Source organism: Plantibacter sp. MMLR14_011, from assembly GCF_001865025.1.
Taxonomy (GTDB): Bacteria; Actinomycetota; Actinomycetes; order Actinomycetales; family Microbacteriaceae; genus Plantibacter; species Plantibacter flavus_A.
This window is the reverse complement of the sequence record NZ_MJGW01000094.1, coordinates 155,383-270,725: the sequence shown is the minus strand read 5'-3', so window position 1 is coordinate 270,725 and position 115,343 is coordinate 155,383. Positions and strand designations below refer to the sequence as shown.

The following is a 115,343-nucleotide window of genomic DNA, read 5'->3' as shown; positions in this document are numbered from 1 at the left end:
ACCCTCCTTCGACTGGACGCTCCGGCTCCTGGGCGTGACCGACGCCACCGGCCGCGACGCGCTGATCGCCGAGGCCGCAGCACTCCCTCCGGAGGAGCAGGTGCCGCTCGTCCTGCCCTTCCAATCGGACTCCCCACTCGGCGCCGAGGCTTCTGCCACGCTCGCCGGCGTCCGCGACTGGCACACGAGGGCACACGTGCTGCGCGGAGCCCTCGAGGGCATCGTGCTCATGCACCGTTGGCACACCCGGGCGCTCGGCGAACGGTTCCGGTGGGACGAGCCGATCGTCCTCGGCGGCGGCCTCGCGCGGTCGCCGCTGTACGTGCAACTCGTGGCCAACGCCCTCCGGGCGCCCGTGACGGTCGTCGACTCCGAGGAGGCCGGGGCCCTCGGCGCCGCGATCGTCGCCGGGGTCGCCATCGGACTCCTGCCGTCGGTGGAACAGGCTCAGCACGACGTCGTCCGACACGCACCCGCCGTCCTGCCGACGGACGCCTCAGCCGCGTACTGGGCCGGGGTCGGAACCGCGTTCGACGAGCTCGTCGAGGCCCTCGGCCCCTGGTGGCGACGACGGGCCGACGAGCCGAGCCCCGACGGTCCGGCGTCGGAACGCGACGACCGTGCCGGGGTGGAACGATGAGCGCGTCCGTCGGCGGCCGCGGGACGGCCACGTCCAGCCCGGTGGACGACCGGCGTCGCGAGATCCTCACCCGACTCGACCAGGACGGACGGGTCGAAGTCGGCGTGCTCGCAGTGGACCTCGGCGTGACCGAGGAGACGATCCGACGCGACCTCCGCGTCCTCGAACTCGACGGACGCCTCCGACGCGCGCACGGCGGTGCGGTGCGCACCGACCTCGACCCGGGCCAGGACTCCGGGGTGTCCGGTGCGCTCGCCGCGCGGGCGCTGACCCTGGTCGACCCGGGCTCAGCGGTCTTCCTCGGCGCGGGCTCCGCCTGCGAAGCGCTCGCCGGGGGCCTCGCGACGACCGCCGGGACCGTCATCGTGACCGCTTCGGTGCCGGTCGCCCTGGCCGCGGCCGCTGCCGAGGAATCGGCCGTCGTCCACCTCGTCGGCGGAACGGCGGACGGGCGCGGTGTCCTCACCGGCGCCTGGGCGCGCGAGCAGCTCGCCGGCCTCCGCCTCGACGTCGCGGTCGTCGAGGCGCTCGGTGTCTCCGCGGACGGCCGACTGCTCCACGCCTCGCCGGAGGAGGCGGCGGTCGTCGCGGCCTCGGTCGAACTCGCCTCCATGGCGATCCTCCTGGCCGACCCGGCGACGTTCGGCGCCGACGGCCTCGCAGCCTCCGTCCCGGCCACCCGTCTCGACGTGGCGGTGGTGCATCAGGGCGTCGACGAACCGACCCTCGACAGCCTCCGCTCGACCGGCGTCCGCGTCGAGACGGCCGGGGCGGACGCATGAGCGGCATCGTGACGGTCACGCCGGCGGCCGCGATCGACCAGACCTATCGCGTCGACGGGCTCCGACTCGGCGACGTCAACCGGGCGGTGGGCGTGTCCACCGAGCTGAGCGGGAAGGGCGTCAACGTCGCGCGGGCGGTCACCCTCTCGCCGCTCCCGGTCCGTGCGGTGGTGCCGATGGGTGCGGACGGTCGGATCCTCGCCGACGACCCGGCGCTCCGGACGTTGCTCGCCGTCGTCCCGACCGACGGTCGGACGCGGGTGAACACGACCATCCTCGACGCCGCGACCGGGACGACCAAGGTCAACGAGCCGGCGATCCCGCTGCGTGCCGAGGACTGGGCCGCCGTCGTCGCCACCTCCGGCGCGGAGATCGACCGGATCGGGGCGGACTGGCTCGTCCTCTCCGGCACGATCCCGACGGTCCATGGCGGCACCGGCCCCGTCGACATCATCCAGTTGCTCCGTCAGGCGGGTGACCGGGGAGCGCGCGTGGCCGTCGACACCGCGGGTGCGGCGCTCGAGACCGCCGTCGCGAACCTCGACCTCGTCCACCTGCTCAAGCCGAACGCGCACGAGCTCGCCGAGCTCACGGGTCGTGAGCTGCTGACGATCGGCGACGTCGCCTCCGCCGCCGACGAACTGCACCGTGCCGGCTGCGACCTCGTCTACGTGAGCATGGGCGCCGACGGGGCGCTCCTCCGCACCGCGGCGGGGCTGTGGCACGCGCACGTCGCAGCCACGGTCGTGAACACGGCCGGGGCCGGCGACGCCTCGTTGGCCGGATTCCTCGTCGGACTCCACGGCGAGGACGGCCGGGACGACCCGGCGGCCGCGGTCGCGTCGGCCGCCGCCTGGGGTGCGCTCGCCGTGTCGAGCGCGACGACCATCCTCACCTCCCTCGAGGCGCTGACCACACCGGTCGCCGTCCAGGACCCCGACCCGACGACACCGCTGAGCGAACCGGCCACGCCGCCACGCGACGAGACGACGACGCCATGATCGATCAGGCCGTTCCACGCTTCCACGCCGCCGTGGACCTCGGTGCGTCGAGCGGTCGCGTCATGCTCGGCCGCTGGGCCGACGGCCGCTTGGCGCTCACCGAGGTGCACCGGTTCCCCAACGGCCCGATCACGCAGGACGGTCGACTCCGGTGGGATGCGGAGCGCCTGTTCGAGGAGACCCTCGTCGGGCTCGCGGAGGCCGTCCGGATCGCAGCGGCCGCGGGCGGTGTGCTCGACGGGATCGGGGTCGACAGCTGGGGCGTCGATGTCGCCCTCGTGGGCGTCGGCAGCGGTACCGCGTTCCCGACCGTGCCGCATCACCGCGGCGCCGACGCCGACGGTCCGGCCCGTGCCGCCGTGCTCGTCGACGCCGCGACGGCCTACGCGGTGACCGGCGTGCTGGAGCAGACCATCAACACCTCCTACCAGCTGCGGTCCCGCGCCGAGGAGCTCGACGTCCGCCGAGCCGACGGCGATCGCCCGACCGTGTTGCTCGTCCCGGACCTCTGGGTGTGGCTGCTCACAGGCGTCGTCGGAGCGGAGCGCACGATCGCCTCGACGACGCAGCTGCTCGATCAGGGCACCGGCAGCTGGGCGGCGGAGCTCATCCGTCGCTGGGGTCTCGACGGCTTCGACTTCCCGCCGGTGGTCGCACCGGGGACGGTCGCCGGCCCGACGACGCCGGAGGTCACCGCGCGTCTCGGGTCGAGCCTGCCGATCCCCGTCCACCGCGTCGCGGAGCACGACACCGCGTCCGCACTCGCCTTCGCCCGCCCGGACGGCGCGGAGCTCCTCGTCTCGAGCGGCAGCTGGTCCCTCGTCGGGGTGTGCCTGCCGGCGCCGGTGCTCACGGAGCACGCGCGGGACGGCGGCTTCACGAACGAGGCCGGTGCCGCAGGATCCTCGCTGCTCCTCCGCAACCTGGCGGGGATGTGGCTGCTCACGGAGTGCGCCCGCGCCTGGTCCGCAGAGGACGGGAGCGCGGTCGACCTCGTCGAACTCGTGGCGGCCGTGTCGGAGGCAGAAACAGACGCGGCCACGGACGTCACGCCCGCCGTGTTCGACGTCGCCGACCCACGCCTGCTCGTGCCGGGGGACATGCCGGAACGCATCGCGACGCTTTGCCGGGAGACCGGACAGCGTCCACCGGGCGGACGGAGCGACACCGTGCGCAGCGTGGTCGAGAGCCTCGCGGTCGCCTACGCCGAGACGGTCCGGGCCTGCGAGGCGATCACCGGGGTGACGATCCGTTCGGTCCGCATCGTCGGCGGCGGATCGCGCAACCGGCTCCTGTGTGCCCGCACGGCGGCACGGACCGGTCTTCCGGTCACCGTCGGCCCGGCGGAGGCTTCGGCGCTCGGCAACCTGGCCGTGCAACTCGTCGCGGCCCGTCACGCGCCGTCGCTCGACGCGGTCTACCGGCACGGCCAGGACGATCACGACCATGACCATGACCATGAGCGGACACCGACATGACCGACCGCATAGACCAGCCGGAGACCGAGACGGACCTCCTCGACCGCTTCGTCGCCTTTTCGCGCGACCTCGGCCGCCCCGATCGGGCGTGGGCGCTCCTGGCGGAGGGAAACACCTCCCTGCTCCTGCCAGAGGACGGTGTTCGGGCGATGCTCGTGAAGGCGAGCGGCGCGTCCATGGCCGTGGCGACCGCCGACGACGCGGTCCGTCTCGCGATCGGACCGGTGCTCGACCTCGTCGACTCGCACGCGGGCGGGGACGCCGAGGTGGCCGCGCTGTTCGATGCCGCGGCGCTCGCGGGGAACGGTCGGCGCCCCTCGGTGGAGGCGATCCTCCACGCCGTCTGCCTCGACCTGCCCGGCGTCGTCGCGGTCGGCCACACCCACCCCGTGCCGGTCAACGCCCTGCTCTGCTCGCCGTCGGCCGACACCCTGACCCGCGGTTCGCTCTTCCCCGACCAGATCGTGGTCCTCGGCACCGATCCGCTGCTCGTGCCCTACGTCGACCCCGGGCTCGAACTCGCCCGCACGGTCCGCCGGATGCTCCGTGGGCAGCTCGCCACGACCGGCCGGGTGCCGAAGGTCGTGTACCTGCAGAACCACGGGATGTTCGCCCTCGGTTCGAGTGCGGCCGAGGTCCTCCGGATCACCGAGATGGCCGTGAAGGTCGCCCAGGTGCTCCTCGGAACGCTCGCCGCGGGCGGGCCGGTGTACCTGAGCGACGAGGCCGTCGCACGCATCGACACGAGACCCGACGAACTGCTGCGTCGAGCCGCGCTCGCCGCACAGGAATCCACGACCCACCGCGCCGGGACGGCGCACGGAAGGACCACGACATGAGCCAGCCGACCAGCGCCACCGACCTCACCGGGCAGGTCGCGATCATCACCGGAGCGTCCTCGGGCATCGGCCGCTCGTACGCCCAGGCGCTCGCCGCCGCCGGGGTGCGCACGGTCCTCGTGGGACGCTCCACCGAGCGACTCTCGGCCGTCGCCGACGCCCTGCCGACACCGAGCGTGTTCCTGGCGGGCGACCTCGCCGACCCCGCCGTGTCCGAGCAGGCCGTCGCCCTGGCGCTCGCCGCCTTCGGACGCCTCGACATCGTCCTCGCCAACGCGGGCCTCTACGTCGGTGGTGACGTCGTCGACACCCCGATGACCGCGATCGAGGAGCTCGTCGGCGTCAACGTCCTCGGAGCGATGGCGACGGTTCGCGCAGCGCTGCCGCACCTCGTCGAGCAGGGTGCGGGCGACGTCCTGGTGACGAGCTCGGTGTCCGGGCACCAGGACATCCACTGGGAGCCCGTCTACTCCGCGACGAAACACGCCATGCAGTCGTTCGTCCACACCACCCGGCGGAACCTCGTCGGATCCGGGGTGCGGATGGGCGCGGTCGCCCCCGGCGTCGTGCTCAACGAGCTGTGGGGGATCGCGGAGGGGGCCTCAGGCGTGGAGGACCAGATCGCCGCACGCACCGGCATCCGCTCCGAGGACGTCGCCGACGCCGTGCTCTTCATGCTCACCAGACCCCGACACGTCACCATCCGCGACCTCGTCATCCTGCCCACCGACCAGGAGATCTGAGCGACTCGCGTCGCCCGACGACACCTCCATCAGCCCGCCCCGATCGAAGGACCACACATGTTCTCTGACCTCCACGGCCGTACGGCCGTCATCACCGGCGGGGCCCGCGGGCTCGGCTACTCGATTGCCACGGCGCTCGCCGCGCAGGGCGTCCACGTGGCGTTGCTCGACCTCTTGCCGACCGTCCACGAGTCGGCCGAGCGGTTGGCGTCCGAGTACGGCGTCCGCACCTCGGCGCATGCGGTCGACGTCACCGACGCCACCGCCGTCGAGGCCGCCTTCGCCGCTGCCGAGGCCGAGCTCGGCGCGCCGTCGCTGCTCGTGACCGCGGCGGGCATCACCATCTGGGGCGACAGCGTCGACGTGCCGGCGGACACCTGGCGGAAGGTGCTCGCCGTGAACCTCGACGGCACCTTCTTCGCCGCGCAGTCCTTCGCCCGTCGAGCCATCGCCGCGGGCCGGCCCGCCTCGGCGGTCTTCATCTCGTCGATGTCGGCGTTCATCGTGAACCAGCCGCAGTTCCAGGCCTCCTACAACGCGTCGAAGGCGGCGGTCAGTCACCTCGCGTCGTCGCTCGCGGTCGAGTGGGCACCCTCCGGTGTCCGCGTCAACGCGATCGCCCCCGGGTACTTCCTCTCGGACATGACCCGTGAGTTCACCGAGGCGAACCCCGACCTGGCCGCCGAGTGGACCGCGGCCATCCCGGCGGGCCGGATGGGTCAGCCCGAGGACCTCCACGGGCTCGTCCTGCTGCTCGCATCCGACGCCTCCTCGTACCTCACGGGCCAGAGCCTCGTCATCGACGGCGGCTACACCGCCCTCTGAGCCGGCCCCACCCGCCGAACCGTTCGACCCGACCACACCGACCCGAGGACCCGCAATGACGACGACGCCGCCCGAACAGACGCCTGACGACCAGGCCGACCGCGACGCCGTGTGGGGCGCCAGGCGTCGACGCTTCGTCGAGGCCCGATCCGGTGCCGTCGAGCGTGCGTGGGCTCCGCGCGCGGTCCGGGTCGACGACGGGCCGTCGACGGGCCGGCGCCAGGTCGAACTGCGCCACCTCGGCGGACTCGAGGTGACGGTCGAGGTCGACCAGTTCCTCGACCTCGGCGAGGCCTCCTGGAACGGCGACGCCGTGTCGTTCGTCGCACCGACGACCGCTCCGCAGGCCGAGAGCTGGGCCCGCCGCTGGCAGGGCGGTCTGCTGACGACCTGCGGGCTCACCGCGGTCGGTGTGGCCGCGGAGGCGGACGGCGGGATGCACGGTCGGGCGCATCGCATCCCGGCGAGCCTCACCCGCCGCGAGGGGCGATGGACTGCGGCGGGCCGGTACGAGCTCCTCGTCGACGGCCTGCTCCGCGAGGGCGCCGTGTTCCAGCAGAACCTCACGGTGACCCGCAGCATCCGAGCCGAGGTCGGCGTCGCGCGGATCCGCCTGCACGACGTCGTCCGAAACGAGGGGTTCGTCGCCGAGCCGGTGCGCCTGCTCTACCACGTGAACCTCGGCTGGCCGGTGCTGCACGGCGGTGCCGTCGTGGCGGCCGAGGCCGACGTCCCCGGCTGGGCGGCATCCGAACGCCAGGACGGTGGTGGCTGGCGGCGGGTGATCGGTGAGCCCGAACCGGCGGCCGACGAGCAGGTCGACGCCCTCGACGCGGTCGCCGGGCCCGACGGCTGGTCCATCGCGACCCTGGCGGGCGAGGCCGGAACGGTCACGGTCCGGTTCCGACCGGAGCAGTTGCCGTTCCTCACGGTGTGGCGGAGCACGGCCGCCGGGTCATACGCCCTCGGCATCGAACCGGGCACCTGCTGGCCGAGTCACGCCGCCGGTCCGGATCGGGGAAAGCTCGGCCGGATCGTGGAGCCCGGGGAGTCGTTCGAGGTCGACCTCGAGATCCTCTTCGAGCGGGCGGCGGACGACTTCGGCGACTGAGCCCACCGGCCTCCGTCACCATCCGGCTCCTGGTTTCCGAAGAATTCACGCTGGAGTATGTCATCGATGACATGAACGAGGTATGCTCATCATGACATCGATGACATGGAGTCATCGTCGGAAGCCGACACGGACGTCGGAACCTGAACGGACACCGCCGTGCACCCTGCTGCGAACCTCGACTCGACCGCCGTCACCTCCGTGGCCCCGGATCGATTCGTCGCCGGCCTCGACCTCGGCAGCACCGGCGTCAAGATCCTCGTGACCGACGCCGACGGTGCCGAGGTCCTCATCCACCAGCTGCCCACCCCGTGGCTCGCCGGTCCAGGCGGCACGACCGTGATGGAGGCAGCGTCCCTCATCGCTACCGTCCGGGAGCTCCTCGACCACGTCGGTGCGGAACTCGTCGACCGGTTCGGGCCAGCCGCACGGGTCCGGGCGCTCGCCGTCTCCGGCATGGGGGAGTCCGGGATCGTCCTCGACGCCGTCGGCCGGCCCGTCGCGCCCGCCATCGCCTGGTTCGATCCGCGCGGCGCCGAACAGCTCGCGGCCCTCCCCGCCGAGATCGCGGAGCAGTTCGCCGGTCGGACCGGCCTGCCGCTCGGCGTGCAGGTCTCGGTCATCAAGCTCCTCCACCTCCGTGACGCCGGACTCGACCTCGCCGGGACGCGCTGGCTCAACCTGCCGGAGTACCTCGTCGCGGCCCTCGGCGGCGAGGAGGCCGCCGAGTACTCGCTCTCGTCGCGCACCGGCCTGCTCGATCAGGACACGGGTGAGCCGTGGCCCGAGCTGCTCGACCACCTCGGCGTCGACGCCTCGTTCCTCCCGCCGTTCACCGACGCCGGTGCCCCGCTCGGCACCGCGAGCAGTCTGTGGGTGCCGGCGGTCTTCTCCGGTGCGGCACTGACCGTCGCCGGCCACGACCACCTCGTGTCGGCCGTCTCCACCGGCTCGTTCCCCGCCGAGCGGTACCACGTGTCGATGGGCACGGCCGAGGTCCTGCTGCGACGCCTCGACGAACCACTCCCGTTCGCCGCCCGCGAGCGGCTCGCCGAGGTGTTCATCAACTGCGTCCGTCACGTCGTGCCGGGCACCTGGGTGCTCGTCGCCGGCGTCAAGACCGGTCTGCTCATGCGTCGCACCCTCCAGCTCGTCGGGGTGACCGACCGCGCAGGGCGCGACCGCCTGGACGACGAGGTCATGCTGCTCCCGGCGGGCGGGCTGCTCGGCGACGGCGACGTCTCGGTCGCGGGCGCCCGGAACGACGACGGCGTCCTCAAGCTCACGGTCCGTGCCGACGGTGCGGGACCGGCCGAGATCTTCGAAGCGGTGCTCCGGCACGGCAACGACGAACTCGCCGTGCTCATCGCGGCGATGGACCGCGAGGTCGCCCCGGCCACCTCGGCGCTGCTCACCGGCGGCTGGGCCGGCATGCGGTCCGTGCAACGCGCCCGAGCGGCCGTCCTGCCCGGCGTGCAGGTGTCGCACCGGTCTCAGGACACGGCATACGGCGCAGCCGTCTTCGCCGGGGCCCTCCTCGAACCAGCCACCTCCCGATCACATCCCTGACCGACCACCCGACCACGCAGACCGATCCTCCCCGGCGCGACCGCTGCCGGGACCAGACCCCATCCGAAGCACAAGGAGTACCTCATGAACGCAGTAGCCACCAGGACCAACGAGCTGACGACGCTCGAACGCCGCGCCATGGCCACGATCAGCACCCCGGGCGGTGGCATGCTCATCGTCGCCGGCGACCAGCGCAACGGCATGAAGGCCGTCATGACCGACGCCCCGAACGGCGCGGCCGGCATCAGCCGTGACGAACTCGCCGAGGCCAAGAGCGACCTCGTCCGGTTCCTCGGCAACCACGCACCCGCCATCCTCCTCGACCCGGAGGTCGCCCTCCCGCTCGTCGTCGACGAGCGCACCCTCTCCCGCACGACCGGTCTCGTCGTCGGCATGGACTCCTCGGGATTCGACACCGAGAACGGTCTGCGCCGGACGAAGTACGTCCCCGGCATGGACGCCCGCCGGGTCCGCGAACTCGGTGGCGACGCCGCCAAGATGCTCTTCTACCTGCGCTCCGACCAGCGGGAGGCCGAGCAGGTCGTCATCGACGAGATCGCCCGCCTCGTGGAGGAGTGCACCGCCGAGGGCGTGCTGCTCATCGTCGAGATCCTCGTGTACCAGCTCGACGGCGAGAGCGACGAGGCCTACGCCGAGATCTTCCCCGAGCTCGTGCGCGGCGCCGCGGAGATCTCCGTCGCCGCCGGTTCCAAGGTCCTGAAGCTCCAGTACCCGGGCTCCGCCGAGGCCGCCGCAGCCGTGACCGAGGCCGCTGCCGGCGTGCCGTGGGCCGTGCTGTCCGCCGGCGTCGACCACGAGACCTTCGTCGGTCAGGTCCGCACCGCGGTCGAGAACGGTGCCGGCGGCGCGATGGCCGGTCGCTCGCTGTGGAAGGATAGCCTTTCGATCTCGTCGGCGAAGCGCGAGGAACTGCTCACGAACCGGGCGCTGCCCCGCCTCCGTGAGCTCGAGCAGGTCATCGAGACCGCGCTCGCCGGTCGCTGACGGATCGTGGGCGGCGTCCTCGGTCGCCGCCCGCGAACCAGCCCGATCCGACCACGCCACGCAGGTGGAACCACCCGAGGAGCAGCCATGGCCACGATGCAGGACGTGGCGTCCCTCGCCGGGGTGAGCTCGAAGACGGTCTCCCGCGTCTTCAACGACGACCCGCACGTGCTCCCCGAGACGCGGTCGCGGGTCGAATCGGCCATGCGGGAGCTGAACTACGTCCCGAACGTCCTGGCGCGCACCTTCCGCGCCGGGCGGTCCTCCTCCGTCGGCGTCGCGGTCCCGGACGTCGTCGACCCCTTCTTCGCCGCGGTCGTCCGCGCCGTCGAGGAGGTCTGTTCCGTCTCGGGCATCACCACCCTCGTCACGAGCATCGGCGACGACCCGGCGCGCGAGCGTGCCGTGCTCGACTCGCTGCTCCGGTCACAGCTCATGGGGCTCGTCCTCGCGCCCGTCGCGGAGGACCAGTCGTGGCTCGCGCCGTGGGCCGAGCACACGCCCATCGTGTTCGTCGACCGCGCCCCCGGTGGACTCGACGCCGACAGCTTCGTCGAGGACGACCACCGCGGCGCCTACCTCGCGACGAGGCACCTGCTCGAGCACGGGCACACCCGGGTCGCCTTCATCGCCGACTCGGCACACCCGCCGAGCACCCGTCGCCGGCTCGAGGGCTACCGTTCGGCGCTCGCCGAGAGTGGGATCGACCTCGACGACGCCCTCGTCAGCCTCGACGCGACGGACCGCGAGCCGGCCGCCGCCGTGGTCGACGGTCTCCTCGGCCTCGCCTCCCCGCCGACCGCCCTGTTCTCGGCGAACGCGCGTGTGACGATGGCGCTCGTCCCGGCGCTGCGCTCGCGGGGGATCGCCTCGCTCGGCTTCGGTGACTTCCCGATGGCCGACCAGCTCGATCCGGCGGTCAGCGTCATCGAACAGGACCCGGCACGCCTGGGCCGCCTGGCCGCCACCCGGGCGCTCGCCCGCTTCGGTGACGCGGACGGCGAGCACGAGCGCAACACCGTCGTCCCCGTCGGGCTCCTGCTGCGGGAGTCCTGCGGCTGTCACCTCACCGCGTGATCCCCCGGGCGGCGGATGCGCCGAGCAGCATCGCTCCGTAGCGTGGGAAGCTGTTCGCGACCACGGGGGATCAGATGCAGCGACCGGACGACACACCGACCGAGGGCGGCTGGGCGCCGATCGCACAGCCCGCGCCAGGATCGATCCGGACGCCGCTCGCCGACGGATCGCCGGCACCTGCACCGACCGCGGCTCCGGTGATCGGCGCTGCGGGGCGGGCCGTGCTCGCGCAGCAGCCGGAGTCGGCGGCGGACCGCCAGCGCCGGCGCAACCGCGAGCTGGCCCCGATCCTGCCCGCCAGGGTCCCGTGGGTCGCCGTCACGGTCTTCACCGTGCTCGCCGTCGGCCTCGCCTGGCTCATCGCCGCACCGCTGTGGTTGTCGGGTGAGGGACTCGCGAACCCCTGGTTCCAGCTCATCGCCCTCGGCATGATGTACACCCCGACCATCGCCGCGCTCGTCGTGGTGCTGTTCGTCGCCCGGCCGAGGAGCATCCCGCGGCTGCTCGGACTCGCGCCGCTGCGCCCCCTCGGCCGGACCCTCGGGCTCTGCGCGGCGGCGCTCGTCGGGTTCCCCGTCCTCGCGTTCTGCTCCATGCTGCTCGGGCAGGCCATGGGGCTCATCGAGCTCGACCTCGTCGGCCTGTCCGGTCTGGCCGCCATCATGACCGCCTCGGGCGCCGGCGAGCTCGGGCGGGACGACCTCACCACGGTCGCCCTGGTCCAGCTCCTCACCCTGCCCCTCGGCGTCCTGGTGGCATCGCTGTCCGCGTTCGGGGAGGAACTCGGCTGGCGCGGCTGGTTGCTGCCGAACCTCCTGCCGCTCGGCACCTGGCCCGCCCTCCTGCTGTCCGGGGCGGTCTGGGGCGTGTGGCACGCACCACTCATCCTCCTCGGCTACAACTACCAGCGGACCGACGTGGTCGGCCTGCTCCTCATGGTGGGCTGGTGCATGCTGCTCGGCGTGCTCATCGGATGGTTGCGGCTCCGCTCGGCCTCGGTCTGGCCGGCGGTGATCGCCCACGGCGCGGTGAACGCCGCCGTCGGGGCGCTGCTGCTGTTCGCCAGCCCGACGTCGATGCAGGACACCGGCAGTGTGTTCGGCACCCTGCTCGGCTGGCCGGGCTGGATCCTCCTCGCAGCGACGGCGCTCATCCTGGTCGTCACCGGCCAGTTCGGGAAGCGTGCGGTGCCCGGACTGCGTGGCTCGGAGGTCGCCTCGCCCGTGAGCTGATCCTCCGACGCATGCGCGCCGCGTATGAGTCGCACCGGGCAGGCTGCTTGTCCGCCGCTTCGGCGCTTGGTGCACTGGGACGATGCGCAGACCCGATCTCCCCGAGGTACCCGTCCGCCCACGTGCCGCCCACGCTCGCCGTCACGGCGGTGGGGTGAGCGCACGGGTCCGCCGCCGGCGCCTCATCGTCGGCATCGCAGGCGGCCTCGTGCTCGCGCTCCTCGGAGGTGTCGGTGCGCTCGCGCTGCGGCTGCAGGGCAATCTCAGCTCCGAGGCCATCGCCGCCCCGACCGGACGTTCGACCGAGCCTGCGGAGCCAGGCGCACCGGACCCGGCGATCAACGTCCTCCTCCTCGGCTCCGACAGTCGTGACCTCGAGATCGGCGACTACGGCGAGGACACCGGTACCAAGCGCAGCGACGCGATGGTGCTCGTGCATGTGTCCGAGGGCAACACGCGGATCGACGCGATGCAGATCCCGCGTGACACGCTGACCGACCTGTCGATGTGCACGGACACCGGGCGGGGGACGCCCGACGACTACGGGATGGTGAACGCGGCGTTGAACTCGGGGGCCGCCTGTTCAGTCGCCGCGGTGCAAGCGATGACCGGTGTGCCGATCGACCATTTCATCGAGCTCGACTTCAGCGGCTTCCAGGCGATCGTCAACGGCATGGACGGGCTGGCCGTGTGTCTGCCGGCGGACATGGAGGACCCCTATTCGAACCTCGCGCTGCCCGCCGGAGCACAGGTCATCGACGGGACGCAGGCGCTCGCGCTCGCCCGCACCCGGCACGCGGTGGGTGACGGCAGTGACATCTCGCGCCTCGGCAACCAGCAGATGGTGATGTCCGCGATCGTGCAGCGGGCGCTGAGTGCCGAGGTGCTCACCCGGCCGGACCGCCTCATCCGCTTCCTGGACGCGGTCACCTCCTCGCTCACCGTCGACACCGCGCTCGGCGACCTCGCGAGCCTGACCTCGCTCGCGCACCGGGTCTCACAGGTGCCGGCGTCGGCCATCACCTTCCTGACGATGCCGTGGACCGAGGCACCGTCGGACGCCAACCGGGTCGTCCCGAGCGATGACGCGGCGATCGTCTTCTCGAGCCTCGCCACCGATGTCCCGGTGCCGATCGCGGGAGTCGCTGACGCGTCCCCGGCGGAGCCGGTCGCCCCGGTCGAACCGGTGCGGGTCGAGGCGGTCAGCGTCCTCAACGGCTCGCAGACGAACGGGGTCGCGACGGCGACGGCCGACCGACTGACCGCCCTCGGCTACACCGTCGCGTCGATCGGTGACGCGGAGACGGACACCCCGGTGACGGTCCTGCTCGCGCGCGATTCGGACGCGGCTCGGGCGACGGCCGCCTCCCTCGCCCAGGAGCTGGGGATCACGGTCGTCGTGAGCGGCGAACCGGGGCCGGACGAGGAGGACGTCGTGCTCGTCATCGGTGACGACTTCGGCTCGCTGACCCCGCCTGCCGCGCCGGCGCCCGTCGAGGTCGAGTCCCGCAACGCCGCCGCGGACCTCTGCGGCTGACGCGGGGCGTCGTCAGACCCCGGGTGGGACCCGCTCCGCCAAGCGGAGGAAGGCACTCACGGCCGGCGTCCCGAGGCTGTCGTGGCGGACGAGCAGGCCGATGTCCCTCGTGACCGGTGTCGGGAACCGGCGGACCCGGGCGCCGTTCGCCGCCGCCCAGTCGGCGAGCCGCTCGGGGACCACGGTCAGCCCGACACCGGCGGTCGCGAACCGCGTGAGCGCGTCGCGCTGGGTGGTCACGATCACCCGCGGTGGCTGCACGCCGAAGCGGGCGTAGGCCTCGTCGGTCACAGCGCGCATCGACGTCCCGCGCGGGAGGGTCACCAGGGTGTGCGCAGCCAGCTCGTCGCCGGTGATGGTCGGCGGCGTGTGGCCGGCCTCGCGCTCGGCGACGGTCATCAGGCCGGGGAGGACGATCGCGAACCGCTGTTCCTCCAGGAGCCGCACCTCGACACCGGGGCCGGCGGTGGCCACATCGGCGACACCGAGGTCGATGCGCCCGAGGTCGACGGCTTCGAGGAGTTCGGCGGAGTCGACGGAACCCGTGACCTCGATGCGGACGTCTGGGTGCGCGGCGTGGAACCGGGCGACGAGTTCCGGGACGTGGGTCGCGACGAGCGAGGGGAGCGCACCGATCCGGAGCGTGCCGGCGGTGAGCGCCTGCTGCGCGTCGGCGAGCGCGCGGAGCCCTTTCGCCTCCTGGAGCATCCGTCTCGCCGGACCGAGCACGGACCGGCCGGCATCGGTGACCTGCATGCGTCGACCCACCCGGGTGAAGAGCGCGAGCCCGAGGTCCGTCTCGCAGCGTTGGATGCGTCTGGTGAGCGACGGCTGCGAGATGCGGAGGACGTCGGCCGCTGCGGCGTACGAGCCGTAGTCGACGACGGCGACGACCGCCTCCAGCTGCTCCAGGTTCATGCGTCGTGGATCCGGATCATGCCTCCACGGTACCGACACCTGCTGGATATGCCTGAGCGCCGAGGATCCCCACAGCAGGATGCCCCGCTGCGGGGGCTCCTGCTCCGGAGCGGATGCCCGGTCGGTGCCTACGGTGCGCAGGCCTCGAACACGTGGTCGGGGTCGTCCGACGGCGTGAGGTCGCGGTCCCGCAGGATCGTCGAGAACGGGACCTGCGGATCGGCGCACACCTCGTCGAAGGTGCCGCGCAGGTCGTCGGTGTACTCGATGTCCAGCACGGCGCCTCCGTACACCTCGGTGTAGGTGGCGCACTCGTCGAAGCGGTGGCACTCCTCCGTGACGGCGAAGTCGAACCCGACGTCGTCCCGACCACGTGTGCCGAGCTCGGCGGCGTTCTTCTGCCCGATGAGGAGGCCGGCATCGTGGGCGAGGTCGGCGTACCGGGTGGCGAGGGCGATCGCGTCCTCCACGGTGAGTCGACCGTCGGACCGGGTGTACGAGTCGAGGTTGTCGATCTCGACGGCGTCGAAGCCTGCCTCAGCGCAGCGGGTGATGCTCGCACCGACCCGCTCGGCGATGCGCGCACGACGGTCGTCGGTCGAGAGGTCGAAGATGAGTTCGTCGGGCCAGTTCTCGTCGATGATCGGTTCACCGGTGTCGTCGGTGAGGACCAGGTCGGGCTCGGCCAGCCAGGCCTCGCGATCGGCCGGCTGGCTCTGGAACCCGTTGACGTAGCAGATGGAGTACCGGTCGGGGTCGGGGGAGTCGGTGCTGTCGCGCGCGACGCCGCCCACCCCTGCCGCCGGTTCGTAGCCGCCACCGAGCTGGTAGTCGAAGACGACGTCCGTGGGGAACCCGCCCGCTGAATGGGTCGGTCCGGTGTCGGAGCTCGCACCACTCGGGAAGGTGGAGCAGCCGGCGGCGGTGACCGCGAGCAGGACGGCGGCGCCCGCCGCGATGAGCAGCTGCGCGCGACGACGGAGACGGTTCATGTCTCCACCCTAGGTCGCGGTCCCGTCCGGGGGTCGTCGCTCAGCCGGTACCGTTGGGGCATGAAGTATCTGGTGTTGTTCTCCGCGGGTGCCGCGCTCATCGTGCTCGGGATCGTCTTCGCGCTGCTCCTGGAGCTGCCCGTCGGGTTCCGCATCGCCGGGCTCGTGTCCATGCTGCTCGGCACCGTCCTGATGGGTGTCAACATCGGTCTGCAGTTCTTCGATCGCCGCAAGGAACGCGCACGTCGCCTCTGAGTCACCGCGGCGCAACCACCTCACCCGGTCGGTTCCCCGGCGTTACCCTCGATGGAACCCACTTCCACCGAGGCGGGACGACGACAACCCGGAGGCATCGTGGCGCGCGCGCTCTTCATCATCGACGTACAGAACGACTTCACCGAGGGCGGTGCGCTCGGTGTGGACGGCGGCGAGGCCGTCGCCGCGGGGGTCACGCGGCTGCTGGCCGAGCACGGGGACGAATACGCGCACGTGTTCGCCTCACGCGACTGGCACGACGCCGAGGGCGACAACGACGGTCACTTCGCGACGGGTGAGCCCGACTACGTGACGAACTGGCCGGTGCACTGCGTCGCGGGGAGTGCCGGCGCCGAGTACCACCACGCGCTCGACACCAAGAGCGTCGACACCCACATCCGCAAGGGCCAGGGCGCCCACGGATACTCGATCTTCGAGGGCGTGACGCCGGAGGGTCGGAGCCTGGGGGAGGTCCTCGCCGAGGCGGGCATCACCGACGTCGACGTCGTCGGCCTCGCGACGGACTACTGCGTCCGGGTCAGTGCCCTCGACGCCATCGAGCATGGCCTGCAGGTCCGCGTCCTCGCCGGTCTCGTCGCGCCCGTCGACCAGGCCGCCGGGGATGCGGCGCTCGCCGAGATCGCCGAGGCCGGGGGTGTCGTCGTCCCCGCCTGAACGCCGTCGCCGGGTACCCGACGCAGATAGTAAGCTAGCTGCATATTATTTCGAGCAGGGCGAGAACGGGGCGCGCGCATGACGCACGGACGACACGGCGGAACGCATACGGACGCGGAATCCCGGACGCAGCAGCGGAACCGCGCGGGTGCGCCGCGGTGGCTGCGCGTCCTGCTCCCCGCGGTCCTCATCCTCCTCTGGCTCACGGCCGCCGGCGTCGGCGGTCCGTACTTCGGGAAGGTGAGCGAGGTCGCGACCAACGACCAGACGAGCTTCCTCCCGGCGAGCGCGGACGCGACCGAGGTCCAGACGGCACTCGACGGGTTCCGGGAGGGCGACGACATCCCGGCCCTCGTGCTGTTCGTCCGCGACGGCGGGATCACCGACGAGGACCGGGGCGCAATCGACGACGAGCTGTCAGCGCTGTCCTCGACGGAGGGCGTCGCCGACGGCGTCTCGCCGGCCATCCCCTCCGATGACGGTGCCGCGGTCGAGGTCTTCGTCCCGATCAGCGGTGACGCGGAGGTCGGCGACGTCGTCGAGGCCCTCCGTGCACAACTCGCCGAAGGGGCCCCGGCCGGCCTCGACGTCTTCGTCACCGGACCGGCAGGGTTCACCGCCGACCTCACCGACGCCTTCGCCGGCATCGACGGCATCCTCCTCCTGACCGCGCTCGGCGCCGTCTTCCTCATCCTCATCGTCGTGTACCGCTCGCCGGTCCTCCCGTTCCTCGTGCTCGGCACCTCGCTGTTCGCCCTCTGCACCGCACTCCTCACCGTGTGGTGGCTCGCGAAGGCCGGCGTCGTCCTGCTGAACGGCCAGGTGCAGGGCATCCTCTTCATCCTCGTGATCGGCGCGGCGACCGACTACTCGCTGCTGTACGTCTCGCGATACCGGGAAGCGCTCCGCGACCATGAGCGGCGGTGGGATGCGACGTGGGCTGCGCTCCGTGGATCGTTCGAGCCGATCGTCGCGTCGGGCGGCACGGTCATCGCCGGACTGCTCTGCCTGCTGCTCAGCGACCTGAACTCGAACAAGGCGCTCGGGCCGGTCGCCTCGATCGGGATCGTCTTCTCGGTCCTCGCGGCGCTCACCTTCCTCCCCGCGCTCCTGCTGGCCTGCGGTCGCACCTCGTTCTGGCCGCTGCGCCCGAAATACGGGAGCGAGCACCGGGTGCGCGCCTCATCGACCGACGACACCGCTGTGCCGACCACCGGTCTGTGGGGTGGGATCGCCCGTCTGATCTCCCGTCACGCCCGCGTCGTCTGGATCGGGAGCACCCTGCTCCTCCTGGTCGCGAGCCTCGGGGTCTTCCAGCTCAAGGCGGACGGCGTCGCCCAGAGCGACCTCATCCTCGGCACCTCCGAGGCCCGTGACGGTCAGGCCGCGCTCGGCGAGCACTTCCCGGCCGGCTCGGCGAGCCCCGTGTACGTCCTCACGCGGGAGAGCGATGCCGCGCAGGTCATCGGGATCCTCGAGGAGGCTGACGGTCTCGACAGCGTCCAGGTGCTGTCGAGCGACGCCGCGACGGGCACCGCGGATGCGACGGTGAGCGACGGGGAGGCGGTCTTCACGGCGCCCGCCGCGGGGCCGCCGGGGACCCCGGTGGCGTCCGCCGAACCGACGGTCGACGACGGCCGCATCCTCCTCCAGGCGACCCTCGACGCGGCACCGGACTCCGCGACGGCGGAGGAGAGCGTGCGACAGCTGCGCTCGACCCTCGACGCCGAGGTCGGCACCCACACGCCGGTCGGCGGCGTCACGGCGACCGCCATCGACTCGAACGACGCGTCCATCCACGACCGGAACCTCATCATCCCCGTGGTGCTCGCCGTCATCCTCCTCATCCTCATGCTGCTGCTCCGCTCGGTGCTCGCCCCGGTCCTGCTGATCCTCAGCGTGGTGGTGTCCTTCGGGGCGGCCCTCGGGGTCTCCGCGCTCGTGTTCGACCACGTGCTCGGGTTCCCGGGCGCGGACCCGAGTGTGCCGCTCTACGGCTTCGTCTTCCTCGTGGCGCTCGGGATCGACTACAACATCTTCCTCATGACGAGGGTCCGCGAGGAGTCGCTGCGGGTCGGGACGAGGGCCGGCGTGCTGCGGGGGCTGGCGATCACGGGCGGCGTGATCACCTCGGCCGGCCTCGTGCTCGCGGCCACGTTCGCGGCGCTGGGCGTCATCCCGATCCTCTTCCTCGCGCAGATCGCGTTCATCGTGGCGTTCGGGGTCCTCCTCGACACGATCATCGTCCGGACGCTGCTCGTCCCGGCCCTCAGCCACGACATCGGGAGCGCCATCTGGTGGCCGTCGAAGCTCGCGAAGGATCGGGTCGAGCACCGGCACGCGGCCTGACCGAAGCGGTCGCGACCGACTACCCCTGCTCAGTGAGGAACGCCAGCACAGCGTCCTTGAACGCCCGCGACGAGACCGCGTTGAAGTGCTCCCGGCCGGGCAGCCCCACGTAGCGGGCGCCGGCGGCTTCGGCGAGCCGCCGACTGCCGGCGGCGACCGCGTCGTCGTCTCCGGTCACGAGCAGCGTCGGCAGCGGCGGCACCTCGGCCGTGCTCGGCTGGGGTCCTCCGCGGAGGCCTTCCACCAGGGCGATGAGGGCCTCCACGTCGTTGCCCGGGACGCCTTCTGCCATCGTCACGTAGGTGTCGGTCAGGGCGTGCGCGATCGTCGTCCCGGTCCTGACATGGTGACGGGCCGACTCCAGGTCGAAGTCGCGGAGCGAGTCGCCCTCGGGGAGACCGCCGAGGCTGAGGGAACGCACACGGTCCGGGTGTCGGACGCCCAACCGCCAACCCACCCGGGAGCCCAGCGAGTACCCGAGGTAGTGCGGCTCGTCGACGCCGTAGCCGTCGAGGACGGACAGGACGTCGTCGACGAGGATGTCGAGTCGGTATGCGGCGGGATCCGTCGGTTTGTCGGACGCTCCGTGCCCGCGTTGGTCGAGGCCCAGCAGGCGGTACCCGGCACGCGTCAGTGTGCGCGTCCACCCGGCGAGGTCCCAGTTGAGGCCGGCGCTCGAGGCGAAGCCGTGCACCGCGACGATCGTGCCGAGGTCGCCTGTGCCGGGAGCCGGTTCGTGGAGGTACGTCGCGATCCGGATGCCGTCCGTCGACATGACGTAGGTGGGTGCGGTCGGGGCAGGCTGAGGAAGCACCCGTCAACGATACCCGCGGTGGCGCGGCGCAGGCTCAGTCGACGGCCACCGGTCGTGGTCCCTGGTGCATCATCTCGGAGAGGTACGGGGCGACGACGCTCGTGGAGATGCGGCAGTCGAGCAGCAGGACGCCCTGCGCCCCGGCGTGGACCCAGTCGGTGAGTCCGTCGAGGTCCGCGAGCGTGTCGATCGTCACGCCCTGGCCACCCAACGCCCGCGCGAGGGCGGCGAAGTCGACCTCGTCGATGAGCATCGGGGTCTGGTCGAGTCCACGTGAGCCGTACTGGTGGACCTCGGCTCCGTAGGCGGCGTCGTTGAAGACCACGATCACGCCGCTCGGTACCGTGCGGATGACGGTGTCGAGGTCGGGGAGCGCCATGAGGCCGCCGCCGTCGCCGGTGCAGAGGACGGTGGTGCCCGTGTGCCCGGCCGCCGCGGCACCGACCGCGCTCGGGAACCCGAGCCCGATCGACTGGTAGGCCGTCCCGACCATGACGAGGCGGTCGGGGGAGGGGATGTCGAAGTACATCGGCGCCCAGCCGATGAAGTGGCCGCCGTCCTGCACGACCGTGCGGTCGGCCGGGAGCAGCTCGTCCAGTCGATGCGCGAGGCTGCGCGGGTCGAGGCGCCCGTCGGCGCACAGTCCGTCGCCGGACGAGTCGTCACCCAGGTCGCGGTCGAGGTGCGGTGCTGGGCGGGCGTGACCGGCCGACGCGACCCATCCGGACCCCGCGCCGTCGGAGAGCCGTTCCAGGAGACCTGCGGCTGCGAGGGCCGCGTCACCGTGGACGAGCTCGTCGACCCTGGCGTTCGTCGGGGCGTCGGCGAGGTCGACCTGGATGACGTGGGCAGCGGGGGAGAAGGCCTCGCCGAACCGCATCGTGAACTGGTTGAGGCCGGCGCCGACGACGAGCGCGACGTCCGCCTCGGCGATGCGAATCGCGGCGTGCTCCGTCGCGAAGCCGCCGGCCACCCCGAGATCGCGGGGGCTGGAACCGAAGAGCCCGCGTCCGAGCGCCGTGGTCGCGGTGTGGGCGTCGAGCCGCTCGGCGAGCTCGCCGAGGACCGGTCCGGCGTCGGCCAGCCAGGCTCCACGCCCGGCCAGGATGAGCGGACGGTGTGCGCCGCGCAGAGCGGCGGCGGCGGTGTCCAGGCGCCGCGCGACGGGCTCCACGCGGGACGGCCGGACGAGCGCCGGGTGGTGTGGTGTCCCGTCCGCTCGCAGCGGCTCGTCGGACGCCACGGCGGCGAGGTCGTAGGGGATCGCGAGCACGACCGCGGTCCGGCGGTGGACGGCGTGCTCGATGGCGCGGAGCGTGGTCGCGGTGGCGTCGTCACGACCGACGGTGAAGGTCGGCGCACCGAGCCCGGCGGCGATCTGGAACTGGTCGACGTCCCAGGGGCGGGCCCCGGTGGTCGGGGCGTCACCGACGACGAGGATCAGCGGGATCTGGGCCATCACCGCCTCCGCGAGGGGCGTCAGGGTGTTGGTGAATCCGGCTCCGTAGGTCGCGGTCGCGGCAGCGAGACCGCCGCCGGCGCGGGCGTAGGCGTCGGCTGCGGCGACGCCCCCGGCCTCGTGACGCATGGCGGTGAAGCGGGTTCTGGTCGTGGCGAGTGCGTCGAGGAGGTGCGCGTTGCCGTTGCCCATGACGCCGAACACCTCGGAGACATGGCGGCTGAGTGCCTGTGCCACCCGGGCGGAGACGGTGGAGGAGCGGGTCGACGTGGGAACGGTCGACGAAGCGTGTTCGGACATGGGAGACCTTCGAGAACGTGGACGGATGGGATTCCGTGTGTGTCTCGCCGGTGCTGGCCGCGCTATCGCCCTTTTTTCGAGCAACGACCCCCGTGCTGCGGAGTCTGACGAGCACACTCTACTCCGCGGCGACCGCGCTGCACAGTGCGGCAGCGACAGCATCCGCTCCACATCCGTGACGCCTGCCGGACAGTCGGACCCGGGTTCGACGGAGGCTGGCTCCATGAACCACATCGTGCAGGCCAACGCGGCCGAAGACCTCCTCGCCCTCATCCCCGGACTCGTCGGAAGCACTCCGAGATCGAGTCTCGTCGTCGTCCTGTTCGCGGGCCGTCACAGCCGCGGCGCACTCCAGGTGCACCTGCCTGCCGGAACGGACGTCGACCGGCAGGTGGCGGACGCCGCCGCGGAGCGAGCACTCGGGTTCGCCTGCCGGGCACCGGGTGTCGACGCCATCGTGCCTGTGGTCTACACGGACGACGCATTCGGAGCCGGGGCGGAGCCGCCGGGCAGGACGATCGCCGACGCCGTCCTCGAGCTGGCGAGCGCGCAGGGCTTCACGGTCAAAGACGCCCTCTGCTCGGCCGCTGACGGCTGGGGCTCCTACCTCGACCCCGGACTCCCCGCCGGAGGGCGTCCGCCGGCGATGGTGGCCTCGGCGGCGGTCCCGCCGGTCCCACCGCTCCCCTGGGAGCTCGTCACGACCGAGGTCCCGTCGGTGGACGTGGCGACGTTCGCAGCCGTCGACCTCGAGTACCGGGTGCTCTGCGCTCGACTGGCCTCCATGCTCGACGAGGCCGCCGATCGTGCCCGCATGACCTGGCGGATCGACGTCGGAGACGCCGTGGAACGACTCGACGGCCTTCCTGCGGTCTTCGAGGACGCGCTCGCCCGCGGCGTCGAGGGGATGACCGCCCGGGAAGTGGCCTTCCTGTTGCTGAGCCTCTCACGTCCTTGGGCGAGCGATCTCGCACTCATGCAGTGGGCGTTCGGGCGCGAGCTGGGCGAGGAACTCGACGACGCCGAACGCGCGTACGGGCATCTGCCGGTCGGGACGGACGACCCGGAGGTGTTCCATCGGGTCGCCCACCTGCTGGTCGGCGACGGACCGCATCCCGACGTCCAACGCATCCGTGCAGCGAGCAGCCTGCTCCTCGGCGTCGCGGCGCGAGCGTCGGAGTCCGCACGCGTCGCGCCGCTCGCCATGCTCGCCTGGCTGTCATGGGCGCTCGGCCAGAGCACGCGCGCGACCGCCTTCCTCGCCGAGCTGGTCGACGAGGAGCTGGACCACCCGCTGGCGGCGACCGTCGGGTCGCTGATCCGCCAGGGGCACCTCCCGGCCTGGGCGTTCTGCAGCACCCCGGGAACACGCGACGGTGTGGCCGCCCCCAGCGATCAGCCCGCCGCGTGACGCTCCAGGAAGTCGTAGACCTCGGAGTCGTCGACGCCCGGGAAGGTGCCGCTCGGCAGCGGGGAGAGGATGTGGGTGTGCAACCGGGCGCTCGGCCAGGCCTGCTCCCGCCACTTGTCGGCGAGGTCCGACGGCGGTCGACGGCAGCAGGTCGGGTCCGGGCAGGTGGAGACCGCACGCGTCGTGGTCTCCCGTCCGCGGAACCACTTCGCCTCGCCCCAGGGCACGCCGACCGAGATCGAGAACTCCCCGGCCTCGGTCGTGCCGGTCTGCGTCGCGCACCAGAAGGTACCGGCCGGGGTGTCGGTGTACTGGTAGAGCTCCGTGGTGCGGTTCGTCCGCGCGAAGGCGTTCCGTGCGCTCCACTTCCGGCACACGATCTGGCCCTCCACCGCGCCAGTCACGTCGACGGGCAGCGGCAGCGCATCGTTCTCATAGGCCTTCGAGATCGCCCCGTCCTCGGAGACCCGCAAGAAGTGCAGGCGCATGTCGAGCCGGGCGGTCGCCAGGTTCGTCAGGCGCAGCGCCGCGGCCTCATGGGTGACCCCGAAGGCGTCGCGGAAGTCCTCGACGGCCAGGTTGCGGTCGCGCTTGGCCTGTTGCAGGAACGACACCGCGGCCGTCTGCGGCATGAGCGCCGCCGCAGCGAAGTAGTTGATCTCGAGCCGTTGCCGGAGGAACTCCGCGTAACTCGTCGGACGCTGGTGCCCGAGCAGGCGGTGCGCCATCGCCTGCAGGGCCATGGACCGCAGGCCGTGTCCGCCGGGGATCGAGGCCGGTGGCAGGTAGATGCGCCCGTTCTCGAGATCGGTGACGCTGCGGGCGGAGTGCGGCAGGTCGTTGACGTAGATGAGGTCGAAGCCGAGCTGTTCCGCCATGATGCTCACCGTGCGGTGGGTGAGTGCGCCGGTGCTGTGCCCGGCGCGCAGCACGCGCGACTCCGCGAGTTCCTCGATCTCGGGCAGGTGGTTGTCGCGCTCCCGCATCCACTCCCGCAACTCGGTGTTGGCACGCCGCGCCTCCTCCGGGGTCGCGATCGCCTCGCTCGCGTGCCGCTGCAGTTCGCGGTGCAGGCCCACGAGTGCGCGGAGAGCCTCGTCGGGGATGCCTTTCGACGGCTTGACGATCGGCAGGGTCAACTCGCCGTAGAGGGCACTGCGCTGGAGGCGGTCCAGCTCGATCTCCAGTGCCGCGCGGGGGTTCGGTGCCTCCTTCGACAGCAGGTCGGTCAGGTCGACCCCGAGCGCGGTCGTCAGCTCCTGCAGGACCGACAGCTTCGGCTCGCGTTTCCCGTTCTCGATGAGGGAGAGCTGGCTCGCCGCCAGCCCGACCCGTTCGCCGAGGTCGTCGAGGGTGAGGCCTCGCCGGGTCCGGAAGTGCCGGATCCGATGGCCGAGCGTGAGGAGTTCGGCAGCGGCGGTCGATGTGGGAGTCGGCGTCATTCCTTCACCGTATCGAAAGAACCGCGATTCTTGAAGGGTGAATACCCGTGAAGATCAACACAATCAGGCGCATGGTGGCTCTACGACCACTTCTTGACCGTCCCACCAACGCCGGAGGAACGCATGTCCATCGCCGAACTGATTCCCGATACCGCACCCGCCCTCGCCGCCCGCGCGGAGCTCCGAGCGGTGCCGCGCCCGAAGCGGACCGGCCTCGCCGAGCTGCACGCCTGGGTCGACGACCTCGCGGCCCTCCTGGGGCCGTCCGCGATCCACTGGGTCGACGGCTCCGCGAGCGAGTCGCACCGGCTCACCCACCAGCTCGTCGAGGAGGGGAAGCTGATCAAGCTCAACCCCGAGTGGCGGCCGAACAGTTTCCTCGCCCGCAGCGATCCGCGCGACGTCGCGCGCGTCGAGGACCGCACCTTCATCTGCTCCGAGCAGGAGGAGGACGCCGGCCCGACCAACAACTGGCGGGATCCCGCGGTGATGCGTGACGAACTGCACGGGGTCTTCGCCGGCAGCATGCGCGGTCGCACGATGTACGTCGTGCCGTTCTCGATGGGCGCGGTCGGCGGGCCGCTTTCGCAGCTCGGCGTGCAGATCACCGACTCGGCGTACGCGGTGCTCAGCATGGGGATCATGACGCGGATGGGTGACCGCGTGCTGGAGCTCATCGCCGACGGACAACCGTGGGTCAGGACCGTCCACTCGGTCGGCGCCCCGCTCGACGCGGGGCAGGCCGACGTGGTCTGGCCGTGCAACGACACCAAGTACATCGTCCAGTTCCCGGAGACGCGCGAAGTGTGGTCCTTCGGCTCCGGCTACGGCGGTAACGCACTCCTCGCGAAGAAGTGCTTCGCACTGCGGATCGCCTCGGTCATCGGACGCGACGAGGGTTGGTTGGCCGAGCACATGCTGCTGGTCCGGGTCGTCTCGCCGGAGGGCCGGGCGTTCCACATCGCCGCCGCGTTCCCCTCGGCCTGTGGCAAGACCAACCTGGCGATGCTGCGTCCGACGATCCCCGGGTGGACGGTCGAGACCCTCGGCGACGACATCGCGTGGATCCGACCCGGCGACGACGGCCGTCTGTACGCCATCAACCCGGAGGCCGGCTTCTTCGGGGTCGCACCCGGCACGGGCGTCGGCACGAACGCGACAGCCGTCGACACCCTGTGGGGCAACACGATCTTCACGAACGTCGCGCTCCGCGACGACGGAGACGTCTGGTGGGAGGGACTGACCCCCGAGCCGCCCGCCCACCTCGTCGACTGGCAGGGGCAGGACTGGACGCCCGAGTCGGGGCGCCCGGCGGCCCATCCGAACTCGCGGTTCACCGTCGCGGCGGCGCAGTGCCCGTCGATCGCCGACGACTGGGACGCGGCCGACGGCGTCCCGCTCGACGCGATCCTCTTCGGCGGGCGTCGTGCCACGAACGTCCCGCTCGTGGTCGAGGCCAGCAGCTGGGAGCACGGCGTGTTCATGGGGGCGACGATCTCCTCCGAGCAGACCGCCGCCGCCGAGGGCACGGTCGGGGAGCTCCGTCGCGACCCCTTCGCGATGCTCCCGTTCTGCGGCTACAATATGGCGGACTACTGGAGTCACTGGCTCCGAGTGGGCGGTGCACTCGAGCACGGCAAAGCGCCGCGGATCTTCCAGGTCAACTGGTTCCGGAAGGACGCCGACGGCTCCTTCCTCTGGCCGGGCTTCGGCGAGAACTCGCGGGTCGTCGAGTGGATCGTGCGGCGGCTTGAGCACGAGGTCGACGCACGGGAGTCGGCGATCGGCCGGTTGCCGGTCCTCGACGAGCTGAACCTCGACGGCATCGACGTGCCCGAGGCCGACCTCGACGCCCTGTTCGCCGTCGATCGCGAGTCCTGGCTCGTCGAGTGCGACCTCACCGAGTCCTTCTTCGACACCTTCGGCAGCCGCGTCCCGGCCGCCCTCCGTGCGGAACTCGCCGCCCTGCGCTACCGCCTCCGATCCTGATGCGTCCGCTCGCCCCCCCCGACGACGGTCGGGCGAGCGGAGCGTCACACGAGGAGCTGGTGCTTGGCGAGTTCGCGGTAGAGCGGGACCTCGGTCACGAGGTCGCTGTGGGTGCCGACGCCGACCACCCGACCCTCCTCGAGGACGACGATCTGATCGCTGTCGACGACGGTCGAGAGCCGGTGCGCGATGACGATGAGTGTGCGCCCCGTCGCGACCGCGTCGATGGCCTCGCGCATCATCTGCTCGTTGACACCGTCGAGGCTCGAGGTCGACTCGTCCAACAACAGGATCGGGGGAGCCGCGAGGATGGCGCGAGCGATGGCGAGGCGTTGCCGCTCGCCACCCGACAGCATGATGCCGTCCTCGCCGACCGGAGCGGCGAGACCGAGCGGGTTGCGGTCGAGGACCCCGCCGAGGTTGACCGCATGCAGGACGCGCTCGCAGTCGGCGTCGCTCGCATCCGGTGACGACAACAGCAGGTTGTCACGCAGCGTGCCGGCGAGGACCGGGGCGTCCTGTTCCACGTACCCGATCTGGTCCCGGAGGTCGGCGCGGGGGATCGTGCGGATGTCGACGCCGCCCAGCCGGATGGCACCGGCCGTCGGGTCGTAGAAGCGTTCGATGAGCCCGAGGATGGTGCTCTTGCCGGCGCCGGACGGTCCGACGAGCGCCGTGCGTCTGCCCTGCATCGCGGCGAAGGACACCCCACGGAGCACCTGACGACCGAGCGCCGACTGCGCCTCGGTGAGCCGGGCGGCGTCGGCGGCGACGACCTCCGGTGCGCTGGTGCCCTCGCTCAGCGCCTCGGTCGCGAGTGCCTCCGCTGCGGCCCGTTCGCGCTCGATGACCGCCGCGTCCGGGTAGGCGAACTCGACCCCGTCGAACTCGATCGCCGGAGCGGACGCTGAGGCGGCACCGGGACGTCCGACCCGCGCGGCGATGGCCGCGTCGTCGTCGCCCTCGTCGGGCAGGTCGAGGATCTCCTGGATCCGGCCGAGCGCTCCGAGCGCCTGGTTGACGCTCGTGATCGCACCGAAGGCCTGACCGAGCGGCATGATCATCATGAACAGGAAGAGGATGAACGCGACGAGACTCGCGATGGTGATGGCCCCGGACGCGACGCGGAACCCACCGACGCCGAGGACGACCAGGAACGAGGTCTGCATGGCGATGCCGGCGACCGGGACGACCAGCGAGGAGATCTTCGCGATCCGCACGCCCACGCCGTAGACCTCCTTGGCCACGCCGTCCACCGCGTCGATCTCGCGGTCGGTCGCGTTGGACGCGCGGATGGTGCGGATGGAGCTGATGGCCCGCTCGACCGCGGCGGCGAGCTCACCCACCTTGGTCTGCTGCTCGCGGCTGGCGACGCGGATGCGTCCGCTCAGCGCGACGACCACGACGACCGAGACGATGACGACGAGGAGGGTGAGACCCAGCAGGACGGGGTCGATGATCGCCATGGCGATGAGTGCGCCGAGGAAGGTGATGGCACCGCCGACGGCGTCCACGAAGCCCTGCGTCAGGACGGCGTAGAGCATGGTCGTGTCGCTGCCGACCCGCGAGACGAGGTCGCCGGTGCGGCGCGTGTCGAACTGGCTGATCGGCAGCCGGAAGATGCGCGCGATGAGCTGGCGCCGTGAGGAGTAGACGACCCCGGTGCCTGCGCGCTGCAGCAGGTAGTGCTGATACCCGCTGATGACGCCGGAGACCACGACGAGCCCGACGAGGAGCCACGCCAGGTTGCCGAGCGACCGGCCCGCCTCGACGACCCCGATCACCTGGCTGACGATGAGCGGCTGGGCGAGTGACGCGGCTGCTCCGATGACGCTCAGGATGATGACGACGATGAGGATCGAGCGGTGCTCGAAGATGTACGGCATGAGCTGCTTGAGGCTCGCGCGGGGACCGTCGTCCTTCGGTCGGCTGAACGGGTTGCGGCTGCGTGCCGGGCGCGCTGGGGTGCTCATGGTGCTCTTCCTCCGAGGTGCGGTGCGCGGCTCCGAGACGTCCATGGCGACGGCGCACCGTGGTTCAACTCTAGGCGACGGTCGCACGCGCCGAGCCCGAAGCCGACGCGCCGAGCGCCTACGCAGCAAGGGCCGGTGCGCGGAGGTGTCCTCCACGCACCGGCCCTCGGTGATCGCCTCGATCAGGCGTCGATGTCGACGTCCTTGGTCTCCTTGGAGACGATGAGGGCGACGAGCGTGATCAGGGCCATCACCGAGAGGTAGACGCCGACCCAGAACGGGCTGCCGCCGCCGGCACTCCACAGTGCGACGGCGATGAACGGTGCGACCGCTGCGCCGAGGATCGACGACACGTTGTACGAGATCCCCGACCCGGTGTACCGCACGTTCGTCGGGAACAGCTCGGGCAGCAGGGCGCCCATCGGTCCGAAGGTGAACCCCATGAGGCTGAACCCGATGATGAGCCAGATCATGACCCCGGTGAACCCGGCGCCGAGCAGCGGAACCCAGACGAGCCCGAACACGAGGATCGCGCTCGTCACGACGATGAGCGTCCTCCGGCGTCCGTACTTGTCGGCGAAGGGGCCGGACACGAGCGTGAAGATCCCGAAGAAGACCACGCCGGCGATGAGCATGAGGACGAAGGTCGTGTAGCTGTAGCCGAGGCCGGCGACCGGTGCGTCGAGCGGCGCACGGCCGTAGCTCAGCGAGAACGTCGTCATCAGGTAGAAGAGGACGTAGGTGGCGAGCATGAAGAAGGTGCCGAGGAGCAGCTTGCGCCAGTGCAGCTTGACGACGCTCGCGAGCGGCGACCGCTGCACCTTGCCCTGCTCCTTCGCGTTCGTGAACGCGTTGCTCTCGACGAGGCGGAGTCGGACCCAGAGGCCGACGATCACCATGACGACGGAGAACAGGAACGGAATGCGCCAACCCCACTCGAGGAACGCCTCGGACGGCATGGACGGGTCGTCGCTCGGCAGGATAGCCGCGATGATCAGGAAGAGTCCGTTGGCGATGATGAAGCCGATCGGCGCACCGAGCTGCGGGAACGTGCCGAACAGGGCACGCTTGCCGGTCGGCGCGTTCTCGGTCGCAACGAGGGCGGCACCCGACCATTCGCCGCCGAGCGCGAAGCCCTGACCGATGCGGAGGATCACGAGCAGCAGCGGGGCGACCCAGCCGACGAGCTGGTAGGTCGGCAGGAGGCCGATGAGGAAGGTCGCGATCCCCATGGTGAGGAGGGCACCGACGAGTGTCGCCTTCCGACCGCGCTTGTCGCCGAGGTGCCCGAAGATGACGGCACCGACGGGGCGTGCCACCATCGCGGCGCCGAACACGGCGAAGGAGGCGAGGAGACCCGCGGTCGGGTCCTCACTCGGGAAGAAGAGGTGCGGGAAGACGAGGACGGCGGCCGTCGCGTAGACGTAGAAGTCGTAGAACTCGATCGTCGTGCCGATGAGGCTGGCGAGGACGACACGAGAGCGCGGATTGACCGGGGCCTTGGTGACTGGGGTTGCTTCGAGAGACATGCGTGCGCGTTTCGGTTCGGTGATGGACGCCGTCGAAGCATCAGCACCGGTCGCGCACGCCCGCCGACGACGGCAGGATCAGGGGTTCGCCCGCTTGTGGCAGGACCATGACACTGTACGCCGAAGTGCGGCATTCCGGTATTCGGTTGCCCAGCGGGGCGGATGCCGATACCGGAATACCGCGTGATGCGACGCGCTCGAGTCAGCCGCGCAGTTCGCGGAGCACGACCGCGGTGGCGACGGCGGCATCGGCGGCCTCCGCCCCCTTGTCCTCCTTCGACCCGGGAAGCCCCGCGCGGTCGAGCCCCTGCTTCTCGTCGTCGAGGGTGAGGACACCGAAGCCGACGGGCTTGCCCGTCTGGATGCTGACCTGGGTGAGGCCGCTCGTCGCGGCGTCGGAGACGTACTCGAAGTGCGGCGTGCCACCGCGGATGATGACGCCGAGGGCGACGACCGCGTCGGCCCCGGCCTCGAGGGCGGCCTTGGCGACGACCGGGAGCTCGAAGCTCCCGGGTACCCGCACGAGGCGATGGTTGGCACCGCTCGCATCGAGGGCCTTGACGGCTCCGGCGATGAGACCGTCGGTGATGGTCTCGTGCCAGGTGCCGGCGATGACGACGATGTCGAGGCCGGTGCCGTCGACGCTGATGGTGGGGGATCCTTCGCCGCTCATGCGGTCTCCTGTCTTCGTCCCCGAGCGCATCGGGGGTTGGTGGTGTTGCCGCTCCTCGAAGGAATCGAGGAGCGATGGTGGACTACTGGTGCGGGTGCGGTTCCGGTGCGAGCTCGAAGCCGATGCTGTGGCCCATGCGGTCGCGCTTCGTCTCGAGGTAGCCCTCGTTGAACAGGCCGACGCCGACCACCAGCGGGACGCGCTCGCTCACGGCGATGCCGTGGTTCGTGAGCTGTCGCTCCTTCTCCGGGTTGTTCGAGAGCAGGCGCACGGAGGTGATGCCGAGGTCCGTCAGGATCGCGCTCGCCGCCGTGTAGTCGCGGGCGTCGGCCGGCAGCCCGAGCGCGAGGTTGGCGTCGAGGGTGTCGAGACCGTCCTCCTGCAACCGGTACGCACGCAGCTTGTTGACGAGACCGATGCCGCGCCCCTCGTGCCCACGCAGGTAGACGACGACACCGCCGTGGCGCTGGATGGTGTCGAGGGCGCTGTCGAGCTGCGGACCGCACTCGCACTTGAGCGAGCCGAACGCCTCGCCGGTCAGGCACTCCGAGTGGACGCGCACGAGCGCACCGGTGGCCTGCGGGTCGCCGGCGATGATGGCGACGTGGTCGGCACCGGTCCTGCGGTCGCGGTAGGCGCGCAACCGGAACGAGCCGTGCGTCGTCGGGACGGTCGTCTCCACCTCGAAGGACACGTTCGACGACTCGGGGATGGCCGCCTGGGCGGCTCGTTCCTCGGCGCAGACCGCGGCCGCGTCGGGGTTCTCCTCGAGGAACGCGACGAGCGCGGCGATCGTCGTGACGAGCACACCCTCCCGCTCGCCGAGCGCGATGAGGCCGGGCAGACGCATCATCTCGCCGTCGTCGGCGACGATCTCGGAGATCGCCCCGACCGGGACGAGCCCCGCGAGCTTCATGAGGTCGACGGCCGCCTCCGTGTGCCCGTCGCGCTCGCGCACCCCGCCGTCGACGGCGCGCAACGGGACGATGTGTCCGGGGCGCGAGAGACTGGCAGGCACGGACGCCGGGTCGGCGAGCACGCGCAGGGTGTGGGCGCGGTCGGCGGCGCTGATGCCGGTGCTGAGCCGGTCGGCCGCGTCGACCGTGACGGTGTACGCGGTGCCTCTGGGGTCCTCGTTGAGCGCGACCATCGGCGGGAGGGCCAGCCGGTCGGCGATCTCGTTCGTCATCGGTGCGCAGATGAATCCGGAGGAGTGCCGGACCGTCCACGCGATCCACTCCTGGGTGGCGGACTCCGCAGCGAGGATCACGTCGCCCTCGTTCTCTCGGCCTTCGTCGTCGGCCACGATGACCGGACGGCCCTGGCGGAGTGCCTCGAGGGCCTCCGGGATGCTGGCGATGCTCATACGTTGCCCCTTCCGGTGGCGGTGGTGCCGACCGGGTCCGCGGACTGCGGATCCTGGCCGATGCTGCTGGGGAGTGCCGACTCGAGACGGCTGAAGACGAGCATGCGCTCGACGTGCCGGGCGAGGATGTCGGTCTCGAGGTTCACACGGTCGCCGGGGACCCGATCGCCGAGCGTCGTCGCGGCCAGCGTCTCGGGGATGAGGGACACCTCGAACCAGGCCTCCGGTGCGTCCGGTGCGCTGATGGCGCTGACGGTGAGCGAGACGCCGTCGACGGTGATCGACCCCTTGTCGACGACGAGCGGCGCGAGTGCCGCGGGGAGCGAGACACGCACGATGCGCCAGGCCTCGCCGGGCACCGTGGCCAGGACGGTGCCGGTGCCGTCGACGTGCCCTTGGACGATGTGTCCACCGAGGCGGTCGCCGACGCGGGCCGCACGTTCGAGGTTGACCGGAGATCCGACCGTGACGCCGTCGAGCGAGCTCATCGCGAGGGTCTGGGCCATGACGTCGGCCGTGAACGTCTCACCGGTCTGCTCGACGACGGTGAGGCAGACACCGCTCACGGCGATGGAGTCCCCGTGCCGGGTGCCCTCGAGGGCGAGCGGGCCACGGACGGTGAAACGTGCCGAGTCGTCGCCGTGGTCGATGGCGACGATGGTGCCGAGTTCTTCGATGATGCCCGTGAACATGGGTGGTCCGTTCTCTGGGGGGGGGTCAGGCGGTGAGGTCGTGGGCGGCCGAGGCGGAGGCGCTGCGGTCGGGTGTCGTGATGACGAGGAGGTCGTCGCCGAGTGGTTCGACGCCGACGGTGGTGAGTCGGATCGCTTCGCCGATGCTGTCGACACCGAGGTCGCCGATCGCGAGGCGAGGGCCGCCGAGGAGCACGGGGGCGAGGTAGGTGAGGACCGTGTCGGCGAGTCCTGCGCGGAGGAACGCCGTGGCGATGGTCGGGCCGCCCTCGATGAACACGCTCCGGACGCCCGCGGCGCGGAGCTCGGCGAGCAGCGCGGCCGGATCATGCCCGTGGTGGAGGACGACCGGCCGGGGGTGGCGGTGGACGGCGGCGTCCCGGGGGATCGGGCGATCGCCCATGACGACGGGCAGGGGCTGCTCGGGCAGGAGGTCGCCGCGGTCGTCGCGAGCGGTGAGGCTCGGGTCGTCGGCGAGGACCGTCCCCGTGCCGACGAGGATCGCGTCGTGGGCGGCCCGCCGACGGTGGACGTCGTCGCGTGCGGCATCGCCGGTGATCCAGCGGCTCGTGCCGTCGCTCGCGGCGATCCGCCCGTCGAGACTCGAGGCCCACTTCACGGTGACGAGCGGACGCCCGAGGCGGGCGGTGGTGAGCCAGTCACCGAGGAGGTCCTCCGCCGGTCCGGCGAGCACGCCGCCGATGACGGTCACGCCGCCGTCGCGGAGCCGTTCCGCTCCACCCCCGGAGTGGTGGCCGGGGTCGTCCACGGCGAACACGACGCGCTCGACGCCGGCCTCGAGGAGGGCGACGGCACACGGACCGGTCCGGCCCGTGTGGTTGCACGGTTCCAGGGTGACGACGGCGGTCGCACCACGGGCCGCCCCGGGCGCGAGGTGGGACAGGGCGTCGACCTCCGCGTGCGGGGTGCCGGCTCCGCGGTGCCAGCCCTCGGCGAGCACGGTGCCGTCGGCGTCGAGGATGACGCAGCCGACGCGGGGGTTGACGCCGCGGGCGGGGCCGTTGGCGGCGAGTTCGAGCGCGCGCAGCATGGCCTGCTCCTCGCGGACACTCGCCTGCGGTGCCTCGGTTCCTGCGCTCATCTGTCCGTCATCTCGGTCGGTACTGACACGAGTTCCGGGGTCGCGGGCAGGTGCTCGCCGGCGTCGACCATCGGCCGACGCCCGTGCTTCCTTCCATCCGGACTCGAACGCCGTCTGCGAGCAGACGCGTTCATAACCGTCGGTCCTGGAGTTCCACCAGGTCAACCGGGCCTCGCTTGCGCGAGACACGGGTCGCGGACTATCACCGCCGGTTCGGACTCTCACCGACCCCGGAGCACGTTACGTGTTGTCGATTCTAGGTCAACGGGCTGAGTGGGTGCCCTATTCCCGGTTCGGATGACGCCCGGTTGCAGCGCCTGAAGCGGCCGGGGTCAGCGCTGGGCGTCGTGCTGATCGATCGCCGCGCGGGCGGTTCCCTCGTCGACCACGAGGTCGGAGATGAGCCCTCCCGCCAACGCCCCGAGAAGCGGCGGCACCTTGGCGGCACCGGCGACCACGCAGATCCGACGGGAGACCCCGCGCAGCACGTCGAGGTCGGGTCCGGATGCGCGGTTGTTGAAGGGGATGTCCCGCCACGAACCGTCGGCGCGGAAGAAGACGGTCGCGACGTCCCCGACCGCCCCGGCGCTCGCGAGCGCCTCGAAGTCGCTGTCGTCGAGGTAGCCGCCGACGTACACGTGGCTGGGTACGCCCGAGAGCTGCGAACCGAGACCGAACAGCGCGACGTCCATGCGCCGTTGGATCTCGAGCACGCGTCGGATGCTGCGCTCCCGCCACAGGGCGAGCTTGGTCGACGGGTCGTCGAAGAAGGCCGGCACCGCGAACTGCTGCGCGTAGGCCCCGTAGGCGTCCGCGTACCGATGCAGGATCTCACTCGCGTAGAGGATGCCCGAGGTGCGCGTGTTGGCCGCACCGTTCAGCTGGACGATCTGCGAGTTGTGGGTCCGCTTGGGGGTGAGGTGCCTCGCCACCGCACTCACGGTCGAGCCCCATGCCAGGCCGAGCGTCATGTTCGAGTCGAACACGGAGCCGAGAAAACGTGCAGCCGAGAGGGCGACCCGCTCCAGACGGTCGATGTCGCTCGTGTGGTCGGGGACCGGGACGATGTGGGCGGTCACGCCGAACCGGTCGCGGAACTCCGCTTCGAGCCGCGACGGCATGTCGTGCGGGGAGCGCACCTGGATGTCGACGAGCCCGCTTTCCCGCGCATATCCGAGCAGGCGGGACACCGACGACCGGGAGGTGTGGAGCTCCTGGGCGATGGCCTCCATGGTGAGGTCCTGCACGTAATACAGCTGTGCGGCACGGAGCGCCTCGGCCGTCCGGTCCGGCTGACTGAGCGCGTCTGCGAGCGACATCGGGTCTCCTTGCACGTTTGTTCACTAGGGCTGTTCAGAGTTGCAGCGGGTGTCACGATGTATTCAGTCACATCATTCAGCGGCGCGCAATCCCGGCAGCGTCGCGTTCCAACCGCGAAGAAGCGAGGCATCTCATGTCCCTCAAGTCGTCAGCTCCCCGTTCCACCGTCCAGTCCGTCATCGACCGCCCGCAGGCGTCGGTGCTCATCATCGGCGGCGGCATCAACGGCATCGCGACCTTCCGCGACCTGGCGCTCCAGGGCGTCGACGTCACGCTCGTGGAACGCAACGACTGGGCCTCCGGCGCCTCCGCCGCGTCGAGCCACATGATCCACGGCGGCATCCGGTACCTCGAGAACGGAGAGTTCCGCCTCGTCCAGGAGTCGGTGCAGGAGCGCAACGGGCTCATCAAGATCGCCCCGCACTACGTGAAGCCGCTCGAGACCACGGTCCCGATCTTCTCGACCTTCTCCGGCATCCTCTCCGCACCGTTGCGCTTCCTCACCCACAAGCAGGGCAAGCCGCAGGAGCGTGGCGCGCTGCTCATCAAGGTCGGCCTCACCGCGTACGACTCCTTCTCCCGTGACGGGGGCAGCGTGCCGCGTCACCGCTTCCACGGCCGCAAGAAGTCCCTCGCCGACCTGCCGAGGATGAACCCGGGCCTCAAGTACACGGCGACCTACTACGACGCCTCCATGCACGACCCGGAGCGCCTCGCGCTCGACGTCCTCATGGACGGCCTCGCCGCCGGCCCGCACGCCCGCGCCGTCAACTACGTCGAGGCGGTCGGCATGGGTGCCGACGGCGTCGAGCTCCGCGACACGGTCACCGGCCAGACCTTCACCGTGACCAGCGACGTCGTGGTCAACACCTCCGGCCCCTGGACCGACCTCACGAACGCCGGCCTCGGCGAGCCGACGACCTACATGGGCGGCACGAAGGGCTCGCACATCGTCCTCGACAACCCGGAGCTCTACGCGGCAACCAAGGGGCGCGAGATCTTCTTCGAGCACGAGGACGGCCGCATCGTCCTCATCTACCCGCTCAAGGGCAAGGTCATGGTCGGCACGACCGACATCGACGCCGACCCGAGCACCCCGAGCGTCTGCACCGAGGAGGAGGTCGACTACTTCTTCGACCTCGTGAAGCACGTCTTCCCGACCATCGCGACCTCGCGTGAGCAGATCGTCTACCGGTTCTCCGGCATCCGCCCGCTGCCGAAGCACGACGACGAGGCCCCCGGCTTCGTGTCGCGCGACTACCGGATCGAGCGCCGGGCCGCCGCTGCACGTCCGTCCACCACCGTGTTCAGCCTCGTCGGTGGCAAGTGGACCACCTTCCGGGCCCTCGCCGAGCACCTCAGCACTGACGTGCTCAACACCATCGGAGCCCCGCGCCCCGTGGAGACCCTCGGACTCGCGATCGGTGGCGGCGCAGGCTTCCCGCGCACCGACGCCGCGACGCGCACCTGGGTCGCCGCGCACGAGGACGGCACCGGCGCCAAGCGCGCCGAGCAGCTGCTGGGCCGGTACGGCACGAAGGCCGCCGCACTCCTCGAGCACCTGTCCGAGCACGGCGATGACCGCTTGCAGGGCGATGCCGACTACAGCGTGCAGGAGCTGGAGTACCTCGTCGAGCAGGAGCAGGTCGTGCACCTCTCCGACGTGCTGCACCGCCGCACGAGCCTCGCGTTCACCGGATCGCTGACCGCCGGCCTCGTCGACGAGATCGCCCGCGTCGTCGGCGGTGTCCTCGGGTGGGACGACGCCGAACGGACCGCGCAGATCTCCGCCGCGCTCGACCGCCTGCGCGACGCCCACCAGGTCGACCTCCGGGTCGACGCCGCCAAGGAGGCCCCGGCGTTCTCATAATGCACGAATGTGCAGGCAAGGCCCTTGTCCTGTGCAACAGGAGCTGGCTACCTTACAAACAACTGGTCAGTGCAACCTCGCCCAGCGGGGGCTCGCGCCTCGGCGTCGGCCCCCACACGGCCACACCTATGAAAGGTCAATGAAGACATGAACCTCGGAACCATCTTCCTCTCCGAGACCGTGGGGACGGCGATGCTCGTCCTGCTCGGTACCGGTGTGGTCGCCACGGCGATCCTCACGAAATCCAAGGGCCTCGGTGGCGGCTGGCTGCTGATCAACTTCGGTTGGGGCCTCGCGGTCTTCGCCGGCGTCACGGTGTCCTACGCCTCCGGCGGACACCTGAACCCCGCCGTCACGATCGGCTTCCTCACCACGGGGTCGATCGACTTCGGTACGGCGCTCGTCTACTGGGCGGCGCAGATGGTCGGTGCCTTCATCGGTGCCGTGCTGACGTACTTCGCCTTCAAGCAGCACTTCGACCAGGAGGAGGACCCGGGCAAGAAGCTCGGCGTCTTCTCGACCGGTCCGGAGATCCGCAGCTACGGCTGGAACCTCGTCACCGAGGTCATCGCGACCTTCGTCCTCGTCTTCGTCGTGATGTCCTTCGGCAAGACCGGCCCCGACGCGGTGGTCATCGAGGGCGTGCCCGGAGGACTCGCAGCCCTGGGCGCCCTCCCCGTCGCCCTGCTCGTCGTCGGTATCGGCGCCTCCCTCGGTGGCCCGACCGGCTACGCGATCAACCCGGCACGTGACCTCGGTCCGCGCATCGCCCACGCCCTCCTCCCCATCAAGGGCAAGGGCAAGAGCGACTGGTCCTACGCCTGGGTGCCGGTCGTCGGTCCTCTGCTCGGTGGTGTCCTCGCGGCCCTCGCCTCGATGGTGCTGCTCCCGGCCGTCTGATCTGACGCTGCGGCGGTGACCGGACACGATCATCGCCGCGGCACCCCGGGGCACCGGTTCCGGTGCCTCACCTCGCAACGCACGCAACGAAGGAGTATCCAATGGCGGACTACGTCATCGCAATCGACCAGGGGACGACGAGTTCCCGGGCCATCGTCTTCGACAAGAGCGGATCGATCGTCTCGACGGGCCAGCTCGAGCACGAGCAGATCTTCCCGAAGGCCGGCTGGGTCGAGCACAACCCGAACCAGATCTGGAACAACACCCGCGAGGTCATCGGCCAGGCGCTCAGCAAGGCCAACATCACCAGGCACGCCATCGCGGCCATCGGCATCACGAACCAGCGCGAGACCGCCGTCGTCTGGGACAAGACCACCGGTCAGCCCGTCTACAACGCGATCGTCTGGCAGGACACGCGCACGCAGGACATCGTGAACCGCCTCGCTGCGGACGGTGGCGTCGAGCGCTTCAAGAAGACCGTCGGCCTGCCGCTGGCGACCTACTTCTCCGGCACCAAGATCGTCTGGATCCTCGAGAACGTCGAGGGTGCTCGCGAGAAGGCCGAGGCGGGCGACCTCCTGTTCGGCACGACCGACAGCTGGGTCATCTGGAACCTCACCGGTGGTGTCAACGGCGGCGTGCACGTCACGGACGTCACCAACGCCTCGCGCACGCTCTTCATGGACCTCGAGACCCTGCAGTGGGACGACGAGATCCTCAAGGCGTTCGGTGTCCCGAAGTCGATGCTCCCGGAGATCAAGAGCTCTTCCGAGGTCTACGGCCACGCGTCCGACGACAGCCTCCTCCGCGAGACGCCGATCGCCGGCATCCTCGGCGACCAGCAGGCGGCGACCTTCGGTCAGGCCGCGTTCCAGCAGGGCGAGGCCAAGAACACCTACGGCACCGGTAACTTCATCATCTTCAACACCGGTGAGGAGATCGTCCACTCCGAGAACGGTCTGCTGACGACGCTCGGCTACAAGCTCGGCGACGCGAAGCCGCACTACGCGCTCGAGGGTTCGATCGCCGTGACCGGTTCGCTCGTCCAGTGGCTGCGCGACAACCTCGGCATGTTCTCCTCCGCTCCCGAGGTCGAGGCGCTCGCCAAGACCGTCGAGGACAATGGTGGCGCGTACTTCGTGCCGGCGTTCTCCGGGCTGTTCGCGCCGTACTGGCGTCCGGACGCCCGCGGTGCGCTCGTCGGGCTCACCCGGTACGTCAACAAGGGCCACATCGCCCGGGCCGCCCTCGAGTCGACGGCGTTCCAGACGGCAGAGGTCATCGACGCCGTCAACGCCGACTCCGGTGTCCCGCTGACGGAGCTCAAGGTCGACGGCGGCATGACCGCCAACGACACGCTCATGCAGTTCCAGGCCGACATCCTCGGTGTCCCGGTCATCCGACCGGTCGTCGCGGAGACCACGGCGCTCGGCGCGGCCTACGCCGCCGGTCTCGCCGTCGGCTTCTGGTCCGACCTCGACGACCTCGCGAAGAACTGGCAGGAGGACAAGCGCTGGGAGCCCAACATGGACTCCGCAGAGCGCGACCGCCTCTACCGCAACTGGAAGAAGGCCGTCACGAAGACCTTCGACTGGGTCGACGACGACGTGCAGTAGTCACGACCGACCGGAACGGCCCGTCCTCCTCGCGGAGGGCGGGCCGTTCTGTCGTCCGTCCTCGCTCGGCCCCCGAAGGGTGCATTTGCGCAGAACTCCTGCAGTTTGAGGACCGGCATGGGAACAACCGCGCCATTCCGCCTGCCCGCGCCGACCGGTCCTGTCAGGCGCAGGAGTTCTGCGCAGACGAACTGCTCCCGCAAGACTCGCTCCGAGCCCCCATCTCGTCGAGATGGGTGTCCCATCTGCGCACAACTCCTGCTCGTCGCTGCTGTGGTGCCTCCCTGGGGCCGATCCTGAGCGTCGGCCAGTGGCCAGCAGGAGTTGTGAACCATGCGCGACGGTGAAGCCCCGGCCGTGACCCTCCTCCACAGGGTTCCGGCAGTCCTCGACCGACGGTGAAGCCATCGCTTGTGACCGCCCGCTCGATCGGTGCCCCAACCATCGATGGATGGACAGCGCATCTTCTGGTCACACGATCTTCGCCCGCTCGACGCTTCTCGAGGAGGGGATGCGACCGCGTGAGATCACCCAGGCTGTGCGCGACGGAACGATCGTTCGCGTGCGGCGCGATCGATACGCGCTCCCCGGAGTGCACGATGACATCCGTGCCGCAGTCCGCATCGGGGGGGAGGCGAGCATGCCTGTCCACCCTGGCCGCCCGTGGTGTGTTCGTGTTCGACGCCACCCGGGTCCATGTGCATGTGGACCGCAGCGCCTCACGACTTCGCGGACCGCGGGCGGAGGACCGACGGCTGGCTACCAGCGATCGACGGGAGTTCAGCCTCCACTGGAGACCGCTTGACCAGCCGTGCGGCACGTTCGACTGCGACGTGTCGATCATCGACGCACTGGCCCAGTCCATCCGGTGCCAGGCGCCGCGTATGGCACTTGCGACGCTCGACAGCGCGGTCCATCTCGGGTTGGTCGATGAACCTGACCTCCGTCGAGTCTTCGCCCTGGTGCCCGAACGCTTTCGTGCGCTCATGGCGTTGATCGATGGACGCGCCGAGTCAGGTCCGGAGACACTCCTGCGCTTGATCGTCCGCAGCCTCGGTCTGTCGTACGAGGTGCAGCCCCGCCTGGCGGAGGGTGGACGCGGTGATCTCCTGGTGGCTGAGTCGTTGTTGATCGAGGTCGACAGTCGAGCCCATCATGAGGGGTGGTCGCACGCCGTCTCAGACCGCACCCGTGACCTCAGAGCCGCCTCGCGCGGGCTGACGACGTTGCGACCGCTCTACCAGCATGTGGTGTACGAGCCCGGCCTCGTTGCGGCGGCCATCAACGGTCTGATCGGGGAGGTGCGCACAACTCCTGCCCACCGCGCGGGCACTTCGCGGGCTGCGCGCTGAATGCGGCGGGCGCGGGCTTGCGGACAGCGACGAGCAGGAGTTGCGAACGGACGGCGGGATCAGGCGGGGCGGAGGAGTCCGACGCGGTCGTAGACCTCGGCGAGGGTCTGCTCGGCGACCTCGGTCGCGCGCGCGGCGTTGACCGCGAGCAGGCGGTCGAGCTCGGCGGGGTCGTCGAGGAGCTCGAGCGCGCGCGCACGGACCGGCTCGAGTTCGCCGACGACGACCTCGGCGAGGCCCTTCTTGAGGTCGCCGTAGCCACGACCCTCGAACTCGCCGACGACGGCCTCGATGGGGGAGCCGGTGATCGCGGAGTAGATGCTCAGCAGGTTCGAGACACCGGGCTTCTCCTGTGCGTCGAAGGCGATGACGCCGTCGTTGTCGGTGACCGCACGCATGATCTTCTTCTGCGTGACCTTCGGCTCGTCGAGCAACCAGATGATCCCCGCCGGGGTCTCGGCGGACTTCGACATCTTCGACGTCGGGTTCTGGAGGTCGTAGATGCGCGCGGAGTCCTTCTGGATCTGCGCCTTCGGGACGACGAAGGTGTCGCCGAAGCGGGCGTTGAACCGCTCGGCGAGGTCGCGCGTGAGCTCGATGTGCTGTCGCTGGTCGTCGCCGACCGGCACGATGTCGGTCTGGTAGAGCAGGATGTCGGCCGCCATGAGGATCGGGTAGGCGAAGAGTCCGACCGACGAGGCGTCGCGCCCGTGCTTGGCCGACTTGTCCTTGAACTGCGTCATGCGCGCGGCCTCGCCCATGCCGGTGATCGTGTTCAGCACCCAGGCGAGCTGTGCGTGCGCCGGGACGTGCGACTGCACGTACAGGGTCGAGGCCGAGGGGTCGATGCCTGCGGCGATGTACTGGGCGGCCGTGCGGCGGGTCTTCTCGCGGAGCTCGGCGGGGTCCTGCGGCACCGTGATCGCGTGCAGGTCGACGATGCTGAAGAAGGCGTCGTGCTCCTGCTGCATCTGCTTCCACTGCAGGAGGGCGCCGATGTAGTTGCCGAGGTGGAGCGAGTCGGCGGAGGGCTGCATGCCGGAGTACAGGCGTGGCTTGGTCATGTGGGTTCTCGCAGAGGGATGAGCGGCCGGAGCCGGGGCACGGGTGGTCTGGGTGGTGTGGTGCCGGTGGTCAGACGGCGTAGTCGACGACGACGGGGGCGTGATCGGACCATCGCTGGTCGTATGCCGCAGCCCGGTCGATCGTGTAACCGGACGCGAGGGCTGCGAGCTCGGGAGTGGCGAGCTGATAGTCGATGCGCCAGCCGGTGTCGGTGTCGAAGGCCTGGCCGCGCTGGGACCACCAGGTGTAGGGACCAGGGACCTGGCCGGCGGACTGACGCCCGATGTCGACCCAGCCGAGGCCGGTGCCTGTCACGCCGTCGACGCCCGTCACCGGCTCGCCCGCCGGGCCGAGGTAGCGGTCGAAGTAGGACCGTTCGGCGGGCAGGAAGCCGGCACGCTTGACGTTGCCCTTCCAGTTCTTGATGTCGAGCTCGGTGTGGCCCACGTTGAGGTCGCCGACGACGAGGGACAGCGGGTTGTGCTCGCGCAGTGCGGGCAGCCGCTCGAGCATCGCCTCGAGGAAGCGGAACTTCTCGACCTGCTTGGGGGTGTCGACCTCGCCGGAGTGGACGTAGGTGCTCACGACCGTGACGAGGGTGCCGTCGATGTCGAAGTCGGCCTCGATCCAACGACCCGCGCTGTCGAAGTCGTCGGCTCCGAGGGCGACGCGGTGGATGCCCGCCGAGCGACGGCTGACGATCGCGACGCCTGCGCGCCCCTTGGCGGTCGCGGCATCGTGCAGGATGTTCCACTCCGGTCCGAACAGCGTCTCGAGGTCGCTCGTCGCGGCGCGGACCTCCTGCAGGGCGAGGATGTCGACCCCGCGGTCTTCGAGCCAGTCGCCCATCCCTTTGCGGAAGGCCGCGCGGACTCCGTTGACGTTGACACTGGCGATGCGGAGGGGTGCAGACATGCCTCCAGCTTAGTCGCGGGGGCCGACAACGCCCTGGCCCCGGCGTCCGCCCGGGCGTCGGCGATGGGGCGTGTCCGACGCGTCCGCCACGGGCGACTCGGGGGCTTCGCCGTGCTGTCGGATGAGCTCGGCCGAGGCCTCCTCGGCGTGCCGCACGCGTCGGCGGGCGAACCAGACCGCCGGGCCCTTGGCGCGCCGGAGGGATTCGCGAGCCTCCCGCAGTTCCGCCTCGGCGATCAGTCTCCTGGCCGCCAGCTCTTCGGCCGCCTGCTCCTCCGGTGTCGTCGTGCGCACACTGATGCCCTGGTCGTCGAGACCCACGGCGATCCACGCGGCGGAGGCGAGGATGACGCGGCTCACGAGGTTGAACCACAGCATGAGGCCGATGAACACCGCGAAGGTCGCGAGCAACGGGTTCCGGGAGGCCCCGGCGATCACCGCACTGCTCGCGACGCTCAGGAGCGAGAGCACCAGACTGCCGAGGAGCGCGCCGCCGAAGAGGTTGCGCCACGGGATCCGGATCCGGCTGAGCACACGGTACATGGCGCCGAGGGTGACGAGGTTCACGACGACCGCGACGACCAGTCCGACGACCCGGCTGCCGACGGTCACCCAGAACGTGCCCTCCAGTCCGACGAGCGACAGCAGCCAGCTGAGCGCCTGGGTGCTGGCGACCGACAGCGTCGCGGAGACGAGGAGGAGGACGCCGAAGGCGAGCGCCAGGACGAGGTCGACGACCTTCAGCAGGAAGAAGCTCGCGGCGACCTTCGGGAGCGCGAAGATCGACCGGACCGCCTGCCGGGTGTAATACAACCAACCGATCGCCGTCCAGATGAGACCGATGGCGGCGATGACCCCGGTCCACCCGAGCAGGGAGGCGCTCGACAACTGCTCCTCGGCGATGATGCCTTCGCCGTCGGTGCCGATGAGGCCGGGGACGGCGCGGTTGATGATCTCCACCAGTGCTTGGAAGACCTCGGCGTTGTTGCCGAGCCAGATGCCGGTGATGGCGAATCCGACGTAGACCGCTGCGAACACGGCGAAGACGGCCTGGAAGCTGATCCCGGCGGCCAGGAGGTTGCCGTCCATGGCGAGATACCGATGGATGACGCGATAGGGCTTCAACCGCATGACCCACGTCGTGGCGCGTTCCGCTCTCGCCGCGCGGGGCGCGAGTCGTCGGATGAACGGGTTCTCGCTGTTCTGGATCCACTGGAACACCAGCGGTGGCGGCGTCTGCTGGAGCCGCACCCTGGGGGTGGTGCTGACGTCCGGCGCGTCGGCGGAGTCCTTCCTCGGCGCACGCGGATTGGTCACCGGACCAGCCTACAAGCGGGCCGGACCGGGGGAGAGGCGGTGCACTAGGGTCGAACCATGCGCGAGGCGGAGGGGCAACGCACGTTCACCGGCACCGGCGTCGGACGCGGCGTCGTGGCCGGTCCCGTGCTCCGCATGCCGGAGCCGCTGCCTGAACCGAGTGCCGACCCGTTCGGCGGGGACGTCACGCTCGAACAGGCCCGTGCCGTCGCGGCACTCAGCGCGACGCGGGCCGACCTGGAGGAGCGGGCTCGACGAGCCGGCGGACATGCGCAGGACGTGCTCGAAGCGCAGGCGGTCATGGCCGACGATCCGGCGCTCGCGGAGGACGTCGCGACGCGCATCGCAGCGGGGCGTTCCGCGGAGCGCGCCGTGTTCGAGGCCCTGGCGACGGTCCAGCAGGTCCTCTTCAACCTGGGGGAGCCGATGGCGGCGCGCGCGACCGACGTCGGCGACGTCTCGCAACGGGTCATCGCGCGGTTGCTCGGTCGGCCTGTCCCCGGCCCGCCCGAGTCGGACGAGCCGTTCGTCCTCGTCGCCGCGGACCTCGCTCCGGCGGACGCCGCGCTCCTCGATCTCGATCGGGTGCTGGCCCTCGTGACGAGTGGCGGCTCGGCGACCTCGCACACGGCCATCCTCGCGCGCGAGCAGTCGCTCATCGCCGTCGTGGGCGTCGCCGGAGCCGAGCAGTTCGAGGACGGTGAGATCGTCCTCGTCGACGCCGGAGCCGGGGTCGTCACCGGGTCGCCGACGAAGCGCGAGGTGCGGTCGGCCCGGTCCACCGCGGCCGAGCGCGTGCGGGTCTCGCCACGCTCGCCGGGCGAACTCGCCGACGGCACCCCGGTGCCCCTGCTCGCGAACCTCGGGTCCGTCGCCGGCGCGCCCGGTGCCCTGGCCCTCGGCGCTGAAGGGGTCGGGCTGTTCCGCACCGAGCTCCTCTTCCTCGATCGCGCGGAGGCGCCTGGCGTCGCCGAACAGGCTGACCGCTACGGCGAGTTGCTCGCGGCGTTCCCGGGGAAGCGCGTCGTCGTCCGGGTATTCGACGCCGGAGCCGACAAGCCGCTCGCCTTCCTCCGACCGGACGACGCCGAGCCCAATCCGGCGCTCGGGGTGCGGGGCATCCGGGCGCTCCGCGCTCATGACGAGGTGCTCCGAGACCAGCTCACGGCGCTCGCGCTCGCACAGGACGCCCACGAGGCGGACCTCTGGGTGATGGCCCCGATGATCGCCGACCTTCCCGAAGCCGCGGCGTTCGTGACCCTCGCCAAACGGCTCGGGCTGCGCACGGTCGGGGCGATGATCGAGGTGCCGTCGAGTGCACTGCTCGCCGCGCAGATCCTCGGGGTCGCGGACTTCGTGAGCATCGGGACCAACGATCTGTCGCAGTACACACTCGCGGCGGACCGTCTCCTCGGGCCCCTTGGCTCGTACCAGGATCCGTGGCACCCGGCCGTGCTGCGGCTCGTCAAGCTCGTCGGCGACGCCGGTCTCGCCTCAGGGCGCTCGATCGGCGTCTGTGGGGAGGCGGCAGCGGATCCGGCCCTCGCGGTCGTGCTCGTCGGCCTCGGGGCGACGAGTCTCTCGGTCACCCCGGCCGCGCTCGGCGACGTCCGGAGCGAGCTGCGCCGCTACACGCTCGAGGCGGCTCGCGCCATGGCGATGGACGCCCTGAGCGCCGCGTCGCCTGCTGAAGCGAGAGCTGCCGCGCTGGCCTGACGTCGCTCGACGCGCGGATCTTCTCGCACGAACACGTCCGGCCCAGCGCGGTGCGCTGGGCCGGACGGATGAACCGGGTGTGGGCTAGGAGACCTTGCCGGAGATCATGGCCTGCTTGACCTCGGCGATCGCCTGCGTGACCTGGATGCCGCGGGGGCACGCCTCGGTGCAGTTGAAGGTGGTGCGGCAGCGCCACACGCCCTCCTGGTCGTTCAGGATGTCCAGGCGGACCTGCGAGGCGTCGTCGCGGGAGTCGAAGATGAAGCGGTGCGCGTTCACGATCGCCGCCGGGCCGAAGTACTGGCCGTCGGTCCAGAAGACCGGGCACGACGAGGTGCACGCGGCGCACAGGATGCACTTCGTGGTGTCGTCGAAGCGGGCACGCTCGGCGACCGACTGCACGCGCTCCTTGTTCTTCTCCGCGGGCTTGCCGGGCATGAGGAACGGCTGCACCTCGCGGAACGACGCGAAGAAGGGGTCCATGTCGACGACGAGGTCCTTCTCGAGCGGCAGACCCTTGATCGCCTCGACGTAGATCGGCTTCGAGATGTCGAGGTCCTTGATCAGCGTCTTGCAGGCGAGGCGGTTCCGGCCGTTGATCCGCATGGCGTCGGAGCCGCAGATGCCGTGTGCGCAGGAGCGACGGAAGGTGAGGGTCCCGTCCTGTTCCCACTTGATCTTGTGGAGCGCGTCCAGGATGCGGTCCGTCGGGAACATCTCGACGTCGAAGTCCTCCCAGCGCGGCTCGGCGTCCACGTCCGGGTCGAACCGACGGATGATCAGGGTGACCGTGAAGGACTGGATCTCCTCCGGTGCCGCGGCCGGCGGGTTCTCGAGCGTTGCAGTGCTCATCGCTAGTACTTCCTCTCCATCGGCTGGTACCGCGTGATGACCACGGGCTTCCAGTCGAGCCGGATGTGGTCGGCCGCGTCGGACGAGTGCGGGTCGCCGGACAGGTACGCCATCGTGTGCTTCATGTAGTTCTCGTCGTCACGCTTCGGGTAGTCGTCGCGCATGTGACCGCCACGGCTCTCCTGACGGTTGCGAGCGGAGTAGACGACGACCTCGGCGAGGTCGAGCAGGAAGCCCAGCTCGATCGCCTCGAGGAGGTCGGTGTTGAAACGCTTGCCCTTGTCCTGGACGGCGATGTTCTGGTACCGCTCGCGCAGGTTGTGGATGGTGGCGGTGACGCCGGCGAGGGACTCGTCCGTCCGGAACACCTGGGCGTTGCGGTCCATCTCCTCCTGGAGTTCCTTGCGGATCGTGGAGATCCGCTCGGTGCCGTTGGAGTTCCGCATCTGCTCGACGAGGCCGGAGACGAAACCGGCGGGGTTCTCGGGCAGGGGCGTGAAGTCGACGCTCTGGACGTACTCGACGGCGTTGTTGCCGGCGCGCTTGCCGAACACGTTGATGTCGAGGAGGGAGTTCGTGCCGAGTCGGTTCGAGCCGTGGACGGACACGCACGCGCACTCGCCGGCCGCGTACAGGCCGGGGACGACGGTGTTGTTGTCGCTCAGGACCTCGGCCTTGACGTTCGTCGGGATGCCGCCCATGGCGTAGTGCGCCGTCGGCATGACCGGGACGGGCTCCGTCACCGGGTCGACGCCGAGGTAGGTGCGCGCGAACTCGGTGATGTCGGGCAGCTTGGTCTCGAGGACCTCGGCACCGAGGTGGGTGCAGTCGAGGTAGACGTAGTCCTTGTTCGGTCCGGCACCGCGGCCTTCCGCGACCTCCTGGACCATGCAGCGCGCGACGATGTCTCGCGGGGCGAGGTCCTTGATGGTCGGCGCGTACCGCTCCATGAAGCGTTCACCGCTCGCGTTCCGGAGGATCGCACCCTCGCCTCGGGCTCCCTCGGTGAGGAGGATGCCGAGACCGGCGAGGCCGGTGGGGTGGAACTGGAAGAACTCCATGTCCTCGAGCGGGAGACCCTTGCGCCAGATGATCCCGACGCCGTCGCCCGTGAGGGTGTGGGCGTTCGAGGTCGTCTTGTAGATCTTGCCGAAGCCACCGGTGGCGAAGATGACCGCCTTCGCCTGGAAGACGTGGATCTCGCCGGTGGAGAGCTCGTACGCGACCACACCGGACGGCTTGTCGACGCCGTCGACGTTCGTCATGATCAGGTCGAGTGCGTAGTACTCGTTGAAGAAGTTGATGCCGAGGCGGACGCAGTTCTGGAACAGCGTCTGCAGGATCATGTGGCCGGTGCGGTCTGCCGCGTAGCAGGCGCGGCGGACCGGAGCCTTGCCGTGGTCGCGGGTATGGCCGCCGAAGCGACGCTGGTCGATCTTGCCCTCGGGGGTGCGGTTGAACGGCAGACCCATGTTCTCGAGGTCGATGACCGCGTCGATGGCCTCCTTCGCGAGGATCTCCGCAGCATCCTGGTCGACGAGGTAGTCGCCGCCCTTGATGGTGTCGAAGGTGTGCCACTCCCAGCTGTCCTCCTCGACGTTCGCGAGCGCAGCGGCCATACCGCCCTGCGCCGCTCCCGTGTGGGACCGCGTCGGGTAGAGCTTGGAGATGACGGCCGTCTTCGCTCCGGGGCCGGCCTCGATCGCGGCGCGCATGCCGGCACCGCCGGCACCGACGATCACGATGTCGAACTGGTGGTAGTGGATGCCGTCGATGACGGTGGACTCGGTGGTTTCTGTAGTCACGGTTTCCGTTGCTCGGTCTCGGTTGCTCAGTTGGCGGGGCAGAACGACGCGAGCAGGTCTGCAGGTGCGCCGGCGGGGCACGGGTCGAAGGTGAAGACGACCAGGGTCCCGAGGATGATGAGGATGGTGACGGCGGCGAGGATCGCGACCTTGAGGACGCCGCGGATCGTGCGACCCGTGGCGTAGTCGTTGACGATGGTGCGCATGCCGTTGCCGCCGTGGATCAGCGCGAGCCACAACATGGCGACGTCCCACCACTGCCAGAAGGGGTTCGAGAGCTTGCCGCCGACGAAGGCGAAGTCGATGGCCTTGATGCCGTCACCCACCATGAGGTTGACGAACAGGTGGCCGAAGATGAGGACCAGCAGGATCACGCCGGAGACGCGCATGTAGATCCAGCCCCACTTCTCCCAGTTGACGCCCTTGCGGCGCGCGGGGCGAGCGGGGGTGCGGGGAGCGGCGATCGTCGTCATCAGTGGCCCATCTCGCTGAACACGTTGATCAGGTGGCGCGGCGTGAAGCCCAGCATCGTCACGACCCAGAGACCGATGACGATCCAGAACATGGGCCGCTGGTACTTGGTGCCCTTCGACCAGAAGTCGATGAGGATGATGCGGATGCCGTTGTACGCGTGGTAGGCGATGGCGGCGACGAGCGCGACCTCACCGAGCCCCATGATGGGGTTCTTGTACGTGCCGATGACCGCGTTGTACGCCTCGGGGGAGACCCGCACCAGCGCGGTGTCGAGGACGTGCACGAGGAGGAAGAAGAAGATGGCGACGCCGGTGATCCGGTGGAGCACCCACGACCACATGCCCTCACGGCCCCGGTACAGGGTGCCGGCCGGGCGTTTGGATGTCGTGGATTCCAACGGTGACGTTCGCGTGAGACTCGCGGTCACGAGGTCCTCCCTGATAGTCGCTATCTGCGGCAGATCGTTCTGCCGTGCGGGGGTTGTTGCCTGCCGTGCGTCGAATCGGCGCGCTGGACCAAGTGTAGGCGGGGGATGCGCCGTCCCGCCGCTAAGGCTGGCCTAACTGTCTCGACGTCGAGAGAGGCCGGACATCTGCGCGACGACCGGGCGACACCGGGTGTTCACAACCAGTTCCGACGTTTGAACACCTTGTAGAGGATGACGCTCGTGGTGGCCATGAGCGCGAGCGCCATCGGGTAGCCGAACCACCATGACAACTCCGGCATGTGGGTGAAGTTCATGCCGTAGATCCCCGCGATGAGACTCGGGCCGAACAGGATGGCGGCCCAGGAGGAGATCTTCTTCACCTCGTCGCCCTGCTTGAGGCTCGCCTCGGTCATCTTCGCCATCTCCTCGTTCTGGCGTTGACCGACGAGGGTGCTGTTCACGGTCAGGATGTCGCGCAACAGCTCCCGGTAGGCGTCGATCCGCTGGTTGACGCTCGTGAGGTGGTCGGCGACGTCGCGGAGGCCGCGTTGCAGTTCGTCGGCGACACCGTACTTCGCGCTGCCCTGTTCGAGCGACAGCATCACATCGCTGAGCGGGTGCGTCGCCCGCTCGAAGGCGATGACCTCGCGGGAGAGCTGGTAGATCCGGCGGGAGACCTGGGACTCGCCGACGAAGACCTGCTCCTCGATCTCGTCGATGTCGTTCGAGAGCCCGGCGACCACCGGACCGTAGCCGTCGACGACGGCGTCGATGATGGCGTACAGGATGGCCTGCGGACCGTAGGCGAGGAGTTCGTGCTCCTGCTCCATCCGCGCCCGCACGTGCGAGAGGTCGGGGGACTCGGCGTGCCGCAGCGTGATGACGAAGTTCGGGCCGACGAAGACGTGCAACTCGCCGAACTCGACGGTCTCGGTCTCGTCGACGTAGTTGGCGGCCCGGAGGACGACGAACAGGACGTCGTCGTACCGCTCGATCTTCGGCCGCTGGTGCGCGGTGATGGCGTCCTCGACGGCGAGCGGGTGGAGACCGAACTCCGCCGCCAGGACGCCGAGCTCGCCCGCGTCGGGCCGGTAGAGCCCGATCCACGCGACGCCGTCCGGGGTCTCATGGAGTGCGCGGAAGGTGTCCTCGAGCGAGGTGAGCGTCGAGCTGCGGGATCCGTGGCGGTAGATGCAGGCGTTGACGATGCTGTTGCGGCCGTCGAGGTCCGCTGCGTCCGGCGGACCGACGGGGACCGGGGGAGCCTGTTTGCTGCCGAAGGACGGGATCGGGATCCCGAGGACGTTGCGTCCAGCCATGCTCGTACCGTTCTTTCTCATGCTCGATCTGGCGCTCATCGTAAACCCGTCAGATGACGCTTCCGTGCCGTCGTCCTCAGGGTGGAGCCTGGCGGTACGCTCGGGGGATGACCACGCCCCTCGAACGCTTCTACGCAGTGATCCCGGCCGGCGGCATCGGCAGTCGTCTCTGGCCGCTCTCGCGAGCCGACGCACCCAAGTTCCTGCACGACCTCACCGGCTCCGGCAGCACGCTGTTGCGCGCGACCTGGGACCGCCTCGCGCCGATCGCCGGTGACCAGCGCATCATGGTCGTCACCGGGCGTGCGCACCGCGCGGCCGTCGAACAGCAGCTGCCCGACCTCGCCGACGCCAACGTGGTCCTCGAGAGCGAGCCGCGCGACTCGACCGCCGCGATCGGGCTCGCCGCAGCGATCCTCGTCCGCCGCGAACCCGACGTCATCGTCGGCTCGTTCGCCGCCGACCACGTGATCCGCGGCGACCGGCTGTTCCGCGCCGCGGTCGCCCAGGCCGTCACGGCCGCCGAGGAGCGCTACATCGTCACGATCGGCATCCAGCCCACGGAGCCCGCCATCGGGTTCGGCTACATCAAGAGCGCCCGCGACCTCGGCATCCGCGGAGCCGAAGGGGTCATGCTGGTCGACTCCTTCGTCGAGAAGCCCGACCTCGCCACGGCCAAGCGGTACGTCTCGAGCGGCGAGCACCTCTGGAACGCCGGGATGTTCATCTCGCGGGCAGACGTCCTGCTCGAGGAGATCGGCCGACAGAAACCCGAACTCCTGGCCGGCCTCCTCGAACTCGCCGAGGTCTGGGACGACGCGGCGGCCCGCGGACCGGTCGTCGACCGCGTCTGGCCGGCGCTCGAGAAGATAGCGATCGACTACTCCGTGGCGGAGCCCGCCGCGGCCGCCGGTCGCATGGCCGTGGTGCCGGCGCACTTCGACTGGGACGACGTGGGGGACTTCGCCTCGCTCGCCAAGCTCAACTCCGGTGGGCGCAAGTCCGACCTCGCCATCCTCGGCGAGAACGCGCGCGTGCTCTCGGACGCTTCCAGCGGCATCGTCGTCAGCCAGACCGGTCGGGTCATCAGCCTCATCGGCGTGCAGGACATCGTCGTCGTCGACACCCCGGACGCCCTGCTCGTCACCACGAGTGCCAACGCGCAGCGGGTGAAGAGCGTCGTCGACGCCCTCAAGCTGTCCGGTCGCGACGACGTCCTCTGATCGGCGACCGCGGTGACCGCGCTGCGCGAGCTGCTCCTGCAGGCGGCCGCGCGTCTCCAGGCCGCAGGCGTCCGTGACGAGGCTCTGGCGGAGGTCTACACACCTCGCGGACTCCCGCTCGTGAAGCGGGCACCCGCGCTGCGGCCGATCGGCCGGGCGTGGCGCCTCGGGGTCGTCCTGCTCTCGGCCGACGGTCGCCTCTTCACCGCGGCCGAGTCCACTCGGGCGGTGGAGCCGAAGTGGTTCAACCACCGCTCCTCTGAGGTCGAGCACCGTCGGATCGCGCAGCAGGCGGCGCACCGCGGCCCGTTCGCCGAAGGCGACGTCGTCAACTTCGAGGTCGTCGAGCTCGCGCTGGACGAGGCGTCACTCCGGGAGGGTTCGGGTCCGTTGCGCCTCGTCGACGACACGGTCATGCTCCGCTGGGCCGGGCACGACCTCGGGCTCACCCCGCTCGACGCCTACCTCGACGACCGCGTCTCACTCCTCATCGGCGAGTGACCCGTCAGTTCGCCCGAGAACGGGCGGACCGACGGGGCGATCAGATCGCGGGGCCGAACCACTCCGTGTAGAGCCGCCAGAAGTTGCGGTTGCCGTAGGCGCTGCAGGCGTCGCCCGTGCCCGAGACGTTCGCGAGGGCTGCGGGGTTCGGTTGGTACGGCGTGTAGAGGTAGAGGTTGGCCGTCGCCTGGTTGCGGATGTCGACCTGGGTGCCGCCGCAGGCAGCGTCGGGGCTGTACTGGATGTAGACCGATCCCAGGTGATACGCCCGCTGGTAGGACTCACCCGGCACGTTGAGCGGGTACAGCGTGTACTGCCGGAACTGCCATGCGGAACGGTAGACCTGGTTCTGGAACCCGAAGTAGTCCGCGTCGCAGCTCGCGCTGAAGTTCGGGCCGGTGTCGGGACAGCCCCAGCCCATGGCGCGCGCGTAGCCGTATTCGCTCGGCCCGGTGATGAGCGACTGCTCCTTCTGCATGAGGACGAGCAGCACCTTGGGGTTGATCCCGCACGCGTGGGCGACCTTCGCGACGATCCTCGCCGCCGACTCGTTCACGGCACCGCGGTAGGCCTCGCAGTGTCCGGGCTCGGCCGCCGGGACGGACTCGGTGCTGGCACGGAAGTCCGCCAGGCACGGCACGCCGTCTTTCGGGGTACAGGGCTGGGAGGCGAAGAACGCCTGGACGTCAGCCTCGCTCATGGCGTTCGCGTCGTAGAAGTTCGCGTCGCTGATGATCTCGCCCGGGTCGAAGTCCGTGCCGCGGACCGTGGGCTGCGCCGGCTGGGTGGGCTTGCCGGGGGCCGGCGTGGCCGGCTTCGTCGGCTTCGGGGTCGCCGTCGAGGGCGTGGTCGGCGAGGGACTCGGGGTGGGCGTCGGCGTCGTCTGCGTCCGGCTCAGCTGCGAGCTCGCAGCGGCCGCGGTCGCCGGCGTGGTCGGCAGTGCGCCGAGTGCGACGAGCGCACCGATGCCGAGCGCGGCGAGCAGCCAGGCCGCGGTCGATCGATGCGCACGGCGACGCCGCGCGGGCGAGGGGACCGACGGAGCACGCATGACGACCAGCCTAATCGGGACCGGTGACGTGCAGGGCTTGCGGCGGCCGACAACCGACGGATAGCCTGAAGGCACTGTGAAGAACTGAGCGAATCGACGTCCCGCGCCTGCGGCAGACCATCACGAGCGTGATGTGCCCGGCGGGAATCCATCGAGGTACGCCAGACGCTTCCAGGTCCGCCCAGGAGTTCGAGCCCAGCGCTCGCTCCCGACGTGTCGGACGACGACCGTACGCGGCGTGCCCCATCTCGAAAGGGGCCTCCATGCGAGCACCCATGACCCACGCGACACCAGTCCACCGCCGCACCGCTTCGAGGTTCGGGCGATCCATCGACATCCAGCAGCTCCGCGCCGACGGCGTCACCCGCTCCTACGGCGACCGCGTCGTGTTGCGCGACGTCGACCTCGTCGTGTCGGCCGGGGACCGTCTCGGCCTGATCGGCGAGAACGGCGCGGGGAAGTCCACGCTGCTGCGCATCCTCGCCGGGATCGACGAGCCGGACGACGGCGAGGCCGTCCGCCCGGTGCGCACCGGCATCCTCATGCAGGAACTCGAACTCCCGGGGGACACGACGGTCGGCGAGCTGCTGGAGCAGGCGCTCGGCGAGGTCCGCGCCGTCGAGCGGGAGCTCGAGACGTCGGCGGCGTCACTCGGTGAGCGGGGTACCGCCGGTGACGGTTCCGCCGAGCAGCGGTACGCCGCCGCGCTCGATGCGGCGGAACGCGCGGACGTCTGGACGGCGGACGCCCGGTTGGACGCGGTCGTCGACGGCCTCGGCATCGCCGCGATCGAACGGTCGCGACGACTCGGTGAGGTGAGCGGAGGACAGCGATCCCGCTTCGCGCTCGCCGCGCTCCTCGTCGCCAGACCGACCGCACTGCTGCTCGACGAGCCGACCAACCATCTGGACGACGAGGCGGTCGCCTTCCTCCGCTCCCACCTGTCGGAGTGGCCGGGGCCGGTGCTCTTCGCGAGCCACGACCGTGCCTTCCTCGACGAGGTGGCGACGGGGCTCGTCGACATCGATCCGTCCCGACCGGTCCCCGTCGGCGAGGCGTCCGGCGTCGTGGAGTTCGGCGGGCCGTTCAGTGGGTATCTCGGCTGGAAGGCCGCAGAACTCGACCGGTGGTCGACGCGTTACGAGGAGGAGCAGGCCGAGCTGCGACGGCTCGCGTCCGCGGTGCACGACGTGGCCCCGCGGATCAACCACGATCGGGGCATCCGCGACAACAACCGGATGGCGTTCGGCATGCGAGGCGACCGCGTCGAGCAGCAGATCAGTCGGCGGGTGCGGAACGCGCAGCTCAGACTCGAGGTCCTCGAGCGCGAGCAGGTGCGGCGCCCGCCTCGCCAACTCTCGTTCGCAGGGATCCCGAGCGGCTCGACGGTCCTCGACGAGGGGGAGCAGCTGCTCGACCTCGCCGACGCCCGCGTCGACGGCCGGCTGCACCTCGAACGCCTGCAGCTGGCGCCCCGGTCGCGCGTGCTGGTCACCGGGGCGAACGGTTCGGGGAAGTCGACGCTCCTGTCGGTGCTCGCCGGTTCGCTGCGTCTCGATGCGGGGACCCTCCTCCGGCGGAAGGGGCTCCGGGTGGGGCTCCTCGAGCAGGACGTCGCGTTCCCGGAGGCGGATCGATCACCTCGGGAGGTCTACGACCGGACGCTCGGCGAGGCGCGTGCAGCGCGCACCCCGCTCGCGGGTCTCGGGCTCCTGGCGCTTCGCGATCTCGACCGTCCGATCGGTCGGCTCTCCGTCGGGCAGCAGCGCCGTCTGGCCTTGGCGCTCATCATCGCGAGGCCTCCGCATCTGTTCCTCCTGGACGAGCCGACGAACCATCTGTCGCTCGCGCTCGCGACGGAGCTCGAGGACGCGCTGGGCGATTACCCGGGTGCGGTCGTCATCGCGAGCCACGACCGGTGGCTCCGTCGGCGCTGGACCGGCGACACCCTGATGCTGGACCGCCGCTGACCGGGATCCCGGTCGGTCCTGCCTGGGCACCGAGCCGCGCTCGGTGCCCAGGTCGGAACCGCAGCTACCCGGAGCGCAAGGCGCCCGTCGACGGGGTCGCTCCGCGCTCACGTGCGCAGGAGCGCGGTCCGGTGATGCGCGTCTGCGCATCGCCGTGTTTCCGGCGGATGACGCCGGTGCCACCGTTCTGTAACGCTTCGGTCGCGAAGCCGGGATCGTCCGTCCGGCAGTCGTCGCATTGGGTAACGTAACCCCATACGCCCCGTGACCCGCGGGGCTGCATCTTGGAGGCTACCTTGGCAATCTCAACTCGGAAGGCCGCTGCGGGCGCAATCGCCGGCGTCGGTCTCATGGCACTGCTCGCCGGCTGCGCATCGGCTCCCAGCACCGGCGACGGCGACTCGACCGGTGCCGCATCCGACTTCCTCCCGTGCATGGTCTCCGACGCCGGTGGCTTCACCGACAAGTCGTTCAACCAGCTCGGCTACGAGGGTCTGACCGAGGCGGCGAAGGAGCTCGGCGTCGAGCCCATCACCGTCCAGTCCGACAAGGCCGACGACTACAAGCCGAACCTGCAGAGCCTGGCCGACCAGGGCTGCTCGCTCATCGTCAGCGTCGGCTTCGCCCTCTCCGCCGACACCGTCACGGCCGCACTCGCGAACCCCGACATCGACTACGCGATCATCGACGACGCCGCCGACAACGACTTCGACGGCAAGGTCGACGCCCCGAACATCAAGCCGATCCTGTTCGACACTGTCCAGGCCGCCTTCCTCGCCGGCTACGCAGCGGCCGACTACTCGAAGACCGGCGTCGTCGGCACCTTCGGCGGCCAGCCCTTCCCGTCCGTCCAGATCTTCATGGACGGCTTCGCCGAGGGCGTCGCGTACTACAACGAGCAGAAGGGCAAGAGCGTCCAGGTCGTCGGTTGGGACGTCGCCGCTCAGACCGGTTCGTTCACCGGTGGCTTCGAGGCCAACGACACCGCGAAGCAGCTCGCCCGCACGCTCATCGACCAGAACGCCGATGTGCTCATGCCCGTCGGTGGCCCGATCTTCCTGAGCGCGATCGCCGAGATCCAGGAGACCGGTAAGGACATCGCGATGGTCGGTGTCGACGCCGACCTGTTCGTCACGAACGCGGACACCGGCAACCTCTTCCTCACCTCCGTCCTGAAGGACATGAAGGCCGGCGTCGGCGACGTCGTGACCGAGGCGGGTGGCGGCAAGTTCGACGCCGCCGCGTACATCGGCACCCTCGAGAACGAGGGCGTCGGCATCGCGCCGTTCCACGACTTCGAGTCCAAGGTCTCCCCGACCCTGGCCGACGAACTCGACACGATCAAGCAGGGGATCATCGACGGTTCCATCAAGGCGACCTCGGTCTCCTCGCCCGTCAAGTAGTCCCTCTTCACCCGGGCCATCGCCCGGGACTCCGGGGGGAGGTCGCGATCCGCGACCTCCCCCCGCTTTGTCCGCGGCACGGTCGGACGGCGATCCCGACCGCCTGTGCCGACATCCGACACGTGACTAGATTGGGACCCATGAAGCTCGAGCTCCGCGGCATCACCAAACGGTTCGGCGCACTCACCGCCAACGACCACATCGACCTCACCGTCGAACCGGGGGAGATCCACTGTCTCCTCGGCGAGAACGGTGCCGGCAAGTCCACCCTCATGAACGTCCTGTACGGCCTGTATCAGGCCGACGAGGGCGAGATCCTCCTGGACGACGTCGTCCAGCACTTCCAGGGCCCTGGCGACGCCATGGGCGCAGGCATCGGCATGGTGCACCAGCACTTCATGCTCATCCCCGTCTTCACCGTCGCCGAGAACGTCATGCTCGGCCACGAGCAGACCAAGGGCGGTGGCCGCCTCGACGTCGCCGCGGCCCGCAAGCTCGTCATCGACATCTCCGAGCGGTTCGGCTTCAGCCTCGATCCGGACGCCATCGTCGGCGACCTCCCGGTCGGGGTGCAGCAGCGCGTCGAGATCGTCAAGGCGCTGTCCCGCAACGCCAACGTCCTCGTCTTCGACGAGCCCACCGCCGTGCTTACGCCGCAGGAGACGGACGAGCTCATGGCGATCATGAAGCAGCTCAAGGAGGAGGGGACGTCCATCGTCTTCATCACCCACAAGCTGCGCGAGGTCCGCGAAGTCGCCGACCGCATCACCGTCATCCGCCTCGGCAAGGTCGTCGGCGAGGCCTCGCCCACCGCGACGAACGCCGAGCTGGCGTCCCTCATGGTCGGGCGTCCCGTCGAACTCACGGTCCACAAGGAGGCGCCGAACCTCGGCGACACCACCTTCACCGTGCAGGACCTGTCCGTCGTCGACCACCTCGGCCAGCTCGTCGTCAACGGCGTCAGCTTCGAGGTGCGCGAGGGCGAGGTGCTCGCCATCGCCGGCGTGCAGGGCAACGGACAGACCGAGCTCACCGAGGCGATCCTCGGGCTGCAGCCGCACACCAAGGGCAGCATCAAGCTCGACGGCGTCGAACTCGTCGGGTCCACCCCACGGAAGGTGCTCGACGCCGGCGTCGGGTTCGTTCCCGAGGACCGGTCCGAGGACGGGCTCGTCAAACAATTCACGATCGCCGAGAACCTCATGCTGGACCGATCGACCGGTGCGCCCTTCGTGAAGGGCGGCAACGTCCAGCGGGGGTTCCGCGACGAGTTCGCCCGCGAGAAGTCGCAGGAGTTCGACGTCCGGTCGCAGGGCATCGAATCGCCGGCGGGCTCCCTGTCCGGTGGCAACCAGCAGAAGGTCGTCCTCGCCCGTGAGCTCAGCCGTGAGCTGCGGCTGTTCGTCGCCGCACAGCCGACCCGCGGCATCGACGTCGGCTCGATCGAGTTCGTGCACAAGCGCATCGTCGCCACGCGCGACGCAGGCATCCCCGTCATCGTCGTGTCGACCGAGCTCGACGAGGTCGTCGCGCTCGCCGACCGCATCGCCGTCATGTACCGCGGCGGTATCGTCGGGATCGTCCCGGCATCGACCCCCAGAGAGGTCCTCGGCCTCATGATGGCCGGCGAACTCCCGGCAGGAGCAGCAGCATGAGCGAGACGTCCCACACCCCGCCCGGAACGGTCCAGCCGGTGGCACCGGGTGAGGCGAAGCCCGACACGACCCAGCCGCGCTCGAACAAGGTGCTCGCCGAGATCCTCAACTCGAGCATCGTCATCTCGATCCTCGCCGTCGTCCTGGCGATGGTCGTCGGTGCGATCCTCATCGCGCTGACCGATCCGAAGGTCCACACCGCCGCCGGGTACTTCTTCGCGCGCCCGGGTGACACCATCGCGGCGGTCTGGCAGTCGGCGACCGGTGCGTACGGCGCGCTCTTCCAAGGGTCGATCTACAACTTCAAGCGCCCGGACTTCCTGAACGGCATCCGCCCGCTGACGGAGACGCTGACCTTCGCGACCCCGCTGATCCTCGCCGGACTCGGTGTCGGCCTGGCGTTCCGGGTCGGCATGTTCAACATCGGTGGGCGTGGTCAGATGCTCATCGCCGCCGCCTGCGCCGGATGGGTCGGCTTCACGCTCGACCTCCCGCCCGTGGTGCACCTGCTCGTCGCGATCGCCGCCGGCATCATCGGTGGCGCGTTCTGGGGCGGCATCGTCGGTGTCCTGAAGGCCCGCACCGGTGCGCACGAGGTGATCATCACGATCATGCTCAACTACGTCGCGTTCTACCTCATCACCTTCATGCTCTCCACGCAGGGGCTGTTGCAGGCTCCCGGCTCGAACGTGCCGAAGAGCGCTGCGATGGCACCGAACGCGGTGCTGCCGAAGCTCCTCGGTGACCGCTACAACCTGCACGCCGGCTTCCTCATCGCGATCCTCGCGGTCGTGTTCGTGTGGTGGTTGTTCAGCCGGTCGTCGATCGGGTTCCGCTTCCGAGCGGTCGGTGAGAACCCGAACGCCGCGCGCGTCGCGGGTATCGACGTGAAGAACACCTACGTGTACGCCATGCTGCTCTCCGGCGGACTGATCGGTCTCGCCGGCGTCTCGCAGGTGCTCGGAACGGTGACCTCCGGGTTCGACAACGGCATCGACGCCGGCATCGGCTTCGACGCCATCACCGTCGCGCTGCTCGGACGCAGCCGGCCGGGCGGCATCCTCATCGCCGGCATCCTGTTCGGTGCACTCAAGGCCGGCGGGTACTCCATGCAGGCCACCCAGGGCGTGAACGTGCCGATCGACATCGTGCTCGTCCTCCAGGCGCTCATCGTGCTGTTCATCGCGGCTCCGCCGCTCGTGCGGGCGATCTTCTTCCTGCCGAAGCCCGACGGTTCGACGCGCCGAACGCGTCGCTCCGCCAAGAAGGAGGTGTCCGCATGAGTGGATTCACGCTCGACAAGCAGACGCCGCAGCCGGCTCCCGACGCCCCGATCGTCCTCGAGACGGTCGTCGTCCGCAGCTGGAAGGCTCCGATCGCGTTCGGGATCTTCACCGTCATCGCGTTCCTGTTGTTCGTCATCTGGCACCGCGACGGCAACAGCACGTTCCGGCTCTCCAGTGACGGCGACGTCATCCAACTGCCGACGGTCGTGCTCCCGTCCACGGTCACCGGCATCGTCGTCACGATCCTCCTGGCCGCCATCGCGGCGCTGAGCGCGTACCTCGTCACCACGGGCAAGAAGATCCCGCTCTGGCTCATCACCGTGTTCGGGGTGCTGTTCATGGTCGGGTTCCTGTCGTGGGCCGCCGCGGGCAAGGCGATCCCGATCACCGGGCTCCTGCTCGGCACGGTCGCGCTGAGCGTCCCGCTCATCTTCGGCGCGCTCGGCGGCGTCATCTCCGAGCGGGTCGGCGTCGTGAACATCGCGATCGAGGGACAGCTGCTCGCCGGCGCGTTCTCGTCCGCCTTCGTCGCCTCGGTGACGGGGAACGCCTTCCTCGGGCTCGTCGCGGCGATGATCGCCGGGACGCTCGTGAGCTTCCTGCTCGCGGCGTTCTCGATCAAGTACCTCGTCGACCAGGTCATCGTCGGTGTCGTGCTCAACGTCCTCGTCGTCGGCTTGACGAGCTTCCTGTACTCGCAGGTGCTCACGAAGAACGAGGCGCTCTTCAACAGCCCGCCGAAGTTCCCCCGGATCAACATCCCGATCCTCAGCGAGATCCCGCTCATCGGACCCGTGCTGTTCCGCCAGACGATCATCATCTACCTGATGTACATCGCCGTGGCCGTGGTGTTCTTCTGCCTGTTCTACACGCGCTGGGGCCTCCGCCTGCGCGCCGTGGGTGAGCACCCGCAGGCGGCCGACACCGTGGGCATCAACGTGAACCGGACGCGCTTCTGGAACGTCGCGCTCGCGGGCGCGATCGTCGGCCTCGGCGGGGCCTACTTCACCCTGGGCTCGGTCGGTGCGTTCAACAAGGAGATGACGGCGGGTGCCGGCTACATCGCACTCGCGGCGGTCATCTTCGGACGTTGGGACCCGCTCAAGGCGACCCTCGCCGCGCTGCTGTTCGGCTTCACGCAGAACCTCCAGTTCGCGCTGAGCGCCATCGGCTCCCCGGTGCCGAGCGCGTTCATGCTCATGCTGCCGTACGTCGTGACGATCTTCGCGGTCGCCGGACTCGTCGGCATCTCCCGCGGACCGGCGGCCGCCGGCAAGCCCTACGTGAAGGGCTGACCGTGAGCGACACGACGACCACGCCACCCGTCGACTGGGAGGCGCTGCACACCGCGGCCCGGGAGGCGATGGGTCACGCCTACGTGCCCTACAGCCGTTTCCCGGTCGGCGCGGCTGCCCTCGTGGACGACGGCCGGATCATCTCCGGCTGCAACGTCGAGAACGCCAGCTACGGCCTGACGCTGTGCGCTGAGTGCGCGCTCGTCTCCGCGCTCCACATGTCGGGCGGAGGACGCCTCGTGGCGTTCGCCTGCGTCGACGGCAAGGGCGAACGCCTCATGCCGTGCGGCCGTTGCCGACAGCTGCTGTACGAACACTCGACGGCGGGCATGCTGCTCGACACCGTCTCCGGCATCCGCACTATCGACGAGGTCCTGCCGGACGCTTTCGGACCACGTCAACTCGAGGAGTACCACGCATGAGTTCCGTAGAAGCATTCGACGTCGTCGACCTCATCCGCACGAAGCGCGACCGCGGTGAGCTGTCGACGCCGCAGATCGACTGGCTGATCGACGCCTTCACCCGGGGCTACGTCGCCGACGAGCAGATGTCGGCGCTGGCGATGGCGATCCTGCTGAACGGCATGGAGCGGCGCGAGATCCGCGACCTCACGATGGCAATGATCGCGAGCGGTGAGCGGATGAGCTTCGCGTCGCTCGACAAGCCGACCTCGGACAAGCACTCGACCGGCGGCGTGGGCGACAAGATCACCCTGCCGCTCGCCCCGCTCGTCGCCGTGTTCGGCGTCGCGGTGCCGCAGCTGTCGGGCCGCGGGCTCGGGCACACGGGTGGGACGCTCGACAAGCTCGAGAGCATCCCGGGATGGCGCGCGGCGCTGACGAACGACGAGATGATGGCGCAGCTGGCGGACGTCGGCGCGGTCATCTGCGCCGCCGGTTCCGGTCTCGCCCCGGCGGACAAGCGCCTGTACGCCCTGCGCGACACGACGGGCACGGTCGAGGCGATCCCGCTCATCGCGTCGAGCATCATGTCGAAGAAGATCGCCGAAGGCACCGGGGCGCTCGTCCTCGACGTCAAGTTCGGCTCCGGCGCCTTCATGCAGGACTACGAGCGCGCCGAGGAACTGGCGCGCACGATGGTCGCGCTCGGGACGGACGCCGGTGTGGCGACGACCGCGCTGTTGACGGACATGAACGTCCCGCTCGGCCTCGCGATCGGCAACGCGAACGAGGTCCGCGAGTCCGTCGAGGTCCTGGCGGGCGGTGGTCCGGCGGACGTCGTCGAGTTGACCCTCGCCCTCGCGCGGGAGATGCTGACCCTCGCCGGGCAGCCGGACGCGGACGTCGAGGGCGCCCTCGCGGACGGTCGGGCCATGGACGTCTGGAAGCGCATGATCCGCGCACAGGACGGTGACCCGGACGCACCGCTGCCGATCGCCAAGGAGACGCACGTCGTCACGGCGTCGCGCGACGGCGTGCTGGCGACGCAGGAGGCACTGCCGTTCGGCATCGCGGCCTGGCGCCTCGGTGCCGGTCGGGCCAGGCAGCAGGACCCGGTCATCCACGCGGCGGGCATCGACCTGCACGCGAAGCCGGGTGACGAGGTCCGGGCCGGACAGCCGCTCTTCACGCTGAGCGCCGACGACGCCGCCCGCTTCCCGCGGGCGCTCGAGGCGCTCGAGGGTGCCTACACGATCGAGGACACCGCGCCGCCGCGCGGCCCCATCGTCCGGGCCCGCATCGAGGCCTGACGGCCGCAGACGCTCAGTCCGTCGCCCGGTCCTCGAGGCGACGGACTGAGCCATGTCGCAGGATGCGCGTGAGCGGTACAGTGAACCCCGTGACCTCTGCAGACGAATCCCCCCTCTCCGGCGTCGACCTCCGCGCGCTCCCGAAGATCTCGCTCCACGACCACCTCGACGGTGGTGTGCGGCCGGCCACGATCATCGAGCTGGCCGAGGCCATCGGTGTCGACGTCCCCGTGTCGGACCCCGACGGCCTGGCCGACTGGTTCTACACGCAGTGCAACGCCGGTTCGCTCGTCGAGTACCTCAAGACCTTCGACCTCAGCACCGCGGTCATGCAGACCGAGGAGGGGCTCGTCCGCATCGCGCGCGAGTTCGTTCAGGACCTCGCTGCGGACGGCGTCATCTACGGCGAGGTGCGCTGGGCTCCCGAGCAGCACCTCACCCGCGGCCTCAGCCTCGACGCGGTCGTCGAGGCCGTCCAGGAGGGTATCGAGCTCGGTGTCAAGGACGCGGCCCACTCCGGCTCCGACATCCAGATCGGTCAGCTCGTCACGGCCATGCGGCACGCCGACCGTGCGCTCGAGATCGCTGAGCTCGCCGTGCGTCATCGCGAGCGCGGCGTGGTCGGGTTCGACATCGCCGGCGCCGAGGCGGGTTTCCCCGCCAGCAAGCACCGCCTGGCGTTCGACTACCTCGCGGCCGAGCTGTTCCCGGTCACCGTCCACGCGGGAGAGGCCGACGGCATCGAGTCGATCCGGAGCGCCCTGCTCGACGGCCGTGCGTTGCGACTCGGCCACGGTGTCCGCATCGCCGAGGACATCTTCATCGAGCGCGACGACGCCGAGTCCCTCTACGCCACGCTCGGTCCCGTCGCGGAGTGGGTCCGCGACCGCAAGATCCCGTTGGAGCTCAGCCCGCAGTCGAACCTGCAGACCGGAGCCATCGCGGCCTGGGGCGAGGAGCTCGAGGACCACCCGTTCGACCTGCTCTACCAGCTCGACTTCGCCGTCACGGTCAACGTCGACAACCGCACCATGAGCGACACGAGCCTGACGAAAGAGCTCGCGCTCCTCTCCGAGGCGTTCGACTACGACCTGACCGACCTGGAGACCTTCCAGCTGAACGCCGCCGCCGCGACGTTCCAGCCGTTGGAGATCCGCGAGGCCTTGGCGGACCGCATCTCGGAGGCATTCGACGAGTTCCTCGACGACGACGAGGACTGACGATGTCGGCAGGTGCTGTTCCGGCGACCGCCTGGGCGGCACCTGCGCGGCAGGCTTCCAGCCTCGGAGCGTTACGATGGTTCCGATCCACTCGGGTCGACCGATCCTCTGATTGAAGCGATGCCACTCCCAGAACTGTCCGAAGCCAGCGTCGCGCTCCACGTCGATGCCGACGACTGGCGCGAGGCGATCCGCGTAGCCGGAGCGCTGCTGTCCGACACCCGCGCGACCGACGCCGCGTACACGCAACGGATGATCGACGTCGTCGAGGAATTCGGCGCGTACGTCGTGATCGCGCCGGGCCTGGCGCTCGCGCACGCCCGACCGGGCGCCGACGTCCACGAGGACGCCCTCGTCGTCGCGACCCTCGCTGCTCCGGTCCGGTTCGGCCACCCCCACAACGACCCCGTCTCGGTGGTCCTCGGCCTCGCGGTCACCACCGCTGAGTCACACGTGGGTTGGGTGGCGGAGATCGCCAACGTCTTCAACGACGAGACCGCCATCCCGCGGCTCGCTGCGGCCACGACGCTCGACGAGGTGCGAGCCGTGTTCGGTGCGTCACCGCTGTCCGGCGGGGGCCAGGCATGAAGATCGTCGCCGTCTGCGGTTCGGGAGTCGGCTCCTCGGCCATCCTCAAGCTCAACGCCGAACGCGCGCTCGAACGCCTCGACCTCGAGGCCGACGTCGTCGCCGGCGACATCGAGAGCCTCGGCACCACCGCGGCCGACGCCCAGGTGATCCTGACCTCGCCGGAGCTCGTCGAGCGCATCGGCAAGACCTTCGCCGACATCGTCGTCATCGACAACTACTTCGACCTCGCCGAACTCACCGAGAAGCTCGAACGCGCCATCGGCTGAGTGGTGTGCGCCCCGGTCTCCGGGCCGCACACCACCGGGCGCCGAGCCCGTCGAGGGGTTAGGAGACGAGCGCCGTGAGGTCCGTCCGCAGAGCGGCGAGCCGTGCGGTGACCGTGGCCGCCCGCTCGGCGGCGTCGCCGTCGGCGGACTGGACGTCGACGTACACCTTGAGCTTCGGCTCCGTGCCGCTCGGCCGGATCATGACCCTGGTGCCGTCGTCGAGCCAGACGCGCAGGACGTCGCTCGGCGGGAGCGCCTCGAACCCGTCGGCGAGGTCGTCGATCCGGGTCACCCGAGCTCCCGCGAGCTCCGTCGGCGGGAGCGCCCGCAGCCCGGCCATGACCTCGCCGATGCGGCTGAGTTCGGTGTAGCGGATGGAGATCTGGTCGCTGCCGAAGGAACCGAAGGTGTCCGCGAACCGGTCGAGGAGCCCCGCGACGCTCTCGCCCGCCTGCGCCGACGCCGTCGCGAGACCGAGGAACGCGACGGCGGCCGAGATGCCGTCCTTGTCGCGCACGGTCCTGGGGTTCACGAGGTAGCCGAGGGCCTCCTCGAAGCCGAAGAGCATGCCCGGCGTCCGGGAGATCCACTTGAACCCGGTGAGCGTCTCGCGGAACTCGAGGCCGTGCGCCTCGGCGACGAGGCGTAGGGCGGGGGAGGAGACGATCGAGCACGCGAGCGTGCCCTCGGGAGCCGCATCGCCGTCGAGTGCGGCACTGGCGGCCTGGGCGGCCCGCCAGCCGAGGAGGAGACCGACCTCGTTGCCGGTGAGCCGACGGAACCCCGAGGGGGCCGCGTCGTCGGGGATCGCGATCGCCAGGCGGTCGGCGTCGGGGTCGTTGGCGATGATGAGGTCGGCGCCGACTGCTCGCGCCGTCGCGAAGGACAGGTCGAGCGCGCCCGGCTCCTCCGGGTTCGGGAAGCTGACGGTCCGGAAGGTGGGATCGGGATCGATCTGCTCGGTGACGAGTTCCGGTGCCGGATACCCGGCGGTCTCGAGGACGCGTCGGGTCGTCTCCCAACCCACGCCGTGCATGGCCGTGTAGACGACGCGCAGCTGGCCGCCCGCCGTGGCGGGAGCGACGGCTGCGGTCTCGGCGACATAGGCGTCGACGACGTCCTCGCCCGCGATCTCGAACCCGTCGCTGCGCGGGAGGTCCTGGACGAGCGCCGTCTCGGCGATGCGCCCGATGTGGGCGGCGATGGCCGCGTCGGCGGGGGAGACGATCTGGGACCCGTGGTGCTCGCCGCCCAGGTACACCTTGTAGCCGTTGTCGGCGGGCGGATTGTGACTCGCGGTCACCATGACGCCGGCCGAGGCGTCGAAGAACCGCACGGCGAACGCGAGGACGGGCGTCGGCAGGAGCCGTGGCAGCAGGATGGCGCGGACGCCGGCACCGGCCATCAGCTCGGCGGTGTCGCTGGCGAACACGGCGGAGTTCTTCCGGCCGTCGTAGCCGATGACGACACTCGGCGTCACGCCTTCCGGTGCCTGCTCGAGCAGGTAGGCGGCGAGTCCGGCCGCGGCCTGCGACACGAGGACCCGGTTCATCCGGTTGGAACCGGCCTCGATGCGTCCGCGGAGCCCGGCCGTGCCGAACTGCAGACGGGTGTCGAAGCGGTCGTGCAGTTCTGCGACGGCGACGTCGTCGGACACGCGGGCGCGTTCGACGAGGCCTGCCAGTTCGGCCCGGGTCTCGTCGTCGGGATCCTGGGCGAGCCAGGCCTCGGCGGTCGCGAGCAGGCTCGTCGCCTCGCTCACAGGGCCGCGACGATCTGCGCGAGGAGCTTGCTGATCACCGGCTCGGCCGCCTGGCCGGCCTCGATGACCTCGGCATGGCTGAGCGGTGTCTGCTGGATGCCGGCGGCGAGGTTCGTGATGAGCGACATCCCGAGGACCTCCATGCCGGCCTGACGTGCGGCGATCGCCTCGAGCGCGGTGGACATACCGACGATGTGGCCGCCGATCGCCTTCGCCATCTGGACCTCGGCCGGGGTCTCGTAGTGCGGTCCGCGGAACTGCGTGTAGACGCCTTCGTCGAGCTCCGGAGCGACGCTGTGCGCGATGTCCCGCAGCCGCTTGGCGTAGAGGTCGGTGAGGTCGATGAAGGTCGCACCTTCGAGCGGTGAGTCGGCAGTGAGGTTGATGTGGTCGCTGATCAGCACGGGCGTCCCCGGCGTCCAGTGGTCCTTGATGCCGCCGGCGCCGTTCGTCAGCACCATGATGCGGGCACCGGCAGCCGCAGCCGTCCGGACGCTGTGCACGACGCGGCGGACACCGTGGTTCTCGTAGTAGTGCGTCCGGGCGCCGATGACAAGCGCACGCTTGCCGCTCGGGAGCAGGATCGAGCGCAGGGTGCCCACGTGGCCCTCGAGCGCCGGCTTCGAGAAGCCGACGATCTCCGAGGCCGGGATCGTCGCCGTCGTCTCGCCGATCAGATCGGCCGCCTTGCCCCAGCCGCTGCCGAGGGTGAGCGCGATGTCGTGGCGTTCGACGCCGGTCTTCTCGGCGATCTGGCCGGCGGCTTCGCGGGCGATCTCGAAGGGATCGACATCGGACAGATCGAGTGGGTTCGCAGAGGTTTCGGACATCCTCTCACTCTAGACAGGGGCGGGGCCGCCGCCCAACCGTGGCGACCCGGCTCATCCGCGCACGATCCCGGCCGCCGCAGGCCCGAACGGGTTTGGTCCCGCCCCTGGTGGCGCGCGAGAATGGAGGCATGGCCTACGAGTTCGAACGCAAGCAGCGAGTGGCGATCATCGGAGGCGGACCCGGCGGGTACGAGGCGGCCCTCGCCGGGGCGCAGCTCGGGGCCGACGTCACGCTCGTGGAGCGTTCGGGCGTCGGCGGAGCGGCCGTCATCACCGACGTCGTCCCGTCCAAGAGCCTCATCGCCACGGCCGACGCCGTCGGGGCCATCGGCGAGGCCGCCGACCTCGGTGTGCAGTTCTTCGTCCGCTCGGAGACCACCGGCAAGCCCAGCCGTCCCGAGGTCGCGGTGAACCTCGCTGCCGTCAACAAACGACTGCTCGGACTGGCCCGCCAGCAGTCCGAGGACATGCGGGCGAGTCTCATCCGTGCCGGTGTCCGCATCGTCAACGGTCAGGGGCGGCTCGACGGACCGAACGAGGTCATCGTCTCGACCGACCTGTCCGCCGGCACCGACTTCGACCGCATCGAGGCCGACACCGTCGTCGTCTCCGTCGGCGCGAGCCCGCGCCAGTTGCCCTCCGCCCTGCCGGACGGCGAGCGCATCCTCACCTGGACGCAGCTCTACAACCTCACCTCCGTCCCCGAGCACCTCATCGTCGTCGGCTCGGGCGTCACCGGCGCCGAGTTCGCCTCCGCCTACACGGCGCTCGGCTCCAAGGTCACGCTCATCTCGAGCCGCGACCAGGTGCTGCCCGGTGAGGACGCCGACGCGGCGGCGGTCATCGAGAACGTCTTCAAGCGCAACGGCATGACGGTCCTCTCGAAGTCACGGGCCGATTCCGTCACCCGCACCGAGCACGGCGTCGTCGCCACGCTCTCCGACGGCCGCACGGTCGAGGGCTCGCACTGCCTCATGGCGGTCGGTTCGGTCCCCAACACCGCCGGGATCGGCCTCGAGGAGGCCGGCGTGCAGCTGACCGATTCCGGACACATCCGCGTCAACCGGGTCGCCCGCACGAGCGTCCCCAACATCTACGCCGCCGGCGACTGCACGACCTTCCTGCCGCTCGCGTCCGTCGCGTCGATGCAGGGTCGCACCTCGATGTTGCATGCGATGGGCGACGCGGTGAACCCGACCGAGATCCGCAACGTCGCCGCGAACATCTTCACGCAGCCCGAGATCGCGACCGTCGGCTGGACCCAGAAGCAGATCGAGGACGGCATCGCCCAGGGCGAGATCTACAAACTGCCCCTCGCCCAGAACCCGCGCGCGAAGATGATGGGCATCAAGGACGGCTTCGTCAAGCTGTTCGCGCGGACCGGCAGCGGCACGGTCATCGGCGGGGTCATCGTCGCGCCGAAGGCCAGCGAGCTGATCTTCCCGCTCGCCCTCGCCGTCGAGCAGCGGTTGAACGTCGATCAGGTCGCGCGCGCCTTCACGGTCTACCCGTCACTCACCGGGTCGATCACCGACGCGGCGCGCGCCATGCACATCGTCGAATAGACGTCGTCCTCGTCGAACCGTCGCCGATGAGCCGGACGTCACCGATCGCGGTTCGCGAGCACGATGCGTGCGACGGCGACCCGCGAGCGCACGCCCCAGGCGTGGAAGACGGCGCTGAGATGCTTCTCGACGGTCTTGCGGGAGATGCCGAGGGCCGTCGCGATCTCGTCGTTGGACAGGCCGTCCGCGACGAGTCCGGTGAGGTCGCGCTGTCGGGGCGTCAGCGGCGTGGTCGGGACGGGGACGGCGGTCAACGGCAGTGTGGCCGGGAGGCGTGAGGGGAGCTGGCGGCGGGACACGATCCCGAACGCGGCGAGCACCCGGGTGACGTGCGCGTCGACCGTGCGCGAGGAGAGCTGGAGGACGGACGCGATCTCCGCCGTCGAGTTGCCCTCCGCGGAGAGCAGGGCGACCTCGCGTTCGCGCGGCGACAGTCCGTCCCAACCGGATCCCGCGACCGGCGCGAGACGTCGACCGATCGCCTTCAGCTCCCGGGCGGCGGAGCGGGTCGCGGCGGTGTGTCCGCCGCGGACCGCCTGCTCGGCGAGCGCGGCCAACTCGCGGACGGCCTGCGTCCGGTCGGACATGGCGATCAGGGCGCGCGTCGCGAGGATCTCGCCGATCCCGGCTTCCAGCATGCGGCCGTCCGCCAACGCGCGGGTGGTCGCCGTGCGCGCGAGCGCCAGCGCCTCGGCGGGGCGCCCACGGAGGAGTTCGAGCTTGCACTGCATCCGGAGGATGGCCGGCCCGGGGACCCTGCGGTCGACGTCGGCGGCGATGAAGCCGATGAGGCGTTCCGATTCGACGATGTCGCGGTCGAGGAACGCGCTCGAGACCAGCAGTTCGATCGCGAGGGCCCGGTCCTGGACGGACAAGCCGCTGAAGTCGTTCCCCGATGCGCTGCGGGCGAGGGCCGCGGCACCGTGGTCGTCCGCGAGGGCTGCGAGTCCGTAGCCGACGAGGAGGTAGCACGTCGTCTGGAAGGCGCCCGTGGGTTCGGGGATGGCCTGACGGACGCGGCGGGCGAGCGTCCTGGTCGCCCCCTGCTCGGCTCGGTTCCCGGCGACGAGGCACTGCACGGCCTCCGCGTACAGCGCGGTCGGTCCGCTCCCGGCCCGCTCGAACATCGCGAGCGCGGCGGCCTCGGCCTCGGCGACGCGTCCCTCGTTGAGCAGGAGGCGGGCGAGGACCCCGTCGACGAGTGTCCGGTACAAGCGGCCCGGGGTGGCGGCGATGTCGTCGGCGAACGCGTCGGCGAAGCGCCGGGCGGCGTGGATCAGGACGTTGACGACGGCACCCTCGACGAGCAGGTACCCGACGAGCCAGGCCAGGGTCGGTTCGAGGTCCCCGCCGTCGTCGACGAGGGCGTCCGCCTCCGCGAAGCACCCCTCCAGCTCCGAGCCGGACGAGCGGTCCGACCCGAGGGCCAGCCCGGCGGCTCCGAGCACGAGCAGGCGGGTCGTCCGGTCGGAGTCCGTCGATGCGGCGAGCGCGTCCACCGCATCCCGGCGACAACCCGCGAAGTCGGCGGTGGTGAACCGGGCGTAGGACAGGAGGGCGAGGACGCGGGGATCGGACGCAGCGCCGGGCTCCGCCTCGAGCAGTGCGATCGCACCGGCGGCGTCGAAGTCCGCCACACGATCCAACGCATCTTCGAGAAGGTCGGCTGCTGACACCTGCTCAGCGTATCGTCGCCGGGTCCGATACGACGCCCGAAGGCGCCGTCCGGGTCAGCTGATGGTGAGGAGCTGGTGACCCGAGGAGACCGTGGCACCGACCGTCGCGTCGATCGCGCCGACCGTGCCGTCCTTGTGCGCCGTGATGGGCTGTTCCATCTTCATCGCCTCGAGGACGACGACGAGGTCGCCTTTCACGACGACATCGCCCTCGGCGACCGCGAGCTTCACGATGGTCGCCTGCATGGGCGCCGAGACGGAGTCACCCGTCGCACCCGAGACCACTGCTGCACCCCCGCGGCGGTGCGGAGCGGGAGCGGCGACCGGCGCACCGACGTTCAGTCCCAGCTGTCCGCCCGGAAGGCTGACCTCGAGACGCTTGCCGCCGACCTCGACGACCACCGTCGAGCGGGCAGCGGGTGCCTGCTGCGCATCGATGGATCCGTCCCAGGGCTCGATGTCGTTGACGAACTCCGTCTCGATCCATCGGGTGTAGACGCCGAAGGTGCCGTCCTCCGCGGTGAACGCGGGGTCGCGGACGATCTTGCGGTGGAAGGGGATGACGGTGGGGAGGCCGGCGACCTCGAACTCGTCGAGTGCGCGACGGCTCCGTTCGAGCGCCTCCTCGCGGGTACGTCCCGTGACGATGATCTTGCCGAGGAGCGAGTCGAACGCACCTGAGATCGTGTCGCCGGCCGTGACACCGGAGTCGAGCCGGACACCGGGGCCGCCGAAGGTCTTGAACACGTGGATCGGGCCCGGCTGCGGGAGGAAGCCGCGTCCCGGGTCCTCGCCGTTGATGCGGAACTCGAAGGAGTGGCCGCTCGGCTGCGGGTCGTCGTAGTCGAGCACGCCGCCCTCGGCGAGACGGAACTGCTCGCGGACGAGGTCGATGCCGGTGACCTCCTCGGAGACCGGGTGCTCGACCTGCAGGCGGGTGTTGACCTCGAGGAAGGAGACGGTGCCGTCCTTGCCGATGAGGAACTCGCAGGTGCCGGCACCGAGGTAACCGACCTCCTTGAGGATCGCCTTCGACGCCCGGTAGAGCTCCGTCACCTGGTCGTCGGTGAGGAAGGGTGCCGGTGCCTCCTCGACGAGCTTCTGGTGGCGACGCTGCAGGGAGCAGTCGCGGGTGGAGACGACGACCACGTTGCCGTGCGCGTCGGCCAGGCACTGTGTCTCGACATGGCGTGGCTGGTCGAGGTACTTCTCGACGAAGCACTCGCCCCGGCCGAACGCTGCGATGGCCTCGCGGGTGGCGGACTCGAAGAGCTCGGCGACCTCGTCGCGCTCGCGGGCGACCTTGAGGCCGCGACCGCCGCCGCCGAAGGCAGCCTTGATCGCGACGGGCAGGCCGTGGATGTCGACGAAGTCGAGCACCTCCTCGGCGCCCGAGACGGGGTTGAGCGTGCCTGGGGCGAGCGGAGCGCCCACCTTCTCGGCCACGTGGCGGGCGGAGACCTTGTCGCCGAGCCGCTCGATGGCCTCGGGCGACGGGCCGATCCAGATCAGCCCTGCGGCCATGACGGCACGCGCGAAGTCCGCGTTCTCGGCGAGGAAGCCGTAGCCCGGGTGGACGGCGTCGGCGCCGGACCGTCGGGCGATGGACAGGAGCTTGTCGATGACGAGGTACGTCTCCGCGCTCGTCGTCCCGTCGAGGGCGTAGGCCTCGTCGGCGAGACGGGCGTGCATGGCGTCGCGATCCTGGTCGGCGTAGACGGCGACGGAGGCGATCCCGCTGTCCTTCGCGGCTCGGATGATGCGGACGGCGATCTCGCCACGGTTGGCGATGAGGACCTTGGTTATACGTGGCACAGTCCACGAGCCTACCGGGAGGCCCGGGTGAGCCTTTGGCTCACACGCACAAAAAAGTCGCAGGAACGACGTATCGCCTCTACAAGGACCGGTCGTCAGAGGGCGCCGCGCCGGTTGCGCAGCTCGTGCCAGTCGTGTCCCAGCGTGCGGACGAGACGCCGCAGGGTCGGGAGCGAGAGGCCGACGACGGTCGACGGATCACCCTCGATGCGGGTGATGAAGGCGGCGCCCAGACTGTCGATCGTGAAGGCACCCGCGACCGCGAGGGGTTCCCCCGATGCGACGTAGGCGTCGATCTCGGCGTCGTCGAGGTCGTCGGCGAAGGACACCTCGGCGCTTGCGACCGCGCCGATCCCGACCGGCGCGGCGCCGGTGCAGTCGATGAGCCAGTGACCGGAGTACAGGGTCCCCGTCCTCCCGCGCTGGGCGTGCCAGCGTTCGCGGGCGCGCTCGGGTGTGTGGGGCTTGCCGTGGACGACGCCGTCGAGGACGAAGACCGAGTCGCCGCCGAGGATGAGGTCGGCCGCCTCGCCGCGTTCGCGCACGACGGCTAGAGCGGCTTCCGCCTTCGCACGGGCGAGGAGTGCCACCACCTCGTCGGGGGCGAGCGGTGCACCCGCGGCGAGGGTCGCGTCGTCGACGGCCCGTTCCTCGTCGACCGACGACGGGACGACGATCGGCTCGATGCCACTCGACCGCAGCAGGGCGAGTCTGGCCGGTGACGTGGAGGCGAGCGTGAGGCGCATGACGGTTCCTTCTGCAGTGGACGGTGGACTCCCCACAGCCGCCCGTGTGACATGCTCGACGCATGAGCACGACGACTGCACGCACCGTGGAACTGGACATCACCAACGTAGCCCACGGGGGTGTCTTCGTCGCCCGGCACGAGGGCCGGGTGGTCTTCGTCCCCGACACGCTCCCCGGCGAGCGCGTGCGGGCACGCATCGTCGACGAGAACGAGAAGCGCTTCTGGCGGGCTGAGACCCTGGAGGTCCTCACGCCGTCCGAGCACCGCCGTCCGCACGTCTGGGCCGAGGCCTCCGTCGACCGCGAGCCGAGCGAGCGGGCGGGAGGAGCGGAGTTCGGACACATCGAGCTCGCCCACCAGCGTGCGTTGAAGCACCAGGTCCTCGCTGAGGGGCTCGAGCGGTTCGCCGGAGTCGCTCCCGAGTTCACGGTCGCCGCGGTCGAGGGCGAGACGCCCGACGGCACCCGGTGGCGGACGCGGGTCTCCCTGCACGTCGACCAGCACGGCAACATCGGTCCCTACGCCTCGCGGTCCCACCACGTCGTCCCGGTCGACGACCTGCCGCTCGCGATCGAAGCGGTCGCTGGAGCGGCCAAGCTCGAGGAGTTGCCGGACGGCACCACGTCCATCGACATCGTCGCCTCCTCGACCGGGGCGGTCCGCGTCCTGACTCGTACGGACGAGGTCGGAGGCGGCGACCGCCGACGCGGTGGCGGGCGCGGTCGACGCGGGGGACCGAAGCCGGTCCGTCCGGCGGCAGACCCGATCCGCGAGCTCGTCGGCGAGCGCGAGTTCATCGTCGACGCGAACGGGTTCTGGCAGGTACACCGTCAGGCTGCGACGACCCTCCAGCAGGCCGTGTCGGCGGCCATCGACGACGCGCGCTTCGACCCGCGCGCCGCGAACCTCGACCTCTACGGCGGCGTCGGCCTCCTGGCCGCGGGCGTGGGGGACCGCTTCGGCGCGACCACCCGCATCACGACCGTGGAGAGTGACGAACGGGCCACCGAGTACGCGGGCGAGAACCTGTCCGAGTGGGTGGGCGCACAGGCCGTCACCGCGAAGGTCGACGCCTTCCTGCGGTCGGAGATCGCGACGGGCAGTCGGATCGAGCGGTCCCGGTACGCCACCGCGACCGTCGTGCTCGACCCGCCCCGCTCGGGCGCCGGCGCGGAGATCGTCGCCATGCTCGGCGAGCTGCGGCCCGCGTCGATCGTCTACGTCGCCTGCGACCCCATCGCGCTGTCCCGCGACGTCGCCCTCCTGGCGGAGCAGGGCTACGAGCTCGACCACCTCGCGGCCTACGACCTCTTCCCCAACACGCACCACCTCGAGGCCGTCGCGGGCTTCTCACGGACGGCTTGAGCGGGCCCGAGCCGACGGAGGCGACTCGCGATCCGGCCGTCGCGCCCGGCGGGTCCGTCACTCGCTACGATGGTGCCGTGGTGACCGTCGCAATCATTGATGATCACGAGTCCGTGCGGCTCGGGATCGAAGCGGTGTGTGCGCACGCCGGGTATCAGGTCGTGGCGAGTGCCCCGACCGCCGTCGAGTGCATCGCCGCGTTGAACGGCGTCGTGCCCGACGTGGTCGTGCTCGACCTCTCGCTCTCCGACGGCAGCACGCCGACCTCGAACATCCACGCGGTGCAGGCTGTGGGGGCACACGTCCTCATCCACTCGATCGCCGATCGGGTCGCACTGGTGCGCGAGGCGCTGGCCGCCGGAGCGTCCGGGGTCATCCCCAAGTCCTCACCGACGGACACGGTCATCGCCGCCATCGGCACGGTGGCCCGTGGCGAGGCCCTGAACAACATCGAGTGGGCGAGTGCGATCGACGCCGACAGCGATTTCGCGCGGGCGCAGCTGGGTCGTCGCGAGCGAGACGTCCTGCACCTCTACGCGTCCGGCCTGCCGCTGAAGACCGTCGCCATGCAGCTCGGCATCGCCTACTCCACGGCCCGAGAGCACATCGACCGCATCCGGGTGAAGTACGTCGAGGTGGGTCGCCCGGCACCGACGAAGGTCGACCTGCTCCGCCGAGCGGTCGAGGACGGGATCCTCCCCGGCCTCGATCAAGGCGGGACGGATGTCTCCTAGCTTCCGGGCACCGACCAGGCATCCCGCGATCCCCGCGACCACGAGAGATGTCCAGGTTCAGCGCCGGATGCTGAACACCGCGAACTTCGAACGCCTCCTCGGCCGGTCGGTCGCGATCATCGGACTCGTCTTCGGACTGCAGACCGCGTTCACCACGCTCGGACAGGGCGTCCAGATCACCGGCTGGTTCGGCGTCGTCTACGTCTCGCTCGTCTTCGGGACGATGTTCGGCGCCATCATCTGCTGCCTCTTCCTGTGGCACCACCGCATCGCCTCCGGCGTCTTCGCCGCCGTGTTCTTCGTGGCCCTCCTCATCTGGCCGGCGGTGAACGCGCAGGCGTCGGCGGACATCAACCAGGAACCGTGGATCTGGTACCTCTGCACGATCGCCGTCGCGTTCGCCTGCATCCCGCTGCAGTTGCGGGGGGCCATTGTGTACCTCGTCGTGACCTCGGTCATGTACGGCGTCAACCGCGTCATCGACGCCGACTTCGCGCCGGCGTCCTTCGAGATCGGTGCGCTCGACGCGTCGTACGCGACGATCATCGGAGGGCTCATCGTCGTCCTCGTCGGGCTGTTCCGTGTGCTGGCCGGTCGGGTCGACATCGCAAGGGCGGCCGCCCTCGCCACCTACGACGCGGCCGTCAAGCAGCACGCCACGGAAGTGGAGCGCGTCGAGGTCGATTCGATCGTCCACGACAGCGTCCTCGCCTCCCTGCTCGCCGCGGATCGGGCGCTGACCCCGAAGTCGGAGGCGCTCGCCGTCATGATGGCGCGGGTCGCGATCGAACAGCTCGAGGGTGTCGGAGCGCCGATGACGAACGAGGACGAGGTCACCGGTCTCGCCGAACTCATCGAACGGCTGCGTGCGGCCGCGTCGATGCTCGGTGAACCGTTCTCCGTCACGGTCGAGGGGGCGTCCGGCCGGGTCCTGCCCGTCACGGTCGCGAACGCGGTCTACTGGGCGACGGTGCAGGCGATGGTCAACAGCGTCGAGCACGCGGGTTCGGGAGTGGCGCGGAGCCTGTCCATCGAGGGCACGGTCTCCGGCGGCGTCTGCGTCATCGTCGGCGACGACGGCGTCGGGTTCTGCCCCGAGCAGGTCGCCGAGGAGCGGCTCGGGCTGAAGGTCTCGATCGTCGAGCGGGTCGCCGCGGTCGGCGGTCGCTCGACGGTGATCTCCCGTCCGGGTGAGGGTGCCGTGATCCGCATCGAGTGGTCACCGGAGCACGACTCGTGACCCCGGCACCGCGGTACGCCCTCGTCATCCTCGCCGCCCTGTTCTCGGCGTACCACCTGCTCCGCGCGGCGCTGACGCTCGAGACACCCCGCGACGTCGTCCCGGTCCTCATCGCGATGCTCGTCTACGCCGTCGCGAGCGTCCTGAGTCTCTGGCCGATGGGCACGACGCGCATGCCGTCGTGGCTCGCGAGCATCAACCTCGCGACCGCGATCGTCGTCCCGTTGCTCGTGACCAGCCAGCTCGACCCCACGCGGAACAACGGGTACGCCACCTGGCACGTCGCGTCGATCGGGACACTGATGACGATCACCGTGGTCCGGCAGCGGGAGGCGGTCGCCTACATCGGGATCGTCTTCCTCACGGTCCAGTCGCTCCTCTGGGCGGGTCCGGGACTGGCGCTCGGGATGGGTGTCACGGGCAGCCTCATCTGGGTCGTCCTCGCGAGTGTGCTCACCCGATCGATCGCCGGGGCGCAGCATGACGCCGAGCGCCTGACGCAGGCGGAGCATGCGACCTCGGACTGGCAGGCGGCGCAGTACGCGCACGTGCACGAGCGGAGACGACGCCTCAGCCAGACGGGCCGACTGGCGACCCCGATGCTGCGCACGATCATCGCCAACGGCGGCAGGCTCTCCGTGGCCGATCGCACGGAGTGCCGGACGCTCGAGGCCAGTCTCCGCGACGAGATCCGTGGCCGCCACCTCCTGAGCGACCCGGTCCGGTCCGAGGTGCTCGCGGCCCGGCGGCGCGGCGCGATCGTGAACATGCTGGACGAAGGTGGCCTCGAGGAGCTGGACGCCGGCGTCCTCGACGCGATCCACGAGCAGATCGCCGAAGCGCTCGCCGCCTCGCAAGCCACCCGCCTCATCGTGCGGAGCGTCCCGGACGACGAACGCGTCGCGGTGACCGTGGTCGGCCTGCGCGCGGTGCACCGTGAACCGGGCGTCGCTGCGGGTCCGGACGACGACGACGAGGAACTCGACGTCTGGCTCGAGATCCCGCGCGACGGGTCCCGTGCCGACGTGGGTGCGGTCGGCGTGTCCGACGAGGACTGAACCGCTCCGACGAGGGCAGCGCCCGTCCACGGGCTCAGGGACCGAGGTGTTCCGGGTGGACTTCTTCCGGTCACTGAGCTTGTCGAAGTGCCCACGAGGAACCCCTTCGTCGGCGGGGTCAGAACGGGGCGGGATCGGGTGCCGTCCGGTGGTGTTTCCCGTCGGGTGTCGTCCAATCGAGCACCCCGCCGGGTCTGTGGTCGAGGTTCCACCCCGGCAGGTGCTTCATCCGATGGTGATGTCGACACAGGCAGGCGAGATTGCCGACATCCGTGGTGCCTCCGTCCTCCCACGCGATCGAATGATCGAGGTCGCAAGCCCGGGCCCGTCTTCCGCAGCCTGGTGCTCGACAGGTGCCGTCCCGGAGGCGTACAGCGCGTTGGAGGTCGGCCGGAACGCGGTACTGATTCCGCCCGACTGAGAGAACCGCACCGGTCTCGGGTTGGACGAGGATCCGGGTGTAGCTCGGTGCGTTCACCGCGATGCGTGCGGCGGTCTCGGGGTCGATGGGGCCGTAGCCGTCGAGCACGGCCGGGGCATCGCTCATGCCGACAATGCTGAGCGCCGGGACGGTGATCTGCACGGTCGGTGTGATGTGTTCCTGGACCTCGATCGGGTGCGGGAGCACCGGGCTGGACGCAACGTCGTCCGGTGTGACGCCGGTGAGGGCGAGGGCCGCGAGCGCGTCGGCCTGGAGTTGTCCGCAGGTGCGGGTGTCACCGGCCTTGCGCGATTCCGTCGCTGCCGTCTCGACCCGCTCGATGATGCCTTGCGCGATCGGTGCGGTGGTGAACAGGTGCACCCACGCCATGCCGTCGGCGGCGGGTTCGAACTCGATCCGACGGTCCGCCTCGGACCGCCGGGCGCGGGCGGTGATCGACTCGGGGTGGAGACGCTCGCGCAGGACGCGGGCGCGCCTGCGGAGGTTCGCGTTGGTGGACGCTTCCGCGACCTGCAAGACTTCCGCGAGGAACACCGCCCGCCCCGCGGTCGGCACGTCACTGAGTTGGTCGATGATCGTCTGCGCATGCCGCGCCGAAATACGACCGGCTTCGAGGGATTCGAGCACAGCCGGCGCTTCGTTCACGAGCAGTTCGGCATCGTTGGTCGCACGCTGAACCGTCCGTTCCGGCGTCCGGGTCGCCATCGCGAGCGCCGCACAGGTCGACCGACGTGACAGGGCCTGCCGTTCCGCCGGCGGGAAGAACGCCGGAACCGTGGCGTCGGCGAAGGCGTCCGCGTAGGCGGCGGAACGGGCGAGGAGCCGGGCCTCCTCGGCGTCCAGAGCAGCACGCCGACGCTGGATGTCCGCGTAGCGGTCCGAGAACTCCGCGAGCTGCGCGGCGTATTCGTCGCCAGCTCGAACTGCGGAGGTGGTCTCGATCATGGCTCCAGTCCACCATGGACCACTGACATTCCAGATGCCGAGTGACGGTGACTGTGGAAGTTGCTCGTGTGCCCTTCGACAGGCTCAGGGACCGGGACAGGGTTGCTCGGAGCCGGAGGGAAACCGGGTGGACCTCCTCCCGTCACTGCGGTTGTCGGGGTGCCTCCGTGTGCCCTTCGACAAGCTCAGGGACCGGGGAGGGTGCTCAGGGGACCGGGGAGGGTGCTCAGGGACCGGGGGTGCTCCGGATCGGAGGAGGGCGCTCAGGGGCCGGGGGTGCTCCGGACCGGGGAGGGTGCTCAGGGACCCGGGGGAAGTCGCGCAGGCGGCGGGAGAGGTCGAACGAAAGGAGGGCCAGCACCCGATGCTGGCCCTCCGTGACGTTCGTGGGTCAGAGCGGTAACCCGAATACTGCTCTGACCCGCCCCCGAACTCCTGCCCGCTTACCCTAGATGGAGCAGGAGCTGGTGAAGTGGTCTCGATGAGACTCAACTGTCGAGAATGATCATCCCCCATCAGGGGTACCCCCGACAGTCGGCACTATGGAGGACACGAACGGGGGACAGCACCGCGCGCCACGAGGGGCAACCGGTGGTCGTCCGCCCAGGCGGCTCAGCCCGTGAACGCGCGCCAGTGTCCGGGGCCTGCTGTGATCCCCGTACGGAGGTTCCGCCTCGTCCGCTCCCACGTCGACGGGACGCGGGGCGCCGGGGCGGTGTCGGCGTCGCGCAGCGCCTGTTCGGCGATCGCGACGCTCAGCACCGCGGTCAGCGCAGCCAGCTCCTCGTCTGTGGGCGCACCGCGCACGATCCGCAGATCGATCGACGACGGCTCGGTCGTGCTCGGCTCGGTGCCGGTGCTCACAGCGGGATGTTCCCGTGCTTCTTGGCGGGCAGGCTCGCACGCTTCGTCCGGAGTGCGCGGAGCGCCTTGATGACCGAGACCCGCGTGGCAGCCGGCTCGATGACGCCGTCCAGCTCGCCGCGCTCGGCGGCGAGGAACGGGCTCGCCACGTTGTAGGTGTACTCGTTCGCGAGGCGCGTGCGCACGGCGGCGACGTCCTCGCCGGCCTCCTCGGCCCGCTTGATCTCGCCGCGATACAGGATGTTGACGGCACCCTGCCCGCCCATGACCGCGATCTCGGCCGTGGGCCAGGCGAGGTTGATGTCGGCCCCGAGCTGCTTCGAGCCCATGACGATGTAGGCGCCGCCGTAGGCCTTGCGCAGGATGACGGTCACCAGGGGCACCGTGGCCTCGGCATAGGCGTAGAGGAGCTTCGCGCCGCGGCGGATGACGCCGGTCCACTCCTGGTCGGTGCCGGGCAGGTAGCCGGGGACGTCGACCAGGGTGAGGATCGGGATGCTGAACGCGTCGCAGAACCGGACGAACCGACTCGCCTTCTCGCCCGCTTCGATGTTGAGCGTCCCGGCCATCTGGGAGGGCTGGTTCGCGATGACACCGACCGACCGTCCTTCGACGCGCGCGAAACCGATGACGATGTTCGGCGCGAAGAGCGGCTGGACCTCGAGGAAGTCGGCGTCGTCGACGACGTGTTCGATGACGGTCTTCACGTCGTAGGGCTGGTTCGGCGAGTCGGGGATGAGGGTGTTGAGGCGACGGTCCTCGTCGGTCGTCTCCAGCTCCACCTCGACGTCGAAGACCGTGGCCTCGGACAGGTTGTTGTCGGGCAGGAAGCCGACGAGGGTCCGGGCGTAGTCGAGGGCATCCGGCTCGTCGCTCGCGAGGTAGTGGGCGACGCCCGAGCGGGTGTTGTGCGTGTACCCGCCGCCGAGCTCCTCCATGCCGACGTCCTCGCCCGTGACGGTCTTGATGACGTCGGGGCCCGTGACGAACATCTGGCTGGTCTTGTCGACCATGATGACGAAGTCGGTGAGTGCGGGGGAGTAGACGGCGCCGCCGGCCGCCGGACCCATGATGATGGAGATCTGCGGGATGACCCCGGAAGCCTGGGTGTTGCGGCGGAAGATCTCGCCGTACTTGCCCAGCGCGACCACACCCTCCTGGATGCGCGCCCCGCCGGAGTCGAGCATGCCGATGATCGGGACGCCCGTCTTCAACGCGAGGTCCATGATCTTGATGATCTTGTCGCCGGCGACCTCACCGAGCGAACCGCCGAAGATGGTGAAGTCCTGCGAGTACACGGCGACCTGGCGGCCGTGGATGGTGCCGGTTCCGGTGACGACGGCATCGCCGTACGGTCGTGAGCGGTCCATGCCGAAGGCGGTCGTGCGGTGCCGCACGAACTCGTCGAGTTCGACGAAGCTGCCGTGGTCGAGCAGCTGCTCGATGCGTTCCCGCGCGGTGAGCTTGCCCTTCTTGTGCTGCTTCTCGATGGCGGCTTCGCCGCTCGCCGTCACGGCCTCGTGATAGCGGTTCTTGAGGTCGGCGAGCTTCCCGGCCGTCGTGTACAGGTCAGGGCCGGAGGTGGTTTCGTCGGTCACGCTTTCACCTTACCCGGTGGTCCCCCGGCCGACCCGTTGACGATCGGGTACAAGCGGCGCGCTGATCCGTTGTCGGCATCGTCCAAGCATGCCGGTGGGTGACGCGGGCACCGACGACCGGCCTCAGTAGTGTTGTGCCATGGATCTGCCCCTCACCGCCGCCCTCGTCCCACGCCTCGAGATCCTCGCCCACGCCGGCTCCACCAACGACGAACTCGCCCGACGCGTGCGCGAGGACGGCGGCGACGCGTGGCCGGACCGCGCGGTCGTCGTCACCGACGATCAGCGCGGGGGACGAGGCCGCCTCGGTCGCGTGTGGACAGTGCCACCCGGCACGTCACTCGCCGTCTCGGTCCTGCTTCGGCCGGTCACTCCGTCGGGTGATCCGCTCCCGCTGCAGGCCTACGGCTGGCTCCCGCTCCTCGCGGGTGCGGCGCTCGCGGAGTCGCTCCGGGAGCTCGGGGTGCCCGCCGACGTGAAGTGGCCGAACGACGTGCTCATCGGCGGTCGGAAGGTGTCCGGCATCCTCGCCGAGCTGCTGCCGAGTGGGGACGCGGTGATCCTCGGGACCGGTGTCAACCTCCGTCAGCGTGCCGAGGAACTGCCGACCGACCGGTCCACCTCGCTCGCGCTCGCCGGTCTCGTCGATCCTGACCCGGACACCGTCCTCGTCGGCTACCTGCGCGCGTTCGGCACACTGTACGACGCCTACCTGGCGGCGTCCGGTGACGCCGAGGCCAGCGGGCTCCGAGCTGCGGTCACCGAGCGATGCGTGACGTTGGACAGCTCGGTGCGGGTGGAACTCCCCGGCGGCGACGTCCTGACCGGGACGGCCGAGCGGATCGACGCCGACGGGCGGCTCGTCGTCCGACCGACCGACGGTGGTGCGCCGGTCGCGGTGGCGGCCGGCGACGTCACGCACGTGCGCTGAGCGTTCCCGCCTGTTCGGTGAGGGACCGGCGTGCGAGTACCGTCGCGCCGGAGACGGCTGCCGGCATGACCAGCACGGACAGGACCGGCAGGAGGAAGAGGACCGCGACCGTCATCCCGAAGCCCAGGGTGCGGGCGCGTCTCCTCGCGAGGGTCCGGCGGCGGTCGCGCAACGACAATCCCCTCGCGTCGAACGCGTAGCCCGTCAGCTCGAGGGCGAGGAACCAACCGCTCATGGCGAGCCCGAGCACCGGGACCACCGTCTGGCCGATCACCGGGACGAAGCCGAGGAGGAAGAGGACGGCCGCCGTCGGGATGGTGAGCATGAGCAGGCCGAGTGCCCGGGTGACACCGGTGAGGAGTCCGCGCCAGGCGGACTCACCCGACTCCGGAGGAGCGTCGCCGAGGGTGCGTTCGACGTCGGCCCAGATCCGCTCGTAGAAGGGGTCGCCGACGAGGAGCGTCGCTGCGGCGTAGGCGTACAGCATCACCACGACGGCGACGGCCACCAATGCCACCGCTGCGGCCACCCGGATGGACGAGCGGTACGGCTCGTCCCAGGTGTCGGCGAACGGTGTCGCCCAGTCGACGATCGTGGCGGCGTTGACGCCGAGGAGGACGAGCAGCGCGATGAACACGACGCCCACGATCGCGGCGGGGACCATGCCGAGCAGCATGCGCTTTGGCGAGGTACCCCAGAGGCGGAACCCGCCGAAGAGGATGCCGATCCCCTCGAGGAACGACCCGACGACGCCGGGGTGCTGCGCCGTCGGTGCGGTGCTGTCGGCCGGTTTCACGCCTTCATGCTAGCCGGGCGGCCGATGTACGGATGCTCGGGATCGCCGACGGGCGGGGTGGGAGCAGGCGGCGGGTTGCCGCGACTGCTAAGAATGGGAGTATGGCTGATCCCGGTATGACGGGGCCGGGCAGGCCGGCTCCTCCCGCGGCGGCGACCGAACGTGTGGTCGCACGCCTGCGTCCGCATGCCCGGCGGCTCCTGCTCCCCGCCCTCCTGCTCATCGCGGTGAGCGGCGCCGGTGCGTACTTCTTCGGCTCGTTCGACCTCGAGTGGCAGAACTGGGCCGTCCTCATCGGCGGCGGGGTGATCGTGCTGGTCGCCTGCGTCCTGCCGTTCATCGCCTGGCTGTCGGTCCGCTACGTGATCACGACCCGGCGACTGATCGTCCGTCGCGGGTTCTTCGTGCGGACGCGCCAGGAGCTCTACCACGCCCGCGGCTACGGCATCACGGTGCACAAGAGCTGGGTGCAGAGCGCCTTCGGGAGCGGCAACGTCCGGGTGACGAGCGGTGGCGAGGTGCCGGTCGTCCTACGGGACGTCCCCGGTGCGGTCCTCGTCCAGAACGCCCTGCACGAGCTCGTCGCGGAGAACCAGAGCATCGCCGCGCCGTACCCGGCAGCACCGCCTCCGATGCAGCAGCCACCGGTCCGACGCTGACCGGTGCGGGGCGCGCCCGGCCGGTACGATGTTCGAGTCGGGGCACCCGCCGATCCGCCTCCGGATCCGCCCGTCCCGCCTGCCGAAACGAGACCCGCCGGCCGGTCGCCGGAGAGCTGGAGTGAACCCATGAGCATTCGCGTCGGAGTGATCGGCGGTGGTCAGCTGGCCAGGATGATGGTGCCCGCGGCCGTGAACCTCGGACTCGACATCCGGGTGCTCGCCGAGCAGGAGGGCATGTCTGCCCGGCTCGCCACCGTCGAGGTGGGCGACTACCGCGACGCCGACACGGTGCTCGCCTTCGCCGAGACGGTCGACGTCATCACCTTCGACCACGAGCACGTGCCACAGCACGTCCTGCGGGCGCTCGTCGACGCCGGTGTGCAGGTACACCCGGGACCGGACGCGCTCGCCGTCGCCCAGGACAAGCTGCTCATGCGCGAACGCCTCACGGAGCTCGGACTGCCGGTGCCCGACTGGGCGCGCGTGCACGATCAGGAGGAGCTCGCCGCCTTCCTCGCCGAGCACGGCGGGAAGGGCGTCGTGAAGACGCCACGTGGTGGCTACGACGGCAAGGGCGTCCGCGTCGTCCACGGACCGAACGAGGTCGACGACTGGTTCACAGCGCTCTCCGAGGACGCCAACGGCGGAGCACTGCTCGTCGAGGAGCTGGTGTCGTTCCGGCGCGAGCTCGCCCAGCTCGTCGCCCGGCGCCCGTCCGGCGAGGTGGTGCCGTGGCGCGTCGTCGAGACCGTCCAACTCGGTGGGGTGTGCAGCGAGGTCATCGCTCCGGCGCCCGGCTCGGCCGGTCGGCTCGCCGACACCGCGGAGGAGATCGCCGTGACCGTCGCGACCGCGCTCGGGGTGACGGGCGTCCTGGCCGTCGAACTCTTCGAGACCGACGACGACCGCCTGCTCATCAACGAACTCGCCATGCGTCCGCACAACAGCGGGCACTGGACGCAGGACGGTAGCGTCACGAGCCAGTTCGAGCAGCACCTGCGCGCCGTCCTCGACCTGCCCCTCGGCTGGACGGGCTGCCACCGCGATTGGACCGTCATGGTGAACGTCCTCGGCGGGCCCGCGGAGGGGACGCTCGACGACCGTTACCCGCAGGTCCTCGGTGCGCACCCGCTGGCGAAGGTGCACAACTACGGCAAGGACCCCCGCCCCGGGCGCAAGGTCGGCCACGTCAACGTCGCGGGCGACGATCTCGACGACGTCGTGTACGAGGCACGCGCCGCCGCGGCATTGCTCGGAGCCGAGAACGCCTGACCGCCCTTCGACAAGCTCAGGGGCCGGGTGAGGGCCTCAGGGACCGAGGGCTGGGCTCAGGGACCGATGACCGGTCCCTGAGCCTGTCGAAGGGCCTCGCCCTCGACCCCGGAGCGCCTCAGTACACGTCGCGGATATAGCGCTTCTCGCGCTTCAGCGTGTGCACGTACTCGGCCGCGGCCTCCGTCGAACGCCCGCCGTGTTCGGCGATGAGCTCGTGCAACGCCTGGTCGACGTCCTTCGCCATCCGTGAGGCGTCACCGCAGACGGCGAAGTGGCCGCCCTCTTCGAGCCAGGCGTAGAGCTCCTTGCCGTTCTCGCGCATCCGGGTCTGGACGTACACCTTCTCGCGCTGGTCGCGGGAGAACGCGAGGTCCAGACGGTCCAGCACCCCTCCGGTGAGCAGCTCGCCGAGTTCGTCCTCGTAGATGAAGTCGTGCGCGCGGTGCTGGTCGCCGAAGAACAGCCAGTTCCGACCCGTCGCCCCGCGCTCGCGGCGCTCCTGGAGGAACGAGCGGAACGGCGCGATCCCGGTTCCCGGGCCGACCATGATGAGCGGTGCATCGTCGTCCGACGGCACCCGGAAGCCCGCGTTCGCGGAGACGAAGATCCCGCTCGTGGCACCCTCCGCGACCCGGTCGGCGAGATGCGTCGACGCGACGCCGCCGTGCAGACGGTCGCCGACCGCGTACCGGACGCTCGCGACGGTGAGGTGCACGCGCCCGTCGGCCGCCAGCGGACTGGACGAGATCGAGTACGCGCGGTGCTGGAGCGGACGCAGCACGTCGAGGAGCGAGGCGGCGTCGAACCGGACCGCGGTGGAGCGCAGGAGGTCGAGGATGTCGCGGTCGCGCAACCAGGAGTCGAGCGTCTCCGCCTGGGCGAGCGCGAGGATCCCCGCCAGCTCCGAGTCCGGCGCGCGGTCGGCGAGCTCGGCCACGAGGTCCTTCGACGGGGTGCGGATCTCGAACCCGTGGGTGAGCCGGTCCGCCAGGGTCGAGCCGTCGACCGACTCGTCCGCGGTCGCGTCCAGTTCGGCGATGATGGCGTCGACGAGCGCCGGGTCGTTGCTCGGCATGACGCCGAGGGCGTCGCCGGCCGCGTATTCGATGCCGCTGTCGCCAAGGTCGAACTCGTAGTGCCGGATCTCCTTCGACGAGGCGGGCCCGGACAGGACGCGGTTGACGGCGAGGGTCGCGCCGTACGGCGTCTTGCGGGTCCACGGTGAACGCGTGCGGCCGGGCTTCTTCGCCGGTTTGGCCGCCGGCGCGGGAGCGGGTGCCGCATCGGCGTCCGTCGGGGCGAGGGCGCCGAACAGCGACAGCGCCTGCGTGGTCCACGCCGCGGCGGGCTCCTCGTAGTCGACGTCGCAGTCCACGCGGGCGAGGATGCGTTCCGCGCCGAGCTGCTCCAGACGCGTGTCGATGAGCTTGCCCGCCTGGCAGAACCCGTCGTATCCGGAGTCGCCGAGCGCGAGCACGGAGAACTTCAGGCCGTCGAGGCGTGGTGCGGTGCTCGCCTGAAGCGTCTCCCAGAACAGTTCGGCGTTGTCGGGCATCTCACCTTCGCCGTACGTGGAGGTGATGACGACGACGTGTCCCATCGTCGGGAGCCGGTCGACCTCGACGTCGTCGAGCCCGATCGTCGTCACCGCCACACCGTAGCCGGAGGCGGCTCGGCCGAGATCCTCCGCGATGGCCTCCGCGGTGCCCGTCTGCGTCCCGACGAGCACGTGCAGGGCGAGCTGCGGCGTGCGGCCACCTGCGTCGGTGGCGTCGATCGCGCTGGAGCGGACACCGGCCAGGAAACCGGCGAGCCAGACACGCTGCTCGGGGCTGAACGGTGCGTCCGCCGGGATGAACGGGTCGTCGGCGCTGCTGCCGAGCGCGGCGAGCGCCTCGAAGAGCACCGGGCTCGATCCGATCGCCGTCGGTGTCCGTGTCTCGGTCATGATCCCCTCCGGGCCGGGCGCGTTCATCGGCCACCCGCCAGCGTCAGTTCGGCCAGAGCGGCCGATGCAAGGAGTGCTTCGGTGCCACCGGTCACTGCGGATCGGGCACGGTTCTTGGCGTGCTGGTGCATGATCCACCCCGTGGTGCCCGGGTGGTCGATCGACCGCACGTTCCGCAGCCGCAGGGCCTCCGTGTAGTCGTGGAGTCGCTTCGCCGCGATCATGGCGGCGAGCGCCCCGTCGTCGTACCGTTCGAGCAGCTCTCGAGCCGCCCGCTGCACCCGCTGCATGACGAAGAAGTCCTCGGTGAGGATGAGCGTGCGCACGCTCGCCTGCACGAGCGGGTGCGACGGGTCGTCGACGCCGGGGGTGCGGGACAGCGCGACCTCCTGGGCGAGCTTCAGCACCGTGTAGCTCGTGAGGAGTGCGTAGACGTCCTGCGGGTCCGCCGCCGGTTCGCCGAGCCCGGGGGCACGACCGCCGCGGACCGGCCGGCGGTCGCGGTAGTCGAGCTTGAAGGTGCGGAGCTGCTGTGCCGCGAGGGCCGCGCCGAGCTCGTCGAGGAGTTCCTTCCGGCTCTTGGCCGCGAGGATCGCGTCGCTGTCCTGGTAGAGGAGCAGTGCGCGGGGCATGCCGAACACGAACTGGTGCCTCGCCGTGTCCCACTCGGCGAGCAACCGGGAGGCGAGCGGCGAGCCGGTCGCCTCGACGTGCCACTCCAGCAGCAGAAGCACGGCGGCCTCGTGGAACGCGGCCTGCTCGCCCTCGGTGATCGATCCGAGAAGGAGCGAGTCCGCGCTGACCTTGCTCGGCAGTTCGCCCCGCGGGTCGTACTGGTAGACGAAGCCACCGCTCATCCCGTTGCCGAAGCCGATACCGAAGCCGCCGAGGTTCAGCACGGCGCCGTTGGTCATGTACTCGCAGGCGTAGTCGCCGACGCCTTCGACGACCGCGGTTGCGCCCGAGTTGCGGACGGCGAAGCGGTCGCCGGCCTCGCCCTGGACGAAGGTGCGGCCGCCGGTCGCCCCGAAGAGCGCGAAGTTGCCGATGAGGACGTTGCCGCCGTCCTCCGAGCTGCCGCCGCCGGGGGAGAGGATCGCGATGGTGCCACCGGAGGCGCTCTTCCCGACGCCGTCGTTGCAGGTGCCGGTGTGCCGCCAGTGCAGGCCGTCGACGCAGAACGCCGCGTACGACTGCCCCGCGGAGTGCTCGGTGCGGATGGTCACGGTGTCAGCGGCGAGCGAACGGTGGCCGCGGTCGTCGGTGACGACGGACGGGATCGCCGCCGCCTGGGCGTCGTCGAGCTCGTGGTTGAGGATGCGCTCGAGGTCGATCGCGAGCTGCCCGCCCACGGAACGCCAGCGGTTGCCGAGGCGGATCCCGCCGTCGGCGTCCTCGGCTCCGAGGTCGAGCGTCGTCCGGCCGTCGTCGAAGAGTCCTGCCCGTACCCGCTCGATGAGGGCGTCGTCGAGCGTGAAGTCCTTCTCCAGGTAGACGGGGTCGGTGACGACGACCTCGGGGACGACCGCGAGCATGGCCCGCAGGTCGAGGTCCGCGACGGCGGCCGGGTGGTCGACGAGGTGGAGGAGGTCGGTGCGACCGCGGGCTTCGCGGAGCGAGCGGAGGCCGAGGATGGCGAGCCGCTCGCGGACGTCGTGCGCGATGTTCAGGAGGTACTGCGCGAGCGCGCGTGGGTCGCCGTCGAAGGTCTCCGGGTTGGTCGTGAGACCGGCCGGGCACTTCACGTTGCAGTTCTTCGCCATGACGCACTTGAGCATCATGAGCGCGGTGGTCCCGAACTCGAAGCTGTCGCCGCCGAGCAGGGCGGAGATGACGACGTCGCGACCGGTCTGGTGCGCGCCGGAGCAGCGCAGGGTGACCTTCGACCGCAGACCGTTCGCGCTGAGGGCCTGGTGGACCTCGGCGATGCCGATCTCGGCGCTGCGTCCGGCGTACTTGAGGCTCGTCACGGCGGCTGCGCCGGTCCCACCGGTGTTGCCGGCCACGTTGATGACGTCGGCACCGGCCTTGGCGACGCCGACGGCGATCGTGCCGATGCCCTCGGAGGAGACGAGCTTGACGACGACGCGGACCCGTGCCGCCTTGCAGTCGTGGATGAGCTGCGCGAGGTCCTCGATCGAGTAGGTGTCGTGGTGCGGCGGCGGCGAGACGAGCTCGATGCCGGGCGTGCCACCCCGGGCGGCGGCGATGTCCACCGTCACCTTGGGAGCCGGGAGCTGACCGCCCTCGCCGGGCTTGGCGCCCTGGCCGATCTTGATCTCGAGCTCCTGGAGCATCGGGTCGGCGAGGTAGCCGGCCCAGACGCCGAAGCGCCCGGAGGCGAACTGCTTGATGCGTGAGCCGCGGATGGTCCCGTAGCGGGACAGGTGTTCGCCGCCCTCGCCACTGTTCGACATCCCACCGACCATGTTGGTGCCGTGGGCCACCGCCTCGTGAGCGGTCGCCACGAGGGCGCCGTGGCTCATCGCCCCGGATGCGAGGGATCGGGTGATCTCGCTCGCCGGCTGGACGAGGTCGGTCGAGATGCTCTCGGCCCCCTCGACGAGCATCGAGAAGTAGTCGTCGGCGGACCCCGTCGCCTCCACGATGAGGTCGCCACCGGAGATCCAGTGCCCCGTCACCTCGCCGCCGAAGCGGTGGACGTAGTACTCGCCGAGCGCCGAGACCCGCGTGAGGTCGCCCGCGAGCGGTCCCGTGAGCTGCAGCCGGTGCCGCCCCTGCTCGGTCCGCGTCGCGCGCAGGCCGCGGACGACGATCGAGGAGTTGCCGACGGGGCCGAGCCGATCGAGCTCGCGCGCGAACTCCTCCGGGGTGGTCAGCCGGGTGATGTCCTCGGGCAGCACGAGCACGTCGCGGAGGGCGGCCGGGCGACGGCGCCGCTCGGTGGTCATCGACTGGACGAAGGAACGGTAGCCGGGCGTGATGGTGAAGGCGTCGATCTCGTCGTCGTCGAGGGCGTCGAAGGAGGTGTGCTGGTAGGCGTCGTCGTCGATCCCGAACGCGTCCTCGAGGTTCCCGATGGTGTGGAGGCGCAGCGGGTCGTCGCCGAGCGTGCCGCCGTCGCGGTCGACGGCGGTCGTGCCCGCTCGCGGCAGCTGCACGGGCTCCTCGGTGAGGTCGACGAAGCCGCGGACCGCGGTCGTCCCGTAGGAGTGGCCGGCGCCCTCGGCGCGTTCCTTGAACAGGCCGAGGAGCGGGACGTCCGCGTCGCTCGACGTCGTCAGGGCGCGCTGGTGCCAGGCGCTCGCCGTCCGGGCGATCCCGGCGAACCCGACGCCGCCGACGGGGGCGCGGAGGTGCGGGAAGGCGCGCGCGAGCACGGGGTCGCTCGTGTCGAGGTAGTTCGGCTCGAAGAACTCGCCGCCGATGTAGCTCTCGACGGTGCACAGGCCGACCCGACCCATGGTCTTCAGGAGCGACTTCTCGGCGGCGTACGCGAACCGTCGGAACGCGGCTTCCACCTCGTCGGGGTGCTGCTGCTCGGCGCGGAGGCGGACCGCGAGCGGGTGCACCGCCGACGCACCGAAGCCGAGGGCGGAGGCGACGTGGTGCGAGGACGGCAGCTGGCCGCTGTCGACCACGAGCGACACGCGGAGCCGGAGGCCGTCGTCGATGAGTCGCTGGTTGACGGCCGCCACGACGAGGATGAGCGGCAGGGCGGCACCCTCCGCGTGGACGCCGCGGTCGCTGAGGATCGCGATACCGCCGTTCTCTGCGGCGAACCCGGCGACCTCCGCGGCCACGCGCTCGACGGCGGCCTCGAGCGCGTCGGCGTTCACCTGCGCGTCCACCTCGGGCCGGAAGAGGATGTCGAACCACGCGACCGGCGACTCGTGCTGAGCGCTGAGGCGCCGCAATTCGTCCTCGCTGACGATGGGGGATCGGAGGACGAGCTGCTTCGTGCCGACCGTGCCGCTACCGGGCTTCGGACCGAGCGCGACCCGCAGGGTCATGCCGTCAGCCTCACGGATGCTGTCGAGCGGCGGGTTGGTCACCTGGGCGAAGCGCTGAGAGAAGTACTTCGCCAGGCCGCCCTCCTGGTCGGACAGGGCGTTGATGGCGTTGCCGTAGCCCATCGCCGAGATCCGCTCCTTGCCCGAGGCGAGCATCGGGTCCGTCATGAACCGGAAGCTCTCCTGGTTGAGGGAGTAGGCGACGTAGCGCTGCACCTGGCTCAGCCCACCGCGGTAGGCGAACGCGTCGTCCGCCGAGGCCGTCGGTGCCGACACCGGGACGCCCCGGTCCTCGAGCGCGTCGAGGTCGGTGGCCGATGCGGCGAGCATCGCCGGGTAGTCCTTGCGCGCCGCGAGGAGCTCGAGCGCCTCGCCCGTTCGGAGGCGCGTGCCCGTGCGGTGGTCGTAGGCGAGCATGCCGCCGGCCTCGATGCGACCGCGGTGGACCACCTCGTCGTCCGGGAACGGCAGCTGCCCCGCCTCGGAGGTGACGCAGAGGTAGTCCGCCGTCTCGACGCTGCGCAGCGGGCGCAGGCCGAGGCGGTCGAGCCGGGCGCCCACGGTCGTGCCGTCGTTGAAGATGAGGGCGGCCGGGCCGTCGTTCTTCTCCTCGACGAGCGAGAAGTACTCGAGCATCGCCCGAACCTCGCGGCTCAGCGTGCGATCGTTCTCCCAGGCCGGGGGCATGACCGATACGACCGCCTCGAGCAGTTCGAGGCCGTCCTCGACGACGCGGCTGTGCAGCGTCTGGTCGAGGCGGGAGCTGTCCGACTGACCCCTGGCCCGGATGATCTTCCGGCCTCGAGATGCCGCCAGCGCCGTCTCGGACAGACGGTTCTTGCGGTCGGTGTTGAGCTCGCCGTTGTGCGCCATGAGGCGGAAAGGCTGTGCCATCGACGGGTGGGGAGCGGTGTTCGTCGAGAACCTGGTGTGGAAGGCGAGGGTCCTCACCCGGTGCAGGGGGTCGGCCAGGTCGGCGAAGTAGGGGATGACCTCGCCGGAGTTGAGGCGTCCCTTCAGGACCTGCGTGCGCGTGCTGAGTGACAGCGGGTACAGGCCGTCGAGGGTGAGGTCCGTGTAGGCGGTGGCCTCGATCGCGAGCAGGGCCGCGTGCGCGCGCCGGTCGAGGTCATCCGTGGAGGCGTCGTCCGACGGCTCGAAGATCCACTGCCGGATCGGCAGCTGGTACTGCACGGCCTTCGGGCGCAGGACGGCGTCGACCGTCGGCACGGCACGGGCGAGCAGAACCGTGAAGCCGGCCTCGGCGAGCGAGCGTTCGATGAGCGCCTCGGCATCGCCGATCCGACCGTGGTCGACCGGGAGGAAGACGTTCGCGACGCCGAACCGCCCGGCGACGAGCGGCTTGCCGACGAGGGAGCTGAAGAAGTCGACCGAGAGGTCGATCTGCACGCCCGCTCCGTCGCCGACACCCTCGGAGGACATGCCGCCGCGGTGGGGGATGGCGCACAGGGCGGTGTCGCCGAGGGCGATGACGTCGTGACTCTGCACGCCGTCCTTGCGGGTGATGAAGCCGACGCCGCAGTCGCTCTTGTCGGTCTGGCGATCGACGAGGTCGGGCAGGGGCGATGGTGCGGCGGTGCGCGGGCGCGGTGGAACGGAAGACGAGATCACGACGGGGTACCCCTCGGAATGCGGGCGCTGGACGGCCCGGAGACGGTGAGATGACGGGACCGGATCTACGTCGCTGGAGGGTGGGTCCGTGTCGACGCGGGCGCTGGGTGCGGCGGCCGTCGTCTGCATGAATGGAGGTGATCCGATCCTAACCGGGCCGTCCCGCCCACTCAACCGTAACGAGCCGAACCCGGCCGATCGGCGTAGGCTGGGTGTTTCCGGTACGTATGGGACACGCCGTGAGCGCTCCGGCGGCTCCCGTCGACGGCCCATCGTGCAGCGCCCGGATGCGCTGCGGGGCGGCTCACGGGCCGGCCCGTGGTGGATCGGATCGCGACCGGACGACCGATGTGCAGCCAGCTGCATGTTTTTCGGACCAGAATGGTGAGATGACGACAGAGCACACGGCTGCGACCGGTCGCGGCTTCGCGCACGCCAAAGCGATCCTGCTGGGCGAGCACGCCGTCGTCTACGGTTCTCCAGCCGTCGCCCTGCCCATCCCGTCGCTCCGGGTCGAGGCGACCGCCCGGCGCATCGACGGGGCCTCGGTCCTCGACACCGAGATCTCGCTCGGCCCGCTCGACGCCTCCGATCCGCTCGGGACCACCGTCCTCGAGACCCTCGCGCACGTCGGTGCGGCACCGGCCGGCGTCGAGGTCGTCGTCCGCGGGACGCTGCCGATCGGCAGAGGCCTCGGCTCGAGTGCCGCAGCGGCCAACGCGATCGTCGACGCCGTCGCCGACCTCCACGGTGTGGCGCTCGACGACGCCGACCGGTTCGAGCTCGTGCAGCGTGGCGAACGCGTCGCCCACGGGACGCCCAGCGGTCTCGACGCCCGGGCGACGAGCGCCTCGACGCCCATCCTCTTCACCGCCGGCCGCGTCGAGCATCCGCCGATCCGCTTCGGCGGCAGCTTCGTCGTGGCCGACACCGGTGCGCGCGGATCGACCCGGAAGGCGGTCGCCGACGTCCGCACCTTCGTCGAGCTGCACCCCGAGCGCGGCCGGGCGCTGCTGGCCGAGCTCGAACGCGGGACCGTGGAGGGCGTCGCCGACCTCGCCGCGGACCGCCGCGATGACCTCGGGACCCGCATGAACGCGGCGCAGGTGGTCCTCGACGAACTCGGCGCCGGTCACCCCGCCATCACCGCGCTCATCGCGGTCGCCGCGGCGAACGGCGCCCTCGGCGCGAAGCTCACGGGCGGCGGGCAGGGTGGATGCATCATCACCCTCGCCGCGGACCCCGCGTCAGCCCGACGCATCTCGCAAGCCCTCCTCGAGGCCGGAGCACTCGGCACCTGGACGATCGACGCGGAGGACTACGCGTGACCCCGACCCCACAGCAGCATGCCGAGACCGCGTCGGCCGACGGCGCCGCGACCGCGCTGGCCAACCCCAACATCGCCCTCGTCAAGTACTGGGGCAAGCGGGACGAGGCGCTCATCCTCCCGTGGACCGGAAGCCTCTCACTGACCCTCGACGCAGCGCCCACGACGACGACGGTGCGACTGACGGACGCAGCCGACGACGTCGTGCTCCTCGGCGGACGCCCCCTCGAGGGCACCGCCCGCTCCCGCGTCACACGCTTCATCGACCTCGTGCGCGCGCTCGCCGACCGAGACGAGCGCGTCACCGTCGACTCCCACAACGAGATCCCGACGGGGGCCGGCCTCGCCTCCTCGGCCTCGGGCTTCGCCGCGCTGGCGCTCGCCGCATCGACCGCGTTCGGACTCGACCTCGATCGCCGTGCCCTCTCCCGCCTGGCCCGCCGTGGCTCGGGGTCGGCCTCCCGCTCGATCTTCGACGGGATCGCCGTCTGGCACGCCGGCCACGACGACGAGAGCTCCTTCGCCGAGGCGGTGCCCGCGCCCGGACTCGAGCTCGGCATGGTCCTCACCGTCCTCGACGCCCGGGCCAAGTCGGTCTCCAGCCGCGACGGCATGCGGCGCACGGTCGACACCTCGCCGTACTACCCCGCCTGGGTGGAACGCACCCCCGTCGAACTCGAGGAGATGCTCGCCGCGATCGCCCGCGCCGACTTCACCGCCGTGGGCACGATCGCCGAGCGGAACGCGATGCGGATGCACGCCACGATGCTCGGCGCCGAGCCGCCGGTCCGGTACTGGGGACCGGCGAGCGTGGAACTGCTCGACCTCGTCGCAAACCTCAGAGGCGACGGCCTCGAATGCTATGCGACGATGGACGCCGGCCCGAACGTGAAGATCCTGTGTCGAGCCGACGCGGTCGACGAGCTCGCGACTCGGATCCTCGAGGCGCAGCCCGACATCGGCGTCATCCCCGCCAGAGCCGGACGGGGCGCGAGGCTCATCACCTCGGAGCCCGGCGGATCGGCGGGCGAGCAGACAACGGAAGGAGCGCGATGATCGAGATCAAGGCGCCCGGCAAGCTCTTCGTGGCCGGCGAGTACGCCGTCGTCGAACCAGGGCACCCCTCCATCCTCGTCGCGGTCGACCGGTGCGTCACCGTCCGACTCGAGGCGAGCGAGCACGAGGGCCGCATCTTCTCCGACCAGTACGGCCGAGCGCCCATCATCTGGCGTCGCAACCGCAACGGGGTCGTCGTCGAGCACGAGGAACGCCCGCTCGACCACGTCCTCTCCGCCGTGAGCACGATGGAGACCCTCGTCGCCGAGCTCGGCGTGGCGCAGCGGTTCTCCGCGCTGTCCATCACCAGTGAGCTCGACGACGCGAGCGGCAGGAAGTTCGGCCTCGGCTCGAGTGCCGCCGTGACGACCGCCACCATCCGCGCCCTCGACGAGTTCTACCAGCTCGACCTGACCCGGACGCAGATGCTCAAGCTCGCGATCCTCGCCACCATCGACGTCGCGCCGGCAGCCTCCGGGGGCGACCTCGCGGCGAGCATGTTCGGCGGCTGGCTCCGCTACACCTCGCCCGACCGGGCGCGGCTGCGGGAGGTGCGCCACCGCGAAGGGGTGCTCGCAGCCCTCCGCGACCCCTGGGCCGAGCTGGGGCTCGAGCGTCTGTCGCCACCGACCTCCCTCCGGCTCCTCGTCGGCTGGACCGGCGAGCCCGCCTCGACCACGCGTCTCGTCGACGAGCTGCAGTCCCGCAAGTGGGCGGAGACCGCCCACTACACCTCGTTCCTCGCGGCCAGTCGCGCCGCCGTCGACGCCCTCACGATCGGCTTGAACGACGAGGACCCGGCCCTCGTGCTCGGCGCCGTCCGCTCCGCGCGCGCGACGCTCGCCGGTCTCGGCCGCGACGCCGGTGTCGACATCGAGACCGCCGCGCTCGCGCAACTCTGCGACGCCGCCGAACGCCTCGGCGGGGCCGCCAAGTCCTCCGGTGCCGGTGGTGGCGACTGCGGGATCGCGTTCATCGGGCAGTCCGTCTCCACCGCCGCCCTCGAGGACGACTGGTCGGCGCACGGCATCGAGCGGCTCCCGCTCACGGTGCACCCGCCGACCGGACTCATCGACGCCGCCCACAGCCCGTGGGGGCCGTCGGAGATCAGCCGTACCGACGACGACGCGGTCGAATCCATCAGATCCACCTACGCTCGTGCCTTCGCCGAGCAGCACGACGTCCTCCGGGGCGGAACGGAACCCCACGCATGAGCAACGAACCCGACGGCGTCGCACCGGTCCCACTCAAGTGGATCGGTCCGCTCCACCTGAGCGGCAACGTCATGGAGGGCGAGCAGGAGGTCCCGCTCGCCACCTACGAGAGCCCGCTCTGGCCGTCGGTCCGACGGGGCGCCCGCATCTCCTCCATGGTCCCCGGCGGCATCCGCGCGACGCTCGTCGACGAGCGGATGAGCCGCTCCGTCCTGTTCGAGGTCGACTCCGCCGGCGACGCCCTGCAGGCGCTCCGCGAGATCGAGCGCAGCCTGCCCGAGCTGCAGGCCGTCGTCGCCCGGTCGAGCCACTTCGCAGAACTCATCGAGATCAACTCGCAGATCGCCGGCAACCTGCTCTTCCTGCGCCTCGAGTTCCGCACGGGTGACGCGTCCGGGCACAACATGGTCACGCTCGCGGCGGACCGTCTCATGCCGTACATCATGGAGCGTTGGCCGATGCTCCGGTACGGTTCGATCTCCGGCAACTTCTGCTCCGACAAGAAGGCGACCGCGGTCAACGGCATCCTGGGCCGTGGCAAGAACGTCGTCACGGAGATGACGATCCCGCGGGCGATCGTCGAGCGGTTCCTGCACACGACGCCCGAGCAGATCGTGCAGCTGAACGTGCGCAAGAACCTCGTCGGGACGATCCTCGCCGGCGGTCTGCGCAGCGCGAACGCCCACTACGCCAACATGCTGCTCGCGTTCTACCTGGCGACCGGCCAGGACGCGGCGAACATCGTCGAGGGCTCGCAGGGCGTCACGCACGCCGAGGTCCACGACGGCGACCTCTACTTCTCCTGCACCCTGCCGAACCTCATCGTCGGCACGGTCGGCAACGGCAAGGGGCTCGGCTTCGTCGAGGAGAACCTCACCCGCCTCGGATGCCGCGAGGACCGTGAACCCGGCGCCAACGCCCGGCGACTCGCCGTCCTGTGCGCTGCCGCCGTCTGGTGTGGCGAACTGTCACTCCTCGCCGCGCAGACCAACCCCGGTGAACTCATGGCCGCCCACCTGAAGCTCGAACGCAGCGCGCAGACCGCGGCCGGCGCGCCCGCCTGACCCTCCCACCGCACCGGGGGACCGGTGCATCGTCGACGCTCGAACGGAGCACCCCGCACGTGAACACCAACCAGACCACCAGCCCCGCCGTCGGCATCGACGACATCGCCTTCGCGACCGGTGCGAACCGCATCGACCTCGCCGAGCTCGCGGGGCGCTTCGGCGTCGAGCCCGCCAAGTATTACGTCGGTCTCGGCCAGAGCGAGATGAGCGTCCCGGCCGCCGACGAGGACATCGTGACGATGGCCGCCGCCGCTGCCGCGCCCATCATCGAACGGCACGGCAGCGACCGGCTCAGGACCGTCCTGTTCGCCACCGAGTCCGGGATCGACCAGTCGAAGTCCGCGGGCGTCTACGTGCACCGGCTGCTCGGCCTGCCGCAGGCGGTCCGCGTGGTCGAGCTCAAACAGGCCTGCTACTCGGCCACCGCGGCGCTGCAGTTCGCGGCTGCGCTCGTAGCGCGGAACCCCGAGGAGACCGTGCTCGTGATCGCGAGCGACGTCGCGCGGTACGAACTGCACTCCAACGCCGAGCCGACGCAGGGCGCCGGGGCCGTCGCCATGCTCGTGGCCGCCGATCCGGCCATCCTCGAGCTCGAGACCGCGACCGGCGTCTACACGCAGGACGTCATGGACTTCTGGCGCCCGAACCACAGTGCGACGGCGATCGTCGACGGCAAGCTGTCCATCTCGGCCTACCAGGACGCGATCGAGGGTGCCTGGGCGGACTACCGGTCACGCGGCGGAGCGGACTTCTCCGAGGTCGACCACTTCTGCTACCACCAGCCGTTCACGAAGATGGCGATCAAGGCGCACCGGCACCTGGCCAAGTCGCTCGGCGCAGGGCGCACCCAGGAGGAGTTGGACGCACAGATCGAGCCGACGACCGGGTACAACCGCCGGATCGGGAACAGCTACACGGCCTCCGTGTACCTCGCGCTGCTCGCGCTGCTCGACGGTGACGACGACCTCACCGGTCGGCGCATCGCGTTCCTCAGCTACGGATCGGGTGCGGTCGCGGAGTGCTTCAGCGGCATCGTGCGACCGGGCTACCGCTCGGCGCTGCGGAGCGACGCGAACCGTGCGCAGCTGGATGCGCGGACGGTCGTCGACGACGCCCGCTACCTGCAGCTCCTCGAGGACGCGGCGTCGGCCGACGTCCACGACTCCGACCGTCCGCGCGAGACCGGAGCGCCGTTCCGTTTCGCGGGCGTCGTCGGCGATCGCCGGCAGTACGAGCCCACCTCCGCCTGACCCCCCGGCTGTCTTGGGTGGTCGCCAGCGCGGTGCGCTGACGTCACCGCGGGTCGGGGACGTGAGCGCGGGTCTCCAGAGGGGCGCGCTCACGCGTGTGCCCCGCGGTCGTGCCGGTTCCCCCCGCGCTCGCGTCAGCGCACCGCGCCGACGCCGGGTTCGACACCCTCGCGTCAGCGCACCGCGCTGGCACTCCACCAGGTCAGGGGCTGGTCACCCTCGGGAGGTGGCGGCTCGGATCCGGTCGACGAGGAACGGGCCCAGGGTCCGCGACCAGGTGGCCGTGATGTGGTGCAGATCGCGATAGACGAGCACGTTCCCGACGGCGAGCGGACAGGTCCCGGCGGCGCAGTACAGCTCGCCGAGATCCACGACCGGCACGGCACCGTCGGTCATCGCCGCCGTGGCGGTGTTCAGGTCGAACGTCGGGTACGCCTCGGCCACGGGGAAGGCGCACGCCCCCGCGATGAGCTCGGCCGCGCTCGTGCGGTCGACGCACGCCGCCGCTTCGGTCGGTACACGGGGATTGTCCCGCAGCACGACGATCGACGTCCCCTGCTCGAGCACCGGTCCCCAAGCTGCGAGCGTCGCGCCCCGGATCGCGGCCTGCTCGGCCACCGAGGTCTCGTCCGGACTCTTGGAGGTCACCAGGATGATGTCGTACGGCCGCCCACCCGTGAACGCCCGCTGCATGAGGGTCCGCCGGGCGACACAGGCCGCCGAGTCGTCCGGTCCCGGCTCCCGCCACTCGCAGCCTTTGCCGACGTACACGTCGAGCCGCCAGTTCCGTGCCTCGAGCTGATCGACGAGACCGGGGATGAGCATCGTGGCGTGGGAGTTCCCGGTGAGCGCGACCCGTGTGGCGTCCGGGCGCTCGGAACCGAAGGTGCAGCCGGGGAAGTCCGGCGCATCGGCCGCCGCGGAACACCGGAAGGTGTCGCCGGTGTCCTCGGTCCGGACCGACAGCGGCGGCAGGAGTTCATCCGCGAACGCCGGATTGGTGCAGTCCGACACGGCCGCATCGGCACCGAAACACGGCTCGCCATCCGTGACGTAGGTGTCCACGGTGCTCGCGAGGGTGCGTTCCTCGGCGGCGACGGTCAGCAACCCCGCCGTCGGGATGCAGAGCACGAGTGCGGTCGCCACGCCCGCCAGCAGGACGGTTCGTGCGGAGCGGGCGTGCGCGAGGACGGGGGTTCGTCGGACAGGGTCCTCGACGAACCGTTTCGTCAGCGCGGCGAGGACCACGGCGACGACCAGGAGAGCGGCCGCGACCGCCCAACCGAGCGGATCGCCGAGCGCGACGGGCACGCCGAGCACCCACGGCGCGACCACGATGAGCGGCCAGTGCCACAGGTACAGCGAATAGGAGAGATCGCCGAGCAGGAGCGACGCACGTGTGCGCGCAATGGTCGTCACGGACCACCGGTGGGTCGACGATCCACCGACGATGACGAGGAGCGTCCCGAGCACCGGGAGGGCGGCGGCGATCCCGGGGAACGCCGTCCGCTCGGTGAAGGCGACCAGGGCGACCGCCAGGAGGACGACGCCGAGGACGCCGGAGGCCGTCCGCCACCGGGTGCGGTGCACGACCACGACCGGCCCGAGGAGCGCGAGCAGCCCTCCGGCCGCGAATTCCCAGGCACGTGTCGGTGTGGCGAAGTACGCCGGCGCCGGATCCGCCGCCGTGTACAGGATCGAGCACAGGAGTGAGGCGGCACCGATGATCCCGAGCGCCACACCGAGGGTGCGGCGGAGGTCCGACGCTCGCCGCCGGGTGAGCCACACGCACAGCACGACGACGAGTGGCCAGGCGAGGTAGAACTGCTCTTCGACGGACAGCGACCAGAAGTGCTGGACCGGTGACGCGGCGCTGCCCTGCGCGAGGTAGTCGACGGAGCTCCCGGCCAGGAACCAGTTCTCCCAGGAGGTCCCGGCCGCCACGGTCTCGGTGAAGAACTGCGTCCAGGCGCTCGGCGGAGCGAACCGCCAGACGAGGATCGCGGTGACGGCGAGGACGAGCAGCGCGGCCGGCAGGAGTCGCCGGATGCGGCGGGCCCAGAACGCCGGGAGGTCGATGCGGCCCGTCTCGGTGGCCTGGCGTGCGAGGTGGCTCGTGATCAGATAGCCGCTGACGACGAAGAACACGTCGACGCCGACGTACCCACCGGGCAGGAGGCTCGACGACAGGTGGAAGACCACGACGGACAGGACGGCGATCGCGCGGAGCAGCTGAATGTCGGGTTGTGTGCGCGGAACCGCTCCGAGGAGGGGAGACGCGCCGGTCCGCTCCTGCACCTGCCTCACGCGGTCTCCTCCGCCGTCCGGGTCGACGGACGGCGGACTCAGCGTAGGGAACGCCGGTGACGCACTCGTGGACGGCAGATGACCGGTTTGCTTCGGCTTCGGGTGTCGACGGCGGACGGCCGACGATCGGGTCAGCCGACGTTCGCGCCGAAGAGCAGGCCGAGCACGTAGGTCGCCGCGGCCGCCCCGTATCCGATCGCGAGTTGTCGCAGTGCCCGGCGGAGCGGTGGACCGCCGGAGAGGAGCCCGACGACGGCGCCGGTTCCGAGCAGGGCCACCCCGACCAGGAGTGCGGCGACGAGCAGCGCAGCGACACCCTGCAGCCCGAACAGGTAGGGCAGGACCGGGATGACGGCGCCCGATGCGAAGAAGCAGAAGCTCGAGAGCGCGGCTCCGAGCCCGGTCCCGATGGCCTCGTGCTCCATCGCCGCACGGGCCTCGCGCTCGTAGGTCCCTGCACCGACGCGGGCCAGGACGTCCGCGGCGTGTGCCTCGGCCTCGCCGACCTCCATGCCACGGGCCCGGTAGACGAGCGCGAGTTCGTTCGCGTCGACGTCGAGGTGGGGGAGGGCGTCGTCGGCCGCCGGGTTGGGGCTGGACGCCTCGAGCAGCTCGCGCTGCGACCGGACCGAGACGTACTCACCGGCTCCCATCGACAGCGCACCCGCCAGGAGGCCCGCGAGCCCGGCGGCGAGGACGACGCCGTTGCCGACCCCGGTGGCGCTCATGCCGATGACGAGCGCGAGGTTCGAGACGAGTCCGTCGTTCGCTCCGAACACGGCCGCCCGGAAGGTTCCGGACAGGCGGTTGCGTCCACGGGCGGCCAGGCCCCGGACGACCTCCTCGTGGATCTGCTCGTCGGCGGCCATCCGCTCGGTGGCCGCCCGTTCGGTCGCATAGGGCGAGCGCGACTCGGCTCGCTGGACGAGCGCCAGGACGAAGACGGATCCGAACCGCCTCGCGAGCCAGCCCAGCAGTCGGGTCCGCAGGTCACCGCGTTGCGGCTTGCCGGCGTCGTCGCCGAGCAGGGCGATCCAGTGCGACTCGTGGCGTTTCTCGGCCTCGGCGAGCGCGAGCAGGATGTCGCGCTCCTCACCGCTCCGCCGGCCAGCGAGATCCCGGTAGACGGCGGCCTCGGCGCGTTCGTCGGCGAGGTACCCGCGCCAGCGCCGCAGCTCGCGCTGGCTGGGCGGTTCCTGGCGGGACGCGGATCCGTTCGTGGTCGACTCGCTCATCCGCCGATTGTCCCAGACGCCCGTCGACCGGTGCGCAGCGCGCCACGGAGCCGTCCCCGGACTGGGGTCGCCGGGCGAGGGCTTGTCCAGCAGCTGCGGTGCGTCCTGAGCCGATCTTCAGACACTGCGATCTACGATGGTGCTCATGCCCGAGAACTCCGCCCCGTCCCCTGACGCCCCGCCGCTCGTCGGCGTCGTGATGGGCTCGGACTCCGACTGGAACGTCATGAGCGATGCGGCGCAGGTGCTCCGCGACTTCGGCGTGCCGTTCGAGGTCGAGGTGCTGTCGGCCCACCGCACGCCCGAGAAGATGATCGCCTACGGCAAAGCCGCCCACGGTCGCGGGGTGAAGGTGGTCATCGCCGGTGCCGGTGGTGCAGCCCACCTGCCCGGGATGCTCGCCTCCGTCACCACCCTCCCGGTGGTCGGCGTCCCGGTCCCACTGTCACGCCTCGACGGTCTCGACTCACTGCTGTCGATCGTGCAGATGCCCGCGGGCGTGCCGGTCGCGACCGTGTCGATCGGCGGCGCGAAGAACGCGGCGCTGATCGCCGTCAAGATCCTCGCCACGGCCGACGACGCCCTGCACCAGGCGCTCGTCGCCTATGTCGAGGACCTCGCCGCCTCCGTCGAGGAGAAGAACCGGAACCTCAAAGCGCAGCTATGACGAGTGCAGCCACCGCCGCGAAGCCGATGCGGTATCCCGACACCCGTTCACGCGAGGTGATGACCAAGCGTGCCTGGTGGCTCGTCGTCCTCAACCTCCTGATCCCCGGCTCCGCTCAGGTGCTCGCCGGCAACCGGAAGCTCGGGCGGTTCGGACTCTTCTGCACCCTGTCCCTCTGGGTGGTGGCGATCGTGGCCGTCGTCGCCTACCTGCTCTGGCCCGCCCCGGTCATCACCATCGCGACGAACTGGTTCACCCTGACCGCCGTGCAGGTGCTCCTCGCTCTCTACGCCGTCCTGTGGGTCGTCCTCACCCTCGACACGCTGCGCCTCGTCCGCCTCGTGCGGGCCTCTCCGAACGCGCGGCTCGGCGTCGCGCTCTTCGCCACGTTGGCACTCGTCGCGGTCGCCGGGACAGCGGGCTATGGTGCTGTCGTGGCGGGCTCCGCACGTGGCACGATCGGCTCGATCTTCGCCCAGACCGCACCGGTCGAACCGGTCGACGGGTACTACACCTTCCTCCTCCTCGGGGGTGACGCCGGCGCCGACCGCGAGGGACTGCGACCCGACAGCACCTCGGTCGTCGCCGTCAACGCCGAAACGGGCAAAGCGACCGCATTCGGGCTCCCGCGCGACCTCGACCCCGTCCCGTTCCCGGAGGGCTCCGAGATGGCCTCGCTGTATCCGAACGGCTACGGCTACGAGGACGACTGCGACGTCGACGTCTGCCAGCTGAACTCCATCTATACCGAGATCCAGCTCAAGAACCCCGAGCTGTTCCCGAAGGCCGAGGCCGCAGGAAGTGAGCCGGGCATCGAGGCCATGAAGCAGGCGGCCGAGGGCGCGACCGGTCTGAAGATCCAGTACTACGTGCTCGTGGACATGCAGGGCTTCGCGACGCTCATCGACGCGCTCGGCGGCATCACCATGACGCCGACGCAGCGGCTCCCGATGGACGGCGATGAGGACCTCAACGACGTCACCGAGTGGATCGAGCCCGGTAAGCAGGTCATGGACGGTCGGACGGCACTCATGTACGCACGCTCCAGGCACTCGACGAGCGACTACGACCGGATCGCGCGCCAGCGCGAACTCCAGGACGCGATGCTCAAGCAGTTCAACCCGACGAACGTTCTGTTGCGCTTCCAGGAGATCGCCGCGGCGAGCCCGGACGTCGTGAAGACGGATGTCCCGCAGTCGATGCTCGGGTACTTCGTGAACCTCGCCGGGAAGACGAAGGCCGCAGGTCTCGCGAGCGTGGAGTTCGTGCCGCCGCTCATCGACCCCACCGAACCTGACTACGGGCTCATCAAGCAGACCGTCCAGGACACGCTCTGGCCGCCGACACCGACCGCGGATCCGACCGACGCGGGTTGACCCCGCGACCGGCCCACCGGGACCGGTCAGATCTCGGCGTGCAACTGCCAGACGCGCTCTGCGGAGTCGCGCCAGCTGAACGCCTGCTCGCGGTCCATGCCGAGGATCCGCAGTCGAGCGAGTCGTTCGGTGTCACCGACGACGTCGTTGATGGTGGCGATGAGACGGTCCGCGTAGCCCTTCGCACCGGACTCGACGACGACACCGGCTCCGCCGCCGACCTCGACGAGCGCGGGCACGTCGGAGTGGATGACGGGCGTGCCGAAGCGGAAGGCCTCGACGAGCGGGAGGCCGAAACCCTCGGCCAGACTCGGGTATACGAGTGCGGTGGCACGGTCGAGGACGACGGCCAGGTCGGCGTCGTCGAGGAATCCGAGTGCTCGCACGCGGCCCTCCGGAAGACCGGCCTCGTCGGCGACCTGCGCGAGCGTGACGTCTCCCCAACTGTCGGTACCGACGATGAGCAGCGGCAGGTCAGGCGCTCCCGGACGACCGAGCCCGGTGATGAGTTCGGTGATACCGCGACGCGGGTCGAGCGAGCCGACCGAGACGAGGTACTCGGAGGGGAGGTCGAGCGTCCGTGCTCGGCCGTCGGCATCCGTGGGGAGGGCGAGGGTGGATGCGGCGGCGCCTCCGATGACGCGGACCCGGTCGCCGAGGTCGATGATCTGACGCAGTTCGTCTGCCACGGCGTGGGTCGGGACGACGATGGCGTCTGCGTGTTTTCGGGCGCGTTTCACCATGGCCTTCTGCCAGCTGACCGACAACGGTGTCAGCGAGGACGGGTGTGACCAGGCGAGCGTGTCATGGATGGTGACGACGATCTGATTGCCGTCGTTGATGCGGTCGTGCCTGCTGAGCGGAGCGAGGAGACCCGGCGCGTGCACCATGCCGGTGCCGGCGCCGGGCGTGACGATACCGAGCTGCCAGGCGGCGCTGAGTTCACGCCGAGGCAGCGTCGTGCGGTGCAGGGCTGCGAGGCCCGGCAGCTTCGATTCGAGGAGGTCGACCTTCTCCTTCGACACCGCGGACACGATGCCTTCGACGTCGCAGCCGGGAGGTGCGCTCGCGATGATCTCGCGGGTGAGTTCCTCGGAGTACCGGCCGACACCACCTGCCACCGGAGCGACGATCTGGTCGACGACGACCCGGAGTGTCGTCACGGTGCCGTCACGACGCCGTGCTGCGTCGCTGCTTCGAAGGCCTCGCGCCAGTCGCGCATCGGCGCCAGACCTGCGACGGCCCAGGCGTCGTGGCCCAGCACCGAGTAGGCGGGGCGCGGCGCAGGACGGACGAAGGCGGAGCTGTCGGTGGGGGAGACCCGGGCAGGGTCCGCGCCGACCGCCGCGAAGACGGCCTGTGCGAACTCGTACCAGGAGGCCTGCCCACCGTTCGTGCCGTGGTACACCCCAGCCGGCGCGTCAGCATCGAGCAGCGCGACGATCTGCGCAGCCAGGTCCGCCGTCCAGGTCGGCTGTCCCAGCTGGTCGGTCACGACGCCCGGATCGACGCCGTTCGCCGCCAGCTTCGCCATCGTCGCGGCGAAGTTCGGTCCGTTCTTCCCGTACAGCCAGGCCGTACGGACGATGTACGACCCGTCCGGGTGTTCCGCGAGGACGGCACGCTCACCGTCGGCCTTCGTCCGGCCGTAGGCGCTGATCGGAGCGAGCGGGTGGTCCTCCTGGTACGGCGAGGTGGCGGAGCCGTCGAAGACGTAGTCGGTGGACACCTGGACCAACTTCGCACCGGCCTCACGAGCGGCCACCGCGAGGTTGCGGGCTCCGACGGCGTTCACCGCGGCCGCGTCGGCCTCGTTCGATTCGGCGTCGTCCACCTTCGTGTATGCGGCAGCGTTGATGACCGCCGAGTGGCCGGCGACGGCGGCGCGGACGGCCTCGAGATCCGTCACGTCGAGCTCGGCGCGGCCGAGGGCGGTGACCGGACGGCCCACGAGGGCCTCCTGCAGGTCATGGCCGAGCATGCCGGAGGCTCCGGTGATGAGATAAGACAAGGTGTGGTTCCTCTCCGATGGGGCGAAGTCATCGTAACGTGTGGGGCTTCGGGAGGTCTGGACGGTCGGGACCGGACACCCCGAGCCGCCGCGGAACCGGTGTCCGCCTCAGCCGAGGGAAGGGCGGTCTGTCGGCTCCCTGACCGTGCCGGTCCGCGATGGGGGTTCTTCGAAGATCGTCCGCTGTGCTTCCTCGACGCGGGCTGCCGATGCGAGACCGTCCTTACGATGGTGCCCGTAGACCCAGTAGCGGTACAAGGCGAACCGGAACAGCGTGCCGAGGCCCAGCCCGATGACGTTGCTCGCGATGTTGTCGGCGAGGAGGGTGTCGTACCCGAGAACGTAGTGGCTGATGTAGAGGCAGAGGAGCGCGATCCCCATGCCGCCGAGCGACACGACCACGTACTCGACGAGCTCGAGGACGAAGTTCTTGCGACGGTGCTCACGGAACGTCCAGTAGCGATTGCCGATCCAGTTGAAGACGATGGCGACCGAGACGCTGACGGCCTTCGCCCCGATGGGCGACTGCAGGGCGTGATCGTGTCCGAACACGCCGAGCCGCAGCAGGTTGAACAGGGCGATGTCGATGCCGAACCCGATGAGCCCGACGACGCCGAACTTGAGCGCGTACTGCGCGATGCCGAACCAGACGCGCTCTGCGAGCCTCTTGAGGCGCTCCATGTTGCTCCCAAACGACGAAACCGATCGTTCGAGTATCACAGGGGACGCCGCTCCGTGCGCTGTGAGCGTTGTCACAGAGTGCCGCGGCAGTCGACGGATTGGTAGGATCGCCGGGTGCAGATCCGAGAACTGAACGTCCCAGACAGCTACGAGATCACGCCGAAGCAGTTCGGCGACGACCGAGGTGTCTTCCTGGAGTGGTACCGCTTCGACAAGCTCGAGGAGGCGAGCGGTCGCTCGATCAAGCTCGCCCAGTCGAACACGTCCGTGTCCAAGCGCGGCTCCGTCCGTGGCATCCACTTCGCCGACATCCCGATCGGGCAGGCGAAGTACGTCACGGCGACGCGTGGCGCGGTCCTCGACTACGTCATCGACATCCGCGTCGGTTCGCCGACGTTCGGCCAGGTCGACTCGGTGCTGCTCGACGACACCGACCGCAAGGCGATCTTCATCTCCGAGGGGCTCGGGCACTGCTTCGTGGCGCTGACCGACGATGCGACCGTCAGCTACCTCGTCACCGACGTGTACCGTCCTGACCGCGAGCATGGCATCAACCCGCTCGACCCGGAGATCGGACTCGTCATCCCGGACGCGGCAGGAACACCGCTCCTGTCGCCGAAGGACACCGAGGCTCCCGGCCTGTCGGAGGCGGCAGCGGCCGGCCTGCTGCCGACGTGGGACGACGCCCGCGCATTTTACGCGTCGCTCCGGTCGAGCTGATCGCATGAGCGAGCCCGCCAACCGGTCGCTCGTCGGCTCGGCACCCGTGGTGATCGAGCCCGACTGGCTCGGTCCCACGGCCTTCTGGCAGCCGAGGTTCTTCCCGCTCTCGGCGTGGGTCGAGCACGCGCCATTCGCCTTCTGGATCGCCGATGCCGTCCGACCACGTGTCTTCGCCGAACTCGGCACGCACTACGGTTACTCCTACTTCACCTTCTGCGAGGCGTTCCGTCGCCTCGGCTTGGAGACGAAATCCTTCGCGCTCGACACCTGGCAGGGCGACGACCACGCGGGTGCTTACGGTGAAGAGGTCTACGAGTACGTCACGGGCGTGAACGACCGGGAGTTCGGATCCTCATCGACCCTGCTGCGAGGGTACTTCGACGACTCCGTCGACCAGTTCGCCGACGGCACCATCGACCTCCTCCACATCGACGGGCGTCACGGCTACGAGGACGTCCTGCACGACTACGAGTCCTGGCGGCCCAAGCTCTCCGAGCGCGCCGTGGTCCTCTTCCACGACATCGCGGAGCACCAGGAGGGGTTCGGCGTCTGGCGGTTCTGGGACGAGATCAAGACCCGCCACCCCTCGTTCACCTTCGAGCACAATCACGGCCTCGGTGTCCTGGGCGTCGGTTCCGAGCTGCCCGAGACGATGGTCCGGTTCTTCGAGGTCGCGGCTCGGGAACCTGAACGCGTCCGCGACGCCTACGCGCGGCTCGGTGCGGACTTGTCCGCCATCGTCGCGGGGCGGGACGACGATGCCGCTGTGCGGGTGGCTCTCGAGGAACGAGGGGCTGCCCTCGAGGAACGAGGGGCCGAACTCGAGCATGCCGAACAGCTCGTCGCGGCCGCTGAAGCCGAAAACCTCGGCCTCCGCCAGCAGCTCGAAGCGGTGCGAACAAGTACCAGCTGGAAGCTCACGGCTCCCGTGCGAAAGGTCAGCGGAGTGGTGAGGCGTCGCGCGGACTGAATCGCGCCGACCACGACCGTCTCGGCGGCGTCGGATCGCCGTGGCGAACTCCGACTAGACTGCATGAGTTATGCGAGGAATCATTCTGGCCGGAGGATCCGGCACGCGACTGTGGCCGATCACCAAGGGCATCTCGAAGCAGTTGATGCCCATCTACGACAAACCGATGATCTACTACCCCCTGTCGACGCTGATGATGGCCGGGATCGACGAGATCCTCATCATCACCACGCCGGAGTACAACGAGCAGTTCCGCGCGCTCCTCGGGACCGGGGCCGAGCTCGGCATCCGCATCGAGTACGCGGTCCAGCCCTCGCCCGACGGCCTCGCCCAGGCGTTCATCATCGGTGAGGAGTTCATCGGCGACGAGAGCGTCGCGCTCGTCCTCGGCGACAACATCTTCCACGGCACGGGACTCGGCTCAGCCCTCCGCAATCACAACAGCATCGACGGTGCGCTGATCTTCGCCTATCAGGTCGCCGACCCGACCGCCTACGGCGTCGTCGAGTTCGATGACGACTTCACGGCGATCTCGATCGAGGAGAAGCCGGCGAAGCCGAAGAGCAACTACGCCGTCCCCGGTCTGTACTTCTACGACAACTCGGTCGTCGAGATCGCGAAGACGATCGAGCCATCCGCTCGCGGCGAGCTCGAGATCTCGACCGTCAACGAGCGCTACCTCGAGCAGGGATCGCTGCAGGTCCAGGTCCTCGATCGCGGCACCGCCTGGCTCGACACCGGCACCTTCGAGTCGATGATGCAGGCATCCGAGTACGTCCGGGTCATCGAGGACCGTCAGGGGTTCAAGGTCGGGTGCATCGAGGAGATCGCATGGCGCGCCGGGTGGATCGACGACAAGCAGCTGGCCGTCCTCGCCGCTCCTCTGGTCAAGAGCGGATACGGACGTTACCTGCAGACCCTGCTCGCGCAGGCATGACGCTCGTCACCCCGCGCTGAGCGCACGGATCGTCACTCCGGGCCCGGTGCCGCAGTAGGTCGTCCGACCGCTGGGGTGCCGGGCCTGATCCGTGCGACAGCGAGCGCGTACAGGCACACGGCGACGTCGATGACGATGAGTCCGAACCGGCTCACGAGCACGATACCGAGGACCGAGCCGACCGGGACGACACTGGTGAGCACGAGGGCGAGGATCGCCTCCCGGACGCCAGCGCCGGCGGGCGCGATGATCGCGAGGAACCCCGCGACCCAGGCCAGGGCGTAGCCCGAGGTCGCGAGCGGCAGCAGACCCGGATCGAATGTGCCCAGCGACGTGACGATGGTCCAGAGATGGACGCCGAAGCACACCCAGCTGATGAGCGACCATCCGATGGCTGCGGTCAACGGGAGGGCCCGGATGGGCGGTAGAGGGTCCTTCCGGCGGAGGAGTCGGAAGGCGAACCCGATGATCCTCGTGAGGACCGGTGGCAGGAGGGCGATGACGCCGACGGCGATCGCGAGGACGACGAGCCAGCCGTAGGAAGCGGCCAGTGCCGGAAACGCGAGGAACGTGCCGGCGGCGACGGTTGAGCCGGCGATGAGGCTCACCAACAGCTGGGCTGTGAGGGTGATCGCCGTGACCCCCGTCGGGATGCCCGCGCGCGCGCCGAGCTGGCTGCCGGCGACGATGGGCCAGACACCGCCCGGCAGGTACTTGCCGATCTGGGACACGAACACGACGTGCGAGGCGTCCCGCACCGAGATGCGGTAGCCGAAGGCGATGACGACGGCCCGCCAGGCGAGCATCGAGAAGAAGACGCCGAGGAAGCCGGCCACGAGAGAACCGAGCAGCCAGACCGGTTGCATCGTGAGCACGCTCGAGACGAAGTCGTCCCAGCTGCGGATGACGGTCCACGTGATGAAGCCGATGACGACCACCGCGAAGGCGATCTGGAGGGGCCGTTTGACCTGGGTAAGCTTGTTCATGGCAGATGCCCATTATCTCCCACGGCGTCCACAGCCGGTGCGTGCGGCGATCGCCGCACGTCGATGGGAGCACCCGCTCGATCCGGAGGTCCCGTGCCACGTCCCCGTCTCCTCGTCCTCGCCTCCACGTTCCCCGCCCGTGCCGGCGACGGCGTGCCGGCGTTCGTGAGGGATCTGGCTCTGCAGGAATCCCTCGACTTCGACACCAGGGTCCTGGTACCACGGGTGCCAGGGGCCGCATCGGATGAGCAGGACGGTGACCTGCACATCACGCGATACCCGTATTTTCCGAAGCATTGGGAGGACCTCGCAGACGGCGCCATCATCGAGAACCTGCGTGCGAAGCCGATTCGCTGGCTGCAGGTTCCAGGGCTGTTCCTGGCCCAACTGATTGCGCTCCGACGTGTTCTCCGTGAGTTCCGTCCCGACGTCCTCCATGTGCATTGGATCATCCCCCAGGGGGTCGTGGCCCTGCTCGGCGGCCGACGCGTCCCGCAGCTCGTGACGACCCTCGGCGGCGACCTGTACGCGCTGAACGCCGCTCCGCTGCGTGCGCTGAAGGCGCGGATCGTGCGTCGGGCGGGCGCGGTGACCGTCATGAACGCCGACATGCGTGACCGCGTGATCGCGTTGGGCGCAGCGCCTGCAAGCGTCCAGGTCATCCCGATGGGTGCCGATCTGCCTCCGGTCCCTGCGTCGGAGCCGGCAGGGGCGGACGAGGCCGTACCGGCTCCAGGCGTGGTGCCCGCCCGCTTGATGTTCGTCGGGCGACTCGTCGAGAAGAAGGGTCTGTCCTACCTCATCGAGGCCGTCCGCCGGGCACCGGCCGGGTCGCTGGAGCTCGAGATCGTGGGCGACGGACCGCTGCGGACCGCCCTCGAGACGGAGGCATCCGGCCTACCCGTGGTCTTCATCGGTCAGCAGGGGCGCACCGAGCTGTTCGCTGCGTACCGCCGTGCCGACGTGGTCGTCTTCCCCTCGGTCGCGTCCACCTCCGGCGATCAGGACGGTCTTCCGGTCGCTCTGCTCGAGGCGATGCGTGCCGGCCGGGCCATCATCGCGACGGATCTGCCGGGGTTGAACGAGGTCGTGCTCGACGACGCGACCGGCTTGGTCGTACCCGATCGGGATACTGCTGCCCTGCTCCGAGCGATCCAGCGGCTCGCTGACGATCCAGACCTCCGGGAACGACTCGGCGCGGCAGCCGCGACGCAGGCCGAGCAGTTCTCGATCGAGGCGATCGGCTCCCGATACCGCACGCTGCTGCACGACGTGCTGGGTGCCGTCGGTCGTCGTTCGTCCGACTGATCGGTCAGCGTCGTCCGAGCTGTTCCCAGGTCGAGGCGATGCCGCGCTCCAGGGGGGTCGTCGGAGGGGCGCCGAACTCGGAGCGGTAGCGTGCGGTCTCGAGCACGACGGTCTCGACGAACGTGCTCGGGACAGGTCGCGGAGCGACGTCCAGCGGTCGGCCGACGACCCGTGCGATGGCCTCCAGGACCTCCGAGACCGTGTGTCCGACGCCACTCCCGATGTTGTAGACCGAGTGTGCCGGGTCACCGTCGACGATCCGGGCGATCATCTCGATCGCGTCGTCGATGTAGAGGTAGTCGCGCACCATGCTGCCGTCGCCGTAGCGGACGATGGCGTCGCCCGCGGCGATGTTCGCGAGCGCGATGGGGATGAGCCCCTGGCGGCGGCCGGGGTGCTGACCGGGCCCGTACGGATTCGAGATGCGGAGTGACACCGCGTCGAGCCCACGTTTGACACGGAAGTACCGGAGGTAGTGCTCGATCGTGAGCTTCCCGATGGCGTACGGGGAGCGGGGGAGGGCCGGGTCGGTCTCCCGGTATCGTTCGAGACCCTGATCGCCGTAGATCGCGCCACCGGTGGAGGCGAAGTAGAACCGTTCGATCTCGGCGTCGGCACACAGACCCAGGAGCTCGACGGTCTGTCCCACATTGGTGCGGAGATCGAGCGAAGGGTCGTTCTCAGAGGTCGCCGGCGCGGTCGTGGAGAGGAAGTGGAACACGAGGTCCTGACCGCGGACCGCGGCTGCGAGGTCGCTGCGGTCGAAGAAGTCTCCGGCCAGGATCGTCGCGTCGCGCGTGTCGAAGTTCCGCGGGGATCGGAACCGGTCGAACACCGTCACGTCATGACCGCGTTCGACGAGGGCGTCCACGAGTGGTCCGCCGAGGAACCCGTTGCCGCCGATGACGAGGCTGCGCACCATGGCTCAGCCGCCGTACCGCTGCAGCTTGAGGTAGTCGAGCATCTCCTCGTTGAGCGTGCGGTTGATCCTGGTGAGGTCGGCGACCACACCGATGGCGAAGGACAGGAGCGCGCCCATCAGCAGCGTCGCCCCGACGAGCAGGCTCTGGAGGTGGTTCCCCTCGTCCTGGACGATCGTGAGGATGAGGTACCGGACGAACGGGGTGAGCCCCGCGAGCAGCAGCAGGAGTCCGAGCCCGGCGAACACGACATAGGGCCGGTACATCAGGAAGGCCCGCACGATCGCGACACCCGACTGGTACATGTGCTCGCCGATGGATCGGAACAGTCGTGACTCGCGCGTCTTCGGATTCGTCGTGACCGGGATGCTCGTGATCGCCAGGCGTTTGTTGCCCGCCTGGATGATCGTCTCCATGCAGTAGCTGAACTTGGTGACCACGTTGAGCCGGATGAGGGAGTACTTCGAGTACGCGCGGAACCCGCTGGCCGCATCCGGGAGCGTCGTCTTCGCCGCCTTGTTGACGATGAAGCTCCCGAAGCGCTGCATCGCCTTCTTGAACGGGGAGAAGTGCTCGATGAGCGCCGTCTGCCGGTCCGCCACGACGATCTCGGCCTCACCCGCGAGGATGGGCTGGACCAGGTCGCCGATGCGGTTCTGCGGGTACTGGTTGTCGCCGTCCGTGTTCACCACGATGTCGGCGCCGTGGAGCAGGGCGTAGTCGACGCCGTCGCGGAACGACCGGGCCAGTCCCATGTTCGTCGAGTGCTTCACGAAGTGCTTCACGCCGTAGGACTTGGCGACCTCGATCGTGCGGTCGGTCGACCCGTCGTCGATGATGAGGATCTCGATCTCGTCGATGCCCGGGATCGAGGTCGGAATCGACTCGAGGACGAGCGGGAGGGTCTCCTCTTCGTTCAGGCACGGGATCTGGACAAAGAGCTTCATAGGCGACTTCCGGAACTGTAGGCGATACGACCGGTCCCAGAGTACCGTCGGATCCGTCGGGTCGCTGCTCGGAGCCGACCCGAGCAGGTCCGTCGGGTCATGCGGTCACCGGTTGCAGCACGAGGGTTGAGGCATACTGGGGGCTTTGACCCTGACGAGCCCGAGGAGTGCCGTGCAACGATCGCGACCTCGCGACGGCGTGTCCGCGCCTCGGACTCCCTCGATGCTCGGCCCGAGTCTCGGGTCGTCGGCGGTGTCCGTGATCGCGTGGGCTGCACTGGTGGCCTTCGTCGTGTGCACGATCGGGCCCGCGCTCGTCGGTGTCACGAGTTTCCTCGGCACCGACCTGCTGGTCTCCTTCGCCCCGTGGCAGTCGTCGATCGGGTTGCCGCAGGATCCGACGAACCGCTTCATCGGCGACACCATCGACACCGTGGTACCGCAGACCGCCTTGATCGTCGAGGCCGCACGGGAGGGCTCGTTCGCGGCGTGGAATCCGTACGCGGCGGGTGGTGCCGAGCTTGCCGGCCTGCCGAACTCGGGCGTGTACTCCCCGCTGTCGCTGCCGTGGTGGTTCCTCCCGGTGAGCGCCGCACCCGGCTACGTGAAGCTCCTCGAGATCGTCGTCATCACCCTCGGCATGTCCTTGCTCCTGCGGCGCTGGAGGCTGCCGAACGCGAGCTGGGCGGTCGCGAGCCTCATCTTCGCGTCGTCCGGATTCATGATCTCCTGGACGAACTGGCCGCAGACCCGTGTGGCGGCCCTGCTGCCGTTGTTGTTCTGGGCGCTCGACCGCATTGCGATCCGTCCCCGACCGGTCGACGTGGCCATCCTCGGGCTCGTGGTCGCCTCGCTCCTCCTCGGTGGCTTCCCGGCGGTCGCCGGCTACGCGCTCTATGCGGGAGGCGCCTACCTGCTCGTGAGGTCGATCGTCGTCCGGCGGCGATGGCAGGGGGTGCTGTCAGCAGTCGGCACCGGTGCCGCCGGTGTCGTGCTCGGTGTCGGTCTCTCCGCTTGGCAGCTCGTCCCGTTCGCGGTGAACGCGTCGAGTGTCCTCGATCTGTCTGCCCGCGCGGCAACGTCCGGCGCGTCACTGCACTGGGGCGACCTCGCGTCGCTCCTCGTACCGGAGGTTGTCGGAGATGTCGACGCCGGGCTCACCTGGGGAGCCGGGAATCCGATCGAGCGCTTGTCCTACATCGGCGTCGGAGCACTGGCCCTGGTCGCCGCCGCCGGTCTCATCGTCCCCCGGAGCCGGCGACTCCGCCCGAGTTTGACCTTCGTCGTCGTCGCGCTCGCGCTCAGTGTCGTCCTCACCTTCGTGGGCGGTCCGATCCTCGCGGCGTTCCAGGAGCTTCCGGTCTTCTCCAACAACCCGATCGCGCGGCTGCGGGTCCTCGTCGGGTTCTTCCTGGCGCTGCTCGCGGCGGTCGGCTTCGCCGCGGTGATCGATCCGACCTCGCTGCGAGCGGAGGTGCGTCTCCTGCGGCGCGCTCGGACGAGACGTCATCTCTGGTGGCGGATCCTGGCGCTCGTCGTCGTGATCGCCATCGGGTGCGTCGCGGCGTTCACCGTTCGCGACACGCTCTGGACGCTGCCCGCC

General features: G+C 70.2%; 95 protein-coding genes (2 of these 95 only partly in view). 55 read left to right on the top strand and 40 right to left on the bottom strand.

The genetic code is table 11. The features are described 5' to 3' along the window. The 13 genes from BIU99_RS19120 to BIU99_RS19060 all read left to right on the top strand — a co-directional run. Window positions 1-640, top strand: partial view of an FGGY-family carbohydrate kinase gene (locus BIU99_RS19120; protein WP_071262549.1) — the 3' end only. 950 nt of this gene lie to the left of the window's left edge; the window shows 640 of its 1,590 coding nt (coding positions 951-1,590); its start codon lies beyond the left edge, outside the window; it ends in the stop codon at window positions 638-640. After that, entirely contained in the window at window positions 637-1,422 is a 786-nt protein-coding gene (locus BIU99_RS19115; protein ID WP_071262548.1) for a DeoR/GlpR family DNA-binding transcription regulator, read from the top strand. The genes BIU99_RS19120 and BIU99_RS19115 overlap by 4 nt, the downstream gene beginning before the upstream one ends. Continuing rightward, on the top strand, window positions 1,419-2,423 hold the full coding sequence (locus BIU99_RS19110; RefSeq protein WP_071262547.1) for a 1-phosphofructokinase family hexose kinase: 1,005 nt from the start codon (window positions 1,419-1,421) through the stop codon (window positions 2,421-2,423). Before BIU99_RS19115 ends, BIU99_RS19110 begins: the two co-directional genes overlap by 4 nt. Then, window positions 2,420-3,901, top strand: coding sequence for a rhamnulokinase family protein (locus BIU99_RS19105; protein ID WP_071262546.1), 1,482 nt, complete (start codon window positions 2,420-2,422; stop codon window positions 3,899-3,901). The genes BIU99_RS19110 and BIU99_RS19105 overlap by 4 nt, the downstream gene beginning before the upstream one ends. Next, window positions 3,898-4,740 carry a class II aldolase/adducin family protein gene (locus BIU99_RS19100; RefSeq protein WP_064294795.1) on the top strand — a complete coding sequence of 281 codons (843 nt, stop codon included), beginning with the start codon at window positions 3,898-3,900 and terminating at the stop codon, window positions 4,738-4,740. The genes BIU99_RS19105 and BIU99_RS19100 overlap by 4 nt, the downstream gene beginning before the upstream one ends. Further along, entirely contained in the window at window positions 4,737-5,483 is a 747-nt protein-coding gene (locus tag BIU99_RS19095) for an SDR family oxidoreductase (RefSeq protein ID WP_064294796.1), read from the top strand. Before BIU99_RS19100 ends, BIU99_RS19095 begins: the two co-directional genes overlap by 4 nt. A 57-nt stretch (window positions 5,484-5,540) precedes the next feature. Next, window positions 5,541-6,308, top strand: coding sequence for an SDR family oxidoreductase (locus BIU99_RS19090; protein WP_071262545.1), 768 nt, complete (start codon window positions 5,541-5,543; stop codon window positions 6,306-6,308). A 55-nt stretch (window positions 6,309-6,363) separates the two neighbouring features. Next, window positions 6,364-7,419, top strand: a complete 1,056-nt coding sequence (locus BIU99_RS19085) for a DUF4432 family protein (RefSeq protein ID WP_071262544.1) — start codon at window positions 6,364-6,366, stop codon at window positions 7,417-7,419. 159 nt (window positions 7,420-7,578) lie between these two features. Continuing rightward, window positions 7,579-8,988 carry an L-fuculokinase gene (locus BIU99_RS19080; protein WP_217635033.1) on the top strand — a complete coding sequence of 470 codons (1,410 nt, stop codon included), beginning with the start codon at window positions 7,579-7,581 and terminating at the stop codon, window positions 8,986-8,988. 84 nt (window positions 8,989-9,072) lie between these two features. Then, window positions 9,073-9,993 (top strand): hypothetical protein, encoded by a 921-nt coding sequence (locus BIU99_RS19075; protein ID WP_197479028.1) that lies wholly within the window; start codon window positions 9,073-9,075, stop codon window positions 9,991-9,993. 87 nt (window positions 9,994-10,080) lie between these two features. Beyond that, window positions 10,081-11,070 carry a LacI family DNA-binding transcriptional regulator gene (locus tag BIU99_RS19070; RefSeq protein ID WP_071262543.1) on the top strand — a complete coding sequence of 330 codons (990 nt, stop codon included), beginning with the start codon at window positions 10,081-10,083 and terminating at the stop codon, window positions 11,068-11,070. 74 nt (window positions 11,071-11,144) lie between these two features. Further along, the gene (locus BIU99_RS19065; protein WP_083397474.1) at window positions 11,145-12,302 is read left to right on the top strand and encodes a CPBP family intramembrane glutamic endopeptidase; all 1,158 of its coding nucleotides are present in this window, start codon (window positions 11,145-11,147) and stop codon (window positions 12,300-12,302) included. Window positions 12,303-12,384: 82 nt separating this feature from the next. Beyond that, window positions 12,385-13,839 (top strand): LCP family protein, encoded by a 1,455-nt coding sequence (locus BIU99_RS19060; RefSeq protein WP_083397473.1) that lies wholly within the window; start codon window positions 12,385-12,387, stop codon window positions 13,837-13,839. 12 nt (window positions 13,840-13,851) lie between these two features. On the opposite strand, the gene BIU99_RS19055 is transcribed toward BIU99_RS19060, so the two are convergent. Both BIU99_RS19055 and BIU99_RS19050 read right to left on the bottom strand, forming a co-directional pair. Further along, entirely contained in the window at window positions 13,852-14,757 is a 906-nt protein-coding gene (locus BIU99_RS19055; protein WP_064294801.1) for a LysR family transcriptional regulator, read from the bottom strand. 128 nt (window positions 14,758-14,885) lie between these two features. Next, the gene (locus BIU99_RS19050; RefSeq protein ID WP_064294802.1) at window positions 14,886-15,749 is read right to left on the bottom strand and encodes an endo alpha-1,4 polygalactosaminidase; all 864 of its coding nucleotides are present in this window, start codon (window positions 15,747-15,749) and stop codon (window positions 14,886-14,888) included. A gap of 60 nt (window positions 15,750-15,809) precedes the next feature. Between BIU99_RS19050 and BIU99_RS19045 the strand changes: the two genes are divergently transcribed. The 3 genes from BIU99_RS19045 to BIU99_RS19035 all read left to right on the top strand — a co-directional run bounded on the left by BIU99_RS19045 (window position 15,810) and on the right by BIU99_RS19035 (window position 19,028). Further along, the gene (locus BIU99_RS19045) at window positions 15,810-16,004 is read left to right on the top strand and encodes a hypothetical protein (protein ID WP_064294803.1); all 195 of its coding nucleotides are present in this window, start codon (window positions 15,810-15,812) and stop codon (window positions 16,002-16,004) included. A gap of 99 nt (window positions 16,005-16,103) precedes the next feature. Further along, window positions 16,104-16,679, top strand: coding sequence for an isochorismatase family protein (locus BIU99_RS19040; protein WP_071262542.1), 576 nt, complete (start codon window positions 16,104-16,106; stop codon window positions 16,677-16,679). A gap of 78 nt (window positions 16,680-16,757) precedes the next feature. Continuing rightward, window positions 16,758-19,028, top strand: a complete 2,271-nt coding sequence (locus tag BIU99_RS19035) for an efflux RND transporter permease subunit (protein WP_071262541.1) — start codon at window positions 16,758-16,760, stop codon at window positions 19,026-19,028. 19 nt (window positions 19,029-19,047) lie between these two features. Here the strand turns inward: BIU99_RS19035 and BIU99_RS19030 are convergent, their stop codons facing one another. Both BIU99_RS19030 and BIU99_RS19025 read right to left on the bottom strand, forming a co-directional pair. Then, window positions 19,048-19,842, bottom strand: coding sequence for an alpha/beta fold hydrolase (locus tag BIU99_RS19030; protein ID WP_254773657.1), 795 nt, complete (start codon window positions 19,840-19,842; stop codon window positions 19,048-19,050). 34 nt (window positions 19,843-19,876) lie between these two features. Further along, window positions 19,877-21,601, bottom strand: coding sequence for a thiamine pyrophosphate-binding protein (locus tag BIU99_RS19025; protein WP_071262539.1), 1,725 nt, complete (start codon window positions 21,599-21,601; stop codon window positions 19,877-19,879). A gap of 223 nt (window positions 21,602-21,824) precedes the next feature. Between BIU99_RS19025 and BIU99_RS19020 the strand changes: the two genes are divergently transcribed. Next, on the top strand, window positions 21,825-23,012 hold the full coding sequence (locus BIU99_RS19020; protein ID WP_071262538.1) for a DUF4192 family protein: 1,188 nt from the start codon (window positions 21,825-21,827) through the stop codon (window positions 23,010-23,012). Here the strand turns inward: BIU99_RS19020 and BIU99_RS19015 are convergent. Continuing rightward, the gene (locus tag BIU99_RS19015; RefSeq protein WP_071262537.1) at window positions 22,997-24,454 is read right to left on the bottom strand and encodes a helix-turn-helix transcriptional regulator; all 1,458 of its coding nucleotides are present in this window, start codon (window positions 24,452-24,454) and stop codon (window positions 22,997-22,999) included. The genes BIU99_RS19020 and BIU99_RS19015 overlap by 16 nt on opposite strands. A 123-nt stretch (window positions 24,455-24,577) precedes the next feature. Here BIU99_RS19015 and BIU99_RS19010 point away from each other — a divergent pair, with 123 nt between their 5' ends. Then, window positions 24,578-26,443 carry a phosphoenolpyruvate carboxykinase (GTP) gene (locus tag BIU99_RS19010; RefSeq protein WP_071262536.1) on the top strand — a complete coding sequence of 622 codons (1,866 nt, stop codon included), beginning with the start codon at window positions 24,578-24,580 and terminating at the stop codon, window positions 26,441-26,443. Window positions 26,444-26,487: 44 nt separating this feature from the next. Here BIU99_RS19010 and BIU99_RS19005 read toward each other — a convergent pair whose 3' ends face one another. The 7 genes from BIU99_RS19005 to BIU99_RS18975 form a co-directional block, all read right to left on the bottom strand. Next, on the bottom strand, window positions 26,488-28,416 hold the full coding sequence (locus BIU99_RS19005) for an ABC transporter ATP-binding protein (protein ID WP_064294811.1): 1,929 nt from the start codon (window positions 28,414-28,416) through the stop codon (window positions 26,488-26,490). Between the two features lie 182 nt (window positions 28,417-28,598). After that, on the bottom strand, window positions 28,599-29,945 hold the full coding sequence (locus tag BIU99_RS19000; protein ID WP_064294812.1) for an MFS transporter: 1,347 nt from the start codon (window positions 29,943-29,945) through the stop codon (window positions 28,599-28,601). A gap of 202 nt (window positions 29,946-30,147) precedes the next feature. After that, complete coding sequence (gene ribH, locus BIU99_RS18995; protein WP_064294813.1) at window positions 30,148-30,618, bottom strand: 6,7-dimethyl-8-ribityllumazine synthase; 471 nt, start codon at window positions 30,616-30,618, stop codon at window positions 30,148-30,150. Between the two features lie 82 nt (window positions 30,619-30,700). Further along, on the bottom strand, window positions 30,701-31,984 hold the full coding sequence (locus tag BIU99_RS18990; RefSeq protein ID WP_064294814.1) for a bifunctional 3,4-dihydroxy-2-butanone-4-phosphate synthase/GTP cyclohydrolase II: 1,284 nt from the start codon (window positions 31,982-31,984) through the stop codon (window positions 30,701-30,703). Continuing rightward, window positions 31,981-32,676 (bottom strand): riboflavin synthase, encoded by a 696-nt coding sequence (locus BIU99_RS18985; protein WP_071262535.1) that lies wholly within the window; start codon window positions 32,674-32,676, stop codon window positions 31,981-31,983. Before BIU99_RS18985 ends, BIU99_RS18990 begins: the two co-directional genes overlap by 4 nt. Window positions 32,677-32,701: 25 nt before the next feature. Next, window positions 32,702-33,778, bottom strand: a complete 1,077-nt coding sequence (gene ribD, locus BIU99_RS18980; protein WP_071262534.1) for a bifunctional diaminohydroxyphosphoribosylaminopyrimidine deaminase/5-amino-6-(5-phosphoribosylamino)uracil reductase RibD — start codon at window positions 33,776-33,778, stop codon at window positions 32,702-32,704. Between the two features lie 332 nt (window positions 33,779-34,110). Continuing rightward, window positions 34,111-35,097 (bottom strand): sugar-binding transcriptional regulator, encoded by a 987-nt coding sequence (locus BIU99_RS18975; RefSeq protein WP_064294816.1) that lies wholly within the window; start codon window positions 35,095-35,097, stop codon window positions 34,111-34,113. Between the two features lie 134 nt (window positions 35,098-35,231). Here BIU99_RS18975 and BIU99_RS18970 point away from each other — a divergent pair, with 134 nt between their 5' ends. From BIU99_RS18970 to BIU99_RS18955, 4 genes are all read left to right on the top strand, one after another. After that, complete coding sequence (locus BIU99_RS18970) at window positions 35,232-36,968, top strand: glycerol-3-phosphate dehydrogenase/oxidase (RefSeq protein WP_071262533.1); 1,737 nt, start codon at window positions 35,232-35,234, stop codon at window positions 36,966-36,968. A gap of 147 nt (window positions 36,969-37,115) precedes the next feature. Further along, on the top strand, window positions 37,116-37,868 hold the full coding sequence (locus BIU99_RS18965; RefSeq protein WP_079002885.1) for an MIP/aquaporin family protein: 753 nt from the start codon (window positions 37,116-37,118) through the stop codon (window positions 37,866-37,868). Between the two features lie 101 nt (window positions 37,869-37,969). Next, entirely contained in the window at window positions 37,970-39,484 is a 1,515-nt protein-coding gene (glpK, locus tag BIU99_RS18960) for a glycerol kinase GlpK (protein WP_064294818.1), read from the top strand. Between the two features lie 674 nt (window positions 39,485-40,158). After that, entirely contained in the window at window positions 40,159-40,836 is a 678-nt protein-coding gene (locus tag BIU99_RS18955) for a hypothetical protein (RefSeq protein WP_217635032.1), read from the top strand. Window positions 40,837-40,895: 59 nt separating this feature from the next. Here the strand turns inward: BIU99_RS18955 and trpS are convergent, their stop codons facing one another. The 3 genes from trpS to BIU99_RS18940 form a co-directional block, all read right to left on the bottom strand. Then, window positions 40,896-41,900 (bottom strand): tryptophan--tRNA ligase, encoded by a 1,005-nt coding sequence (gene trpS, locus BIU99_RS18950; protein WP_079002883.1) that lies wholly within the window; start codon window positions 41,898-41,900, stop codon window positions 40,896-40,898. Window positions 41,901-41,970: 70 nt separating this feature from the next. Continuing rightward, the gene (locus BIU99_RS18945) at window positions 41,971-42,816 is read right to left on the bottom strand and encodes an exodeoxyribonuclease III (RefSeq protein ID WP_064294819.1); all 846 of its coding nucleotides are present in this window, start codon (window positions 42,814-42,816) and stop codon (window positions 41,971-41,973) included. Between the two features lie 9 nt (window positions 42,817-42,825). Continuing rightward, window positions 42,826-44,133 (bottom strand): YihY/virulence factor BrkB family protein, encoded by a 1,308-nt coding sequence (locus BIU99_RS18940; RefSeq protein WP_071262532.1) that lies wholly within the window; start codon window positions 44,131-44,133, stop codon window positions 42,826-42,828. A 57-nt stretch (window positions 44,134-44,190) separates the two neighbouring features. Between BIU99_RS18940 and ptsP the strand changes: the two genes are divergently transcribed. Beyond that, window positions 44,191-45,849, top strand: coding sequence for a phosphoenolpyruvate--protein phosphotransferase (gene ptsP / locus BIU99_RS18935; RefSeq protein ID WP_064294821.1), 1,659 nt, complete (start codon window positions 44,191-44,193; stop codon window positions 45,847-45,849). 84 nt (window positions 45,850-45,933) lie between these two features. Here the strand turns inward: ptsP and BIU99_RS18930 are convergent, their stop codons facing one another. The 5 genes from BIU99_RS18930 to corA all read right to left on the bottom strand — a co-directional run bounded on the left by BIU99_RS18930 (window position 45,934) and on the right by corA (window position 50,726). Beyond that, entirely contained in the window at window positions 45,934-46,701 is a 768-nt protein-coding gene (locus tag BIU99_RS18930) for a succinate dehydrogenase iron-sulfur subunit (protein WP_064294822.1), read from the bottom strand. 2 nt (window positions 46,702-46,703) lie between these two features. Then, window positions 46,704-48,506 (bottom strand): succinate dehydrogenase flavoprotein subunit, encoded by a 1,803-nt coding sequence (sdhA, locus tag BIU99_RS18925; RefSeq protein ID WP_071262531.1) that lies wholly within the window; start codon window positions 48,504-48,506, stop codon window positions 46,704-46,706. A gap of 26 nt (window positions 48,507-48,532) precedes the next feature. Next, on the bottom strand, window positions 48,533-48,979 hold the full coding sequence (locus BIU99_RS18920) for a succinate dehydrogenase hydrophobic membrane anchor subunit (protein ID WP_064294824.1): 447 nt from the start codon (window positions 48,977-48,979) through the stop codon (window positions 48,533-48,535). Then, window positions 48,979-49,407: a succinate dehydrogenase, cytochrome b556 subunit gene (sdhC, locus tag BIU99_RS18915; protein ID WP_255376691.1), complete on the bottom strand. Its 429-nt coding sequence runs from the start codon at window positions 49,405-49,407 to the stop codon at window positions 48,979-48,981. The genes BIU99_RS18920 and sdhC overlap by 1 nt, the downstream gene beginning before the upstream one ends. 194 nt (window positions 49,408-49,601) lie before the next feature. After that, window positions 49,602-50,726, bottom strand: coding sequence for a magnesium/cobalt transporter CorA (corA, locus tag BIU99_RS18910; RefSeq protein WP_071262530.1), 1,125 nt, complete (start codon window positions 50,724-50,726; stop codon window positions 49,602-49,604). Between the two features lie 107 nt (window positions 50,727-50,833). On the opposite strand from corA, the gene BIU99_RS18905 reads away from it, so the two are divergent. Together BIU99_RS18905 and BIU99_RS18900 are read left to right on the top strand one after the other, a co-directional pair. Further along, window positions 50,834-51,949, top strand: coding sequence for a mannose-1-phosphate guanylyltransferase (locus BIU99_RS18905; RefSeq protein ID WP_064294827.1), 1,116 nt, complete (start codon window positions 50,834-50,836; stop codon window positions 51,947-51,949). A gap of 12 nt (window positions 51,950-51,961) precedes the next feature. Next, window positions 51,962-52,450 carry a hypothetical protein gene (locus BIU99_RS18900; protein WP_064294828.1) on the top strand — a complete coding sequence of 163 codons (489 nt, stop codon included), beginning with the start codon at window positions 51,962-51,964 and terminating at the stop codon, window positions 52,448-52,450. 40 nt (window positions 52,451-52,490) lie between these two features. On the opposite strand, the gene BIU99_RS18895 is transcribed toward BIU99_RS18900, so the two are convergent. Next, entirely contained in the window at window positions 52,491-53,501 is a 1,011-nt protein-coding gene (locus BIU99_RS18895) for a hypothetical protein (protein ID WP_064294829.1), read from the bottom strand. A gap of 263 nt (window positions 53,502-53,764) precedes the next feature. On the opposite strand from BIU99_RS18895, the gene BIU99_RS18890 reads away from it, so the two are divergent. The 10 genes from BIU99_RS18890 to BIU99_RS18845 all read left to right on the top strand — a co-directional run bounded on the left by BIU99_RS18890 (window position 53,765) and on the right by BIU99_RS18845 (window position 64,898). Then, on the top strand, window positions 53,765-55,471 hold the full coding sequence (locus tag BIU99_RS18890) for an ABC-F family ATP-binding cassette domain-containing protein (RefSeq protein WP_254773656.1): 1,707 nt from the start codon (window positions 53,765-53,767) through the stop codon (window positions 55,469-55,471). 296 nt (window positions 55,472-55,767) lie between these two features. Further along, complete coding sequence (locus tag BIU99_RS18885; RefSeq protein ID WP_064294831.1) at window positions 55,768-56,874, top strand: BMP family protein; 1,107 nt, start codon at window positions 55,768-55,770, stop codon at window positions 56,872-56,874. A gap of 140 nt (window positions 56,875-57,014) precedes the next feature. Continuing rightward, the gene (locus BIU99_RS18880) at window positions 57,015-58,529 is read left to right on the top strand and encodes an ABC transporter ATP-binding protein (protein WP_064294832.1); all 1,515 of its coding nucleotides are present in this window, start codon (window positions 57,015-57,017) and stop codon (window positions 58,527-58,529) included. Then, on the top strand, window positions 58,526-59,812 hold the full coding sequence (locus BIU99_RS18875) for an ABC transporter permease (RefSeq protein ID WP_079002876.1): 1,287 nt from the start codon (window positions 58,526-58,528) through the stop codon (window positions 59,810-59,812). The genes BIU99_RS18880 and BIU99_RS18875 overlap by 4 nt, the downstream gene beginning before the upstream one ends. Continuing rightward, complete coding sequence (locus BIU99_RS18870; protein WP_064294833.1) at window positions 59,809-61,110, top strand: ABC transporter permease; 1,302 nt, start codon at window positions 59,809-59,811, stop codon at window positions 61,108-61,110. The genes BIU99_RS18875 and BIU99_RS18870 overlap by 4 nt, the downstream gene beginning before the upstream one ends. A gap of 2 nt (window positions 61,111-61,112) precedes the next feature. Further along, complete coding sequence (locus BIU99_RS18865; protein WP_064294834.1) at window positions 61,113-61,532, top strand: cytidine deaminase; 420 nt, start codon at window positions 61,113-61,115, stop codon at window positions 61,530-61,532. After that, a complete protein-coding gene (locus tag BIU99_RS18860) occupies window positions 61,529-62,821 on the top strand; it encodes a thymidine phosphorylase (protein ID WP_071262528.1) in 1,293 nt (430 codons plus the stop codon). Before BIU99_RS18865 ends, BIU99_RS18860 begins: the two co-directional genes overlap by 4 nt. Before the next feature lie 62 nt (window positions 62,822-62,883). After that, a complete protein-coding gene (locus tag BIU99_RS18855) occupies window positions 62,884-64,041 on the top strand; it encodes an adenosine deaminase (RefSeq protein WP_064294836.1) in 1,158 nt (385 codons plus the stop codon). Between the two features lie 120 nt (window positions 64,042-64,161). After that, window positions 64,162-64,629 (top strand): PTS sugar transporter subunit IIA, encoded by a 468-nt coding sequence (locus BIU99_RS18850; RefSeq protein ID WP_071262527.1) that lies wholly within the window; start codon window positions 64,162-64,164, stop codon window positions 64,627-64,629. Further along, entirely contained in the window at window positions 64,626-64,898 is a 273-nt protein-coding gene (locus tag BIU99_RS18845; RefSeq protein ID WP_064294838.1) for a PTS sugar transporter subunit IIB, read from the top strand. Before BIU99_RS18850 ends, BIU99_RS18845 begins: the two co-directional genes overlap by 4 nt. 58 nt (window positions 64,899-64,956) lie before the next feature. On the opposite strand, the gene BIU99_RS18840 is transcribed toward BIU99_RS18845, so the two are convergent. Together BIU99_RS18840 and BIU99_RS18835 are read right to left on the bottom strand one after the other, a co-directional pair. Beyond that, window positions 64,957-66,660, bottom strand: a complete 1,704-nt coding sequence (locus BIU99_RS18840; RefSeq protein ID WP_071262526.1) for a phospho-sugar mutase — start codon at window positions 66,658-66,660, stop codon at window positions 64,957-64,959. Then, window positions 66,657-67,490 (bottom strand): purine-nucleoside phosphorylase, encoded by an 834-nt coding sequence (locus tag BIU99_RS18835; RefSeq protein ID WP_071262525.1) that lies wholly within the window; start codon window positions 67,488-67,490, stop codon window positions 66,657-66,659. The genes BIU99_RS18840 and BIU99_RS18835 overlap by 4 nt, the downstream gene beginning before the upstream one ends. A 128-nt stretch (window positions 67,491-67,618) precedes the next feature. Between BIU99_RS18835 and BIU99_RS18830 the strand changes: the two genes are divergently transcribed. Further along, window positions 67,619-69,055, top strand: coding sequence for an NAD(P)H-quinone dehydrogenase (locus BIU99_RS18830; protein ID WP_064294841.1), 1,437 nt, complete (start codon window positions 67,619-67,621; stop codon window positions 69,053-69,055). A 38-nt stretch (window positions 69,056-69,093) separates the two neighbouring features. Here BIU99_RS18830 and BIU99_RS18825 read toward each other — a convergent pair whose 3' ends face one another. The 3 genes from BIU99_RS18825 to BIU99_RS18815 all read right to left on the bottom strand — a co-directional run bounded on the left by BIU99_RS18825 (window position 69,094) and on the right by BIU99_RS18815 (window position 73,292). Next, the gene (locus BIU99_RS18825; protein WP_139205511.1) at window positions 69,094-70,731 is read right to left on the bottom strand and encodes a LuxR C-terminal-related transcriptional regulator; all 1,638 of its coding nucleotides are present in this window, start codon (window positions 70,729-70,731) and stop codon (window positions 69,094-69,096) included. Between the two features lie 54 nt (window positions 70,732-70,785). Continuing rightward, complete coding sequence (locus BIU99_RS18820) at window positions 70,786-72,546, bottom strand: biotin carboxylase N-terminal domain-containing protein (RefSeq protein ID WP_071262523.1); 1,761 nt, start codon at window positions 72,544-72,546, stop codon at window positions 70,786-70,788. A 95-nt stretch (window positions 72,547-72,641) separates the two neighbouring features. Continuing rightward, complete coding sequence (locus BIU99_RS18815; RefSeq protein WP_071262522.1) at window positions 72,642-73,292, bottom strand: nucleoside triphosphate pyrophosphatase; 651 nt, start codon at window positions 73,290-73,292, stop codon at window positions 72,642-72,644. Window positions 73,293-73,354: 62 nt separating this feature from the next. Between BIU99_RS18815 and BIU99_RS18810 the strand changes: the two genes are divergently transcribed. The 4 genes from BIU99_RS18810 to BIU99_RS18795 all read left to right on the top strand — a co-directional run bounded on the left by BIU99_RS18810 (window position 73,355) and on the right by BIU99_RS18795 (window position 77,691). Next, window positions 73,355-74,659, top strand: a complete 1,305-nt coding sequence (locus BIU99_RS18810; protein WP_071262521.1) for a class I SAM-dependent RNA methyltransferase — start codon at window positions 73,355-73,357, stop codon at window positions 74,657-74,659. Window positions 74,660-74,736: 77 nt separating this feature from the next. Next, window positions 74,737-75,393: a response regulator transcription factor gene (locus tag BIU99_RS18805; RefSeq protein WP_064294846.1), complete on the top strand. Its 657-nt coding sequence runs from the start codon at window positions 74,737-74,739 to the stop codon at window positions 75,391-75,393. Between the two features lie 67 nt (window positions 75,394-75,460). Beyond that, entirely contained in the window at window positions 75,461-76,633 is a 1,173-nt protein-coding gene (locus BIU99_RS18800) for a sensor histidine kinase (protein ID WP_079002866.1), read from the top strand. Then, a complete protein-coding gene (locus BIU99_RS18795; RefSeq protein ID WP_064294848.1) occupies window positions 76,630-77,691 on the top strand; it encodes a hypothetical protein in 1,062 nt (353 codons plus the stop codon). Before BIU99_RS18800 ends, BIU99_RS18795 begins: the two co-directional genes overlap by 4 nt. 118 nt (window positions 77,692-77,809) lie before the next feature. On the opposite strand, the gene BIU99_RS18790 is transcribed toward BIU99_RS18795, so the two are convergent. From BIU99_RS18790 to BIU99_RS18780, 3 genes are all read right to left on the bottom strand, one after another. Continuing rightward, complete coding sequence (locus BIU99_RS18790; RefSeq protein WP_071262520.1) at window positions 77,810-79,078, bottom strand: HNH endonuclease signature motif containing protein; 1,269 nt, start codon at window positions 79,076-79,078, stop codon at window positions 77,810-77,812. 612 nt (window positions 79,079-79,690) lie between these two features. Further along, window positions 79,691-79,942: an acyl-CoA carboxylase subunit epsilon gene (locus BIU99_RS18785; RefSeq protein ID WP_083397471.1), complete on the bottom strand. Its 252-nt coding sequence runs from the start codon at window positions 79,940-79,942 to the stop codon at window positions 79,691-79,693. After that, entirely contained in the window at window positions 79,939-81,540 is a 1,602-nt protein-coding gene (locus tag BIU99_RS18780; protein WP_071262519.1) for an acyl-CoA carboxylase subunit beta, read from the bottom strand. The genes BIU99_RS18785 and BIU99_RS18780 overlap by 4 nt, the downstream gene beginning before the upstream one ends. Window positions 81,541-81,679: 139 nt before the next feature. On the opposite strand from BIU99_RS18780, the gene BIU99_RS18775 reads away from it, so the two are divergent. Then, window positions 81,680-82,471 (top strand): biotin--[acetyl-CoA-carboxylase] ligase, encoded by a 792-nt coding sequence (locus BIU99_RS18775; RefSeq protein ID WP_071262518.1) that lies wholly within the window; start codon window positions 81,680-81,682, stop codon window positions 82,469-82,471. Here the strand turns inward: BIU99_RS18775 and BIU99_RS18770 are convergent. Beyond that, entirely contained in the window at window positions 82,455-83,267 is an 813-nt protein-coding gene (locus BIU99_RS18770) for an EI24 domain-containing protein (protein ID WP_071262517.1), read from the bottom strand. The two genes, BIU99_RS18775 and BIU99_RS18770, sit on opposite strands and share 17 nt — an antisense overlap. 101 nt (window positions 83,268-83,368) lie before the next feature. Here BIU99_RS18770 and BIU99_RS18765 point away from each other — a divergent pair, with 101 nt between their 5' ends. Beyond that, window positions 83,369-83,926: a PH domain-containing protein gene (locus BIU99_RS18765; RefSeq protein WP_231884331.1), complete on the top strand. Its 558-nt coding sequence runs from the start codon at window positions 83,369-83,371 to the stop codon at window positions 83,924-83,926. A 129-nt stretch (window positions 83,927-84,055) separates the two neighbouring features. Beyond that, window positions 84,056-85,201: a 5-(carboxyamino)imidazole ribonucleotide synthase gene (locus tag BIU99_RS18760; RefSeq protein WP_064295173.1), complete on the top strand. Its 1,146-nt coding sequence runs from the start codon at window positions 84,056-84,058 to the stop codon at window positions 85,199-85,201. Window positions 85,202-85,319: 118 nt separating this feature from the next. Here BIU99_RS18760 and BIU99_RS18755 read toward each other — a convergent pair whose 3' ends face one another. Next, the gene (locus tag BIU99_RS18755) at window positions 85,320-87,152 is read right to left on the bottom strand and encodes a sulfite reductase subunit alpha (protein WP_082916047.1); all 1,833 of its coding nucleotides are present in this window, start codon (window positions 87,150-87,152) and stop codon (window positions 85,320-85,322) included. 23 nt (window positions 87,153-87,175) lie between these two features. Next, window positions 87,176-92,758: a glutamate synthase-related protein gene (locus BIU99_RS18750; RefSeq protein WP_254773655.1), complete on the bottom strand. Its 5,583-nt coding sequence runs from the start codon at window positions 92,756-92,758 to the stop codon at window positions 87,176-87,178. A gap of 389 nt (window positions 92,759-93,147) precedes the next feature. Here BIU99_RS18750 and mvk point away from each other — a divergent pair, with 389 nt between their 5' ends. From mvk to BIU99_RS18725, 5 genes are read left to right on the top strand one after another with little or no spacing between them, the layout of a single operon-like run. Beyond that, entirely contained in the window at window positions 93,148-94,086 is a 939-nt protein-coding gene (mvk, locus tag BIU99_RS18745) for a mevalonate kinase (RefSeq protein ID WP_064295174.1), read from the top strand. After that, window positions 94,083-95,141, top strand: coding sequence for a diphosphomevalonate decarboxylase (gene mvaD / locus BIU99_RS18740; RefSeq protein WP_071262516.1), 1,059 nt, complete (start codon window positions 94,083-94,085; stop codon window positions 95,139-95,141). The genes mvk and mvaD overlap by 4 nt, the downstream gene beginning before the upstream one ends. Further along, window positions 95,138-96,355, top strand: coding sequence for a phosphomevalonate kinase (locus BIU99_RS18735; RefSeq protein WP_071262515.1), 1,218 nt, complete (start codon window positions 95,138-95,140; stop codon window positions 96,353-96,355). Before mvaD ends, BIU99_RS18735 begins: the two co-directional genes overlap by 4 nt. Beyond that, on the top strand, window positions 96,352-97,419 hold the full coding sequence (locus BIU99_RS18730; protein ID WP_071262514.1) for a hydroxymethylglutaryl-CoA reductase: 1,068 nt from the start codon (window positions 96,352-96,354) through the stop codon (window positions 97,417-97,419). The genes BIU99_RS18735 and BIU99_RS18730 overlap by 4 nt, the downstream gene beginning before the upstream one ends. 59 nt (window positions 97,420-97,478) lie before the next feature. Next, window positions 97,479-98,672: a hydroxymethylglutaryl-CoA synthase gene (locus BIU99_RS18725; RefSeq protein ID WP_071262513.1), complete on the top strand. Its 1,194-nt coding sequence runs from the start codon at window positions 97,479-97,481 to the stop codon at window positions 98,670-98,672. A 213-nt stretch (window positions 98,673-98,885) separates the two neighbouring features. On the opposite strand, the gene BIU99_RS18720 is transcribed toward BIU99_RS18725, so the two are convergent. Both BIU99_RS18720 and BIU99_RS18715 read right to left on the bottom strand, forming a co-directional pair. Continuing rightward, window positions 98,886-100,979 carry an acyltransferase family protein gene (locus BIU99_RS18720; RefSeq protein WP_175484442.1) on the bottom strand — a complete coding sequence of 698 codons (2,094 nt, stop codon included), beginning with the start codon at window positions 100,977-100,979 and terminating at the stop codon, window positions 98,886-98,888. A 131-nt stretch (window positions 100,980-101,110) separates the two neighbouring features. Continuing rightward, the gene (locus tag BIU99_RS18715) at window positions 101,111-102,214 is read right to left on the bottom strand and encodes a VIT1/CCC1 family protein (RefSeq protein ID WP_071262512.1); all 1,104 of its coding nucleotides are present in this window, start codon (window positions 102,212-102,214) and stop codon (window positions 101,111-101,113) included. Between the two features lie 145 nt (window positions 102,215-102,359). Between BIU99_RS18715 and purE the strand changes: the two genes are divergently transcribed. Both purE and BIU99_RS18705 read left to right on the top strand, forming a co-directional pair. Continuing rightward, complete coding sequence (gene purE / locus BIU99_RS18710; RefSeq protein WP_071262565.1) at window positions 102,360-102,881, top strand: 5-(carboxyamino)imidazole ribonucleotide mutase; 522 nt, start codon at window positions 102,360-102,362, stop codon at window positions 102,879-102,881. Further along, complete coding sequence (locus BIU99_RS18705; protein ID WP_064295182.1) at window positions 102,878-104,257, top strand: LCP family protein; 1,380 nt, start codon at window positions 102,878-102,880, stop codon at window positions 104,255-104,257. Before purE ends, BIU99_RS18705 begins: the two co-directional genes overlap by 4 nt. Before the next feature lie 26 nt (window positions 104,258-104,283). Here BIU99_RS18705 and BIU99_RS18700 read toward each other — a convergent pair whose 3' ends face one another. The 3 genes from BIU99_RS18700 to BIU99_RS18690 form a co-directional block, all read right to left on the bottom strand. Next, entirely contained in the window at window positions 104,284-105,420 is a 1,137-nt protein-coding gene (locus BIU99_RS18700; RefSeq protein WP_064295183.1) for a glycosyltransferase family 1 protein, read from the bottom strand. Then, window positions 105,417-106,268, bottom strand: coding sequence for a dTDP-4-dehydrorhamnose reductase (gene rfbD, locus BIU99_RS18695; RefSeq protein ID WP_082916026.1), 852 nt, complete (start codon window positions 106,266-106,268; stop codon window positions 105,417-105,419). Before rfbD ends, BIU99_RS18700 begins: the two co-directional genes overlap by 4 nt. Window positions 106,269-106,376: 108 nt before the next feature. Further along, a complete protein-coding gene (locus tag BIU99_RS18690; protein ID WP_064295185.1) occupies window positions 106,377-106,949 on the bottom strand; it encodes a GtrA family protein in 573 nt (190 codons plus the stop codon). 114 nt (window positions 106,950-107,063) lie between these two features. Between BIU99_RS18690 and BIU99_RS18685 the strand changes: the two genes are divergently transcribed. The 3 genes from BIU99_RS18685 to rfbA all read left to right on the top strand — a co-directional run bounded on the left by BIU99_RS18685 (window position 107,064) and on the right by rfbA (window position 109,579). Further along, the gene (locus BIU99_RS18685; protein WP_064295186.1) at window positions 107,064-107,669 is read left to right on the top strand and encodes a dTDP-4-dehydrorhamnose 3,5-epimerase family protein; all 606 of its coding nucleotides are present in this window, start codon (window positions 107,064-107,066) and stop codon (window positions 107,667-107,669) included. A 4-nt stretch (window positions 107,670-107,673) separates the two neighbouring features. Then, window positions 107,674-108,642, top strand: coding sequence for a class I SAM-dependent methyltransferase (locus BIU99_RS18680; RefSeq protein ID WP_071262511.1), 969 nt, complete (start codon window positions 107,674-107,676; stop codon window positions 108,640-108,642). Window positions 108,643-108,712: 70 nt separating this feature from the next. Then, window positions 108,713-109,579 (top strand): glucose-1-phosphate thymidylyltransferase RfbA, encoded by an 867-nt coding sequence (rfbA, locus tag BIU99_RS18675; RefSeq protein WP_064295188.1) that lies wholly within the window; start codon window positions 108,713-108,715, stop codon window positions 109,577-109,579. Between the two features lie 32 nt (window positions 109,580-109,611). On the opposite strand, the gene BIU99_RS18670 is transcribed toward rfbA, so the two are convergent. Next, on the bottom strand, window positions 109,612-110,565 hold the full coding sequence (locus BIU99_RS18670; RefSeq protein WP_064295189.1) for a lysylphosphatidylglycerol synthase domain-containing protein: 954 nt from the start codon (window positions 110,563-110,565) through the stop codon (window positions 109,612-109,614). A gap of 93 nt (window positions 110,566-110,658) precedes the next feature. On the opposite strand from BIU99_RS18670, the gene BIU99_RS18665 reads away from it, so the two are divergent. After that, window positions 110,659-111,873: a glycosyltransferase gene (locus BIU99_RS18665; RefSeq protein ID WP_175484441.1), complete on the top strand. Its 1,215-nt coding sequence runs from the start codon at window positions 110,659-110,661 to the stop codon at window positions 111,871-111,873. Between the two features lie 4 nt (window positions 111,874-111,877). On the opposite strand, the gene BIU99_RS18660 is transcribed toward BIU99_RS18665, so the two are convergent. Further along, entirely contained in the window at window positions 111,878-112,795 is a 918-nt protein-coding gene (locus tag BIU99_RS18660) for an NAD-dependent epimerase/dehydratase family protein (RefSeq protein ID WP_071262509.1), read from the bottom strand. Window positions 112,796-112,798: 3 nt separating this feature from the next. Then, window positions 112,799-113,740 carry a glycosyltransferase family 2 protein gene (locus tag BIU99_RS18655; RefSeq protein ID WP_071262508.1) on the bottom strand — a complete coding sequence of 314 codons (942 nt, stop codon included), beginning with the start codon at window positions 113,738-113,740 and terminating at the stop codon, window positions 112,799-112,801. 223 nt (window positions 113,741-113,963) lie between these two features. Between BIU99_RS18655 and BIU99_RS18650 the strand changes: the two genes are divergently transcribed. Beyond that, window positions 113,964-115,343: the beginning of a hypothetical protein gene (locus BIU99_RS18650; RefSeq protein WP_071262507.1), read on the top strand. Its footprint extends 1,440 nt past the window's final position; only the first 1,380 of its 2,820 coding nucleotides appear in the window; it begins with the start codon at window positions 113,964-113,966; the stop codon falls past the right edge of the window.

Coding starts and splice junctions, on each gene's coding strand:
- BIU99_RS19000 (WP_064294812.1), bottom strand. CDS start 29,945: ATGTCTCTCGAAGCAACCCCAGTCACCAAGGCCCCGGTCAATCCGCGC.
- BIU99_RS18705 (WP_064295182.1), top strand. CDS start 102,878: ATGACGAGTGCAGCCACCGCCGCGAAGCCGATGCGGTATCCCGACACC.
- BIU99_RS18755 (WP_082916047.1), bottom strand. CDS start 87,152: ATGACCGAGACACGGACACCGACGGCGATCGGATCGAGCCCGGTGCTC.
- BIU99_RS19010 (WP_071262536.1), top strand. CDS start 24,578: ATGTCCATCGCCGAACTGATTCCCGATACCGCACCCGCCCTCGCCGCC.
- BIU99_RS19035 (WP_071262541.1), top strand. CDS start 16,758: ATGACGCACGGACGACACGGCGGAACGCATACGGACGCGGAATCCCGG.
- BIU99_RS18905 (WP_064294827.1), top strand. CDS start 50,834: ATGACCACGCCCCTCGAACGCTTCTACGCAGTGATCCCGGCCGGCGGC.
- BIU99_RS18970 (WP_071262533.1), top strand. CDS start 35,232: ATGTCCCTCAAGTCGTCAGCTCCCCGTTCCACCGTCCAGTCCGTCATC.
- BIU99_RS18875 (WP_079002876.1), top strand. CDS start 58,526: ATGAGCGAGACGTCCCACACCCCGCCCGGAACGGTCCAGCCGGTGGCA.
- corA (WP_071262530.1), bottom strand. CDS start 50,726: ATGGCTGGACGCAACGTCCTCGGGATCCCGATCCCGTCCTTCGGCAGC.
- BIU99_RS19020 (WP_071262538.1), top strand. CDS start 21,825: ATGAACCACATCGTGCAGGCCAACGCGGCCGAAGACCTCCTCGCCCTC.
- ribD (WP_071262534.1), bottom strand. CDS start 33,778: ATGAGCGCAGGAACCGAGGCACCGCAGGCGAGTGTCCGCGAGGAGCAG.
- BIU99_RS18835 (WP_071262525.1), bottom strand. CDS start 67,490: ATGTCCGAAACCTCTGCGAACCCACTCGATCTGTCCGATGTCGATCCC.
- BIU99_RS18815 (WP_071262522.1), bottom strand. CDS start 73,292: ATGCGCCTCACGCTCGCCTCCACGTCACCGGCCAGACTCGCCCTGCTG.
- ptsP (WP_064294821.1), top strand. CDS start 44,191: ATGCGCGAGGCGGAGGGGCAACGCACGTTCACCGGCACCGGCGTCGGA.
- BIU99_RS18810 (WP_071262521.1), top strand. CDS start 73,355: ATGAGCACGACGACTGCACGCACCGTGGAACTGGACATCACCAACGTA.
- BIU99_RS18990 (WP_064294814.1), bottom strand. CDS start 31,984: ATGAGCATCGCCAGCATCCCGGAGGCCCTCGAGGCACTCCGCCAGGGC.
- BIU99_RS18775 (WP_071262518.1), top strand. CDS start 81,680: ATGGATCTGCCCCTCACCGCCGCCCTCGTCCCACGCCTCGAGATCCTC.
- BIU99_RS19055 (WP_064294801.1), bottom strand. CDS start 14,757: ATGAACCTGGAGCAGCTGGAGGCGGTCGTCGCCGTCGTCGACTACGGC.
- BIU99_RS19085 (WP_071262544.1), top strand. CDS start 6,364: ATGACGACGACGCCGCCCGAACAGACGCCTGACGACCAGGCCGACCGC.
- BIU99_RS19025 (WP_071262539.1), bottom strand. CDS start 21,601: ATGTCCGAACACGCTTCGTCGACCGTTCCCACGTCGACCCGCTCCTCC.
- BIU99_RS19065 (WP_083397474.1), top strand. CDS start 11,145: ATGCAGCGACCGGACGACACACCGACCGAGGGCGGCTGGGCGCCGATC.
- BIU99_RS19060 (WP_083397473.1), top strand. CDS start 12,385: ATGCGCAGACCCGATCTCCCCGAGGTACCCGTCCGCCCACGTGCCGCC.
- BIU99_RS19070 (WP_071262543.1), top strand. CDS start 10,081: ATGGCCACGATGCAGGACGTGGCGTCCCTCGCCGGGGTGAGCTCGAAG.
- BIU99_RS19090 (WP_071262545.1), top strand. CDS start 5,541: ATGTTCTCTGACCTCCACGGCCGTACGGCCGTCATCACCGGCGGGGCC.
- BIU99_RS18945 (WP_064294819.1), bottom strand. CDS start 42,816: ATGTCTGCACCCCTCCGCATCGCCAGTGTCAACGTCAACGGAGTCCGC.
- BIU99_RS18690 (WP_064295185.1), bottom strand. CDS start 106,949: ATGGAGCGCCTCAAGAGGCTCGCAGAGCGCGTCTGGTTCGGCATCGCG.
- BIU99_RS18860 (WP_071262528.1), top strand. CDS start 61,529: ATGAGTTCCGTAGAAGCATTCGACGTCGTCGACCTCATCCGCACGAAG.
- BIU99_RS18870 (WP_064294833.1), top strand. CDS start 59,809: ATGAGTGGATTCACGCTCGACAAGCAGACGCCGCAGCCGGCTCCCGAC.
- BIU99_RS18930 (WP_064294822.1), bottom strand. CDS start 46,701: ATGAGCACTGCAACGCTCGAGAACCCGCCGGCCGCGGCACCGGAGGAG.
- rfbA (WP_064295188.1), top strand. CDS start 108,713: ATGCGAGGAATCATTCTGGCCGGAGGATCCGGCACGCGACTGTGGCCG.
- BIU99_RS18845 (WP_064294838.1), top strand. CDS start 64,626: ATGAAGATCGTCGCCGTCTGCGGTTCGGGAGTCGGCTCCTCGGCCATC.
- BIU99_RS18800 (WP_079002866.1), top strand. CDS start 75,461: ATGCTGAACACCGCGAACTTCGAACGCCTCCTCGGCCGGTCGGTCGCG.
- BIU99_RS18790 (WP_071262520.1), bottom strand. CDS start 79,078: ATGATCGAGACCACCTCCGCAGTTCGAGCTGGCGACGAATACGCCGCG.
- BIU99_RS18965 (WP_079002885.1), top strand. CDS start 37,116: ATGAACCTCGGAACCATCTTCCTCTCCGAGACCGTGGGGACGGCGATG.
- BIU99_RS18850 (WP_071262527.1), top strand. CDS start 64,162: ATGCCACTCCCAGAACTGTCCGAAGCCAGCGTCGCGCTCCACGTCGAT.
- BIU99_RS19100 (WP_064294795.1), top strand. CDS start 3,898: ATGACCGACCGCATAGACCAGCCGGAGACCGAGACGGACCTCCTCGAC.
- BIU99_RS18830 (WP_064294841.1), top strand. CDS start 67,619: ATGGCCTACGAGTTCGAACGCAAGCAGCGAGTGGCGATCATCGGAGGC.
- BIU99_RS18975 (WP_064294816.1), bottom strand. CDS start 35,097: ATGTCGCTCGCAGACGCGCTCAGTCAGCCGGACCGGACGGCCGAGGCG.
- mvk (WP_064295174.1), top strand. CDS start 93,148: ATGACGACAGAGCACACGGCTGCGACCGGTCGCGGCTTCGCGCACGCC.
- BIU99_RS18985 (WP_071262535.1), bottom strand. CDS start 32,676: ATGTTCACGGGCATCATCGAAGAACTCGGCACCATCGTCGCCATCGAC.
- BIU99_RS18760 (WP_064295173.1), top strand. CDS start 84,056: ATGAGCATTCGCGTCGGAGTGATCGGCGGTGGTCAGCTGGCCAGGATG.
- BIU99_RS18890 (WP_254773656.1), top strand. CDS start 53,765: ATGCGAGCACCCATGACCCACGCGACACCAGTCCACCGCCGCACCGCT.
- BIU99_RS18880 (WP_064294832.1), top strand. CDS start 57,015: ATGAAGCTCGAGCTCCGCGGCATCACCAAACGGTTCGGCGCACTCACC.
- BIU99_RS18920 (WP_064294824.1), bottom strand. CDS start 48,979: ATGACGACGATCGCCGCTCCCCGCACCCCCGCTCGCCCCGCGCGCCGC.
- BIU99_RS19045 (WP_064294803.1), top strand. CDS start 15,810: ATGAAGTATCTGGTGTTGTTCTCCGCGGGTGCCGCGCTCATCGTGCTC.
- BIU99_RS18765 (WP_231884331.1), top strand. CDS start 83,369: ATGGCTGATCCCGGTATGACGGGGCCGGGCAGGCCGGCTCCTCCCGCG.
- BIU99_RS18895 (WP_064294829.1), bottom strand. CDS start 53,501: ATGCGTGCTCCGTCGGTCCCCTCGCCCGCGCGGCGTCGCCGTGCGCAT.
- BIU99_RS18680 (WP_071262511.1), top strand. CDS start 107,674: ATGAGCGAGCCCGCCAACCGGTCGCTCGTCGGCTCGGCACCCGTGGTG.
- BIU99_RS19110 (WP_071262547.1), top strand. CDS start 1,419: ATGAGCGGCATCGTGACGGTCACGCCGGCGGCCGCGATCGACCAGACC.
- BIU99_RS18670 (WP_064295189.1), bottom strand. CDS start 110,565: ATGAACAAGCTTACCCAGGTCAAACGGCCCCTCCAGATCGCCTTCGCG.
- BIU99_RS19115 (WP_071262548.1), top strand. CDS start 637: ATGAGCGCGTCCGTCGGCGGCCGCGGGACGGCCACGTCCAGCCCGGTG.
- BIU99_RS18730 (WP_071262514.1), top strand. CDS start 96,352: ATGAGCAACGAACCCGACGGCGTCGCACCGGTCCCACTCAAGTGGATC.
- glpK (WP_064294818.1), top strand. CDS start 37,970: ATGGCGGACTACGTCATCGCAATCGACCAGGGGACGACGAGTTCCCGG.
- trpS (WP_079002883.1), bottom strand. CDS start 41,900: ATGACCAAGCCACGCCTGTACTCCGGCATGCAGCCCTCCGCCGACTCG.
- BIU99_RS18855 (WP_064294836.1), top strand. CDS start 62,884: ATGCGCGTGAGCGGTACAGTGAACCCCGTGACCTCTGCAGACGAATCC.
- BIU99_RS19095 (WP_064294796.1), top strand. CDS start 4,737: ATGAGCCAGCCGACCAGCGCCACCGACCTCACCGGGCAGGTCGCGATC.
- BIU99_RS18660 (WP_071262509.1), bottom strand. CDS start 112,795: ATGGTGCGCAGCCTCGTCATCGGCGGCAACGGGTTCCTCGGCGGACCA.
- BIU99_RS19105 (WP_071262546.1), top strand. CDS start 2,420: ATGATCGATCAGGCCGTTCCACGCTTCCACGCCGCCGTGGACCTCGGT.
- BIU99_RS18715 (WP_071262512.1), bottom strand. CDS start 102,214: ATGAGCGAGTCGACCACGAACGGATCCGCGTCCCGCCAGGAACCGCCC.
- BIU99_RS19015 (WP_071262537.1), bottom strand. CDS start 24,454: ATGACGCCGACTCCCACATCGACCGCCGCTGCCGAACTCCTCACGCTC.
- purE (WP_071262565.1), top strand. CDS start 102,360: ATGCCCGAGAACTCCGCCCCGTCCCCTGACGCCCCGCCGCTCGTCGGC.
- BIU99_RS18655 (WP_071262508.1), bottom strand. CDS start 113,740: ATGAAGCTCTTTGTCCAGATCCCGTGCCTGAACGAAGAGGAGACCCTC.
- BIU99_RS19050 (WP_064294802.1), bottom strand. CDS start 15,749: ATGAACCGTCTCCGTCGTCGCGCGCAGCTGCTCATCGCGGCGGGCGCC.
- BIU99_RS19075 (WP_197479028.1), top strand. CDS start 9,073: ATGAACGCAGTAGCCACCAGGACCAACGAGCTGACGACGCTCGAACGC.
- BIU99_RS18735 (WP_071262515.1), top strand. CDS start 95,138: ATGATCGAGATCAAGGCGCCCGGCAAGCTCTTCGTGGCCGGCGAGTAC.
- BIU99_RS19005 (WP_064294811.1), bottom strand. CDS start 28,416: ATGAGCACCCCAGCGCGCCCGGCACGCAGCCGCAACCCGTTCAGCCGA.
- ribH (WP_064294813.1), bottom strand. CDS start 30,618: ATGAGCGGCGAAGGATCCCCCACCATCAGCGTCGACGGCACCGGCCTC.